Genomic DNA, 112,007 nt, shown 5'->3' on the forward strand with positions numbered 1-112,007 from the left:
ACCCGGGCTATCAAGTTGAGATCCGCCTTGTCATCAACGACTATCCGTCCATAAGAGACAACCCTGGCGGCGCTGCCCCCGCACACAGCGCTGCATTTCTAGACGAGTTCGAGCGGTTCCGCGATCGCTCGCTTGCAGACTGGCGGGCTAGCAATTGGGGCGGTCTGATCGAAACTCTGCGGAAAGCGTCCGGCCTGGACGACGACGATTTAGAGTTGTTCTTGCACGCATTGCGCGTGCTGCACGGCGCCGCGGCTGACTTCGTGCAGTTTCACAAGCTCACTGCCGACCAAGCACGCTTGGCTGCTGAGATCGCCCAGGTGCTGCCGAAGCTGGTCACCGACGTCCGGGATAAGGATCGATGGTCCCGCGAGGAACTATTGCACGAGCTGGGGTGGAAGGATCCGGCCAAGACGCGCCATGTCCATCGATTCCCCGTCGGAGCCTATGTTCAGCGTAACCGCGATACCGAACTGTCCCTGCTTCAAGCGCTCCGCGCAGTGGATCAGGGGTACGTGGCGTTGGTCGGTCCCCCCGGCTCGGGCAAGTCGACCTTGCTGCAGATCGCGCTTGCTGCCGAACCCGATATCCGGCTCGTGCGCTATCTGGCGTTCGTACCGGGTGCCGCGCAAGGGGTGGGTCGCGGAGAAGCGGATGACTTTCTAGAGGACGTCGCCGCGCAAATGCGCAGCGGGGGCCTGCTGGGTCTGCGCCTACGGGACAATTCCCAACATGAGAGGCGCGAGCAGTTCGGCGTGCTCCTGACGCAAGCCGGCGATCGCTACGAACGTGATCGCGTACGGACGATTATCGTTGTCGATGGACTCGATCATGTACCGCGCGAGGAGCTGCCGACGCACTCGCTACTCGCTGAACTGCCGCTCCCCTCCGCAGTGCCCAAGGGCGTCACGTTCGTGCTCGGCACCCAGCGGCTCGATCTCGCGGAGTTGATGCCGGCGGTGCGTGAGCAGGCTGCGCAATCCGGCCGGCAGGTGATGATGCGTCCGCTTGCGCGTGAGGCGGTGGCGCAAATGGCGGACCTGCTCGGTCTTGACCCGACAATCTCGCGCACGCGCCTGAATGAACTCAGCCACGGGCATCCTCTGGCGACCCGCTACCTGATCCAGGCGCTTCTGCGGGCGGACCAGGCCGCGCGCGCCATCTTGCTCGCAGGTGGAATGGCGTTCGACGGAGACATCGAGTCGGTGTATGCATCGGCTTGGCGGGAGATCGCCGACGATCCAGATGCCATGCACGTGCTTGGCTTCATCTCGCGAGCCGAAGCACCTATGCCGCTGACGCTCCTCGCTACGATAGTGGAGGAACGGGCGATCGAGCGCGCGCTCATAACGGCGCGCCACCTGCTCAAGGAAACGCCGCACGGCTGGACCGTTTTCCACAACAGTTTTCGTTTGTTCGTGCTCTCCAAGCCGCGCATGCACCTCGGAAGCGTGGATTTCGAGTACCCGCAGCGCGTGTACCGCGACCTCGCGCAGTTGGTACGCCATGCACCCGCGGACTCGCCGCAGCGGTGGCTGGAGCTGCGCTATCGCGCGCGCGCCGGCGACCGGGACGATGTTCTGGCGCTCGCTACGCCTCAACGCTTTAGACAGCAACTCGCCGAGGGGCGTGCAGTGTCCGACATTGACTCGGACATCCGCTTGGCACTGCTCGCGGCACGCTCGACGCTCGACGGCACCATCGTCACGCGGCTGCTGTTATGCCGCGACGAGGTGGCCCGGCGAACGACCGCCCTGGAGTACGCCGATCAGCTGCCGCTCGCGATGCTGGCTGCAGGCGATATCGACGCCGCGTATGCCTTCGTCCAGGACTTCCCGAACAGAGGCTACGAGGTCGTGGACGCGCTCTTGGAGCGGGATGAGTTCGACCGCGCGAAAGACCTCTTCGAGCACCTCGAGCCACTGTCGCAGCTGCACACGTCCCGGTACCAGAACTACGGGGAGCAGCACAATCTCCAGGAGTTCGAGAAGTGGGCGGGACGCGTCTTTCATTTCCGCGATTTCGAGCAGATTCGGCAGTCCATAGACCACCTCGCGTTGGAAGGGATGGAGCGGTCCGCTGGTGAGTCATCCGAGGAGAGGATCGCCTCGGTGCGCGAGCGCCTAAGTCTAGTGGTGGCCGAGGACTTCCTCAGCCAGCAGCCTAATGCGGACGCTCGTACGGTGATTGACCAGCTCGGCATTGACCAGGGTGAGCTCCCCGCATTGATGGTACGCGCCGGAATGGCGACCCAGGACCGGGGCCAGAACTCAGATGCGCTAGCGTTATTCGTCGCGGCAATGGACTTGCCAGGGTTTGACAGGATTCCCAATGTCTGGCGCCGCCGAATCGCACTGTTCGCGGTGACCACCGGACGAGAGGAGTTGGCCGAAGCTCTGTTCGACAAGCTTGCCGCACCAGCGATTTCGATGGGGGACGATGAAATCCAAATCGCGGAGGCGGGCAGTCTGGCGCGCGCAGTCCTCGAGCACGCTCAGTTGTGCACGATGCTCGCAAAGTCGCTGCCAACCGTGGCGCCCTCCAAGCACGCGATCTTGCGACCGCTGCAGTCTCATGCCACCCAGGTTGGCGTGCTAGTTGGTCACGCACTGACGGACCCATCGTCCATCGCAGCGGGAAGCGTTCAGGCGGCCAGCTGTTCGGCTATGGGGTACCTGCTTCGACTCAGCCCGAGTGGTGGCGGCGACTTCCACTTGACGCATCAGGCAATGACGGCTGCGCCGGTGCTGGCGCGGTCCCTGCTCCAGGTCGGCGCCCTGTGCGGGGAGGCGGAATATCGCGCCGTGCTGCGCGAGATCGACGAGGCGGTCTCAACCTCGACGGTGAGAGGCACGATGCCGCTCCGGCGCGAAATCGCAGTCGCCGCTTATCGAAACGATGGCGACCGCGCAGCTGCCGCGGCGCGCCTCGAGCCCATGGTCGGCGAGCTTGTGGAGAACACCCCGAGCGAGCAGCTCGACGCCCTCGCAGATCTGGCAATCGCCTTCGCCACCATCGGCGACATCGAGCGGGCGCGACGCCTGCTCGATACGGTACCGGATCATTGTCTCGGCTACGCGCTCGCTGCGCGCAAGGATCCCCAGTACGCCATATGGCGGGACATCCTGGTCCTCGCCAATGCTGCGGATCCGGCGCAGCGAGGTAAGAGAGTCTCGCAACTCATGCGACAGGTCGAAGGCATGAAAGATACCGAGGGCGCCTCCGCGGCCCATCGCTTGACCATGGTGCTCATTGATGAGGCGATGCAGATCAGCGCGCGCAACGGGTCCGATGTGGCACAGGCGCTGGCGGACTGGGACCTGATCGCGTGGCCTAACCGGGTCGATGCCCTGATGATCGGAATGTTGCGTCGCCGCCCGGAGTTGTTGTTTGCGTGTGTCGCTACGTGGTGTCGGTTGTGCCTGCCCTTCTATCTGGAGCCGCATTATCGGAATCCCATGCACGTCGGCGATTTCATCGACGTCGCCGCTGATGTGGCGGGGGCGGGGTTGATCGCCGACCTGGTGCCGATCCTGCAGAGCGCAATCGAGGTGGACAGTCGCGCGCACGAACGCCTCACCCTGCTCAAGCGCCTGCAGGGGGCGGCGGCGAGGCACGGGTACGCGGATCGCCAACTGGAGCGCGCGATCAGCCGCTGGTCGTCGGAAGCGCTGCCGCCGCGTCGCTCCTACACGCCGCAAAAGTATGACGATGCGGCTACCCTGGACGAGCTGCAGCGTGCGTTCGAAGCTGAGGGCGCGAAGCTGGACTACAACGCTCCCCACCGATTCTCTGAACTCGCCGAATCGGCTCCCTTGGAGCAGGTGCGGCAAATGTATGAGCGTTGGGACAGTTTGCAGTCCGACGTACGCTGCCGTTTCATGATCGTCGAGCGTCTCATCCAGGCCGACGAGAAGGCCTACGCCCGGAAGCTGGTTGATGAGTACGAGGCCGGCGACGACGAGCGGGGCTCTTGGAGCCAGTGGATGGGCGGAGGCAAGTTCCGTTACTTTCATGCGCGCAAACTTCTCGACGGCGTGGCGGTGCATCGTGCCGCTTATGAGAACTTCGTGGATTCGATCGCCGCCGGACAGGAGAACACGCTAAGCCTGCTTGCGGAGATAGATTCCATCTTGCCGGTGATCTGCGCTGCACCGGATTGGCCGGCGATCTGGTCGTTGCTGGCTGAGCAAATGGCGTCGACGCGCGAGCACCAGCTTGGAGCGTCGTTCGAGGTAAGCCAGGCGCCGCTGAACGACGAGGAGCTTCTTGCGGACTTGCTCCACTTTGCGCTGCGATTGCCGGTCGCTGTTGTCCAACAGCACGCTCGCCACTGCGCCTTGCAGTTGGCAAATCAGGTCGCGGGCGGCCAGGCGGTATTCGAGCTTGTCATTCGACGGCTCCTCGCCGGCGGCTTGGACGAGCCGCTGCAGGCGTTGCAGCTTCTCCTTCTACTCGACCATGATCATTTCGCCCCGTCCCTGGGCGCCGCACTCGCTGACCTCGTCAACCACAGGGACGTTACTGTAGCGGAGGCAGCGGGGCTTCTGGCGCGACGCTGGGGGATCGCGGTCTCCGTAGCCCCACAGCCGCTGCCTCTGTTGTACCAGCTGGAACTCGGTAGCTCGGTGGAGGTGGACGACGGACTACGGGACGCGGCCACAGGCGCTATGCGGGTGGAAGACTCCATGAGCTGGACGCAATGGCTTCGGCCGGTTGCCCAAGTGCTCGCTGAGGCGGCAGGAAGCGACGAAGCGAACATCCGGCACCGCGCCGCCATGTTCATTCAGGAATGGGGCGGCCTCGAGGCTTTCGGACAGCCTGCAATCAAAAGGCTTGAAGCCCAGTTACGTGGTCTCCAAATGCAGATCACCTACGTCAAGCCTCACGCACGGATTGCCGCACTTGCACTTCGTCATGTCGCTGGCGAGTTGCGCCGTGCGGACCTGCTAGCCCGCCGGAACATGCCGGAGATTCTGGAGCGATTAGGCGCGCCGCTGCCACCCCTGCCGCTCATGCGCGCTCAGGTTCGTCCTCAGGGAATCAGTCGGCCGCTCGTGGCGCGGGACGCTCACTGGAGGGAAGGCGAGAAGCTCTGGACCGAGCAGGTCGATAATGACGTTGCGAGTTGGTCAACCGGCGGCGGTGAGCAGGTCGTGGCGGAGATCACCCGATTCAAGGTCGTTGAAGCAAGACGGTCGGAGTATCGGCTTCAGCGCATCCGCGCCCCTCGCCTTCAAGGCGACGGCGATGAGTTTTGGGATTGGTACAAGGAATTACCCGCCGCTGTCTGGATGGGACGAATCGTGCCGCTGGACGCCGAACCAGCACCAACGCTCGTCAGGCGTCTTGTCAACTCGTTGGGCATGGACGCACCGGATTATCAGATAATCCTCTGCCCGAATTTGCTACGCCGGCTTCGGTGGCAAGCGCACGACCGGGATCCCTCCATCCACGTCGACACCAGCGGGGCCATCGTTGCGAGAGTGACGTGGTGGCGCGATGCGGGGCCGGTCGATATCGAAGACGATGCCGTCTGGGGGGAAGGGGTCTATGTCGTGCTAACAGCAGATGGATTGCGTCAGTTCATGGCCCTTCATGGAGATTTCCAAATTCACGTGTTCGCCAGGCGCCAGGTGACCATGCATCGCGAAGATGGCTCGCAGTTCGTCAAGACGGCTCGGTACAGCTATTCGAGCTAACGCCCTCCCGACGGTGTAGATTTGCGTAGGAGGCTCGAAATCATGCGGCGACGCGCTATTGACGGCACGTTACCGTCAATGTCCCGAGGACTCTCGCCAATATCCCCCTCCACCTCTAAATTGGGTCTGCGCAGCTCTAATGTACCCAGAACCGGTTCCGTTCGTGAAAACCGAACCTTTGGCGCGCCAGCGAAGCTGTGTTGGCCAGCGCGAGGGGATAGGCGATAGCGTCTCCACATGCACAAGTGCCTCCTGATGCACTTCAGCATCGAAACGCTCTACAACTCTATATCGCTTATGGATTCCGTCAGATCCATCTAGCACTGCATAGTGGGCGCGATGTCGACTACTGAGCCTGCGACCCTGGATAGTGCGGTATGAAGCTAGAACCCATTCATTGTCGTTCCAATCGCGGAAGTAGATGTTCGCGAATGCATTTAGAAGCTGCTGCTCGTTGAATGCCTCAATATCAGCGTCATTCCGCGTCTCAGTCCACCCCTTTTCATGTCGGACACTGTACATATCTCCGTCATAAGCGACGCACAGAACGCGAGGGCTCAAAGGAAGAAATACCGTTGTTCCGCAAGCCATCAATCCTGGAGCCTTATGCCGCGCGCGGGCATCCTCCTTGTGCCAGCGGTTTGCGACGATGGCGGGGTCATCCGAAGTCACGAATGGCCTCTTAGTCTTATTCCTCACCAAGCAGACTTTCAAATCATCTAAGACGTGCATTTCGTCAGCAAATACCCGCATTGCCGTTTGTACCGCCTCTTTGATCGACGGTTTCAGGTCAGGTAAAGGCGCTCCAATGGACTGTTCCATTCCAGCAAACATCTCTACCGAACGCCTAGAGGCGGCCTCGGTTCTCAAGTGCTGGAAGAGCATAAAAGTTTTCAGGATGGCTTTATCGCTCTCGGTGAGTACGTACCGAGGGCCATGAATCCGCTCTAACGCCGAGGCATAGCCACCTTCAACCGCACGAATTGCAGTCTCGAGAAGATCGTCTTGACCATAGAAATAGTCGCCTGAGCATTGGTTCTTGACCGGCGCTGCCGGTATCGCACGCTGCCGGTCCAGGTTCAGAAGGTGGATTGCCTGATTTTCACCGTTATTGGTGAACGCCTTCAAATAGCAGCGTGGAACAAAATGCTGGTTTTTGTTAGTCGCCATGAGTTCAGCATATCATTGCGAGTCAGTAGCCGCGCAGGCCCCGAATTCGCGTTTCTTATGATGGAGCGGGTGAGACCGATCCGAATGGTTAAGTAACCTAGTGAGCAATGTCGTTATGATGCAAACTGAGCCGACGGATGCAGAGACTGAGCTACCCCTAACGCGCTTCATCTCGATTTCGGTGGACGTAGCGGGATCAACAAGCATTAAAGAGCAACTCTGCGCGTTTTTGGCTAGGCACGGCCGGGATATCGGGGTCGCCTATCAAGACTTTGCGCATCAGCTTCTTGCGACGGAACGTCAATTCATCGACCTTCTCTGCGCAACCAAGAAAGCCGCGGTACACAACGGCGCGGAATGCGTGTTCGAAGTGGAGCGGCTCTTTCTGATCAAAACGATCGGTGATGAGTGGTGGTATTCCTATTCGCTGGATGGCCTTGACGACTTTGCTGTAGGTCAACATGCCCGCCACCTCTTTGATGCGCTGCTGGCATTCCTCTCGAAACAACCGGCATCCGCCTTCCTTTCAGACACGCCGGCAGATCATCCCGATGGGCTGGACGAGTTCAAGGAGGTGCTCCGACTCGAACTTCCTCTAAAGATCACCTGCGACCTCGTTCATGGTTTTGATCTTGTGCGAGGCCGAGAGGCCCTCATCTCCTCGATTGTCGCCAGATGCTGCGGAGATATTGTTCACGTCGGTGATGATCAGTACATGCGCATGATGGGTAACCTTGGTGCCATTCCCATGATCGCCGATAAAACGGCTGGCAAGATCATCTCGGTCGTGCGCTCCGATTTCGTCGGGATGGAGGTCGACCGATTCTTCCGATTGGCAGGATACTCTCAGAAGGGCCGTGTGCTGGTTGGTCAGCAATTGTTCGAAGTGCTCGACTTAATGGATGCGCCGGCAGCAGACGTGACGTTGCGCGACGCATGGAAGTGCGTTTCTCTTCGTAACAAGATTCCTGGCGGAGGATTTGTTACGATGCGGTCGGATATCTTTGTGTCCTTACATGAGTACGCGTTGCGAAACCTGCGCGAGCCCTATATGGGTGCGCTGTGTACAGATCGATGTACAGCGTCGGGCGACCCGGTTTGGCGAAGCTGCCAAGATTCCCCGACCATGGTGGCCGACTGACCTGACGAACGACGGCAATACGCGCTGTTGCTGCCGCTGGATTAGCAACTCCCCAACGACCGTTTTGGCCGAGCTCCGGTCATTGGCCGCGATCACGATGACGGACAGCAGCTCGGCCAAAGCGGCCGGTGGGCTCTCAAGTGACCTTAGACCGCTCACGCCCCTGAGCGGTCTGTGGGTTTTCTGGAAAGCGGGCACTCAGAAACCTTCAAACTATCCATGACGGTTCCCTCTATGCGTGGCGTTGAGAGAACGATAGCCCCGTCCGATTGCATTAAAGAGACCGGCCAAGGCAGCCCGGCGGAGTCTATTCGACGCGGCTGGCCAGCAAGTTTGGTTGGGGCAAGAACTTTTCCGCGAACGCGTTGAATGGAATCTCGACGGACTCCCAAGTCCCTTCGCCCCGGTTGGTGGGGACGTGAGGATCGACCTCCGCCTTGGAAAGGGCCGCGAGGCTCGGAACCGGCCGGCTGATGTCCCACAAGTGGAACGCGTGGATGTCGTTTAACACGGCTCGATCCCATTCGTTTGCCGTGAGGTGAAATCCGCCGCCAATCCCGACGGTGGTCGCTTTCACCTCGATCGAAAGCAGGCGCGCGTCGCCGGGACCGGCCACGGACAGGACGTCGTATCCGTCCTCGTTGCTCTCGACGGAAATCCACTTCGGCTCGCGGCCCGTGCGTTCCCTTTCATGCGCAATGGTCAGGCGTTCACCGGCCCTGCCGATCCCGGTCAGCCGCGCCCCCTTCTGGCCCCGCGCTCGCGCGGCCATCTCGTCCCAAAACGCGACGACCTCGTCGCTTATCCCGTAGGCGAGGCCGGCCTCGACGAACACTTGGGCGATGTCGGAGCCCGCGAATGCGAGCACTCGGGCACGCCCGAAGGTCGCATTCTGTATCCAAGAGGGCCGAACCGTGTCGATATAGTCAAGCAACGCGCGGCGCAGCCTCGGCTCGTAGCCGCGCAGATCGACGAGTCTCGCGCCGCCGGGCGTCAGGACGACGGTCCCGTCCTCGCTGGCTCGAAGCCAGTCGAGCGTCTGCGCCGTATCGACGACCCTGGCCGCCGGCATGCCACCGAGCCTAGCGAACTCGATCGAGATTTGTCCGAATTGCAGCGCCCGACGTCCCGCCATTTCCAGCAGGTCGAAGCATCCCTGCGCGAGCCCCGGGGAAAACGCGATCATCGACGAACCCCGGCGAAATCCCGCAGCAGGACGTCGATGTCCTCTCGTGCAAGCCCGGTGCTGTATTCGTCAGCGTCCTCAATGTCGGTCGGGTCAAGGGCGATCGGATCCGGTTTGAGCGACGAGTCTTCGAGGGCCTCGGCCATCTGGCCGATCTTGTATCCGAGACGCTCGCGGACCGTCTCGTCGACACTGTCCATGCATTCGACAATTTCGATCGTGGTGTCCTGGTCTGGCGGCAGGCCGAAGCGATGGATGCGGTCCTCCGATTGCAGGTAGTGAGCAGCATTGAAGGTCCGGTCGAGATACAGGGCATGGTGGCAGACGCGATGAAGGCTCACGCCCTCGCCGGCTGCTGCCGGATTCGCCACCATCACGCGCGTATTCGGGTCGTCATGGAATAGTTTGATCTTGCCCTCGCGGGTCTCATCGTCCTCCTCGTCGCCGGCGTCGACGCCGCCGTGGATGAACACGGCACCGAGATCGGACAGTCGCGCCGAGATGTATTCGACGTTACGCACGAACGAGGACCAAACGAGAACCTTGCGGCCCTCGCGGGCGAGGGCCCTAGCCCTCTTCAGGACATATTTGAGCTTGGGCCCATCACCCTCCGCCAACACCGCAGCGAGCAGGTCGGGATGGGCGAAGCCAATCTCCGAGGAGAGCAGGGACGGATTTGAGACGAACTGCAACAACCGTGCGACAGAGCGCCCAAGGGACCGAAAAGCCTGCCGGCTCGGGATGCTCAACGCTGTGGCCGCCTCTCGGGCGACCTCGAACTTCATCAGCTTATAGAGTTCTGCCTGCATCGGCGCCATAGACAGGCGGGCCATCTGTCGCGTTACCGGCGGCAGGCCAAGTTCCGCCTTGTTCGTGCGCACATACACGGGGCGGATGAGTTCGACAACATTGTCGGCGGTCGCGGGTATCTCCGGGTAAAGGAACTGGAATTGCGGGACGAGATCCTCCGTCGACTGCGGCATCGGAGTTCCGGACATAATGAGTTTGCCGACCGGAAGGTGGGAGAGGTTCAGCGCGGCACGGGCCGTCATCTTCCCAGAGCCGCTCTTGATCCGGTGGCTCTCGTCTAAAAAAACATGGACCCTGCGCCGAGCGCAATGGGCCGCGAGAAGATCGGGGACCCGCGCAAGTTGCTGGTAGGAGATAAGCATGAAGCGGGGCTCGTCGTCCAAGGCGCGCGCGATCTTGTCCCTACCTCCACGCAACCGGACAAAGACGTCATCGACACCCGGCATGCAGTCAGCGATCTGTTCGTCCCACGCGGCAAATGCGTTCTTCGGGGCCACGACGAGAAGATCCTCCTCGGGGCGAGCCCTGTAAAAGAAGCACGCGAGGGCCTCGGTGGTCTTGCCAGCCCCGGGGACGGAGAATGTCGCCGCGGCTGGCAGCGCGGCGATCCTGCCGACATTGCGCGCTTGCTCTGGGGAGAGTTCCCGGCCGAACCCGATTTCTCGCAGACGGGCGCGAAGATCGCCCTCGGGGACCGCGAGGGCGTTCTTGGCTGCCTCATGAGAATCGACGGCCCGCCTGGACTGGCGTAGCAGGGCCGAGGCAGCGTCCGAAACGACGATATCCCTGCCGGGGGCCAAGCCGTAGCCACCAAAGATTTGGAACAGGTGGGGACGCAAGGCCGCGAAGCCCCACCACGGCAACGAAATACGCCACGCGTCCTCCTGCGAGGCGTCCTCCGATCGGTCGAATACGAGGCGCCGTAGCGCGTCGAGCCAATCGGCGCGCTCGTCGTCAGCGTCCCATGAAAGGCACGCCCGCCGATCGGATTCCCGATAGTCAATCCTTAGCATGCTCATCCAAGTACGCGCGGATGCGCCCGACCTGGCCGGTGATCGCATCCAACTGCCTTGCCACGCCAGCGCGTTTCGACTCCGGGCGCAGGCCCTCCTTCACCGCGGCAGCCAGTTGCGCGTGGGCCTTGGTGCAGCAGTCCAGCAGGTAGCCGGCGTTCTTCGAGTCCTTTTTGAGTTGCCGTTGGCTCTCGATTTCCTCGACGATGATCCTGCGGGCCTTGTCCGAATTCTCAGGCTTCTGGATTTCCTTTGCGAGGGGAATCTTGTCTTCCTCACCACTCGGCTGCCCGCCCCCGAACAAGTCGCCCAGCGACTCCGGGATATCGCCCGCTGCGACCGGAAACTCGTCGCCGAGTTTCTCCACTATGGAGTCGAGATATTGCTGCATGTAGTTGATCGCGTCGTGGAGGCTGTCGCCGACCTCCCCGGGATTGTCCAGCAGGGCGAACGCCGCGTGCTTGAACAGTTCCTGCGAACCGACGCCGGAAATCTTCTGGCGCGAAGTCACGATTCGACGGAACGCCAGTTCGTCCCCGGATACAGAAGACCACATGTCTGCCTTGGCGCGCGAGCGCAAATACTCGTCCGCGTAGGAGCGCATGTCGAACAACTGCTGAACGTCGGATTCCTTCATCCCGTATAGGTCGGCGAGTTCCTTGTTGGAGAATCCGTCGCGTTTCTGCTTGTCGAGCAGCATGTTCGCCTGTGCATCCCAGCTGTAATCGGCCTTGATGTCCTTCTGGATTTGGAGCATCGCCTCGATCCGGTCGATCTCCCTCTCGTCGCAATGGGGGAGCATCGCGACGTCGATGTGGCGGTAGTGGCCGTATTTGTCTGGATCTTGGTGATACAACTCCCGCCAGCAGGACAGACGACGGTTCCCGTTGACGACGAACCCGCGCTCATCGAGGAGGATCGGGTCGATCTGCCTGTTGTCCGTATCCTCGAAGTATTTCTGCAAGTCCTGCTGCCGGGCCACTAGGAGGAGCAGAGTGTGCTGGACCTCCTGCGCGTCCCAAAGCTCCGCATCGCCAGAGAACAGGTCGTGGCGAACCTTGGGATTCTTCGCTAGATACTCGGCTTGGAGAGAGGCGGTCCGGCCGTTCGCCATCCGGTATTTCGGCAGTTCTATCGGAACCCTGACTATGCCGATGTCCGTGTTCCTCCCCTGGAACGGAACGCGGTGCGTCGCATTGGGTGGGACGGAATACAGTTGGCGCAGTTCCTCGCAGCGCCTGTTCTGCTGCCATCCGAACCGGGTGGTGGCGGGGGGGGGCGTCGACGAATCGGTCATGGTCACTCCAACGAAAACACGAGGGTAGGAACGGAATAGGCAAGTTTGAAGATTTCAAGCTCGCGCACCAAGCGATGAGCATTGGCAATGTTGTCGCCGAGCGTCTTCGCAACAGGACGGGAGGGGACGACCACGATCGCTGCCTTGATCGCCTTGTTCAGATACATGGTTTGCAGTTTGAGCAGGTCCGCATACATGCGCCCCATGTTGCCAGTCTGCAAGCAGAGTCCGATTTCGTCCTTGGTCGAGGTGACGGTCATCTTCGAGTTCTTGGAGAGTTGAACCTCGGCAGGCCACCCGGACTCCTGGATTCCCTTGAGGAAGGCATCGCGCACCTTGGTCGTAGCCCCTTTAGCCGGCTTGACCCCGACGGCGGTAATTGCCGCGGCGACCTCCCGTTGGACGACCTCCGGGACGGCATCAGATCCGCCCTCGTGGCTGTATGTGATGTGCTTCATTTCAGATCGTCCTTCGCCCACGCCTCCGGGGCCAGCGATAATTTGCTGCGTGTGTGGTCGTAGATCGGTTTGTCGTGGGGACGAAATTTGGCGTTCCCGTCCAGCGCGTCTTGCAAACGGGACAGTCCGGTTTTCGCGTACGCATCACCGATCTCACAGCCGACGAAACGACGGCCGTGGAGGGCGGCGGCGACGCCGGACGAGGCGACGCCAGCGAACGGGTCGAACACCAGCGCACTGGGCTCGGACAGCGAAAGGACGAGCCGTTCGATCAGACCGACGGGAAACTGGCAGGGGTGGTCGGTCTTCTCGACATGGTTGCTCTTGACGTTCGGGATACTCCAAACGTCCTCCGGGTTGACGCTCCAAACGTCCTCGGGGTTCTTGCCCATCGGGTTGCCCGACGGCTGGCCGGCGTTTGGCCCCTTGAAGTGCTTCTTGCCCGGATACTTCGCCGGCACGCGGACGGCGTCGAGGTGGAAGACGTAGTCGTCGCTCTTCGTATACCACATCACGGTCTCATAGCGCCCCGAGAAGCGGCGCTTGTTGTGCAAGCCGTGGCCGAAGTGCCAGATGATCCGGTTGCGCAGCTGGAGGCCGTGCTTCTTGAAGATCGGCGCGAACTCGATGTCAAGCGGGGCAATCTGCCCGTTGTCGACGAAGTTGCCAACCTGCCAGCAAAGGCTACCCGTGTCCTTCAAGCGCGGGATCATCAGGTCGATGATCCGCTCCTGCCATTCGAGATACTTTTCGAGAGCCTTCTTGTTCTCGTACGACTTGCCGATGTTGTAGGGGGGCGACGAGACGATTAGGTCGAAGATCGGCTCGCTCGGCAAGGCGGCGAGGAACTTCTCGACGTCGCCGTTCCAGATCGCGAAGCCCGGAAGAGTCGTCGGCAAGCCCTTCTTCCGGGGGCGCAGCATCACGGCCTTTTCCGCTTTGTCCGACTTCCCATCGACGGCGGGAACAACTGCGTTCTTGTCCTTCGTCGTTGATCGGCTTGGGTTTCCACTCGCTGGGGCCGACTTGAACGCACCCCCCCGTCCTTATTGGTTGATCTTGACACGAGCACCGCGGCCCCCTTTCTTCGTCGCTAGCGGCATCTCGACCTCGTGGCGCTTGTAATAGTCAGAAACCAAGCATTCGAGAGCGTTGACCATGCTGCGGTTTTCGCGCTCCGCGATGCCCTTCAATGCGAGCTTGGTTCCGGGGGAGACGCGCAGGTTCAGCGTTTCCGTCTTCAATTCCTTGGTCATTCCGTCTCCCCGGTAATGCGCAGCATTTGTCTGTGCAATTGCTTAATCGCGTAGCATACCATTTGCTGCGACCTCCGGCCGACCGAATCACGCGATGTTCTGAAACATGTGACATTCCGGAATGATTTCCACCTCAGCTACCGCTACGCTGCGATTGGGAACTTGCGAAGTAGCGTATCGAGTGACTGCTGCGTTGGGGCATACGCGACTGTCTCTTGATCGCTGTGAGCGGAAGTCCCCCACCGCCCAACAGCCGTCATCGGAACGATCGGATCACTCAAGTTTCCTCCGTATGGCTTACGTGTGCATGTCGGTCTCTGCTGACCCTTGGACGCCACCACGTGCTTTGGCGGTGTACCGGCTAGAAGGCAAGCGTGACGACGCTTGGTGTGCGTTCGACCAGACCAGTCGCGACATTGACCAGCAAAAGGACGAATTACCGGGAAGATAGGGCTCCGACTGGAACAACACGTCGAGCGCGACGCGCTTTTTGTGCTGCGCTGGACGCTCCAATGAGCCAAAATACGCATTTTGCCGCGAAGACATGTACGCGGGATGGACGCATAGCGGATTCGGGAGTGCCCATGATTACGTCGTTGCAGTTGAAAGACTGGAAAAGCTTCGAACAGGCCACGCTGCATGTCGACCCTGTGACGGTGCTGATTGGCGCCAACGCCAGCGGTAAGTCGAATGCCCTCGATGCCCTATCGTTCCTGAACCGCATTGCAAATGGCGCGATGTTGACCGCGGCGCTTCAGGGCGATACCGGCTTGCCAGCCCTGCGCGGTGGCACGGAATGGGCAGCGCGCAAGCCGGGCAATATGTTCTTGCTGCATGCGACTATCCGCGCCGAGGATACGACCGACTACGAGTACACCGTCGAATGCCGGGTCAGCGACAACCGTTGCGACCTCGTCGCCGAACAGCTTACCCGCGTCAAGTACCGGATCGACAAGCACAACGTGCGCAAGTCTGAGGTTGGGCGCATCAAGCTCTACCGTACCGATGCTTGCGGCAACGATTCGCCGACCATCGTTGCCCGTCTGTACAACGAGAAGCAGGGCACGCCGCGCCAGCTTGGCCGCGGTCACGCGGTGCTGTTCCAACTTGTCGGCCAGAAGCTGCGCCAGGAAATCCAAGATGGCGTAGCTGCTGTGGCCAACGCCCTGCGCGGCATCTTCATCCTTGACCCGATTCCCTCGCACATGCGCGGCTATTCGTCGTTGTCCGACAAGCTCGAACCCGACGCCCGCAATATTGCCGGCGTAATCGCTGCACTGCCGAAGGAAAAGAAGAAGGAAATCGAAACCACGCTGACGCGCTACGCGAGCCGATTGCCGGAGCGCGACATTCGTCGCGTCTATGCCGAGACTGTCGGCAAATTCAAGACCGACGCCATGCTCTACTGCGAGGAACACTGGCGCGATGTCGGTGAGCCGCCAACCGTAGATGCGCGCGGCATGTCAGATGGAACGCTGCGCTTCCTCGCGATCCTAACCGCGCTGCTGACGCGGCCGGCCGGTAGCCTGTTGGTGGTTGAGGAAGTCGATAACGGTCTGCATCCATCGCGAGCGAGGCTGATGTTGGAAATGCTCAGGGGTGTCGGCGGCAAGCGCGGTGTCGATGTGCTGGTGACAACCCACAACCCCGCATTGCTTGATGCGATGGGCATGGCGATGGTGCCTTTCATTGCAGTCGCGCACCGCGACCCGGCGAGCGGGTTTTCCGTCTTGACGCTCCTAGAGGAAATCGCTCAGTTGCCCAAGCTTCTGGCCCAAGGGCCGGTAGGCAGGATTTCGAGCCAGGGCATGATCGAAGACACGCTGGAAAAGCAGGCAGCCGAGGCGCATTCGTGAGCCGGAAGGTTTTGATCCTCGACACGTCCGTGCTTTGCTGTTGGCTGCAGGTTCCCGGCAAGGAAACCGCGGGGCCAGCCGACGACCTTTGGGATCATGCGCGCATTGCACAATTGCTCGCCGAGGAGCGACAGAACGGCAGTACTTTCGTACTGCCGATGGCGACGCTGATCGAAACCGGCAACCACATAGCCCAAGCACGGGCACACCGTTTCAAGTGCGCAAATGCACTCGCTGCGCATTTGCGCGATGCCGCAAACGCCAGCACGCCTTGGGCAGCATTCACTGATCAATCACCGTTGTGGGAAGCTGCCAATCTGCGTACTCTCGCAGGGACGTGGCCCAAAATGGCTAGGGGTGGCATGTCCATCGGCGATGCGACGATAAAAGACGTAGCCGAATACTACGCGCAGGGCGGTATTTCGGTAGAAATCCTGACCGGCGATGCCGGCCTCAAAGCCTACGAACCGGCTAGGCCCGTGCAGATCCCGCGCCGCCGCCGTTAGCGGCACCGGCATAGAAATTCCATTCGGATACTTCCATGAACGACGAGCCCGAAAAGCTCGACTGTGCTTCCCTCGACATTGCCGACGAGCGACGGCTCCACTCAGAAATCAGCCGTAGTCCAGTTGAAGCTGGGAATGACAGCAGCGAGTCGGGATCCGCCGGTGGTGAATGCCGCATTCTGAGCGGCGGCTTTGAGAGCATTATCAGTGGCGGTTTTCACCAGAATATGCAGCTGTAGCTTCATCCGAGCTTCCGCGCGAGCTTCTCGGCCTGCAGATGCGTATAGCGCTTGAGCATTTGCAAGGTCTTGTGGCCGCTGACCGCAGCCATTTCCAACACGGAAAAATCCCCTCGTTCCGCCAAGCGGGACAATGCCTCATGCCTCAGATCGTGCCAGGTGAAGTCGGATATCTTGGCGCGTTCCAAAGCGCGCCGGTAAGAGCTCCAGAGCGTCGGGGCGGCAATCGGTATGACGCGGCCACCGATCGCGCGCGGCAGCGCCTCCAAGGTCGCCATCGCGGTACTCGACAACGGCACGGCGCGCGGTTCCTGGTTCTTGATCTTGTCTGGATCGAGCAGCATGGCGAGGCGGCGTTGCTTGTCGATATGTTGCCACTCCAACTGCAGCAGTTCGCCCCGCCGCATCGCCGTCTCGACAGCGAGCGCCAGGGCAGGGGCCAGCCAAGGATTTCCGCTGGCCTTGCACTCGGCTTCGAGGCGAGCCCATTCATCGGCGGTCAAGCGGCGGTTGCGAGACCGCGATCCCTTGGGTATGCGGATCTGCCGTACCGGGTTCCCGGCCGGAAGCGGTATGCCGAACTCTTTTTGCCCGACATCCAGCACCTTCGACAGCAGATCGAGCTCGCCCTTGACCGTTGCTGACGAGATGCGCGGCGCGGATTTGGCGTCCTTATAGGCTTTGCATGGGTCGCGGAGCCGATCATCTCGATACTTTGCGAGCACCTGCGGGGTGATGGCCACCAGGGAATAATCGCCCAGGCGAGCACGCAAGGCGGTGAGCTTGCTTTGCCAGCCGCCAGCTCGATAATGATACGGAGCGAAGTCTTTTTCGAAGGCCGTGGCCAAGTCCTTGAACGTGGTGCCTTCGGCCCGCGCGGCAGAGATAAAACCGCCTCGATCCATTTCGGATTCGATTTTCCGAGCCCATGTGCGGGCGTCCAGCTGCAAGGGAAAGGTGCGGGACTGCGATGGATGGCCCTTGCGACGGATGACGGCCTGCCAGCGGCCGGTTTTGAGTTGAGTGATCGTTGCCATTGAACTTCTCCCGAGAGGTGCACTGTCGTGAAAATGCAACCGTAGGGGTTTTCAATTAACCGCGTATGGCTGAAAACCCGCATGGTTGGCGCGTTTCTCGGGCAAAATTGCACGGGCTGCTAAGGGCGCATCTGGGCAAAACCTGGATCGAGGGTTCGAATCCCTCCTTCTCCGCCAGCTATTCCAGCCCAGATCGCGCCGGCGCAATGTCGGCAGCAGCGCCAGTTTCGCTGCGCATTTCCGATGCTTTGAGGTGATCGTGCATACCGACAACCTGTCCGACTGGATGCACGACCACGTCTTCGACGCCGGCAGCCATGCGGCCGAACGCGGCACGCGTATGGTGATGTGGATCACCGCGGCGATGATGGTTGTCGAGATCGTCGCCGGCTGGTGGTTCAATTCGATGGCGCTGCTGGCCGACGGCTGGCACATGAGTTCGCATGCACTGGCCATCGGGCTCAGCGCCTTCGCCTACGCGGCGGCGCGGAAATACGCCCGCGACCCGCGCTTCGCCTTCGGCACCTGGAAGATCGAGATTCTTGGCGGCTTCGCCAGCGCCATCTTCCTGCTCGGCGTGGCGGTGCTGATGATCGTCGGTTCGGTCGAGCGCATCCTCGCGCCGGCGCCGATCCATTATTTCGAGGCGATCGTCGTCGCCTGCCTCGGCCTGGTCGTCAATGTTGTCTGCGCGCTGATCCTCGGCCGGGCGCATGACCATCATCACCATGGCGACGAACACGGCCACCATCATGACCATCACGACGACCTCAACCTGCGCTCGGCCTATCTTCACGTCATCGCCGACGCGGCGACCTCGGTGCTGGCGATCGTTGCCCTGGCCGGCGGCTGGATCTACGGCTGGAGCTGGCTCGATCCGCTGATGGGCATCGTCGGCGCGATCCTCGTCGCCAACTGGGCGCGGGGCCTGCTGGCCGAGACCGGCAAGGTACTGCTCGATCGCGAGATGGACCATCCGGTGGTCGCGGAAATCCGCGAGGTCGTGGAAACGGGTCCGGAAGCCGGGGGCACGCGCATCACCGACCTGCATGTCTGGCGCGTCGGCAAGGGCGCCTATTCCTGCGCCCTCAGCGTGCTCACCCACGACCCCGCGCTGACGCCGGCACGCATCCGCGAGCTGCTCGCCGTGCATGAGGAGATCGTGCACACCACCATCGAGATACAGCTCTGCCCCGAAGCGGCGATCGGCGGGGCGAATCCCGCGTGACGCCGTCCCGCTTCGCACCCCTTGGCGCCCTGATGCTGCTCGCCGCCTGTGCGCCGATGGCGCCGCAGGGGCCCACCGTGCCGGTCAGCTGGCAGCCCTCACCGAATTTCGACGAACGGCGGCCGAACTTCGTCATCCTGCACCAGACCACCAACGACGATGCCGAGCGCGCGCTGCGCACGCTGACCGACCCGCTGAAGAAGGTCAGCGCCCATTATCTCGTCGGCCGCGACGGCGCCATCGCGCAGCTGGTCGACGAACGCGCCCGTGCCTGGCACGCCGGCGAATCGTGGTGGGGCGGGATGAGCGACCTCAACTCCGCCTCCATCGGCATCGAACTCGACAACAACGGCGAGGAGCACTTCGCCTCGGCGCAGATCGCGGCGCTGCTGTCCCTGCTCGCGGATATCAAGGCGCGCTATCGGATCCCCGACGCCAACTTCCTCGGCCACGGAGATGTCGCGCCGCGCCGCAAGGTCGATCCGAGCCGGCACTTCCCGTGGCGGCACCTGGCCGAAAATGGCTTCGGCATCTGGTGTGACGCCCCGCCGCCCGCCCCGCCGGGGTTTGATGCGAGTCTCGCATTGCAGACGCTGGGCTACAGCCCGGCCGATGGCGACGCGGCGGCGCGGGCCTTCCGCCGCCACTGGGCCGGGGACGAAGCGACGGCCGAACTCACCGACGCGGACAAGGCCATGCTGTACTGTCTGGTCAAGCGGAAGGCGGGCGGCTGAAGATCGGCGGAATCCGCAATCTGCCACGGGATTCTTGCGGTCGAACAGGTGCCGTCATTCATCGATTTCGAACGGCGACACTCGCGAGACATTGGCCATCTCTGACGGAACGACCCACCGGTCGAATTCCTCCGCAGTGGTGTAGCCGAGCGCAAGCGCCGCCTGCTTCAGAGTCGAGTTCTCGCGGTCGGCCCTCCGTGCAATTTCCGCCGCCTTGTCGTATCCGATGTGAGGGACGAGCGCCGTCACCAGCATCAGTGACCGATCCATGTGTTCGGCAAGCCGCTCACGGTTGGCCGCGATGCCGCGTATGCAGTACGCCTCGAAGCAGGTCATGCCATCGGCAAGCAGACGAACGCTTTGCAGAAAGTTGTGGGCGACGAGCGGCTTGTAGACATTGAGTTCGAAGTTCCCCGAGGCGCCGCCGATGCCAATGGCGACGTCATTGGCCAGCACCTGGCAGCACGCCATGGTCAGCGCTTCGCACTGGGTCGGATTGACCTTGCCCGGCATCATCGAACTGCCCGGCTCGTTTTCCGGGATGGCGATTTCGCCCAGGCCGGATCGCGGACCGGAGGCAAGCCAGCGTATGTCGTTGGCAATCTTCATCAGGGCAACGGCCAATACCTTCAGGCCACCGTGGGCGGCCACCATGCCGTCATGGCTGGCCAGGGCAGCGAACTTGTTGGCGGCGCCATGAAACGGCAGGCCGCTGTAGCGGGCGATCTCGTCGGCTGCGCGGGCGCCGAACTGCGGATGGGTGTTCAGTCCCGTACCCACCGCCGTACCTCCGATCGCCAGCGGATGGAGCGAAGGCAGGCTGGCGTCGATGACCGACCGGGCATGGTCGAGTTGTGCGACATAGCCGGAAAACTCCTGCCCCAGTGTCATGGGGGTGGCATCCTGCAAATGGGTGCGGCCGATTTTCAGGATATCCGCAAAGGCGTCGGCCTTCTCCTGCAAGGTCGCACGCAGGCGATCCAGGGCCGGCAGCACGGTTCGGACGATGCCGGAGGCGGCCGCCAGATGCATGGCCGTCGGAAAGACATCGTTCGACGATTGACCGAGATTCACGTCGTCGTTGGGATGAACGAGCCGACCCTCGCCCACGTCGCCCCCGAGTAGCTGGGATGCGCGATTGGCGAGCACTTCGTTCATGTTCATGTGCGTCTGGGTGCCCGAACCCGTCTGCCAGACGGAAAGGGGAAACTCGTCGGCATGGCGGCCGGCTATCACTTCCTCGGCTGCGGCCTCGATGGCGGTTGCCTTGTCGGGCGACAACAAACCAAGGCTGCGATTGGCAAGGGCGCCGGCGCGTTTGACTACCGCCAGCGCCAGGATCAGCTCGGCCGGCATGCGTTCGCCGGAAATGGCGAAGTGGTCGAGTGAACGCTGCGTTTGCGCTCCCCAGAGCCGTTCCGCCGGAACCTCGATTGCGCCGAATGAATCCCTTTCCCTGCGCATTGCCCTCATGGCCGAATCCTCGTGCTACCTGGCCCGCCCGCGCAACTCTCCGTTCAACGCATCGATCACTTCCGCCCAGTCGGCATCGCCGAGCAAGCCCTCCCGCAGAAATGCCGCCTGTCCCGCGGTCCAGAACGGCGCCTCGTACAACAGCATGGCCGGGGGCAGCGGGCTGTGGGATGCGATGAAGCGGTCAATGGCGCCGGGCTCGGATGGCAGGCCGAGCTGGGCGAACAACTGGCTCATGGGGTGGACTGGCGCTTCCATGTCCTATTTCGTTGTCGCCGCGGACGAACACGCCCGGCCGAAAGGATTACGCGTGGATGAGAAGGCGCTCGTTCTGGTGCTCCTGTTCGTGCTCGAGCCAGGCCTCCTCTGCGGCCAGGTGGGCAAGCAGGGCATCGACGAAAAGGGCGGCTGCAGCGCCCGGGTCCGGGAGGTGGGAATTCCCGGAGGTAAATTCGAGACAGCGTCGGCGTGCCCGAGCGGCGGTGGACGTGACTGTTTTCGGTGGGCGGGTGAGGAAGGGGTGCGCGAAGAGCCGAGCCTCGGCGCTCTCATGCGCGGTCACGGCGTCCGCCAGGGACATGACATTGTCGGCGGAGAAGCCGGGCCGATCGGCCGCGGCAACGGCCAAGTGTCGAAGTATGGCGTGGTCGGAGAGAACGGCAGTCAAGATGCCGGTGAACGGCGAGCGACCATCGGGGGAAGGGGCGGTAGCGGTCATGACGATCTCCTTGATAAGGCGAAGCAGACAGCACGAACACAATGCAATAGTTTATTAAAATAGTCAACTATTATCGATTTCCTGCGACCATGTCGACCTGCTCTCCGGGTTCTAAAGGCCCCGTGCCCAGGCCGGGCGCAGCGGCGCGTTCTCCGGGTGGGCGAGGGCGGCGCGCACTTCGCCCAGCAGACGCTCCCTGTCGGCGCCGAGCGTGCCCTTGAGCACCAGCCAGTTCGAGGCGTGGTCGGAGCGGAAAACGGTGCGCCGCAGTTCGAGGCCCGACAGGAAACGCTCCATCTCGCCCAGCAGGCCGGGAATGGTCAGCGGGCTCCACTCGGGGAAGCCGGCGCGGAAGCGCTCTTCGCCGAGCGGAAAGCTGACGACGAGCGTGGCGAGGTATTCGGGCTGGGCCGCGCTGGCCAGCCGCGCCGAGTTGTCGGCATGCTGTTGCCACAGCGCTTCGCCGCCGAGTCCGTTGAGGATCATGACCGAGCGCCGGATGCCGGCTTCGCCGAGCTTGTCCAGCGCATCGAGCGTCGTGGCATAGGTTTCTCCCTTGCCGACCTTCGCCAGCACTTCGTCGTCGCCCGATTCGGCGCCGACGTAGGCCAGCGCGAGGCCGGCATCCGCCAGTTCGCGCAGCTCGGCGACCGACTTCTTCTTCAGGTTGCGTGGCAGGCAGTAGCTGGAGATGCGATGCACGCCGGGCAGGTGCGCGCGTATGGCCTGCAGCACCTCGAGCAGGCGCCGCGTCGGCAGCACCAGCGCGTCACCGTCGGCGAGGAAGACGCGGCGCACCTCGGTGCCGAGCTGTTGCCCGCAGCGGCGGATGGCGTCGAGCGTCTCGGCCTCGTCGCGGGCGCGGAACCGCTTCTGCGGCGCCGTGTACATCTCGCAGAAGGTGCAGCGGTTCCACGAGCAGCCGTCGGTGACGGGCAGGATCAGCGAGTCCGCCTCCGACGGCGGGCGATAGACCGGATCGACGTAGCGGACCGGGAAGTCGCGGAACATGGCCGCGCCGCCTGTCCCGGGCTCGCTCAGTACTTGACCGAGCGGTACTGCGCGACCATGCGATGGGTGGCGCCGGGGGCGAGCTGGATCACGTCCTCGACGGCGTTGGCGGTCTCGACGCAGACCATCGCGGTCCAGCCGTCGGTGCCGAAGTCGCCCATCTTGTCGGCCTTCTCGTTCCATGGGTTCCATACCACGGTCGAGCGGCTGCCGGTGCTGGTGATGACGATGCGGCGGCCGAGCACCGGGTCGTGGATCTCGCAGTGACCGTGCGTGCCGAGGTAGACGCGGTCGGTCTCCTGGGTGAAGCTCACCGCGCCGTGCTGTGCCTTGCGCGCGCTGCCGTCGACCTTGTCGATGAAGTCGCAGTTCGCGAGGCCCGTGATCGTGGTCTTGCGGATGTCGCCGATCTCGAAATAGGTGTGCAGCGCCTGGCCGAGTTCGAAGGGGGCGTTGCCGGTGTTGGTGGTGGCCAGCTCGAGCTCGAGCTCGGGGCCGACGGTGACGATGTTCCGCGCGGTGCAGGCATGCGGCCATTGCGCGCGGGTCGCCTCGGTCTGGATCAGCTCGAATTCGAGACGGACGCGATGGTCGGGCAGCACCCGGGCATCGGCCAACTGCCAGGGCACGGTGCGGGCGAAGCCGTGGCCGGGGAGCTTGGCATCCGTGGCATGGGCGCCGAACCAGGGCCAGCAGAGCGGCACGCCGCCGCGGATCGACTTGCCGGGGGCGAACTTGGCGAATTTCGACAGCCAGATCAGCGGCGGGTGGCCGGCCGGCTGGTAGGTCATGACATGGGCGCCCTGCAGCGCGACGCGAGCGGTGCCGAAGCGGGTGGTGACGTTGGCGACGGTGAAGCCCTCGGCGATGTCTTCGAAGCCAAGAAAGTCGGCGATGGCGAAACGGCTGTTGAGTTCGGTAGCGGTGCTCATGGTTGCTTTCCTTGGGAATGTTTGGCGATGACGCCGTCGATGAACTTGGTCAGGAAGCCCATCGTCTGCGAGCTGTGGAAACGGTCCACCTCGACGCCGTGGCTGTAGGCGATGACCGTCGGGAAGCCGCGCACCTTGTGGCGGCCGGCGATGCGCATGTTTTCGTCTGCATCGACGAGGGCGAGCAGGAACTTGCCAGCGTAGCCATTGACGGCCGTGTACAGCATCGGCGCCAGTACGCGGCAGGGCGCGCACCAGTCGGCGCTGATGTCGACCAGGATCGGGGTTTCGTGGGAGCGGGCGACGACCAGTTCGTCGAAGTCCGCTTCGGTGACGTCGAATGCTAGAGACATTGTCGGCAACAGGGTCGGCGGGTGGCGAAAGCCCGGTAGTATAGGGGCTCCCAACCCCTTAAAAAATACGGAGAGAAAAACATGGCAGACAAGAATCCGGCCATCCCGCAGAAGGCGCCCTACGGCGTCAATGTCGAAGCCGGCAAGTCCTACTGGTGGTGCTCCTGCGGCCGCTCGAAGTCGCAACCCTTCTGCGACGGCTCGCATACCGGCACGGGCTTCGAGCCGGTAGAGTACAAGGCGACCACCACCGGTCAAGTCTGGTTCTGCGGCTGCAAGCACAGCCAGGGGGGCGTGCTCTGCGACGGTAGCCACAATAGTTTGTAACCCACCCCCCGGCCCCCGCCCTTGGGCGGGGGAGCCTTATTGCTCGCTTCGCTCGAAAACAAAGGGGAACTCCGTAGGCATCGTTGGAGCGGGTTGCCGCTTCGCGGCGTGCCGCGTTTCCTTGGGGCGCCCCGGCGGAAACGCTCCATGGACCGTGCGGTCAGCGATCTGCTATCCGATCGCCCGCAGGAACTCGTTGCGCAGCTGGTCGGACTCCGCGAAGGCGCCGGTGAAGGCCTGGGTGACGACGCGCTCGTCGCCGCGGCGGTCTTCACCGAGCAGCAGGCAGAGTTGTTCCGCCTCGACCACGCAGGCACCGCCGCGCGCCTTACCGTGCTGCATCAACGCTTCGGCGATGTCGCGGGTCATCCACTCCTGATAGGTGAAGCGGTGGCCGATGGCGTCGACCAGGCGCGCGATGCGGCCGAAGCCGTGCAGGCGCCCGCCGGGCAGGTAGCCGACGTGGGCGACGCCGCGGAAGGGCACCAGGTGGTGGGGGCAGACGCCATGGACGGCGATGCCGCGTATCACCACCATGTCGGAGCGATGGTCGGCGAAGCCCTCGCCGAGCGCTTCCGCCGGGTCGATGTCGTAGCCGCCGAGCAGGCGCTTCTGCCAGAGCTCGCGCACGCGCTGAGCAGTGCGGCCCATGTGCGCGGCATCGGGCGCGATGCCGCAGGCGGAGAGCAGGTCGGCCACGGCGCGCTCGAAGGCTGCGGGGTCGAACGGGTCCCGGCGGGGAATGCCGATGCCGCCGGCAGCGCCGGGGACCGGGCAATGATCGTCACAGGTGGGCATGTCGTGTCAGGCTGATTGCAGCAGATGGAATTCGATGGCCGTGCTGGTCGCGATGCGCGAACCCAGCCCATAATATTTCAGCGTGCCTTCCTGATTGTCGGTGATCACGCTCTGCGGCGTCAGCGCGCCGGCCGCGGTGATCAGGCCGGCGGCGTTGCCGAACCCGGGTAGCCGCGGCAGCAGCAGGCCCTGCTGGCCCATGGCGAGAATGTCCTCGGACGGCAGCGGCAGCACCGTGGCCTCCGAGCAGAGCAACTGCACGCCAAGCTCGGTGCCCTGTGGCGCCGGGCTTTGCCGGCGGACGAGACAGATGTGGAACTTGCCCTGTTCCCGCGGCCGCAGCATCACCAGGTCGCCGATGGCGAGTGGCGGCGCCGTTCCGCCGAGGTGGCGGATGCCGAAGCCGTCCGGACTTTCGTTGACCACCAGCCATTCGCTGGTGTCCCTTTCGTCGGCATGGGCCGCGTCGCTCTGACGCCGCCCCAGCGAGCGGCCGGACAGCAGGCGCAGGATCGCGGGCAGGCCGGCGATCACGTCGATGTGCTGCTTGAACTGGGTGCGCGAAAAGCGTCGTGCCGGCGCGGCGGCCGACCAGGCATCGTTCAGCAGGCGCATGACTTCCGGTGGCAGCGGCGCCGCCTCGCCACCGGCCCCGAGCAGCTGCTCGATCCGGGGTGGCAGCCCCGAGCAGTTGAGCACGAGGCTGTGCGGCGCCAGCGCCTTGTCGTCATCGATCTGGGCCAGCGGTTGGGCGGGACGACCCTTGTCGGTGGCGATGAGGAAGCGGCAGCTGGTGTCGTCGCGCGGCAAGGTGGCCGCCTCGATGCGTGCGTGCGGCGCCAGCCCGGCGATGAAGGCGTGCGCCGCCGCCAGGGCGGTCCGCGGCAGCCGGGCGGGGTCGGCCAGCGCCAGGAGCAGGGCGGCGACGTATTCGTGCTCGACCGCCGCCCCGTCCTTGTTCGGTCCGGCCACGCCCTGTGCGCGAGCGACCGAGTACACGTCCTGCATCAGCTTCCATGAGGCGGGCGACGGCACGGCATGGCCGCGGTAGGCGAGTACCTCGCGGCGGGCGAGGGCGTGCATCGCGCGCAACGCAGCAAGCCGCAGCAGTTCCCTGGCATCATCGGGCCCGCCAACCTTGTCCTGCAGGCCGAGGGCGAGACCGGCGTAATCGGTCGCCATGACTTTGAGCAGCGAGTCGGCGGCGACGGCGGCCTGCATTGCCGCTGCTGGCAGCGGCAGGGGGGCTATCTCGGTGGCGAGTTCGAGTGCGGCCAGGGTGGTGGCCGCGGCGGCTTCGCAGCCGTTGAGCAGCGCCAGGCGCTTGAGCGGTTCCCGCTCCCGCGCCAGGGCTTCGGTCAGGCGCTCGGCGAGCTCGATGGCAACCTTCTCGGGCGGCGCATCGTCGAGCCCGGAGAGCCACGCAGCCGCATCCTTTCTGCCGGCTTCCTTGCCGGCGAGCTTGACGATGTCGCGGACATCGCTGAACAACAGCTTGGATACGTCGGCGAAGAGGATGTCGGATGCGGCCATGATGGGGTCGGTCAGTATGCTTCCCGGATTATGCCGGCAACGACGGGGAAAGACGCATCTGCAGTCATTTGTCGCTCATTTGCCAAACAGGCCCTTCATCGCCTGGCCGACGCCGGACGCCGCGCCGCCGCCGGCTTCGAGGCCCTTCTGGCTCAGGCCGCCGGCACCCTTGGCGATGCCTTCGATGCTGACGCCCAGCGTATCGGCCATCGAGGCGCCGAAGCGCGTCGCCAGGCTCTCGTTGAGGGAGAACTTCGGATCGTCGATCCTGCCCTCGAGCACGAACTTGACCGAGATCTGGCCCTTGCCGTCCTTCATCATGCCGACCGCCGCCTGGCGCGGCATGCCCATGAAGCTGCCGCCGCGTTCGTCGAGCTCAAGCTGCCTGAGCGTGACGCTGCCGGGCGCGCGCAGGCGCTGGTCCTTGATCGTCGATTGCAGGTCGAGGTCGAGGGTGCCGCGCTTGACGCCGGTGTCCGCGGCCTTGAGCAGGTAGGGTTGCAGCGCCACCAGGTCGATGTTGCGCAGGCGGGTGGCGATATCGGAGTCCTTGTCGGCGAAGCGCATCCAGCCGTCGATCAGCAGGCTGCCGTCGTTGCGCTGGCCCTTGACCACGCCTTCGAGGTGCAGTTGCGACTTCTCCGTCAGCGCCGGCAGGGCGATGTCGGTGACATGGGCGTTGAGTTGTTCCAGGCGCACGAGGAACGGTCCCTTCTTGCCGGACAGGCTGGCGTCGTAGAAGGCCATGGCGCCGTTCTTCAGTTCGATGCGACCGATGTCGATCGCGGGCGCCGGTGCTGCCGCGGTGGCATCGGGTTTCTTTTCGAGCAGGCTCGGCACCACCCGCAGCTTTCCGTCGGCGGTGCGCAGGGCCGAGACGAAGGCGTCCTCGACGACGATGCTGCCGATGCGCACCCTGCCCGCGAGCAGGCTCGGCAGGTCCGGCTTGATCAGGATGCGCTTGGCGCGCAGCGTGTCCTCGGTCGGCCAGGCAGCCTTGCCGGTCTTTTCCGGCCTGGGCGCCTTCAGCCGCAAGTCATGCACCGCGACGCCATTCCAGCGCAGGGCGATCTCGCCGATCTCGCTTTCGGGGCCGAGCGCGGCCTCGACCCGGCCCTTGAGCACACGGGCCCCGATCATCATGCCGACAACCACGAGCAGCAGCAGGCCGATCAGACCCGCCGCGGCATAGACACCCAAGCGCTTGCCCGACATGACGAACATCCTCCCGAAGATTCGTTCAAGGCAAAGTATAGTGCGCGGCAATTCACCGCGCTTCCGTCATGGCCCTCAAATCCACCATCTTCAAGGCAAGACTCAACATCGCCGACATGGATCGCCCCTACTACGGCGAGCACACCCTCACCCTGGCGCGGCATCCCTCGGAAACCGACGAACGCATGATGGTGCGACTGCTCGCCTTCGCCCTGTTCGCCGACGAGCGGCTGGAGTTCGGTCGCGGCCTGTCGGCCGAAGACGAGCCGGCGCTGTGGCTCAGGGATTACTCGGGTGTCATCGAGCGCTGGATCGAGGTCGGCCTGCCCGACGAGAAGGCGCTGCGCAAGGCCGCCGGGCGCGCCGTCGAAGTCGTGGTCGTGGCCTACGGCGGGCGCGCCATGGACGCGTGGTGGGCGAAGGAGGGCGGCCCGCTGGCGCGCATGGACAAGCTGCAGGTCTGGGCGCTCGACGGCGAGCAGTCGGCCGCGCTCGCCGCGCTGGCGCAGCGCGGCATGGACCTGCAATGCACGATACAGGACGGACAGGTGTGGCTGACCGACGGCACCGAGACGGTGTTGATCGAGCCGCGCCGCCTTGCCGGGAGGGGCGAATGATGGCGAAGAAGACCGCAAGCATGAGTTACGAGGCGTATCTCGACGAGGTGACGACGCTGATCACCGAGAAATACGACATGAGCGACGACGATGCGATCCGCCTGGTGATGCGGGCGCAGGCCGCCGAATTCTTCGTCGCCCATGACGACGACGCCTCGCTGCGCACGCTGGACCGTGCCCACGAGGACGCGCGCACGGTGTTCAAGCTCAGGGACACGTTTCCCTGAGCGGCGGCCGGCCCGCCGCAGCGCCTCAGTCCTTCTTCGACTTGGCGTAGGACTTGGCCGGCGGCTTGCCGCCGTAGCCCTTGCCGGGGGCCTTGCGCTCGGTGTGCGCGTGCGGGCTGTGCGAATGGCCGTGCGGCGCGGGCTTCTTGTCGCTGCGATAGGGCGGCTTGGCCGACCATTCCTGGCGCGGGCGGTCGCCGCCGTAAGGAGGACGCTTTTCGCCGCCTTCGCCCTTGTCGCTCCACGGCGACTTGGGACGCGGCGGACGGTGGGCGTCGCCTTCGCCGGCTTCCGCCAGGCGGATGCGCAGCGGCACCTGGCGCACGCGGGTGCGGCGCAGGATGTCCATGAGGTCGGGGGGCAGGGCGGACGGCAGCTCGACCGTGCTGTAGTCGTCGAACAGGTTGATCTGGCCGATGAGCTTGCCGTCGATACCGCCCTCGTTGGCGATGGCGCCGACGATCTCCTTGGGCAGCACGCCCTGGTTGCGGCCGACCTCGATGCGGTAGCGCGCGAGCGGGCCGGGGGCGAGGGCGCGCGGCTCGCGGTACGGACGCTCCGCGCGCGGCGGACGTTCGCTCCATTCGGTCTGCGCCGGGCGCTCGGCGCGTTCGGTGCGCTCGACACGCTCCGGCCGCTCGCCGCGTTCGGCATAGGCGGGGCGCTCGGCCCGCGCCGGACGTTCGTCGCGCGCGGGGTAGGCGGGGCGCTCCGGGCGTGGCGGCGCCGCCGGGTATTCGGGCGCGTCGAGACCCTCGGGCCGCAGCGGTCGCTCGCGCTGGGCGAGGAAGGCCAGCGCGGCGGAGATCTGGCGCGCCCCGAGGTTGTCTTCGCTTTCCATGCGGCGCACCACCTCGTAGAAGAAATCGAGGTTTTCTTCGGCGAGCACGTCGAGGATCTGCTGCTTGAACTGGCTGACGCGCTTTTCGGCCACCTCGCCGCGCGTGGGCAGGGCGATGGGCTCGATCCTGGCGCGCGTGGCAGTCTCGATGGCCTTGAGCATGCGCATTTCGCGCGGGGCGATGAAGAGGATCGCGACTCCGGTACGTCCGGCGCGTCCCGTCCTGCCGATGCGGTGCACGTAGGCCTCGGTGTCGTAGGGCACGTCGTAGTTGATGACGTGGCTGATGCGCGGCACGTCGATGCCGCGCGCGGCGACGTCGGTGGCGACGACGATGTCGAGGCTGCCGCTCTTGAGGCGCTCGATCACCTGCTCGCGCAGGCCCTGGGTCATGTCGCCGTTGAGCGCCGCGGCCTCGTAGCCGCGCGCCTCGAGCTTGTCGGCGAGGTCGACGGTGGCGATCTTGGTGCGCACGAAGATGATCGCGGCCTCGAAATCCTCCTCGACTTCGAGCATGCGCGTCAGCGCCTCGAGCTTGTCGGCGCCGGCCACCTTCCAGTAGCGCTGGCGGATCGCGGCCACCGTGGTGGTGGCGGAGCGGATCTTGACCTCCTGCGGCTCGCGCAGGTAGCGCTGGGCGATACGACGGATCGGGTCGGGCATGGTGGCCGAGAACAGCGCGGTCTGGCGCGTCGCCGGCAGGTGCTCGAGGATCCACTCGACGTCGTCGATGAAGCCCATGCGCAGCATCTCGTCGGCTTCGTCGAGCACCAGCGACTTCAGGTTCTCGAGGTTCAGGCTCTTGCGCTCGAGGTGGTCCATGATGCGGCCCGGCGTGCCGACGATGACGTGGGCACCGCGCGACAGCGCGCGCAGCTGGATCACCATGCTCTGCCCGCCGTACACCGGCAGCACATGGAAGCCCGGCATGTGGTGGGCGTATTTCTGGAAGGCCTCGGCGACCTGGATGGCCAGCTCGCGCGTCGGCGTCAGCACCAGCACCTGCGGCGTCTTGTTCTTGAGGTCGAGCTTCGCCAGCAGCGGCAGGGCGAAGGCGGCGGTCTTGCCGGTGCCGGTCTGCGCCTCGCCGAGCAGGTCGCGGTCCGCCAGGATGAGCGGGATGCAGGCGGCCTGGATCGGCGAGGGGTTCTCGTAGCCGACGTCGGCAAGGGCGGAAAGCAGGAACGGCGGCAATTGGAGTGCCGCAAAGGATTCGATGGGTTCGGTCATGGTGTACCCGCGGGCGGCGGGGAAGGAAAGAGTGGCCCAGGAAGGATCTGTGACCACAGAAAAGACCATTATCTCAGACGTGTCAAGTAGACTGAAAACATGAGCGAATTTCGAGGCGAAGCGTGCCGCGTTGCGGTGATCGGCGGCGGCCCGGCGGGGCTGATGGCGGCCGAGGTTCTGGCGCAGGGCGGCGCCGGCGTCGATGTCTACGACGCGATGCCCTCGGTCGGGCGCAAGTTCCTCATGGCCGGCAAGAGCGGCCTCAACCTGACCCACGTGGAAGACTTCGCTGCCTTCGTCTCGCGCTACGGCGCGCAATCCGGCTGGGTGAGGCCGTGGCTGGAGGATTTCGGCGCCGGGGCGCTGCGCGAGTGGGCTCGCGGGTTGGGCGTCGCGACCTTCGTCGGCTCGTCGGGACGGGTGTTTCCGGCGGAGATGAAGGCCGCGCCGCTGCTGCGCGCCTGGCTGCACCGCCTGCGCGCGGCCGGCGTGCGCTTCCACATGCGCCACCGCTGGCTGGGCTGGGAGGCGGATGGCGAACTTGCCTTTGCCACGCCATTGGGCCTCCGGAAAGTCGGCGCTGGCGCCACGGTGCTGGCGCTCGGCGGCGGCAGCTGGGCGAAGCTCGGCTCCGACGGCGCCTGGCTGCCTTGGCTGCTCAGCCGCGGCGTGGCCGTCGCGCCGCTGCGACCGGCCAACTGCGGCTTCGATGTCGGGTGGAGCGACCATTTTCGTGAGAAGTTCGCCGGCCAGCCGGTCAAGTCGGTGGTCGCAACGTTTGCCGGTCGCAGCCGGCAGGGCGAGTTCGTCGTCACCGATAACGGTGTCGAGGGCAGCCTGATCTATGCGTTCTCCGCGTCGCTGCGCGACGCGATCGAGGCGGACGGCGACGCGAAGCTGCTGCTCGACCTCGCGCCCGGCAAGACGTTGGAGCGCCTAACGACCGAGATCGCCCATCCGCGCGGCTCGCGCTCCATGGCCAGCCACCTGCAGAGCCGCGCCGGCGTCAGTGGCGTCAAGGCCGGGCTGCTGCGCGAATGTGCGGCGAAGGAAACCTACGCCGACCCCGCGCGGTTGGCGGCGGCGATCAAGTCGCTGCCATTGCGGCTTGTTGCCCCGCGCCCGCTCGACGAGGCCATCAGCAGCGCCGGCGGCGTGACGCGGGAAGCGCTCGACGAGCACCTCATGTTGCGCGAACTGCCCGGCGTCTTCTGCGCCGGCGAGATGCTCGACTGGGAGGCGCCAACCGGCGGCTACCTGCTCACCGCCTGCTTCGCCAGCGGCTACGCCGCCGGGCGGGGCGTATTGAACTGGCTCCAGCCGAAGCGTTCGAGCAGCGCCGCGAACTGATCTCCCGGCATGGCGCCAACGCCGACTTTTTCGTCGGTGACGGGATGGCGGAAGGCCAGATGCGTGCAGGCGAGCAGCAGCCGGCCGCAGCCGAATTCCTGCCGGAAGTGGCGGTTGTGGCGGCCCTTGCCGTGGGTGGCGTCGCCGATGATGGGGTGGGCGATGTGCTTCAGGTGGCGGCGCAACTGGTGCTGGCGGCCGGTGAGCGGCTGCAGCTCGACCAGGGCATAGCGCGCGGTCGGATAGCGATCGATGGCGACCGGCAGCTCGATGGTCGCGAGCCTGCGAAACCGCGTCTGCGCCGGCTGCGGCGGGGCGTCCGGCAGCGAACGCCCGTAATCGTCGAAGCGCCGCGACAGCGCATGGTCGATCAGTCCTTCCTCCGGCGGCCAGCCGCGCACCACGGCGAGGTAGGTCTTTTCGACCTCGTTGGCCTCGAACTGCCGGGAGAGCTCGCGCGTCACCCCGGCATCGAAGGCGAACAGCAGCACGCCCGAGGTGCCGCGGTCGAGCCGATGCACCGGCTGCACGCGACGGCCGATCTGGTCGCGCAGCAGCTGCACGGCGAAGCGCGTCTCGTGGCGGTCGAGGTCGCTGCGATGGACCAGCAGGCCCGGCGGCTTGTCGATGGCGATCAGGTGGTCGTCGCGGTAGAGGATGTCGAGCATGGGGCTATGATGGCGGCCATCACCAAGCCGGAGTTTCGCATGGCCCAGCATGACTTTCGCCTCGAAGGCGAGTACATCGAACTCAACATCCTGCTCAAGCTGCTGGCGCTGGCGCCCTCGGGCGGCGCGGCCAAGGCCATGGTGGCGGCCGGCGAGGTCATGGTCGACGGCGAGGTCGAGACGCGCAAGACGCGCAAGATCAGGGTCGGGCAGGTGGTCACGGTCGGCGCCGACGAGATCCGCGTCGTCGGCTGATGTATCGTTCTGCCCGGGCGCATTCGAAAGGGGAGGCAGCCATGTTCGCAAGGATCGTGATGATCGCCGCCGTGACGTTCGCGTCGCTCGGCGCCGCCCGTGCGGAGACGCATCTGCTCTATCTGCACGGCTGCTGCATTCGGGATGCGAGCGATCCCAAGGCGGCGGCCTACGCGGCCGTGGTCGAGGAGCTCAGGCGATCCGGCTTCACCGTGTCCTTCGACCTGAAGACCGCCGACGTCGGCGACAGCGAATCCGGGCTGCAGCGGAAGCTGGCGGCGACGGCCGATCAGGTTCTCGGCCTGATCGCGGCGGGCGAGTTCGCGGAGAACATCACCGTGGTCGGCCACGGCCTCGGCGCGGCGACCGCCCTGGCCGCCTCCGGCGTGATCGCCAATCGCAGGATAAATGTCATCCTGCTCGGCGGTTGCCCAGCCAATCCGGGGATCGCCATCGATTACGCCAAGGTGATGGGGCGCTTCCTCTCGATCGTCGACACCCAGGACAGGGAATCCGGGTCCTGTCACGGCCGCATGCCGGAGCATGTGTTCTACAAGGAGAGCAGCGTGAGTTCCCCCGAGGGCGGGTCGCTGTTCCTGCGCACCGACGAGGAATCCCTGCGGCTCTGGCTGGATCCCCTCTTCTCCTTCGTCACCGGCAAAACCGGGCGGGGCCGCTTGCGCTAGGTAGCTTGCCGTGGCGGCGGCATAATGGCGGCCCTTACGTAATCCTGCAATCCGCCCGCACCATGCCCATCCAATGGTTCCCCGGCCACATGACCTCGGCCCGCAAGAAGGCGGCCGAGACCATGGCGCGCACCGACGTCGTCATCGAGGTGCTCGACGCGCGCCTGCCCGAGGCCAGCGCCAACCCGATGATCCGCGAGCTGCGCGAGTTCCGCCAGCGGCCCTGCCTCAAGCTGCTCAACAAGGCCGACCTCGCCGATCCAGTCGCGACCAGGGCCTGGCTCGACTTCTACGACCGCCAGCCCGGTGTCAAGGCCGTCGCCATCTCCTGCAAGAAGCCCGGCGACGCGGCGAAGGTGCCGGCGCTGTGCCAGCAGCTGGCGCCGCACCGCAACGACAACATCAAGCCGCTGCGCATGATGATCATGGGCATCCCCAACGTCGGCAAGTCGACGCTGATGAACGCGCTGCTCAAGCGCCGCATCGCCGCCGTCGGCGACGAGCCGGCCGTGACCAAGAGCCAGCAGAGCTTCGATCTCAGCCCGAGCCTGTCCATCACCGACACGCCGGGCCTGATGTGGCCGAAGATCGAGCACGACGCCGACGGCTACATGCTCGCCGCCAGCCATGCCATCGGCCGCAACGCCGTGATCGACGAGGAGGTCGCGGTCTTCCTCGCCGGCATCCTGCTCGAGCGCTATCCGGCCCTGTTGGCAGCGCGTTACAAATTCGACGTCGCAAGCGCCGATGCCGTCGGCGTGGTGGAGACCGTGGCGAAGAAGCGCGGCTGCATCGTCAAGGGCCGCGGTGGCGAGCTCGACCTGGAGAAGGCCGCGATGATCCTGCTCACCGACTATCGCAGCGGCGCGCTCGGCCGCATCAGCCTCGAGACGCCGGAAAGCCGCGCGGCGATGCTGGCCGCGTCAGGTGGCACTGCGGGCGGTGAAGAACCGCCGGGCGGGGACGAATAGCCTCAGCTTTCCGTGCCGCGCAACGCCGCGTTGAGTGCCTGAACGCCGACCGCGGCGACGAGGCCCGTGAGCAGGATGCCGGTGAAGCCGATGGCGATGGCCAGCGTGCGCGCCAGCGGGCTCTTCGGCACGAGATCGCCGTAGCCGATGGTGAGGCCGGAAACGAAGGCGAAGTAAAGGCCGTCGCCGAGCGGCCAGCCGTCGAGGCGGGCGACGAGGATGCCGAGCGCGGCCATTATCAGGAGCAGGGCCGACAGGATCGGCCAGACGACCTTGAGCCCGTTCCACAGCTCAAGCCGGAAGCGGACCCGCATCTGATTCGCCATGCCCTGGCTCCTGTCGCAATGTCGCCGAGCAACCTCGCCCGCGCCGTTACTTGCCTTCACATTCGGGGACGCGGATCGAGCTGTTGGTGCAGTAGCGCGCCTTCATGCGCTCGACGCAGAGGACCTCGGAAACCGGGTCCTTGGTGCCGCATTCCTTGAGCTTGCGGCGGAATTCGACCAGCCAGTCGGGCGCGGGGCCGGCGGGTGCCGCGCCCGCGGCCGCCGGCGACGAGCCGGCAAGAACGCAGTTCGTTTCCGCCGACTGCAGCGTGCTGCCCTGGCCGGCGAACAGCGCCATCACGGTGCGCTTGAGGCGCAGGCTGTCCAGCCGGATCTCGTAGGTGATGGCCAGTGTCTGGCCCATGCCGTCGACCAGCGCGTCGCTGGCGTAGGCGAAGGCGAGGCGCTCGGAAGTGCTGCGCAGCAGCGCAGCCTCGCGCGTGCGGCCGTTGCTGGTGACGCGGATGTCGCTGGTCGCGCTGCCCGAGGCGCCGCGGCGGATATCGATGGAGAGTTCCTCGCTGCCGCTGCCGGCGATGCGCGTGCCGTCGGCATACATGCCCGAGACGTTGCAGCTCAGGCGGGCGCTGGTGTTGGCGCCGTCCAGCGCGGCGGCCGGCAGGCTCAGGGTCAGCGTCAGGGAGAACGCGGCCGCGGTTGCCGGCAGCAGGCTTCGAAACGGTCGGGACATGGCGTTTTCCTTTGGGGCGTCGGACAAGGCTAGCTTAGCTCAAATCCATGCGCCGGGTGTTCAGACCCGAAGCAGCGCGACCTTCAGCGGCGGCTTGTCGTCGGAGCTGGGGAAGTCGGCCTCGGGCAGGATCCATTCGACCTCGCGGATCGTCCGTCCCGCCTTAGTGGCGCTGCGCTGCAGCTGATCGAGCCACGGTTCGCGCTCGACCTCGGCGACGTTGTTGGTGCAGATCAGCGTGCCGCCCTCGGCGGTGCACAGCAGCGCCGGCTTGAGCAGGGCCGGGTAGTCGCTCACCAGGTCGACCACGCCGAAGGCGCTCTTGGCATAGCGCGGCGGGTCGAGGAAGACGATGTCGAACTGACGCGGCTCGAGCTTGGGGAAGGGGGGCATGCGCTTGCCGCGCACCATTTTTGGCTGGCCGATGCCGGAGAGCTGGCGCATGGCGGCGAAGGCGTCGCTGTGGATGAAGCGCGGGCGGATCGGCAACTCGTTGAGACGGGCGTTTTCCTTGCCGACGGCGAGGCTCGATTCGGCGAAGTCCACATTGACGACGAATGTCGCGCCGGCCCTGGCGGCGGCGATGCCCACGCCGCAGGTATAGGCGAAGAGGTTGAGCAGGGTCTTGCCGGGGGCCTCGCGCATGACGCGGCGGCGCGCCGCGCGCAGGTCGAGGAACAGCCACGGGTCCTGGCCGGCGTGGCGCCCCTGGACGTGGTAGCTCACACCCATCTCGTGGGCGATGCGCGGCTGCATGGCGACGGCCAGCGCCTCGCCCTCGAGCTTGTTGCCGATGCGCGAATTGGCGCGGCTGCGGTCGTTGTACACGAGCGCGAGGCCGGGCAGGGCGCCGGCGTAGAAGGCCTCCAGCTCGGCCAGGCGGTCGGCGTCCAGCGGCGAATGGAAGCTCTGCACCAGCAGCAAGTCACCGTAGCGGTCCACGGTCAGCCCGGGCAGGCCTTCGACGCTGCCGTGGAAGAGGCGGTAGGCATCGGTGTTCTCGGCGTGGAGCTGCTCGAGCAGCGGTTTGCGGGCGGCCAGGGCGGCCTGCAGCAGGGCGGAAAGGGGGGCGGTATCGGGCATGGCGCGGGGCGGGGTGTAAAGTGCGGGCTACATTGTGCCTGAGCCCACGGGAATGGACGCGCGAATCAACGAACTCGAAGTCAAATTGAGCTTCGCCGAGGACCTGCTCGAGCAACTCAACCTCACGGTTTTCCGGCAACAGCAGCAGATCGAGGGCCTGCAACGGGAGCTGCGCGCCCTGCGCGAGCAGATGCTGGCGTCGATGCCGGCCGAGAGCCGCAGCCTGCGCGACGAGATTCCGCCGCACTACTAGTTCCCGGCCGCTGCGCTCCGCAGACGGCCGATCACGGCACCGTGTAGAAGATGCTGTCGCTGAAGCTCAGCGTGTTGGCCGTAACGGGGTAATCGACGATCATCGCCCGCGCCGGCACGTTCCCGAACATCATCGGCAGGCCATTGGCGGTGAAGAAGCTCTGGCCGTCCATCAGCTGGAAATGCAGATGGGGCGCGCTGGAGTTGCCGGTGTTGCCGACCCTGGCGATGACCATGCCCTTCCTGGCCTTGTCGCCGGTGCGGACCCGGATCGAGCCCTCCTGCAGATGGCAATAGACGCTGAACTCGCCGTTGAAGTGGTCGATGACCACATAGTTGCCGGCGACGGCGTTGGTCCAGCCGATCTGCGGGATCAGCTCCTTGAGCACGCCCCTGACGTAGTCGGGCTGGTTGAACTTGACCGGGTCGCTCATCAGCTTCTCCGGAAACCTGTCGCCCGTCTCCACCACGAGGCCGTCGCCGACGGCATGGACCTCGCGGCCCCAGATGCCGTAGTCCGTCAGCGCCATGGGATTGGGGCGCGATATATCGGTGAACGACGCCGCGTCCTTCTGGTTGGCGCCCACCAGGTCCATGGCGAACTCCTGCGAGGCCGCCGCGCGGTGGTGGATGTAGCTCAGCGGCAGGAAGGCCATCTGCACGTCGCCCTTGAGCGGGAACATGTACCTGCCCGTCACCTGGTAGGGCGTGAGCGCCACGGGGAACGCTGCCACGGTCCTCTCCCCGCCCGTGGCGACGGTCAGCCTGATCTCCAGCTCATCCACCTTCGTGTGGCCGACAAGGTGGACGAAGGCGATCTTCGAGAGCGGCAGGACGAGGCTCTGCCCGCCAGCCAGCGTGCCGTTATCCGATACCTTGCCCTCGGGAAGCGCGATGTTGCCGTAGGCGAGCTGCAAGGCGGGCAGCGGCCGCTGCTGGTTGTTGACGATGTCGGCGAACTCGACGATCGCATCCGCAAGGGGCTTGCCCGAGATCGTCAGGCGCAGCGCCTCGGCCCCCGCAGCCTTGACGACCACCTCCACCTGCTCGACGGTCACCGGCGGCTCCTGCGCATTCGTCGCCACCAGGTCGGGCAGCTTGATGTCCGTGATCTCCCAGTCGCCGATGCGGACGGAGACGGGGATCACCTTTTTTCCCTGCGCGAGATAGCGGATGCCCACCTTCTCGGCCGGCGAAGCCGGCGACGCGAATGCCGGCAGGGCCGTGGCCGAGACCGCGAGGGCGACCAGCCAGCCGAGCATGCCGGCCACCGTGCCTGCGGCAAGGAGCCGAAGGGGTTGTGGAACCTGTGCGGTGGTGACCATCGGGTGCATTGTCGTGCGAGCGGCGGACGGCTATTTCCCCTCTTCGCAGAGGTCCGCCGAGCCTTCCGTGCAACCACCGAGGCATTTCACTTTTCCGTACAAGTCGACGGCCGCACCCCCGCCCGGCTCGGTGGAACACCAGACCTCAAGATAGGAGTCGCGCGCGCAGTTGCCCACTCCGCACTTGACGCTGCCGTACTTGTCCTTGACCGCCCCGCCACCGACCTTGGCGCAATAGACCTTGCGGTACGAGTCGGTCTCGCACTGGCCGTTGCCGCAGACCACCTTGCCATATTGGTCCTTCACGCAATCGGCGTTCGCGCCGGGAGAGAAGACGGCCAGCGCAAGCAGGATGGCGGCAGCGATTTTCATTGGGGCCTCCTTCAGGTCATTCAGCATTCAAGCTCGGGCGTCCTATTCGCCGCGTGCCCGCCGCAGCGTTATCGACTCGCCGGCGATGCCCCAGTTGTCGGTGTCGACTTCGTCGATGACGACGACCGTCGTCGCGGGATTCTTCCCGAGCACGTCGACCAGCAATTGGGTCGCGCCCTGGATCAGGCGGGCCTTCTGTTCCGGGGTGGCTCCTTCCTTGGTGATCCTGATGTTCACGTAGGGCATGGCTTCTCCGAGGGGGTGTTGGAGGGGAAGGGGCGAAGCGAAAGGGCAAAGCCGCCGGCCGAATGTTCGCACGGATCCGCGCGGTCGATGATCCGGTTCGCGTCCGTGTCGGGCGAATTGTCGGGCAACACAGCCTATGCGCATCAATACGACCCGAGTCCGAAGCCTCAGTTCCCCGCCAGCACATTGACCTGATGTCCGATCTTGTCGCATCCATCGCTGCGATTGTCGGTGCCGGGACCAAACCACGAGACATAGGTGTTGTGGTCGATGAGCAGCGCGGCCGCCGGCTGCCCCGTGCTCTTGAAAGTGCTGTTGTAGGGGTCGTCGCCGTGGTCGAGGTAAACCCCTTCGGTAATGAAGCACGCCTGCGAGTGGCCGCACACCGTCGAGATATGCACGGGGATGTTTGCCGCTCTCAAGACGTTGCGGATGAATCCCGTCGTGCCATGGCAGCCGGCGGTCCAGTGATTGAACTGTCCGCCCGCCCCGATGGCGGGATTGATCGTTCCCTCGATGATTCCGGTGATCGGCGGGTTGCCCCGGTACTGCCAGTGGTTCCCGGTCTCCAGGTACGTGAAGGCGCCGTAATAGTGGACGAGGTTGTCGCGGACCCATTGCAGGAGATTGCCGATGGTCCCGATGCGGGAGGCGCCGATGATGTGGCCATTGGCCAGGAAGGCATAGGTGTATCGGGGCGGCGCGATCAGCGATGCGCCGAGATTGTCCTTGCGCTTGACATAGTTGCCATGTCCCGGCGACCCGGTGGCGACGGTGAAGCTGTCATCCACCAAGCGCGACATGATCGCAGCGCTGTCGAACAGCACCTGGAGCTGTTCGTCGTTGTAGGCCGTGACGGACCACGGCACATGGTGGCCGATCTCCACCACGAGTTCCAGCGCGATCCACCGGGTGAAAAGATCCCAGGCGTAGGCAGCGCTGACGCCGGTCCAGGGGGAGTCGTTGTCGTTGGTGGTGTCCCGGACGTTGACCGGCGGGTAGGGCAGGCCCTCCGCGCTGGCCGAAAAAGTGCCGGACTGCGCCTGCATCCACTCCCACGCCTCGTCGAACGCCGTGTCGAGCCGGGCCCTTTCCTGCGACGACCAGTTCGGCCATGCCCGCTTGGCCGTTTCGGGAATGTCATAGGCCGAGACCTGAAACATCACCTGCCATTTGATGGCGTTGGCGACGTTCGGATGTGCCCTTAACCAACACGACACGGAGGGGGGCCTGCCGAAAAGGCGTCGGAGGCGATTGATCATCCAACACCAGAGCCAGTCGATTCTGAACCATTTCAAGTACTCGGGCATCGGATCTTCCTTTCAGCGTCGAGGGCTGCGCACGACTTCGGGCGGCCCGGAGCTTACTGCCACTTGCACTCCCGTACGAAGACCAGAGGTTCATCCACCAACTCCCCGATCGATACCGTTTCGCCCGTCTCTTTCTTCAACAATAAAGCCCGCTTCGTATCTGCCTCCTCCCTGAGGAGATACCGCATGCCCTTTTCCAGGTCGGCTTGCATCTTGTAACAGCGAATTCGTTGAGGCATGAGCGGGTGCGCATACGGCATGTTCTTTAGCCACAACACGTGGCGTCCAGAATTCACCACGTAGGCGTACTCGCCAAGGGCATTCGGCACCCGCAACGATTGGAGCGGAACGCCATCAAGCCCACGCAGCACTATCGGACGTTCCCGGTCTTCGGCTATCCGTGCGACCAGGGAAAGATCGTCTGTCGATGAGTCGCTCAGTGCGATCAGCGATTGGGGAGCATGAACACAGCCCCCGGCAAGAATCGTGAGGAGCAACAGCAAGGATGTGTTCCACATATTTCATCCGGCCATTTGCCTGCGGCGACTTCCTGGTTTTGCCCAGCGTTGCCGATAAGCGGCCTGCGGAAGCCGGCTGTAGCAGGCCCGGTTGAATAGCGGGTTCGGCGTCACCGTGGTCACTGCCGAGACAGAATCAAATGGGTGGCCCGTGCCGAGGCTTCGTGCTTGACGCAGGCATAGCCCAAGGCAGGAAGATTTACACCTTCGAAGAGTCGCTCACCGGAGCCGAGCAGGACTGGCGATATGGCTATGTGCATCTCATCGATAAGACGGTGGCGAAGATACTGTTGGATGACATTGACTCCCCCACCAAGGCGAACATCTTTGCCTTCGGCGGCTTCCCGGGCGCGTTCAAGTGCGACGGCAGTGCCTCCCGTCACAAAGTGGAAAGTGGTGCCCCCCTCCATGACAAGCGGTGCGCGCTCGTGGTTGGTCAGCACGAATACCGGCACGTGATACACAGGGTTCTCGCCCCACCAACCCCGCCAGCTCTCGTCCGGCCATGGACCACGAACAGGCCCGAACATATTTCTGCCGAGGATCCATGCGCCGATGTTCTGGAAACCTCGAGCGGCAAACTCATCGTCGACGCCCGTTTCCCCGCTATCGCTACCAAACAGCTTTTGCTGAAAGGTTCGCGTGGGGAGCGCCCAGCCATGAAGCGAAGTGCCGCCAACGCCCAGTGGATTGTCCATGTCCTGGTCTGGGCCAGCGCCGAAACCGTCTAGTGAAATGGTGAAACTCTCTACGCGAAGCTTGGACATCGATGTCAAGGAAAGTCGTCAGTTGCTTCGTGCAGTACGGCGCTTCGGTGAAGGCTTGGGAGATTGCTTGGCGGTTCGCGGTTCGGCCAAGCGGCCGGTAACGTACTTGTGGAGCACGCTCGCGATGAGGGTTTGATATGGCACGCCTTCTTCAAGCGCCTTGACTTGAATGTCGCTCAGATCGCCAGAGGACAGGCGGATGTTGACGCGGCGGTCCTTGATCGCGGTGGCGCGCGCCGCTGCCTTGAACTTCGCAAGCTCAGCCTTGGTCGCAACGGACTTCAGTTGGCCCTTATCAAAAGCAGTCAGGACTTCAAGTTCGTAGGAGTCAATTTTCGGCATCTGTTTCACCTTGATTCAAATAGTCCCTCGTCGCCTTGCGGCTCGGAATTGCTGTCTTGAGGAAGAAATACTCATCCTCTTCGACAAACGGCACCAAGTACGCGTAGTTGTCACACGCGACAACGAGAACGCGCTGCTTGGGGTATTTCGCCTGGTTCGGGTGAGCCAGGATGTCCAGCAGGCCGCCAGCCTCGATCGAGACAACAATGCTCTCGAACGAAATGCCCCGCTCGGCTTTGATGGTCTCGTTCTTCTCTGGCGCCCAGCGAAACGGTTTCATGTGGGAATATTACGCAAGTGTGTGCCTTTTGTCACCACGCTGCAGCGGGCGCCGTTTCAAGATGTCTAACGACGCTGTAGAAAAAGTCGGCTCTGGCGAGACGGCGATCCGGTAATTCCGACGATGGAATGAAAATGGCGCGGTGAAATCCCCGCCATTTTTTTGTGCCTCGCGGCACGTGAAAAGGGGTTTTTCTACAGCTTCAACGTTTGAGCTGAGGGGCCGATGCCGTTATGGCGCTTGGCCCGCGAAGCGGATGATGACAGCGAGCGCTTCGCGGGCCAAGCGCCATGCCGGTGGAGGTCCCGCTCCAGCGAAGGGTTAGGCGTCTCCCGCGTCACTCGAAGAAGCGGAGAAGGCTACGTTGAGATAGTTTGTCGCCGGAAAATGCCTCGCGCAGGCTACGCACGGTCACACCGATCAGGGGTATGTCGTCCAGGGGATTCGGTCCCTGAATCGCATGGGTGGGGTAGCGGCGCAGCACGTCAAGGCCAGCGGGATTCACGAGATGCATCCGCATGCCGCGCTGCGCACCAGCCTGAACCAGTAGGTCGTTTATGTGGTTGTCTTGGAACCCATATCCAATGACCATGACTTTCGTGTCGCCAGCGTTGAGGTACTGAGCAAAGAGCTCCAGGTAGCGCCGAAGAAGAGGGTGCCGATCGATGGCCTACAGCTTTGCCCCACCCATCACCATGAGGTGATTGCCTGCGGGGTCCCGCCAGTTCGCGGAGCCGTGGAGCTTGAAGATTGGTTGAAAGTGGTCTTCAAGCCGTACTTCGCCGGCAGGCTGCCAAGGGAGTGCGATTCGCTCAGCTGGCTGAGCAGCCTGCCAGTTTGGTGGCGGAGCCATGCCCGGGTAGGCCGGACCCACCCAGCGCCGCTTGCCGCCAACCAGTTCGTTGCGGTAGTGGAGCTCAAGAAGCAGATCTTGGTTGAGGGTGAAGATTGCATCGAAGCGGGACAAAAAGGCGTCAATTGAGTCGCGAGCGTCGTTGGACAGCCCCCAGCCAGGAAACGCCGCAAACACTTGATTCATGTCCGTGAACGTTGCCATGACGGCCTGCTCGAACGCCGCTAGGCGCGCAGTGGCCTCGGCAGATGCGCGAGTCCGAGCTTCGGCTTGAAACTCTGCGAGGGTGTCCTCAAAGTTGCCGCTGTTTCGAAGTCGCGAGTAGGTTTCCCTGTCGTTCGCAACGCGACTCAGCAGTTCCCCCAGGACTTCCGCAGCCAACCACCCACCCCAGTTTCTACTGAATCCAGCGCCAAGAAGTGCGATGTGTGACACAGACGGCTCCTGAGACGCCTAACGTGCAAGCTCAGGGGCGCGAAGCCGGCTTGCCGGCGGAGCGTCCCTCTGGAGCGGCGGGTTAGGCATATAGCTATGCACCTTTCCTGAGAAAGACTGTTCTAATCAGATCACTCTCGCTTTGGTCCGCAGGGCAACTTTTTGAGGTCGGATGGGCAAAGGCGATGAAGTCTCCACCAGACCGCCCATACGAAATGGCCTCCCCCATCAGTCTGCTGTTAGAACGTCGATAGATTCGGATGGAGAACCTACGCAGTTCCCCTTCCCCTTTGAATGCGTCGCCTTTCTTCAGATCAGAAATGTCCATGATGTACCGGTATTCGGGGCCGAGGCGCTCGTCGTTTTTTCGCCCTCTCCATCCAGGAAATGGATCACCCCACTGATCAAACATGTCCGGTGGCAAAACTACCGTTTCGTAGACTTTGACGCCGCCATCCTTCTTACACAGCTCTTCCATTCGACGGTCGAGTGCAAATTTTTCACAGCCTGCAAGGAAAACACTGATGACTATGAGGTAGAGAATCGGCAGACGGCGCGGCAATAGATGCATATGCCTAACGTGATGTAGACGTCATCAAAGAATTCCAAATATGGAAATACACATCCATATGTGGGAATTGGTTGCCATAGGTGGCCATGGGGAAATGTCGATATCTGGTCATGCGGCAAATCTCCATATCTAGGTGTTTTCGACGACTCGATCTTCAAGACGGAGTTGTTTGATCGCGCGAACGGGGGCGCGCCAGAGGTGGCGCGCGCTGTCCCAGGCGCCGCCGGCCTGCCTGATGGCGCGGCGCAGTTCGGTTTCGTCGTAGGCGATTCGCAGCCAGGCTTCCCTGGGCTTTGCCGGGCGTTCGTCAACCACGAGTTCGACCGTGGTCAGGCGCCGGCGTGTGCCGTCCGGTGTCCGGATCTCCCGGTAGCGCACGCAGACCAATGCCGCGCCGTAGCGCTCCAACAGGCGTCGGGTGCCTGCGGTGCCGGGGGAAAGCTTCTTGATGACGGCGCCCGTAGTCGCGGGGGGCGGTGGTGGCGATGGGGGCATGGCCGTGCTGTCCGATGTCCAATGACGAAAGCTTACCCAACTTTCATGACAGCGGCAACGGCCGCGTGCTGCGCGATTCAGGCGGCCTTGACGGTGATCGGTATGGCGCGGTGCTTCTTCAGCTTGCCGATCACGTGCATCTCGCACTTCTTGCAGTCGAAGCGCAGGGTGAGCTTTTCCTTGCCGTTGATCAGCGTCATCGGGTCGGGGCGGATGCCCTTCACTTCCTTGGGGCAGAGGTTGTAGCTGTATCGCAGGCAGTGCTTGGTGATCATCAACGACACCGCGCCCTTTTCCTGGTTGGCCTCGTAGGCGTCCTCGATCACGCGCACGCCGTGCCGGGCGTAGAACGCGCGGGCCTTGGTGTTGAGGACGTTGCCGAGGTAGCTGAGTTCGGCCTCGGGAAAAGTCGGCGTCGGCGATACGGCGATGGTGCGCACGGGCCGGCGGTAGGCGGCGATCCGTGCGGTTTCGAGCGCGGCGACGGCGTCGCGGCGCAGGGCGTTGATGGCGGAGGCGGGCAGGAAGCGGGGCTGCGCCAGCGCCAGCTCGATTTCGCCGGTGGCGTAGATGGTGTTGCCGAGCTTGCCCAGGCTTTCGCGCAGCGTGGCCAGCGCGCGCCCGGCGTCCTTGGCTGGTTCCTTGGCGTGGGGCAGGGTGGCGGTGGCGGCGATGCCGTCCTCGTCGGTCAGCGTCAGGGCGAAGCCGTCGGCGGTCTCGGCGAATTCCATGCGCACGCCGATGCGGCGCTCGGCGGATTTCTTCTCGAGCGCGCGCTCGAATTCCTGGTCGCGGTTGCGGTAGAGCGTCTTGCCGACGGCCAGTTCCTCGGGCATCGCGTTGGGGTAGAGGCGCTTGCCCTCGGCGCGGTTGATACGCATGCCGACCAGCTCTTCGTGGTCGTCGAAGAAGCTCACGCCGTCGCCGTTGGCGAGCTGTGTCGTGGCCTCGATGTCGCACCAGTCCGGGCCGACGGCGGTGACGGTGCCGATTTCCTCGCCGGCGAACTTGGGCGTGTCGAAGGCGCCGATGTCGGCCTTGCGCTCGTTGACGAAGTAGTCGGTGGCGCCGCGGTTGAAGGTCTTCTCGGGCCGCGGCGTGAAGGTGTAGCTGCAACGGCCGGACGAAGCCCGGGCGTACCGCGCCCGGCTGTCCGGATGCTCGATGATGCCGTCGAGCAGCTGGCGGTAGTGGGCGGTGATGTTCTTGACGTAGCTGAGGTCCTTGAGCCGGCCCTCGATCTTGAACGAGCGGATGCCGGCGTCGGCCAGGGCGCGCAGGTTGGCGCTCTGGTCGTTGTCTTTCATCGACAGCAGGTGCTTCTCGTGGGCGACGATGCGGCCGCTGGGGTCGGTCAGGGTGTAGGGCAGGCGGCAGGCCTGCGAGCATTCGCCGCGGTTGGCGCTGCGGCCGGTGTGGGCGTGGCTGATGTAGCACTGCCCGCTGAAGGCCACGCACAGCGCGCCGTGGATGAAGAACTCCAGCGTCGCCGTGGTGGCAGCGCCGACTTTTCGGATCTCGTCGAGCGAGAGTTCGCGCGCCAGCACGATCTGCGAGAAGCCGACGTCCTCGAGGAACTTCACTTTCTCCGGCGTGCGGTTGTCGGTCTGGGTGCTGGCGTGGAGCTGGATCGGCGGCAGGTCGAGTTCGAGCAGGCCCATGTCCTGCACGATCAGCGCGTCGGCGCCCGCCTCGTATACCTGCCAGGCGAGGCGGCGCGCATCCTCGAGTTCGTCGTCCTTGAGGATGGTGTTGATGGCGACGAAGACCTGCGCATGGTAGCGGTGGGCATGGGCGGCGAGGCGCTCGATGTCGGCCACGGTGTTGCCGGCCGAGGCGCGCGCGCCGAAGGCCGGCCCGCCGATGTAGACGGCGTCGGCGCCGTGGTCGATGGCGGCGATGCCGAAGGCGGCGCTCTTGGCCGGGGCGAGGAGTTCGAGCCTGTTGTCGCGCATCAGCGTTTGAACAGGTTCCAGACGATCTCGACGCCCGAAGTCACCAGGTCGCCGACGGACTCTTCTACGGGGCGGTTGAGCACGTTGGTCGCCTGGCGCTGGCTCTTCTGCTTCTCGGTCGCCAGCACCGCCTCGGCCAGTGCGTTGGGATCGAGATGCGTGCGCTTGACCTCGGCCTGGTGATAGGTGGCGAGCGCCTGCTGCACGGCTTCGGGATCGAGGATGGCGATGGGCGCGCGGCAGTGGGTGCAGGCGGCGTCCTTGCGGATGTCGACCGGCGCGCCGCAGCCGGTGCAGCGCACGGTCTGGATGCGCGCCGCGAGCTCCGCGATTTCGAGCGGGCTCAGTTGCCGCACGAAGCCCTTCTCGATCATGAACTGGGCGAACACCGTGAAGCGGCCGTGGTTCTGCAGGCAGCGGTGGTAGGTGAATCTGCCGCTCTTGGCGACGTCGAGGCCGGCCAGCAGTTTCTCGTTGCAGCGCGGGCAGCGCAGCGGCTCGGCCAGCGGCATGCGCAGGTCGTCGCGGTGCTCGTGGATCAGCTTGAACAGCTCGACGATGCCGCCCGGCGCGATCTGTTCGCTTTCCCACTGGTCGAGCCAGATGCCCTGGCACGAAAAACAGAGGTCGAGCTCGACCGTGCCGAGCAGCTTGCCGGGCAGGTTCAGTGGCGTCATCGCGGCGCGACAGGAGGGGCAGTGGGTTTCGCTCATGGTGGGGCAGGGACAGGGCGGCAATTGTAGTCCAGCGCCGGTGCTAAGATGATTGCGTCGCCCCGGCGGGACTGCGAATGGAGGTTCAAGTGATTGCCCTGAACATCAACGATCGCCGGGTCGAGGTCGATGCCGCGCCCGACACGCCCCTGCTGTGGGTGTTGCGCGACCACCTCGGCCTGACCGGCACCAAGTACGGCTGCGGCGTGGCGCAGTGCGGCGCCTGCACCGTCCATCTCAACGGCGCCCCGGCGCGGGCCTGCATGACGCCCGTCTCGGCCGCCGTCGGCCAGAAGATCACCACCATCGAGGGCGCGAAGTCGAAGGCGGCGCGCGCCGTGATGGCCGCGTGGGAGAAACTCGACGTCGTGCAGTGCGGCTTCTGCCAGCCGGGACAGGTGATGTCGGCCGCCGCGCTGCTGGCAAGCAATCCGAAGCCGAGCGACGCCGACATCGACGCCGCGCTGGCGGGCAACCTCTGCCGCTGCGGCACCTACCAGCGCATCCGCGCCGCGATCCACGAGGCGGCGAAGACCCTGTCGGTAGGAGGCAAGTCATGACGACGACCATCGAAAATGTCAGCCGTCGCGACTTCCTCAAGGCCGGCGTCGTCGCCGGCGCCGGTCTCACCCTCGGCGTGTGGTTCGGACCGCACGCCGAGGCTGCCGCGACGTCCGCGGGCGGCGGCATCACCCCCAACGCCTTCGTCCGCATCGGCGCCGACGACAGCGTCACGGTGATCGTCAAGCACCTCGAGATGGGGCAGGGCACCTACACGGGGCTGCCGACGCTGGTGGCCGAGGAGCTCGATGCCGCCTGGTCGCAGATCCGCGTCGAGGGCGCGCCGGCCGACGCCAGGCGCTACAACAACCTGTTCTGGGGCCCGGCGCAGGGCACCGGCGGCAGCACGGCGATGGGCAACTCCTTCGAGCAGATGCGCCGCGCCGGCGCGGCGGCGCGGGCGATGCTGGTCGCGGCGGCGGCGAAGGAATGGCAGGTGCCGGCCGCGAGCATCCGGGTGGCGCAGGGCGTGGTCTCGCACGCCTCGGGCCGGAAGGCGACGTTCGGCCAGCTCGCGGCCAGGGCCGCGGAGCAGGAAGTGCCGGCCGAGGTGAAGCTCAAGGAGCCGGCGGAGTTCATCTACATCGGCAAGCGCGCGCCGCGCACCGACAGCCGGGCCAAGGTGCGCGGCACGGCCATCTTCACCCAAGACGTGCGCCTGCCCGGCATGCTCACCGCGGTCGTCGCCCGTCCGCCGCGCTTCGGCGCGAGGGTCAAGTCCTTCGATGCGGCGCGGGCCAAGGCGGTCAAGGGCGTGGTCGAGGTCGTGGCGATTCCCAACGGCGTGGCCGTGCTGGCCAAGGACTTCTGGTCGGCGAAGAAGGGCCGCGATGCGCTGGCGGTGAGCTGGGACGAGAGCGGGGCCTTCCGCCTCGGCACGGCCGAGATCCTCGCGCAGTACCGCGAGCTGGCGAAGCAGCCGGGCGCGGTCGCGGCGGAGCGCGGCGATGTCGCCAAGGCGCTTGCCGGCGCGGCGAAGGTGATCGAGGCCGACTACGAGTTTCCCTACCTGGCGCACGCGGCGATGGAGCCGCTCAACTGCGTGGTGCGGCTGGCGGACGACGGCTGCGAGGTCTGGAACGGCGAGCAGCTGCAGACCGTCGACCAGTACGCGCTTGCCGGCCTGCTCGGCCTCAAGCCCGAGCAGGTCAGGCTCAACATGCTCTATGCCGGCGGCAGCTTCGGCCGCCGCGGCAACCCGAAGTCGGACTACCTGCTCGAGGCCGCGAGCATCGCCAGGGCGCTGACGGGCGGGCCGCATGCCGGCAAGCCGGTCAAGATGCAATGGACGCGCGAGGACGACATGCGCGCCGGCTTCTACCGCCCGCTGTTCCTGCACCGGCTCAAGGGCGCCGTCGATGCCGATGGCAATCCGCTGGCCTGGTCGCAGCGCCTCGTCGGCCAGTCCATCGTCGCCGGCACCGCTTTCGAGGGGATGATCAAGAACGGCGTCGATGCCACCTCGGTCGAGGGGGCGGCCAACCTGCCCTACGCGATCCCGCACTTCCGCGTCGATCTGCATTCGCCGACGCTCGGCGTGCCGGTGCAGTGGTGGCGTTCGGTCGGCTCGACGCACACGGCCTTCGCCACCGAGGTCTTCCTCGACGAACTCTGCCACGCGGCGGGCAAGGACCCGGTGGCGTGGCGGCGCGAACTGCTCGCCGCCCACCCGCGCCATCGCGGCGTGCTCGACCTCGCCGCCTCGCAGGCGGGTTGGGACAAGCCGCTGGCGCCGGGCAAGGCCGGCGAGAAGCGCGGCCGCGGCATCGCGGTGCATGAGTCCTTCCACAGCTACGTCGCCGAGGTCGCCGAGGTCACGGTCAAGGCCGACGGCAGCTTCGGCGTCGATCGCGTGGTCTGCGCCGTCGACTGCGGCATCGCGGTGAACCCGGACATCGTGCGGGCGCAGATGGAGGGCGGCATCGTCTTCGGCCTCACCGCGGCGCTCTATGGCGAGGTGACGCTGCGCGAGGGCCAGGTCGAGCAGTCGAACTTCACCGACTATCCGCTGCTGCGCGTGCACGAGATGCCGAAGATCGAGGTGCACATCGTGGCCTCGAACGAGAAGCCGACCGGCGTCGGCGAGCCGGGGACGCCGGTGATCGCGCCGGCCGTGGCCAACGCGCTGTTCGCGGCGACCGGCAAGCGCCTGCGCAGCCTGCCGCTGCGGCTCTCGTAGCGTGGATAGCGCCGACCGCCTGACGCTCGACACGGTCCTTGGCTGGCTCACCGCCGGGGATCGCGTGATGCTGGCCACGGTCGCCCGTACCTGGGGCTCGGCGCCGCGCCAGCCCGGCGCCTGGGCGGCGGTGCGCGCCGATGGGGCCGTGGTCGGCTCGGTGTCGGGCGGCTGCATCGAGGCCGACTTGATCGCCCGGGTGAGGAGCGGCGAGTTGCTGTCCGGCCCGGTACGCGCCCTGCGCTACGGCGAGACGCCGGAGGAGGCCGCGCGCTTCGGCCTGCCCTGCGGCGGCAAGCTGGAGATCGTGGTCGAGCCGGCGCCGCAGCGTGATGCCCTGGAAGCGCTGCGCCAGCGGCTGGCGGCGCGGCTGCCGAGCCGGCGCGTGCTCGACGTCGCCTCCGGGCTGAGCACGGTCGAGGCGGCGGCGGCCGACGTCGCGTTCGGCTGGGACGGCGCGCGGCTGCTCGTGCCCCACGGCCCGCGGCTGCGCCTGCTGATCATCGGCGCGGGGCAGATCTCGCTGCATCTGGCGCACCTGGCGCTGATGCTCGACTACGAGGTGCTGGTCTGCGATCCGCGCGAGGAATATCGAACGGCCTGGAACGTTGCCGGCGCGCGGCTCGTCGACGGCATGCCCGACGACGCGGTGACGGCGCTGGCGCCCGATGCGCGCACGGCCGTGGTGGCGCTGACCCACGACCCCAAGCTCGACGACCTTGCCCTGCTCGAGGCGCTCGCCTCGCCGGCCTTCTACGTCGGCGCGCTCGGCTCCTTCCGCTCGAACCAGCGTCGCCGCGAGCGGCTGCGCGAGCATTTCGCCGTGGATGCCGCGGCGCTGGCGCGGCTGCGCGGCCCGGTCGGCTTCCGCATCGGCAGCCGCACACCGGCCGAGATCGCGCTGGCCGTCGCCGCCGAGATGACCGCGGCGAAGAACGGCATCGCGCTGGCCCCTGCCGGCACGGCGGAAAAGGTTATGCAAAGCGGTATCCACCCGGACGGCGCCGGCGACGCCCCGAAGGAAGTCCCCTTGGGGGACACGGTGCCTTGCGCCGCGTGACGGCGCCCGTCGGCATCCTGCTCGCTGCCGGGCGCGGCACGCGCTTCGGCGGCCACAAGCTGCTGCACCCGCTGCCCGACGGCACGCCGCTCGGCGTCGCCAGCGCGCGGGCGCTGTGCGCGGCGCTCGATCGTGTGGTCGCGGTGGTGCGGGCCGACGATGCGGAACTCGCGGCCGCACTGCGGGCGGCCGGATGCGAGACCGTCGTCTGTTCGCGCGCGGAGGAGGGGATGGGCGCGAGCCTCGCCTGCGGCGTCGATGCCACGTCTGATGCTGCCGGCTGGGTGATCGCCCTGGCCGACATGCCCTTCATCCAGCCGGCGACCATAGCTGCCGTGACGGCGGCGCTGGCGCAGGGCGCTTCCATCGCCGCGCCCGTGCTGGACGGCGGGCGGCGCGGCCACCCCGTGGGTTTCGCCGCGAGTTGGTGCGAAGCGCTCCGCGCCCTCTCCGGCGACCGCGGCGCTCGCGAGTTGCTGCATGGGCACCGCGACGAACTCAGGCTGGTCCCGACGGTCGATCCGGGCTGCGTCGCGGACGTCGACAGCCCCGGAGACCTGGCCGGCGCCTGCGCACGTTCATCGCCTTAGGCGGCCCTCGCTTCTGGGCGGCTTGTTGCACGTGCACATCGGAAGTTCTGCATTCCCGGCGCGGCTCATCTATACAGCATAAGGGCCGGGGGGAACCCGAGCCCGACATGCGGCCGTTTTCGGCCGACGTCAGACCAGAGTCCAAAGGAGGCAGGCCATGCAACTCTCAGATTTTCCGGACATGATCGTTTCCGAGGCGAGCGGCTGGGGCGAAGTGGATCGTGCGCACCGCCCCTATCGGTGGTATCTGACGCGGCTGGTGCTGCCGCTTTGCCTGCTGCCGTCGCTGCTCTACGTCTATGCCGAACTGGCCCATCCCGGCGCGGTGCTGCCGCTGACGACACCGGCGCTGACCGGTGCGCAATTGTTCGGCTCGGGATTGGTGCTCTATATCGCCCAGGTGGCCATGGTCGCCTACATGGCGATGCTGATCCAGCGCACGGCGCTGGCGCGTGACCACGATCCCGGCTTCGACGGGGCCTATGCCCTCGCGGCCATCGCGCCGCTGCCACTGTGGCTGGGCTCGCTGGCACTGGCCGTACCCAGCCTGCCTTTCAACATGGCGGTGCTGGTGGTGGCGCTGGGCTCGTCGATCGCGCTGATCCGCCACGGCGTGCGGCCGCTGCTGCATATCGACGACGACCGCACGGCACACTTCGTCGCCGACATGGTGACCATGGCCGGGATGGCGGCCTGGATCGTCCTGCTGATGATGTCCGGCCTCGTGCTGAGCATGCTCTTCGGCCTGCGCTGAGCGGTCGGCACACGCCGCGCGACGCGGCGTGTGCGTTCGGCCGAAAGGCGGCTAGCGGCTGATCGGCTTGTAGCGGATGCGCTTGGGCTTGGCACCTTCCTCGCCGAGCCGCTTGCGTTTGTCTTCCTCGTATTCCTGGTAGTTGCCGGCGAAGAAGGTCCATTGCGACTCGCCCTCGCAGGCGAGGATGTGGGTGGCGATGCGGTCGAGGAACCAGCGGTCGTGGCTGATGACCAGCACGCAGCCGGCGAACTCGAGCAGCGCGTCTTCGAGCGCGCGCAGCGTCTCGACGTCGAGGTCGTTGGAGGGTTCGTCGAGCAGCAGCACGTTGCCGCCGGAGATCAGCGTCTTGGCCAGGTGCAGCCGGCCGCGCTCGCCGCCGGAGAGGTTGCCGACGATCTTCTGCTGGTCGCCGCCCTTGAAGTTGAAGCGGCCGATGTAGGCGCGCGACGGCGTCTCGTACTTGCCGACGGTGAGGATGTCGGCGCCGCCGGAGATTTCGTCGAACACGGTCTTGGCTCCGTCGAGCGCGTCGCGGCTCTGGTCGACGAAGGCGATATTGACCGTCGGGCCGACGACGACCTCGCCGGCATCCGGCGTGTCCTTGCCGGTGATCATCTTGAACAGCGTGGACTTGCCGGCGCCGTTGGGGCCGATGATGCCGACGATGGCGCCGGGCGGGATGCTGAAGCTGAGGTTGTCCATCAGCAGGCGGTCGCCGAAGCCTTTCGAGACGCCGTTGAACTCGATCACCTTGTCGCCGAGGCGCTCGCCGACGGGGATGAAGATTTCATGCGTCTCGTTGCGCTGCTGGTATTCGACGCTGGACAGTTCGTTGAAGCGGGCGAGGCGGGCCTTGGACTTGGCTTGGCGCGCCTTGGGGTTCTGCCGCACCCATTCCAGTTCCTGCTTCATCGCCTTCATGTGGGCGTCGACCTGCTTCGATTCCTGCTCGAGGCGCGCTTCCTTCTGCTCCAGCCACGAGGAATAGTTGCCCTTCCACGGGATGCCGTGGCCGCGGTCGAGTTCGAGGATCCACTCGGCGGCGTTGTCGAGGAAGTAGCGGTCGTGGGTCACCGCGACGACGGTGCCGGGGAAGCGCGTGAGGAACTGCTCGAGCCACTCGACCGATTCGGCGTCGAGGTGGTTGGTCGGTTCGTCGAGCAGCAGCATGTCGGGCCGGGACAGCAGAAGCTTGCACAGCGCGACGCGGCGCTTCTCGCCGCCAGACAGATTCTCGATGCCGGCGTCCCACGGCGGCAGGCGCAGGGCGTCGGCGGCGATTTCCATCTGGGTCTCGACGTCGGCGCCAGCGGTGGCGATGATGTTTTCGTACTTCGCCTGTTCCTCGGCCAGCTTGTCGAAGTCGGCGTCGGGTTCGGCGTAGGCGGCGTAGATCTCCTCGAGCTTCTGCCGAGCTTCCATCAGCTCGCCCAGGCCCGACTCGACCTCGTCCTTGACCGTCTTGGCCGGGTCGAGCTGCGGCTCCTGCGCCAGGTAGCCGATGCGGATGCCGGGAAGGTGCTGCACCTCGCCGTCGTACTCCTTGTCTTCGTTGGCCATGATGCGCAGCACCGTGGACTTGCCGGAGCCGTTGAGGCCGAGCAGGCCGATCTTGGCGCCGGGGAAGAAGGACAGCGAGATGTCCTTGATGATCTGGCGTTTCGGGGGAACGATCTTGCTCACGCGGAGCATGCTCATTACATATTGGGCCATGAATCAGAATCCAGTGAAGAGGAAATCGAGCGCGGCGAGGATTTCGTCGCGTTGGGGGGAAAGGTTGGCGACGGGTTGCTTCAGCATGCGGCGCGGCAAGGCAGCGAGATCCTGGGTCAAAACGATCAGCGCCGTCTCGCCAACGCCGACTTTTGGGTTCAGGCGCAGGATGGGCAGTTGCTCGATGGCTTGCGGCAAGGCGAGCGGCACGACGATGGCCGATGGCAGAGCTCCGAGCAAGTCGCTTTGCACTTCGAGCACATAAGGAATCTCGCCGCGCGTCTTTGGATCGCGATTGGGATAGACGTCGAGATGTGCCATCAGTCTTCGCGCATGAATGTGCGGTAGTTGTCGGAAAAGACGCCATGGCGTTCGATGTGGCGGCCATACGCCGCGATGGCTTCCTTGTTCTGCTCGCGCCATTCGTCCTCGTGGCGTTTCTTGAGCTCGACTTGCAGGGCGGCTTCCAGGGTTTGCGACAGGTTAATCTTGTAGGCGCGGGCTTCTTCGAGCAGGTCGGCGCGCACGCTGAGATTGGCGGCTTTCTTGGCGTTGCCAGTCATTGTGACCTCCTTTGTTCTGTATGCGCATAGATTACGCGCATCATCATTGCGCGTCAATCGGCGACGTCGACAGTCGCGATGACCTGGCCCTCGGCGAGTGTTTCACCCTCTGCGACACGAACCTCGACGATACGCCCGGCCAGCGGCGAGGGAATGTCGAGGGCGACCTTGCCCGTTTCGAGGGTGATCAGGTTGTCGTCGGCGCGAATCGTCTCGCCGGGCTGAACATGCACCTCCTGCACCACGATATCGCCGCTGCCGCAGTCGCCGCAGGTCTCCCAGCACTCGGGATACTTGGGCATGCGGACTTCGCGGATCACGTTCAGGCGATCTTCTCGTCGAGGTTGATGTCGACCATCAGATCGTTGGAGATGCGCTCGAGTTCGGCGGTCAGCGCGCGGGCGTCGAGGTCGGGGCCGGCCAGCAGGTCGATGTCGGCGTGGAACATGATCTCGGCCGACATCGGCGCGCTGGCGATATGGGTCGAGAGTTCCTCGACGTTCACGGCATGGTGCGCCAGCACCTGCGACACTTCCTTGACGATGCCGATGCGGTCGTGGCCGACGAGGCTCAGCTTGAGCCGGCGTCCCGCCGGCGCCGACTTTTCGCCGGCTGCGGTTTCGCCGGAGATCCTGAGGCCCGACAGGCCGGCCAGGGCCGCCTGCAGCGCCTCGGCGCGCTCGGCGGCGATGGCCACCTTGACGATGCCGGCGAACTTGCCGGCGAGGTGCGACATCGACGACTCGAGCCAGTTGCCCTGGTGGGCGGAGATGGCGGCCGAGAGCTTGCCGACGAGGCCGGGGCGGTCGTCGCCGATGACGGTGAGGATGAGGAACTGATCAGCCATTCGAATACTCCTCCATCGGCACGCAGGCGCAGAACAGGTTGCGGTCGCCGTAGACGTCGTCGATGCGGTTCACCGACGGCCAGAACTTGTTGTCGCGCACCCAGGGCAGGGGGAAGACGGCTTCCTCGCGGCTGTAGGGGCGGTCCCAGTCGCCGACGATGTCGGCCTGGGTGTGCGGGGCGTGCTTCAGCGGATTGGCGTCGGCCGGCCATTCGCCGCGCTCGATCCTGCGGATCTCCTCGCGGATGGAAATCATCGCGGCGACGAAGCGGTCGAGTTCGGCCTTGGCTTCGGACTCGGTCGGCTCGACCATCAGCGTGCCGGCGACCGGGAAGCTGACCGTCGGCGCGTGGAAGCCGTAGTCCATGAGGCGCTTGGCGATGTCGATCTCGGCGATGCCGGTGGCGGCCTTGATGGCGCGCACGTCGAGGATGCACTCGTGGGCGACGCGGCCGTGGCTGCCGGTGTAGAGCACGGGGTAGTGGTCCTTGAGTTTCGCCGCGACGTAGTTGGCGTTGAGGATGGCCACCTTGGTCGCCAGCGTGAGGCCCGTGCCGCCGAGCATGGCGATGTACATCCAGGAGATCGGCAGGATCGAGGCCGAGCCGAAGGGTGCGGCCGAAACCGCGCCCTGGCCGGCGTTGGGCCGTCCTTCAGGTCCCGTCGGCTGCACGGCGTGGTCGGCCATGAAGGGCGCCAGATGCGCCTTGAGGCCGATCGGCCCCATGCCGGGGCCGCCGCCGCCGTGGGGGATGGCGAAGGTCTTGTGCAGGTTCATGTGCGAGACGTCGGCGCCGATGCTGGCCGGCGAGGTGAGGCCGACCTGGGCGTTGAGGTTGGCGCCGTCCATGTACACCTGGCCGCCGTTGGCGTGGACGATGGCGCAGATGTCCTTCACCGCCTCCTCGAACACGCCGTGGGTCGAGGGGTAGGTGATCATCAGGCAGGACAGGTTCGCCGCATGCTGCTCGGCCTTGGCCTTGAGGTCGGGGACATCGATGTTGCCGCTGTCGTCGCAATCGACGACGACGACATCGAGGCCGCACATCTGCGCCGTGGCCGGATTGGTGCCGTGGGCCGATTTCGGGATCAGGCAGACGTTGCGGTGGGCCTGGCCCTGCGCCGCCTGGTAGCGGCGGATGGCGACGAGGCCGGCGTACTCGCCCTGGGCGCCGGAGTTGGGCTGCATGCAGATGGCGTCGAAGCCGGTGATGGCCTTCAGCGCGTCTTCCAGCGTGCGGATCATCTCGAGGCAGCCGGCCGCCTGGTCGAGCGGCGCGAAGGGGTGCATGTCGGAGAACTCCGGCCAGGTCACCGGGATCATCTCGCTGGTGGCGTTGAGCTTCATGGTGCAGCTGCCGAGCGAGATCATCGAGTGGTCGAGCGCGAGGTCCTTGTTCTGCAGGCGCTTGAGGTAGCGCAGCATCTCGTGCTCGGTGTGGTGGCTGTTGAACACCGGGTGGGCGAGGATGGCATCAGAGCGGTAGAGGCCGGCCAGCGGGTCGTTGGCGGCGGCCTGGGCGTCGAGGGCGTCGATGTCGACGGCCTTGCCGGTGAGGACCTGAAGAATGGCGGCGATGTCCTCGCGCGTGGTCTTCTCGTTCACCGAGACGCTGCGCAGGTTGCCGGAGACATGGCGCAGGTTGTAGCCCGGCACCTCGTGCTCGCTCTCGAAGCGCACGGTGTCGAAGTAGTTGTGGGTGACGACCTTGATGCGGGCGTTGGTGAGGCCTTCGGCGAGGATGCCGGCGAGGCGGTGGATGCGGCTGGCGATGGTGCGCAGCCCCTGCGGGCCGTGATAGACGGCGTACATGCCGGCCATGTTGGCGAGCAGCACCTGCGAGGTGCAGATGTTGGAGTTGGCCTTCTCGCGGCGGATGTGCTGCTCGCGCGTCTGCAGCGCCATGCGCAGCGCCTTCTTGCCGCGGGCATCGACCGAGACGCCGATGATGCGGCCCGGCACCGAGCGCTTGTGCTCGTCCTTGCAGGCGAAGAAGGCGGCGTGCGGGCCGCCGAAGCCCATCGGCACGCCGAAGCGCTGGCTGGTGCCGAGCGCGATGTCGGCGCCCATGCTGCCGGGCGACTTGAGCAGAACCAGCGCCATCAGGTCGGTGGCGACGGCGCTGATGGCGCCCTTGGTCTTGAGTTCGGCGATGGTTTCGCTGAGGTCGACGCAGCCGCCGGCATCGTTCGGATACTGCAGCAGGGCGCCGAAGACGTCGTGGTGCGATGCCTCCTTGGCCGCGCCGAAGATCAGTTCGAAGCCGAAGAAGCCGGCGCGCGTCTTCACCACGTCGATGGTCTGCGGGAAGGCGCAGCGGTCGACGAAGAAGGCATTGGACTTCGACTTGGATATGCGCCGCGCCATGGTCATGGCCTCGGCCGCCGCCGTGGCCTCGTCGAGCAGCGAGGCGTTGGCCAGCTCCATGCCGGTGAGGTCGATCACCATCTGCTGGTAGTTGAGAAGCGCCTCCAGACGGCCTTGGGCGATCTCGGCCTGGTAGGGCGTGTAGGCCGTGTACCAGCCGGGATTCTCCAGCACGTTGCGCACGATCACCTTGGGCGTCAGTGTGTCGTGGTAGCCCATGCCGATCAGCGACTTCCTGACCACGTTCTTCGCCGCGATCGCCTTCAATGCGGCGAGCGCTTCATGTTCGCGGCGCGGTCCGGGCAGGGCCAGCGGCGCGGCCAGGCGGATGGCCTTGGGCACCGTCTGGGCGATCAGTTCGTCGAGGCTGGCGGCGCCGACCACGGCGAGCATCGCGGCCAGTTCGGACTCATCCTGGCCGAGGTGGCGGGCGATGAATTCGTCGTGCTGCTCGAACGCAGCGAGAGGGGCGGGATTCGACATGGGCGGATTGGGTCAGGCTTCTTCGGCGACTTTGGTGTAGGCCGCGGCGTCGAGCAGCGCGTCGATCTGCGCGGCGTCGGCGGGCTTGAGCTTGAACAGCCAGGCGGCGTAGGCGTCCTGGTTCACGCTCTCGGGCGCGTCGAGCGCGGCATCGTTGCGGGCGACGACCTCGCCGGCGATCGGCGCGTAGATGTCGGAGGCGGCCTTGACCGATTCGACCACGGCGCACTCCTCGCCGGCATTGACCTGGCGCCCGGCCTCGGGCAGGTCGAGAAAGACGATGTCGCCCAGCGCTTCCTGCGCGTGGTCGGTGATGCCGACGGTGACCGAGCCGTCGGCTTCGAGTTTCACCCACTCGTGGGACTTGGTGTATTTCAGATCGGCGGGAACGTTCATTTCATTTCTCCTGAATGAGGACTTTTCCATTGCGCACGAAGGACGGCTTGACCACCTTCGCCCGCAGCAACTTGTCGCGAATCTCGACCTGCACTTCGTCGCCGGGCTTGACGCCGGCCGGTACGCGGGCCAGTGCGATCGACTGGTTCATGCTCGGCGCGAAACTGCCGCTGGTGGTCTCGCCGGAACCTTGGGCGGTGACGACCTTCTGGTGCGAGCGCAGCACGCCGCGGTCGATGAGCACCAGGCCGACGAATTGACGCAGCGCGCCCGCGGCTTGCCGTGCCGCCAGCGCCGACTTTCCGATGAAGTCGCGCGTCGCGTCCTTCATGTCGACCGTCCAGCTCAGTCCGGATTCGAGCGGATTCTGCGTCTCGTCCATGTCCTGGCCGTAGAGGTTCATGCCGGCCTCCAGGCGCAGCGTGTCGCGCGCGCCCAGCCCGGCGGGCTTGACGCCGGCGGCGGCGAGTTTGTTCCAGGCGTCGGCGGCCTGGGCGGCGGGCAGGGTGATCTCGAAACCGTCCTCGCCGGTGTAGCCGGTGCGGGCGATCAGCCAGTCGTTCCACTCGGCGGCCTGGAAGACGATCAGTCCTTCGCTGGCCGCGCGGCTCTCGGGGAATGCAGCCCAGAACTTTGCGCGGGCGTTCGGCCCCTGCACGGCGATCATCGCCAGCTCGGGGCGCGGCGTCAGGTCGACGTTGAAGCCGGCCGTCTGGCTGCGCATCCAGGCGATGTCCTTGTCGGCGGTGCCGGCGTTGACCACGATGCGGTAGTGCGACGGGCTGAAGAAATAGACGATCAGGTCGTCGATGACGCCGCCGTCCTCCTGCAGCAGGCAGGAATAGAGGGCCTTGCCGGGGGTGGTCAGCTTGGCGACGTCGTTGGCGATCAGCCGGCGCAGCCAGGCCTGGGCGTCGCAGCCGCGGACGTCGACGGCGCGCATGTGCGAGACGTCGAACATGCCGGCGTCGCGGCGCACGAGGTGGTGCTCCTCGAGCTGCGAACCGTAGTGGATGGGCATGTCCCAGCCGGCAAAATCGACGATCTTGGCGCCGGCTGCGACGTGGAGGTCATACAGAGGGGTGTGTTTTCCCATGGCTCAAAGGCTTATCCGAAGTTGTTCGCGTTGTTTCGCGGCAATGAAAAAGGGCGAAGGCCTATGATTTACCATAAACCTTCGCCCCATCTGTCCTTGGCGCCTGAGAGATTTCCCCCTTCGGCGGGCGGATAGGATCTCCGCCACTCTTCAGATTGCACTGCGTCGTCGGCCCTTTTGCCTGAGCGGTTCCTGGGCTTTGCGCCTTCGGCGGCAAGCCACCATTCGGTGACCTGCTCTCTCCCGACGACCGCCGTGGATTATGCCGGCCGCCGCGAAGTGATGCAATGGCGGCAGGGTAGAATGCGCAACTTTTCTCCGAGCCACCTTTTGAACGCCGACCTCCACTGCCATTCGACCGTCTCCGACGGCCTGCTCGCGCCGGCCGCCGTGGTGCGTCGCGCCCATGGCAACGGCGTCGAACTGCTGGCGCTGACCGACCACGACGAGATCGGCGGCCTGGCCGAGGCGCGGGCGGCGGCGGATGCGCTCGGCGTGAAGTTCCTCGACGGCACCGAGATCTCGGTGTCGTGGGGCGACGACCAGACGGTGCATATCGTCGCGCTTGGCTTCGATCCCGCCTACGTCCCGCTGGTCCAGGGCCTGGGACAGGTGCGCGGCGGCCGCGACTCGCGCGCCATGCGCATGGCGGAGGAACTGGACAAGGTCGGCATCCACGGCGCCTATGAAGGCGCCCTCAAGTACGTCGGCAACCCGGCGCTGATTTCGCGCTCGCACTTCGCCCGCTACATCGTCGAGCTCGGCCACGCCAGGGACGTCAAGTCGGTGTTCGACTGGTGGCTGGCCAAGGGCAAGCCTGGCTACGTCTCGCACCCGTGGGCCACCTTCGAGGACGCGATGGGCTGGATCGCCGGCGCCGGCGGCATCGCGGTCATCGCCCACCCCGGGCGCTACCGCCTGTCCAGGGCCGAGCTGCACCAGATGTTCGGCGTCTTCAAGGACCTCGGCGGACGCGGCATCGAGGTCATATCCGGCTCGCACAACGCCGAGATGACGAGCGAGTACGCCAACGTCGCGCGCAAGTTCGGCTTCCTCGCCTCGCGCGCCTCGGATTTCCACGGCCCCGGCGAGAGCTACGCCGATCTCGGCAAGCTGCCGCTGCTGCCCGAGGACCTGACGCCGGTGTGGTCGGAGTTCTTCTGATGTCCCGCCGCCGAGCCGCCTCAAGGCGGGACGAGCCAACGATCCGGAGGTCGCGCAATGCGCGACCGAACTTCCGTCACCCCTGCCCTCAGGGCGGGGGTCGGGGGGCGGGGGTTTAGGTGGCACAGTATTTTTCGATTCATCCGGTCCAGCCGCAGCCGCGCCTGATCAAGCAGGCGGCGGAGATCGCGCGCGCCGGCGGGCTGCTGGCGATTCCGACCGATTCTGCCTACGCGCTGGCCGGCCACATCGGCGACGCCGGCCTGCTCGACCGCATCCGCCGCATCCGCGGCGTCGACGAGCGCCACCATTTCACGGTGATGTGTCGCGACCTCTCCGAGATCGCGACCTACGCCCGCGTCGACAACGGCCAGTATCGGCTGCTCAAGGCGACCACGCCCGGCAGCTACACCTTCATCCTCGAGGGCACGAAGGAGCTGCCGCGGCGCGTGCTGCATCCCAAGCGCAAGACCATCGGCCTGCGCGTGCCCGACCATCCGCTGGTGCTGGCGCTCTTGCAGGAGCTGGACGAGCCGCTGCTGACCTCGACGCTGATCCTGCCGGGCGAGGCCGAGCCGCTGTGCGACCCGGAGGAAATCCGCGACCGCCTGGGCAAGCTGGTCGACCTCGTCATCGAGGCCGGGCCCTGCGGTGCGCAGATGACCACGGTGATCAATCTCGCCGACGGCACGCCCGAGCTGGTGCGCGCCGGTCGCGGGCCGCTGGCCCCCTTCGGGTTCGACTGACGGCATGGACAGCCTGATCCAGACGCTGGCGATCTATGCCATTCCGGTGATCTTCGCCATCACCCTGCACGAGGCGGCCCACGGCTACGTCGCGCGCCATTTCGGCGACCCGACCGCATGGCAGCTGGGCCGCATCACGCTCAATCCGATCAAGCACGTCGATATGATGGGCACCATCATCGTGCCGACGATGATCCTGATCGCGAGCAAGATCGCCGGCTCCTCCGGCATCCTCTTCGGCTGGGCCAAGCCGGTGCCGGTGAATTTCGGCCGCCTGCGCAATCCAAAGAAGGACATGCTCTGGGTGGCTGCGGCGGGTCCCGGCGCGAACCTCGTCATGGCGCTTGGATGGGCCGCGCTGCTCAAGTTGTCGGTGTCGATGCCGGAAAGCGTCTACAGCCTGCCCTTGGGCGAGATGGCGCGCGCCGGCGTCAACGTCAATGCCGTATTGATGCTGCTCAATCTTTTGCCGCTGCCGCCACTCGACGGCGGCCGCATCGCGGTGAGCCTGCTGCCGCACCGTGCCGCCTGGCAGTTCGCCAAGCTCGAACCCTATGGATTCGTTATCCTTCTGGTTCTGTTGTTCACCGGCCTGCTCGATTTCTGGCTGATTCCGCTGATGCGGATCTTCCTCATGACCATCAAAGCCCTGTTCGGCTTCTAACCATGTACGCTGAAAAAGTCCTCTCCGGCATGCGCCCCACGGGCCGCCTCCACCTCGGCCATTACCACGGCGTCCTTGCCAACTGGATCAAGCTGCAGCACGAGTACCCGTGCCTGTTCTTCGTCGCCGACTGGCACGCGCTGACGACCAGCTACGACGAGCCCGGCACCATCACCCAGAATGCCATGGACATGGTGATCGACTGGCTCGCCGCCGGCGTCGATCCCTCGCAGGCCACCATCTTCATCCAGTCCAAGGTGCCCGAGCATGCCGAACTGCACCTGCTGCTGTCGATGATGACCCCGCTGGGCTGGCTCGAACGCGTGCCGACCTATAAGGACCAGCAGGAAAAGCTGACGCACAAGGACCTGGCCACCTACGGCTTCCTCGGCTATCCGCTGCTGCAGGCCGCCGACATCTTGATCTACCGCGCCGACAAGGTGCCGGTGGGCGAGGATCAGGTGCCGCACATCGAATTCACCCGCGAGATCGCGCGCCGCTTCAACCACCTCTACGGCAAGGAGCCGGGCTACGAGGAGAAGGCCAGGGAGTCGGTGAAGAAGCTCGGCAGTAAGCGTGCCAAGCTCTACGAGGAACTGCGCACCCGCTTCCAGGAGAAGGGCGAGGAGGAGGCGCTGGAGCAGGCCAAGGCCCTGCTCAACGAGACGCAGAACCTTTCGCACGGCGACCGCGAGCGGCTGTTCGGCTACCTCGAGGGTGGCGGCAAGATGATCCTGGTCGAGCCGGGCGCGCTGCTGACCGAGGCCTCGCGCATGCCCGGCCTCGACGGCCAGAAGATGTCCAAGTCCTACGGCAACACCATCGCGCTGCGCGAGGACGCGGAGTCGATCACCAAGAAGATCCGCACCATGCAGACCGACCCGCAGCGCGTGCGCCGCACCGATCCGGGCGATCCCGAGAAGTGCCCGGTGTGGCAGTTTCACCAGATCTACTCGAACGACGAGGTGCGCAGCTGGGTGCAGACCGGCTGCCGCTCGGCCGGCATCGGCTGCATCGAGTGCAAGCAGCCGGTGATCGAGAGCGTGCTGAAGGAACAGGAGCCGATGCGCGAGCGCGCCAGGATGTACGAGGAGGACCCGCAACTGGTGAAGAACATCGTCGCCGACGGCTGCGAGAAGGCGCGCAAGCTCGCCCAGGAAACCATGCGCGACGTGCGCGAGGCGATCGGCCTGGATTACAACTGAACGACGATGCACGCCGCCGGCTCCATCCCCATCCCCGCCTGGCATCCGCTGCCGCCCGCCGTGGCGCCAGCGCCGACTTTCGACGCCAATGCACCGCACTGGCCGAAGGTGTACGGCGAGTCGATGATGGAGATGCCGCGCGATCTCTACATCCCGCCGGACGCGCTGGAAATCATTCTCGAATCCTTCGAGGGTCCGCTCGACCTGCTGCTCTACCTGATCCGCAAGGCCAACATCAGCGTCCTCGACATCCCGATGGCGCCGCTGACGGCGCAGTACCTCAAGTACGTCGAGGAAATGCGCCAGCACAATCTGGAGCTCGCCGCCGAATACCTGCTGATGGCGGCGATGCTGATCGAGATCAAGTCGCGCATGCTGCTGCCGCGCCCGCCCAAGGCCGAAAGCGGCGAGCCGGAGGACCCGCGTGCCGAGCTGGTGCGCCGCCTGCTCGAATACGAGCGCATGAAGGCGGCGGCCAAGGCCATCGACGAGCTGCCGCAGGTGGGCCGAGATTACGAATGGGTCTCGGTGTGGATCGCCGACAAGGTGGTCGAGCGCCAGCCCGAGGTCAGCCTGAACGACCTGCAGGTGGCGTGGTTGACGCTGATGAAGCAGGCGAAGGTCAAGGCCCACCACCGCGTGCGGCGTGACGAACTGTCGGTGCGCGAGCACATGGGGCACATCCTGCGCCGGCTGCAGGGCCAGGGCTTCGTCGGCTTCGAGCGCCTGTTCGACGTGAGCGCGGGCGTGGCGAGCCTCGTCGTCAGCTTCCTCGCCGTGCTCGAGCTGTCGCGCGAACTGCTCATCGAAATCACGCAGAGCGAGGCGCTGGCGCCGATTTACGTAAGGTCCAGGGAATTCATGGAGTCCGCCGATGCTGCAACTGTACAAGCCTGAAGACTACAAGCGGGTGATCGAAGCGGCCCTGCTGGTCGCGCCCGAGCCGGTGTCGCTGGCCGAGCTCAAGAAATTGTTCGAAGAGGACTTCGACGACGACACATGGCGCACCCTGCTCGACGACCTGCGCCGCGACTGGTCGCAGCGCGGCGTCGAGCTGATCCAGCTGGCGACCGGCTGGCGCTTCCAGACGCGGCCCGAGTATCAGAGCTACCTCGAGCGCCTCAAGCACGACAAGCCGCCGAAGTACTCGCGCGCGGTGCTGGAAACGCTGGCGATCATCGCCTATCGCCAGCCGGTGACGCGCGGCGACATCGAGGACATCCGCGGCGTCGCGGTGTCGCCCAACGTCCTGAAAACGCTGGAATCCCGCGGTTGGATCGACGTCGTCGGCCACCGCGACGCGCCGGGCCGCCCGGCGCTGCACGCCACGACACGAAAATTTCTCGACGATCTCGGGCTGCGCAGCCTGTCCGAGTTGCCGCCACTGACCGAAATCGAACGGGTGATGGAACTTGGAAACACGGAACCCCCAGAACAAGAAGAAGCCGTCGAGCAGCAAGCGTAGCCCGCTGCGGGCGCCGACGAAGCGCACCGCCGATGGCGAGGCCAGGCCCGCGCGCGGCGCAGTCGCGGAGGCGCCGCGTCGCGGCCCTGGCCGCAACCGGCCGCCGGCGGCGCCCGAGGACACGATCAAGCTGCAGAAGGCGCTGGCCGACGCCGGGCTTGGCTCGCGCCGCGAGATCGAGGAATGGATCGGGGCCGGGCGCGTCAATGTCAATGGCGAGCCGGCCCACGTCGGCCAGCGCATCGGCCCCGGCGACAAGGTCAAGGTCAATGGCCGGCTGGTGAGCCTGCACCTCGGCCAGCAGCGGGCGCCGCGCGTGCTGCTCTATCACAAGCCCGAGGGCGAGATCGTCTCGCGCGACGACCCGCAGCACCGCGCAAGCGTCTTCGACAAGCTGCCGCGCATCCGCGGCGGGCGCTGGATCGCCATCGGCCGGCTGGACTTCAATTCCTGCGGCCTGCTGATATTCAGCAGCAGCGGCGAACTGGCCAACCGCATGATGCACCCGCGCTACGCCATCGAGCGCGAGTACGCGGTGCGCCTGCTCGGCGAACTGTCGGAGGAGGCGACGAAGCAGTTGACGAGCGGCATCCAGCTCGACGACGGCATGGCACGCTTCCAGCGCCTCTACCCGACGGGCGGGGAGGGGGCCAACCGCTGGTACGAGGTGACGATCTCGGAGGGGCGCTACCGCGAGGTGCGGCGCATGTTCGAAGCGGTCGGCGTCACCGTCAGCCGTCTGATGCGGGTGCGCTATGGACCGCTGGCGCTGCCGCCGCGCCTGAAACGCGGCCAGATGATGGAATTGTCGCCCGTCGATGTCCAGGCGCTGCTCAAGGCGCTGCCACCCGCGGGTCAAGCCCCGGAAAGTCCAGAAGAATCCGCAACATGATTGCATCGCATCGGCTTATGTTGCTATAATTGTCCTGATTTTTTCGGTGCCGGCCCCGTGGCATTGCCACGGAGTGGATCGGCAGGGAAATGGGCAGTGTGCCCATTTTTTTTGTGCTTTCGACATGCAACTGGATGACCTGATCGACAAGGCGGTAAGCGGTCTCGGCTACGAGTGCGTGGACTTCGAAACGAGTCCGCGCGGCCGGCTGCTGCGCGTTTTCATCGACAAGCCGGACGACGAGAAGGGCGTGACCATCGACGACTGCGTGGCGGTCAGCAACCACCTGACCCGGCTGTTCGCGGTGGAAAACGTCGATTTCGACCGTCTCGAGGTGTCGTCGCCGGGCATGGACCGGCCGCTGAAGAAGCCGGCCGACTTTGCCCGCTTCGCCGGCCACGAGGCGCAGTTCAAGCTGCGCGTAGCGGTCGGCAACCAGCGCAACTTCAGCGGCGTCATCCTCGGTCTGCGCGAGGGCGATCAGCCCGACGAGGGGGCCGGTGCGGTGGCGATCAAGGTCGGCGACGCCGAGCATGTCTTCGCATTCGACGCGATCGAGAAGGCGCGTCTGGTGCCCAAGTTCTGATGCAGGAGGATTGAAATGAGCCGCGAATTGCTGTTGCTGGTGGATGCCCTGGCGCGCGAGAAGAACGTCGACAAGGACATCGTGTTCACGGCGCTGGAAATGGCCCTCGCCCAGGCGACGAAAAAGCGCATCAACGACGAGGCCGATGTCCGCGTCGAGATCGATCGCGAGACGGGCGAGTACGAATCCTTCCGCCGCTGGCTGGTGCTGCCCGATGACCAGGTCGACAACGACGAGTCCCAGATCGGCCTCATCGACGCGCGCGAACAGCTGTCAGACGTGCAGGAAGGCGACTACATCGAGGAGGACCTCGAGCCCATCGACTTCGGCCGCATCGGCGCCCAGGCCGCCAAGCAGGTGATCCTGCAGAAGATCCGCGACGCCGAGCGCGAGCAGGTCCTGAACGACTTCCTCGAGCGCAAGGAGCACCTCGTCACCGGCACCGTCAAGCGCATGGAACGCGGCAACGCCATCATCGAGGCCGGCCGCATCGAGGCGCTGCTGCCGCGCGACCAGATGATCCCGAAGGAAAACCTGCGCCCCGGCGACCGCGTCCGCGCCTGGCTGATGAAAATCGACCGCCAGGCCAGAGGGCCGCAACTGATCCTGTCGCGTACCGCGCCGCAGTTCATCATGAAGCTGTTCGAATTGGAGGTTCCCGAGATCGAGGACGGCCTGCTCGAGATCAAGGCGGCGGCACGCGATCCCGGCGTGCGCGCCAAGATCGCCGTCAAGTCCAACGATCCGCGCGTCGATCCGATCGGCACCTGTGTCGGCATGCGCGGCTCGCGCGTCACCGCCGTCACCAACGAACTGGCCGGCGAGCGCGTCGACATCGTGTTGTGGTCGGCCGACCCGGCGCAACTGGTCATCGGTGCGCTGGCACCGGCGGAGGTCAGCTCCATCGTCGTCGACGAAGAGAAGCACGCGATGGACGTGGTGATCGACGAGAACAACCTGGCCATCGCCATCGGCCGCGGCGGCCAGAACGTGCGCCTCGCCACCGAAATGACCGGCTGGACCATCAACCTGATGACCCTCGAGGAATCGGCGCAGAAACAGCAGCAGGAATCGGCGACGACCCGCCAGCTGTTCATGGAAAAGCTCGACGTCGACGAGGAAGTCGCCGACATCCTGATCGATGAGGGTTTCTCGACGCTGGAAGAGATCGCCTACGTGCCGCTGGCCGAGATGCTGGAGATCGCGGCCTTCGACGAGGCCACGGTGAACGAGCTGCGCGAGCGTTCCCGCAACGTGCTGTTGACCGAGGCCATCGTCGACGAGGAGCAGCTGGAGAAGGTGCAGGACGACCTGCTCGAACTCGAAGGCATGGACAAGCCGCTCGCAGCCAGGCTGGCCAAGAACGGCGTCTGCACCCGCGACGACCTGGCAGATCTGGCTGTAGACGAGCTGACCGAAATGACTGGAATCGACGAGGATCGCGCCAAGGCGCTGATCACCACCGCGCGCGCCCACTGGTTCGCGGAAGAAGAATGAGGATGGCACGACCATGGCACAAATGAGCGTTGCCCAATTCGCCGACGAGCTGAAAATGCCGGCAACAGCACTGCTGGAGCAGCTCGCCAAGGCGGGCGTCTCCAAACAGGCATCGAACGACACCCTGACGGAGCAGGACAAGACCCGCCTGCTCGACTACCTGCGCAAGGCCCACGGTGAGACCGCGCCCAAGGCCAAGATCACGCTGACGCGCAAGCAGACCACCGAGATCAAGGCGACCGACGCCACCGGCAAGGCCCGTACCGTCCAGGTCGAGGTGCGCAAGAAGCGCGTCTTCGTCAAGCGTGACCCTGCCGAAATCGCGGCGGAGGCCGCGGCGGAGGCGGCCGCCGAGGCGGCGAAGGAAGCGGCTGCTGCGGCAGCCCTGGCCGAGGCGGCGGCTCCGGTTGCGGCTCCTGCGCCTGCTCCGGTTGCGGTTGCACCGGCGGCTGCGGCGGCTCCGGCTGCACCGGCTGCACCGGCGGCTCCGGCACCGTTCGTGGATGCCGCCCAGACCGCGCTGCGCGAGGCCGAAGCCAGGCGCAGCGCCGGGCTGGCGGCGATCCAGGCGGCGGAGTACAAGGAGAAACAGGAGCGCGAGGCCAAGGCCCGCGCCGAGGCCGAGGCACGCCTGGCCCAGCAGCAGGCAGCAGCGACAGAGGCGGCGCAGAAGCCCGCCGAGGGCGTCAGCGGCACGCTGCACAAGCCGGCCGCCAAGGCGGAAGAGGCGAAGAAGGCCGAGAAGAAGAAGGCCACCGATGCCTGGAAGGAAGAGGCGGCGAAGAAGCGTGCGATCAAGACCCGCGGCGACACCGGCGGTGGTGCCGGTGGCTGGCGCGGCGGTCCGAAGGGTCGCCACGGCGGCCGCCACGGCGGCCACGGCGAGGAGTCGCATGCGCCGGCCCAGCAGGTCGAAGCGGTGGTGCGCGAGGTCCACGTGCCCGAGACCATCACCGTCGCCGAACTGGCGCACAAGATGGCGGTCAAGGCGGCCGAGGTCATCAAGACCCTGATGAAGATGGGCACGATGGTCACCATCAATCAGCCGCTCGACCAGGAAACGGCCATGATCATCGTCGAGGAATTCGGCCACAAGGCGATCGCCGCCAAGCTCGACGATCCCGATGCCTTCCTCGACGAGGCGCATGCCGAAGAACACAAGGATGCCGAAACCCTGCCGCGTGCGCCGGTGGTCACCGTCATGGGCCACGTCGACCACGGCAAGACCTCGCTGCTCGACTACATCCGCCGCGCCAAGGTGGCGGCGGGCGAGGCCGGCGGCATCACCCAGCACATCGGCGCCTACCACGTCGAGACGCCGCGCGGCATGGTCACCTTCCTCGATACCCCGGGTCACGAGGCCTTCACGGCGATGCGCGCGCGCGGCGCCAAGGCCACCGACATCGTCATTCTGGTGGTGGCGGCCGACGACGGCGTCATGCCGCAGACCAAGGAGGCGATCCACCACGCCAAGGCGGCCGGCGTGCCGCTGGTCGTGGCGGTCAACAAGATCGACAAGCCCGATGCCAACCCCGAGCGCGTCAAGCAGGAACTGATCACCGAAGGCGTGGTGCCGGAGGAATACGGCGGCGACTCCCCCTTCATCCATGTTTCGGCCAAGAAGGGCACTGGCATCGACGAGTTGCTCGAGAACGTGCTGCTGCAGGCCGAAGTGCTGGAACTCACGGCGCAGCGCAACGTGCCGGCCAAGGGCCTCATCATCGAAGCACGCCTCGACAAGGGCAAGGGTCCCGTCGCGACGATGCTGGTGCAGTCCGGCACGCTGAAGCGCGGCGATGTCCTGCTGGCGGGACAGGTGTATGGCCGCGTCCGCGCCATGTTCGACGAGAACGGCAAGCCGATCGACGAGGCGGGTCCCTCGATTCCGGTCGAGATCCAGGGCCTCGCCGACGTGCCTGCGGCCGGCGACGAAGTGATGGTGATCGCCGACGAGCGCAAGGCGCGCGAAATCGCGCTGTTCCGCCAGGGCAAGTACCGCGACGTGCGCCTGGCCAAGCAGCAGGCCGCCAAGCTGGAGAACATGTTCGAGCAGATGGCCGAGGGCGAGGTCCAGAACCTGCCGCTGATCATCAAGGCCGACGTGCAGGGCTCGCAGGAGGCGCTGGTGCATTCGCTGACCAAGCTGTCCACCGACGAGATCAAGATCCAGATCGTGCATGCGGCGGTCGGCGGCATCACTGAATCCGACGTCAACCTGGCTGAAGCCTCCAAGGCCGTCATCATCGGCTTCAACACCCGCGCCGATGCCAACGCGCGCAAGGCCGCCGAGAACTTCGGCGTCGACATCCGCTACTACACCATCATCTACGAAGCGGTGGATGAGGTGAAAGCCGCGATGACGGGTATGCTGGCACCGGAGAAGAAGGAAGTGGTCATCGGCCACGTCGAGATCCGCCAGGTGTTCCGCATCTCCAGGATCGGCGCCGTCGCCGGCTGCATGGTGCTGGACGGCGTGGTCAAGCGCAACTCCTCGGTGCGCGTGTTGCGCAACAGCGTGGTACTGCACACCGGCGAGCTCGAGTCGCTCAAGCGCTTCAAGGACGACGTCAAGGAGGTCAAGGAAGGCTTCGAGTGCGGCCTCAACCTGAAGAACTTCAACGACATCCAGGAAGGCGACCAACTCGAGGTGTTCGAGGTGCAGGAAATCGCCCGCAGCCTTTAAGCGCGGCGAAAGGTGGCGATGGCGGCACGGCAGAATTCTGGGCACGGCTATTCGCGGGCGGATCGGGTCACCGAACAGATCCACCGCGAACTGTCGGAGCTGCTGCGGCAGGTCAAGGACCCGCGTGTCGCCCACCTGCTGCCGCTGGTGACCCTCACCGGCGTCGAGATCACGGCCGACTACGCCCACGCCAAGGTGTTCTACACCTCGCTGGCCGGTCACGAGCGCGACGAGGAGATTGCCAGGGGCCTGCGCCACGCGGCCGGCTTCCTGCGCCGCGAACTCGGCCGGCGCGTGCGCATCCATCACACGCCGGAACTGCATTTCACCTTCGACGCCTCGGTCGAGCGCGGCAGCTGGCTGTCGCGCCTGATCGACGAGGCGGTCGAGTCAGACAACAAGGGTGAAAAAACGGGTGAATAAGCCGCGCCGCGCACCACGCCGTCAGGTCGATGGCGTGCTGCTGCTGGACAAGCCCGCCGGCTTGAGCTCGAACACCGCGCTGCAGGTCGCGCGACGCCTGTTCAACGCCGAAAAGGCCGGGCACACCGGCACCCTCGATCCATTGGCGACCGGCCTGCTGCCGCTCTGCTTCGGCGAGGCCACCAAGTTCGCCGGCGAGTTGCTCGACGCCGACAAGGCCTATCGCGCCACCCTCAAGCTCGGCATCACCACCGACACGGCCGACGCCGAGGGGCAGGTCTTGGCGACGCGGCCGGTGAGCGTGACAGTCGACGCTTTCGACGCGGTGCTGCGGCAATTCCTCGGCGAAATCGACCAGGTGCCACCGATGTATTCGGCCCTCAAGCGCGATGGCAAGCCGCTCTACGAATATGCCCGGCAGGGCATCGAACTCGAGCGGGCGCCGCGGCGGGTGACTCTGCACGAACTGCGCTGCCTCGCCTTCGCCGGCGACACGGCCGAGATCGAGGTGGCCTGCAGCAAGGGCACCTACGTCCGCACGCTGGCGGCCGACATCGGCGAGGTTCTCGGCTGCGGTGCGCATCTGACGGCGCTGCGACGCATTCGCATCGGCGAACTCGGGCTCGCCGGCGCCGTGACGCTGGAACAGCTCGAAGGGCTGGAAATGACGGCACGGGAAGTCTGCCTCGCCCCGGCCGACGCACTGGTGTCGAAACTGCCGTGCGCGGAGCTGTCCGGCCAGGAGGTCGCCCGCGTCCTCCACGGCCAGGCCGTGTGCTGGAACGGCGTGCCCGGCCAGCGCTGGCGGCTTTACGGCGAGGGGCGCTTCCTTGGCCTCGCCAGCGTGACGGCCGATGGCTGGCTGCAGCCCAAGCGTCTGCTGGCCGCAAATTTCGCCGCCGGTTCTTGAGCTTATCCGTGGTGCGCGTGTATAATCGCGCGCTTTCCGAAGTCAGACTGTTCGCAAGGATTCAAGAGAATGGCCATTTCCACTGCCGACAAGGCGAAAATCGTTACCGATTACCAGCGTGCCAAGGCCGATACGGGTTCCCCCGAGGTTCAGGTCGCGTTGCTGACCGCCCGCATCAATGACCTGACCGGCCACTTCAAGGCTCACGTCAAGGATCACCACTCGCGCCGCGGGCTGCTCAAGATGGTCAGCCAGCGTCGCAAGATGCTGGACTACCTCAAGGGCAAGAACACCGACAGCTATCGCGCCCTGATCGAGCGCCTTGGCCTGCGCAAGTAAGTTTTCCTGCAACGGATCTCAAAATCGAGTTTCGCGCCATGCGCGAGGCCTGAATCAAATGCCGGCACTGCCCACGCGGTCGTGCCGGCTTTTTTGTGCTGTGCATTGACTGCCAGTGCGGCGTTGGCCGCACGCTGATCAGAAAGGATTGAACGTGCTGACCCCGATCAAGAAAAGCTTTGCCTACGGCACCCACACCGTCACGCTGGAGACCAGCGAAATCGCCCGTCAGGCCGACGGTGCCGTGCTGGTCAACATGGACGACACTGTGGTGCTGGCCACCGTGGTGGCCAAGAGGGACGCCAAGGCCGGCCAGGATTTCTTTCCGCTGACCGTCGACTACATCGAGAAGTTCTACGCGGCCGGCCGCATTCCCGGCGGTTTCCTCAAGCGCGAGGGCCGTCCCTCCGAGAAGGAGACGCTGACGTCGCGCCTGATCGATCGCCCGATCCGCCCGCTGTTCCCTGACGCCTTCTACAACGAAGTGCAGGTCATCGTGCATGTGCTGTCGGTCAATCCCGAGGTCGATTCCGACATCCCGGCCATGATCGGCGCCTCCGCCGCACTGGCGATCTCCGGCATTCCCTTCAACGGTCCGATCGGTGCCGCCCGCGTCGGTTACGCCGACGGCCAGTACATCCTCAACCCGACCAAGGAGCAGCTGAAGACCAGCCAGCTCGACCTCGTCGTCGCCGGCACCGCCACCGCCGTGCTGATGGTCGAATCCGAGGCGCAGCAGTTGTCCGAGGAGATCATGCTCGGCGCCGTCGTCTTCGGCCACGACCAGTCGCAGGCCGCGATCAAGGCCATCAACGAGTTGGTCGAGGCCGCCGGCAAGCCGGAATGGGACTGGCAGGCGCCCGCCAAGGACGAGCCGCTGATCGGCCGCGTCGCCGCCATGGCCGAAGCCGACCTGCGCGAGGCCTATCGCGTTACCCAGAAGCAGGCGCGCACCCAGAAGTGCCGCGAGATCTTCAAGCGCGTGACCGACGAACTGTGCGCCGGCGAAGGCGCGCCGGACGCCGCCCACGTCGGCAACGTGCTGTTCGAGCTCGAGGCGAAAATCGTCCGCTCGCAGATCCTCAACGGCGAGCCGCGCATCGACGGCCGCGACACCCGCACCGTGCGTCCGATCACGGTCCGCCACGGCGTGCTGCCGCGCACCCACGGCTCGGCGCTGTTCACCCGCGGCGAGACCCAGGCGCTGGTGATCGCCACGCTGGGCACCGGCCGCGACGAGCAGATCATCGACGCGCTGGCCGGCGAGTACCGCGACCGCTTCATGCTCCACTACAACATGCCGCCCTTCGCCACGGGCGAAACCGGGCGCGTCGGCACGCCGAAGCGCCGCGAGATCGGCCACGGCCGCCTGGCCAAGCGCGCCATTGCCGCCGTGTTGCCCACCGGCGAGGAATTCGGCTACTCCATGCGCCTCGTCTCCGAGATCACCGAGTCCAACGGCTCGTCGTCGATGGCTTCCGTCTGCGGCGGCTCGCTGGCGCTGATGGATGCGGGCGTGCCGCTGAAGGCGCACGTGGCCGGCATCGCCATGGGCCTGATCAAGGACGGCAACCGCTTCGCCGTGCTGACCGACATTCTCGGCGACGAGGATCACCTCGGCGACATGGACTTCAAGGTCGCCGGTACCGAGAACGGCATCACCGCGCTGCAGATGGACATCAAAATCCAGGGCATCACCAAGGAAATCATGCAGGTCGCGCTGGCCCAGGCCAAGGAAGGCCGCATCCATATCCTCGGCGTCATGCAGGGCTCGATGTCGGGACATCGCCAGGAGGTGTCCACCTTCGCTCCGCGCATGATCACCATCAAGATCAACCCCGAGAAGATCCGCGACGTCATCGGCAAGGGCGGCGCGGTGATCCGCGGCCTGACCGAGGAAACCGGCTGCGTCATCGACATCGGGGAAGACGGTACCGTCACCATCTCCTCGGTCAATTCCGACATGGCGCAGGTCGCCAAGAAGCGCATCGAGGACATCACCGCCGAGGTCGAGGTGGGCAAGGTCTACGAAGGCACGGTGCTGCGCCTGCTCGATTTCGGCGCCATCGTCCAGGTGCTGCCGGGCAAGGACGGCCTGCTGCACATCTCGCAGATCGCCAACGAGCGCGTCAACGCCGTCGGCGACTACCTCAAGGAAGGCCAGGTCGTGAAGGTCAAGGTCATCGAGACCGACGACAAGGGCCGCGTGCGCCTGTCGATGAAGGCCCTGCTGGAAGCCGCTCCGGCCCCTGCTGCCGAGTAAGTCCGGTCGCCCGCAAGGGCGGCTCAGGCAACAAAAAAGGGCGCCGCGGCGTCCTTTTTTGTTTGGCTAGTCAGGCGGCCATCTGCCTTTGGCTTCGGGCTTCGCTTAACGTTCGCTACGCTCACGTTAGCCTGCGCTGAAAACGACGAAGGCCAAGCAACGCTTGGCCTTCGTCTTTGCTTTTAGTTCCGGCGTAACTTGCTAGGGCAAGTTAGCCTGCACCAAGAAACAGATGACCTACTTGGCCATCTGTTTCTCTCGCCGTTCCTCGAGCTCCTTGCAGTCGATGCACATGGTGGCGGTGGGGCGGGCCTCGAGGCGCTTCAGGCCGATCTCGACGCCGCAGCTGTCGCAATAGCCATATTCGGCGGACTCGATGCGATCGATGGATTCGTCGATCTTCTTGATCAGCTTGCGCTCACGATCGCGGTTGCGCAGTTCGAGGGCGATGTCGGATTCCTGGCTGGCGCGGTCGTTGGGGTCGGCGAAGACGGTGGCCTCATCCTGCATGGTGTGCACGGTGCGCTCGATGTCGTCGAGCAGCTCCTGCTTCAGCGCATCGAGGATCTTGCGGAAGTGCGCCAGCTGTTTGCTGTTCATGTATTCCTCGCCTTTCTTGGCAGCGTAGGGCGGGAATTGCTTGTGCAGAAAATCTTCGGCCATGCTCGAAAAATCCGGATTGGGGAAGTGCGCTTTATAAACGAAAGCGCGCCCCGCCGCAAGTCGCCGTCAGGGACAAGATATTCCTGCGCGCAACGATTGACCGGGGTTCGCGGCATCAGTAGAATGCGCGCTTCTCGGGGTGTAGCGCAGCCCGGTAGCGCGCTTGCTTTGGGAGCAAGATGTCGGAGGTTCGAATCCTCTCACCCCGACCAAAGCGTTCCCCCGAATTTGGCAAGCTCATCGGACTGCCCGTAGCTCAACCGGATAGAGCACCGGCCTTCTAAGCCGGGGGTTAGGGGTTCGAGTCCCTTCGGGCGGGCCAGAATTTGGTTTTATAGTGGTGGCTGTAGCTCAGTTGGTAGAGTCCTGGATTGTGATTCCAGTTGTCGTGGGTTCGAGCCCCATCAGCCACCCCAAACAAAAGGCGGCAAGATCTTTCGGTCTTGCCGCCTTTCCCTTTTCTGCATGCTGCAGCGCTGCGACCTGCCGTCAGCCCCGGTTCAGGTGTTCGAGATCGCGTGCGTGCAGCAGGAAGATCTTGCCTTCGGCATGCGCCGTGTCGATCCATGTCAACGGCAGTTCTGGGAAGGCGGCCTCCACGATCTCGCGGTTGTGACCGACCTCGATGGCGAGCAGTCCTTCCGGCTTCAGGTGCCGCGGGGCCTCCGCCAGGATGGTGCGGACGATGTCCAGCCCGTCTTCGCCGGCGGCCAGCGCGAGGGAGGGCTCGCGCCGATACTCTTCCGGCAGGCTCGCCATGGCGGCGGCCGTGACGTAGGGCGGGTTGGAAATGATCAGATCGTAGCGGTGCTTGCCGAGCTTGCCGAAAACATCGGAGCGGACGACGCGGACCTGCTCGTCGAGGCCGTAGTCGGCGATATTGCGCTGCGCCACGGCCAGCGCATCCGCCGAAATGTCGACGGCATCGACGCGGGCGTTCGGAAAGGCATGGGCCATGAGGATGGCGAGGCAGCCGGAGCCGGTGCACAGGTCGAGGGCATCGGCGATGGCCTCGGGATCGGCCACCCAGGGTGCGAAGGATTCGCGGAGCAGCTCGGCGAAATAGGAGCGGGGCACGATGACCCGCTCGTCCACGTAGAAGCGGAAGTCGCCGAGCCAGGCTTCGTGCGTCAGGTAGGCGGCCGGCAGGCGGCGGGCGATGCGCTGCTGCAGGACGTTGAGCACGGCCAGCCGTTCGTCCGGCGTCAGACGGGCATCGAGGAAGACCTCGAGCCGGTCGTGCGGCAGGTGCAGGGTGTGCAGGATGAGCCAGGCCGCCTCGTCGAAGGCGTTGTCGGTGCCGTGGCCGAAGAACAGCCCGGCCTCGGCGAAGCGACTGACCGCCCAGCGCAGCCAGTCGCGAAGGGTCAGCAGCTCGTCGGTCTGCGCGAACATGGTCAGGTCAGCAGGCGCTTCATCACGCCTTGGTAGATGTGCGCCAGCGGTTCCAGATCGGAGAGGGCGATACGCTCGTCGACCTTGTGGATCGTCGCGTTGATCGGGCCGAACTCGACGACTTCGGGGCAGATGTCGGCGATGAAGCGGCCATCCGAAGTGCCACCCGTGGTCGACAATTCGGTGCTGACATCGGCATGGGCCTCGATCGACTCCTTCAGTGCGGCGACGAGCTTGCCCGGGCGCGTCAGGAAGGGCTTGCCGCCGAGCGTCCACACGATGTCGTAATCGAGCTTGTGGTAGGCGAGGATCTTTTCCACGCGCGATTTCAGTTCATCGGGCGTGCTGGCCGTCGAGAAGCGGAAATTGAACAGGATCTCGAAAGTTCCCGGCACGACGTTGGTCGCGCCGGTGCCGGCATGGGCGTTGGAAATCTGGAAGCTCGTCGGCGGGAAATACTCGTTGCCCTCGTCCCAGATCGTTCCGGCGAGCACGGCCAGCGCCGGCGCAGCGAGATGCACCGGGTTTTTCACCTGCTCGGGGTAGGCGACATGGCCCTGCACGCCCTTGACGACGAGCTTCGCCGAGAGCGAACCACGCCGGCCGTTCTTGATGGTGTCGCCGAAGCGCTTGGCCGAAGTGGGTTCGCCGACGACGCAGTAGTCGATGAGTTCATTGCGCGCCTTCAACGCCTCCACCACCTTGACGGTGCCGTGGATGGCGTCGCCTTCCTCGTCGGAGGTCAGCAGCAGCGCGAGCGAGCCATGGTGCCGCGGGTGCATGTGCACGAAGCGTTCGCAGGCGACGACGAAGGCGGCCAGCGAGGACTTCATGTCGGCGGCGCCGCGGCCATGAAGATGGCCGTCGTGCTCCGTCGCCTGGAACGGGTCGAAGGCCCAGCGTTCGGGCGGACCGGACGGCACGACGTCGGTGTGGCCGGCGAAGCAGAGCAGGGGCGCGGCGCTGCCGCGCCGGGCCCACAGGTTCGACACGCCACCGCTGTCGATGCGCTCGAGCTTGAAGCCGAGCGTGGCCAGTCGCTTGCCGATGAGGTCGAGGCAACCGGCGTCGTCGGGCGTGACCGAACGCCGCTCGATCAGCTGGCGGGCGAGCGAAAGCGTGGCACCGTCGCCCATCAGTTCTCCACGTTGAGGGTGAATTCGGAAAAGGAGGCGCCGCTCTCGGTGATTTCGGCTCCCGGCGGTGCGACGTCGATTTTCTGCTCCGTCTTGCCGGCGTTGGCTTCGGTGTTGTTGATCAGCCAGTGCAGGTTGTTGGCGGAGTCGGCATTGGCCATGGCCTCCTCGAGGGTGATGGTGCCGTCGCGGTAGAGCTTGACCAGGGCCTGCTCGAAGGTCTGCGAGCCCGGCGACATGCTCTGTTCCATCGCTTCCTTCATGCCGTTGAGGTCGCCCTTCTCGATCAGTTCGGCGAGGTGGCGCGAGTTCAGCATGACCTCGACCGCCGGCGTGCGGCCGCCGTCGGGTTTCTTCACCAGGCGTTGCGAGATCACGCACTTCAGCGTTACCGCGAGGTCGGCCAGCAGCGCCGGGCGGTTCTCCAGCGGGTAGAAGCTGATGATGCGGCTCATCGCGTGGTAGCTGTTGTTGGCGTGCAGCGTGGCGACGCAGAGATGGCCGGACTGGGCGTAGGCGATGGCCTGCGACATGGTCTCCTTGTCGCGGATCTCGCCGATGAAGATCACATCCGGCGCCTGGCGCAGCGCATTCTTCAGCGCCACCTGGAAGGTCTTGGTGTCCGCGCCCATTTCGCGCTGATTGACGATGGCCTTCTTGTTCCTGAAGATGAATTCGATCGGGTCCTCGAGGGTGAGAATGTGACCCGACTGGTTGGCGTTGCGGTGGTCGAGCATCGCCGTCAGCGTCGTCGACTTGCCCGAGCCGGTGGCGCCGACCATCAGGATCAGGCCGCGTTTTTCCATCACCGCCTCGAGCAGCACCGGCGGCAGGTTGAGCGTGTCGAAGCGCGGAATTTCCGTCGGGATGTAGCGCACGACGAAGGCGGGCGTGCCCTTCTGGCGCATCACCGAAACGCGGAAGTTGCCGACGCCCTCGAGGGCATAGCCGGTGTTCATCTCCAGCGTCTGTTCGAACTCCTTCAACTGGTGCTCGTTGAGTATCTCCTTGAGCAGCGCGTTGATGGTGTTCATGTCCATGACCGTCTGGTTGACGGGCATGGCGACGCCGTTGATCTTGATGTGGATCGGAGAGCCGACGGAGACGAAGATATCCGAGGCCTTCTTGTCGGCCATCAGCTGGAACAGACGGTCCATGGTGCCCATGTCGGTTCTCCTCGTGCGGCTGAATCAGTCGCGCAGCAACTCGTTGATGGCGGTCTTGGCGCGGGTCTGGGCATCGACCCGCTTGACGATCACCGCGCAGTAGAGGCTGTACTTGCCGTCGGCCGAGGGCAGGTTGCCGGCGACGACCACCGAGCCTTCCGGTACGCGGCCATACATGATCTCGCCGGTGGCGCGGTCGTAGATCTTGGTGCTCTTGCCGATGAACACGCCCATCGAAATCACGCAGTTGTCCTCGAGGATCACGCCTTCCACTACTTCGGAGCGGGCGCCGACGAAGCAGTTGTCGCCGATGATGGTCGGGTTGGCCTGCACCGGCTCGAGCACGCCGCCGATGCCGACGCCGCCGGAGAGGTGCACGTTCTTGCCGATCTGGGCACAGGAGCCGACGGTGGCCCAGGTGTCGACCATGGTGCCTTCGTCGACGTAGGCGCCGATGTTTACGTAGCTGGGCATCAGCACGCAGTTCCTGGCGATGTAGCTGCCGCGGCGCGCGACGGCGGGTGGCACGACGCGGAAGCCGCCCTTCTCGAATTCATGGGTGCCGTAGCTGGCGAACTTGGTCGGCACCTTGTCGAAGTAGCGCATCGGGCCGTTGTCCATCAGGCGGTTGTCCTCGAGGCGGAAGGAGATCAGCACCGCCTTCTTGATCCACTGATGGGTCACCCATTCGCCGTTGATCTTCTCGGCGACGCGCAGCCTGCCCTGGTCGAGGTCGTTGATGATGTGGTCGACGGCCTCGCCGACGCGGGCGGGAGCGGAGCCGGGCTTGAGATTGGCGCGGTCTTCCCACGCTTCGTCGATGATGGCTTGCAGTTGTTGCATCTGGTTTTCCTTTGTGTCGAATCAGAGTTTCTGGCAGAAGTCGGCGATGCGCTGCCCAGCTTCGAGGCATTCGTCGAGTCCCGCGACCAGCGCGATGCGCACGTAGTTCGCGCCGGGATTGACGCCGTCCGCGTCGCGGGCGAGGAAGCTGCCGGGGAGGACGGTCACATTATATTGGTGGTGGAGTTCGCGGGCGAAGTCGGTATCGGGAATCGGCGTGCGTGCCCAGAGGTAGAAGCCGGCCTCGGGCACCGCGGTTTCGAGGTGGCGGGCGACGATGGGCGTGACCAGATCGAACTTCTCGGCGTAGAGGCGGCGGTTTTCGCGCACGTGGGCCTCGTCGTTCCAGGCAACGAGCGACGCGGCCTGCACCGCCGGGTTCATGGCGCCACCGTGGTAGGTACGGTAGAGCAGGAACTGCCTGATGACGGCCGCGTCGCCGGCGACGAAGCCCGAGCGCAGCCCCGGCACGTTGGAGCGCTTCGACAGGCTGGAGAACATCACCAGCCGGCGGTAGTCGTCGCGACCGAGCTTGCGCGCCGCCTCGAGACCGCCGAGCGGCGGCGCCTTTTCGTCGAAATAGATTTCCGAGTAGCACTCGTCCGAGGCAATGACGAAGCCGTGGCGGTCCGAAAGTTCGAACAGTCGTGCCCAGTCGTCGAGGTTCATCACCTTGCCCGTGGGATTGCCGGGCGAACAGACATAGACGAGCTGGGTCCGCGCAAAAGTCGGCGCCGGAACCGCGCCGAAGTCCATGGTGAAACCGTGCGCCGGCAGCGTGTTGAGGAACAGCGGCGTGGCGCCGGCGAGCAGGGCCGCGCCTTCGTAGATCTGGTAGAAGGGGTTGGGGCAGATGACCGCGGCGCCCGGGCGGGAGCCGTCGATCACGGCCTGGGCGAAAGCGAACAGCGCCTCGCGCGAGCCATTGACGGGAACCACCTCGGTCGCCGGATTCGGGGCCGGAATGCCGTAACGCCGCCCGATCCAGGCGGCGATGCCCTGGCGCAGGGCGTCGGTGCCCTGCGTGGTAGGATAATTCGCCAGTCCCGCCAGGTTTGCCGTCAGCGCCTCCTTGATGAAGGCCGGCGTCTCGTGTTGTGGCTCGCCGATCGACAGCTTGATTTCCTTGAGCCCCGCCGGCGGAGTGACACCCGCGAACAGTTGGCGCAGTTTCTCGAAGGGATAGGGCTGGAGCAGGTCGAGGCGGGGATTCACGGAGAGGGACGAGGTTGGCGGCACTGGAAGTCGGGCATTATAGGCTACGCCCCCGCCCCGCCGAGGCCAGGACCGCGGTGGCCGCCTTGCTTGCAAGCGCCACGGTCTGGGGGCTGATCTGGTATCCCTACCGCGTGTTCGAGGCTGCCGGTTTGTCGGGGATTCGCGCCTCCGTTCTCACCTATCTCGTCGCGCTGATGCTCGGCGTGCTGGTGCTGGCGGCACGCCGCTGTTGCGAGCGGCCCTCGTGGTGGCTGCTGGCGGTCGGCCTGAGTTCGGCCGGCTGCAACATCGGCTACGTGCTGGCCATGCTCCACGGCGAGGTCATGCGCGTGCTGCTGTTGTTCTACCTCGCGCCGCTGTGGACGGTATTGCTGGCGCGCCTGCTGCTCCATGAACGGGCCGGACGCGTCGGGGCGGCGGTGATCGCGCTGTCGCTTGCGGGCGCCGCGGTCATGCTGTGGCAGCCGCGCCTCGGGCTGCCGCTGCCCGACAAGGGCGCGGAATGGCTCGGGCTCGGCGCCGGCTTCCTCTTCGCGTTGGCCAACGTGCTGATCCGCCGCACGCCGCAGCATTCGATCGAACTCAAGTCGACGGCGGTATTCCTGTGCACGGTGACGCTTGGCGCCGTCGCCGCGATCTTCGAGCCGCCGGCCGCCCTCGGCGGCATGACCCCGGTTCATTGGGGGCTGGTGGCCTGCGTCGGCGTCGTGCTGCTGGTGGTCAATCTGCTGGTTCAGTTCGCCCTGGCCCATGTGCCGGCCAATCGCGCCATCGTCATATTCATGTTCGAGCTGGCGGTTGGGGCCGTATCCGCCTGGCTGCTGGCCGGCGAGGCGATGGGGCTCAAGGAGTGGCTGGGCGGCGCCATGATCGTCGCTGCCAGCGTGGTTTCGGCGAGGGCGGACGCCGCCGCCGACGGGCGGCGTCAGTTCGATGCGGATTCGGGCAGGACCGCCCGATAGAGTTCGTGGCTGGCGTAGGCCATCACCGGCAACACCAGCGGCAACAGGGGCAGCAGCAGGATGCTGCCGATGGTCGCGGCCGACAGCAGCAGCGCCCAGCTCATGGCCGCGATGAAATTGCGGAAAACGATGCGCACGCTCGTCACCACCGCCGCGACCAGGTCGGTGCGACGGTCGCACAGCAGCGGCACCGAGAAGGCCGAGATCGCGAAGAGCAGCAGCGCGATCACCGCGCCGGAGATCAGGCCCCAGAGCATGAAGGAGGCGACGTTGGCCGCGACGGGAATCAGGTCCATGGGGAAGATCGGATCGCCGCCGACCATGTAGCTGTAGAGGATCGCGACGTCGGTGATGAAGATCATGAAGAGCAGGGCGCAGACCAGGGCGATGACCCAGACGGCGGCCGAGGCCCGGGCGAAGCCGGCGGCCACCGTCGCCAAGACGACGGGCTCGCCGGCATGGGCGCGGCGGGCGATGGCGAAGAAGCCGGCGAGAATCGCCGGCCCCACCAGCATGAAGGCACCGGCGGCGGCGACGATGAAGGGGGTGCGGCCGGCCGCGATCAGGGCGCCGATGATGACTGCGCCGATGACGGTGAAGATGCCGGCGTAGGCGATGCTGACCGCGCGCGTCGCGTTGGCCGTGCGCCAGCCGCGTTCGAGCGCGTCGGCGATCGCTTCGAATGTCAGCGGTCGTTCGGTCATGGCCGGTTTCCCCCTCGTTTCCCCCGCATGCCAAGGGGGTATTCGTTGATGCTGCGTGCAATAATGGTATCAAAGGGGCGACGTTCGCTGCCGGCTGCAGGAGGGAGGGGTGTTGCTCAGTACGCTGACCGGCGGTGACCTGGCCTTTTGCGCGGTGGTGCTGGCCATCGCCTATGTCGTGCGCGGCCTCGCCGGCTTCGGCTCGGGGCTGATCTCGATTCCGCTGCTGGCGCTGCGGCTGCCGCTGCAGGCGGTGGTGCCGCTGGTCGTGCTGCTCGACTACATCGCCTCGTTCTCGCAGAGCCTCGCCAGCCGCAGGGAGGTGCGCTGGCGCGAGTTGCTGCCGTTGCTGCCGTTCACCCTGATCGGCGTGATCGCCGGGGTGCTGATCCTGAAGACGGTGTCCGCCGATGCGATGTCCCATGCGCTGGGTGCCTTCGTGCTCTTCTTCGCCTTCTACCAGTTCTTCGGCCTGGAGGTCACGGGGGGCTATTCGAAGGCCTGGGCGGCGCTGGCCGGCAGCTCGGGCGGCCTCATCGGCACGCTGTTCGGTACCGGCGGTCCCTTCTACATCATTTATTTCCGCCTGCGCGGCCTCGACAAGAGCGAGTTGCGCGCCACCTTCGCCGCGACCTTTCTCATCGACGGCAGCGGGCGCCTCGTCGGTTACGCCGCAGCGGATTTATTCACCCGCGACTTCCTGCTGACGGCGCTGGCGGCGCTGCCGGTGATGGCCGTGGCGCTCTACGTCGGCGGCCACATCCATACGCGCATCAGCCCGCGCACCTTCCAGCGCGCCATCAGCCTGCTGCTGGTGGGCAGCGGCCTGGCGCTGCTGCTCAAATGAAGCGGCTGCGCAGCGCGCCGATGCCGTCGATGCGTACTTCGACGCTGCAGCCGGCGGCCATGGCGTCGGTGCCGACCGAAGTGCCGCAGGCGATGATGTCGCCCGGCCGCAGGGTCATGTCCTGGGAGATGCGGCTGACGATCTGGCGCGGCGAGAAGAACATGTCGGCGACCGGGTAGTTCTGCTTCTCCACGCCGTCGACCGCGGTGCGCACCCGCAGGCCGTCGACGGCGATGCTGGTCGCGATCACCGGCCCGAAGACGCCAAAGGTGTCGAAGCTCTTCGCCCGCACCCACTGCGGAAAAGAGGGATCGCTCTTGAGGACCGCCCGCGCCGTGACGTCGTTGACGCAGGTGTAGCCGAAGATGTGCCGCTCGGCCTCGTCTTCTGCGACGTTGCGGCACTCGCTGCCGATCACCACGCCGAGCTCGCCCTCGAACACCACCGGGCCGTCGTAGCCGGTCGGCCTGCGGATGTCCTGATCACCGGCGAGATAGCAGTTGTCGGTCTTGACGAAATAGAGCGGATGCGCTGGACGGGTGAGCTTTTCGACCGCAGCGCGCTCGTGGAAGTTGTTCCACAGGCCGAGCAGCTTGCCCGGCTGGCAGGGCGTGAGCAGACGCACTTCGGCCAGCGGCAGTTCCTCGCCGGTGGGCGCCTTGGCGCCGAATAGCTCGCCCGCATGGACGCGGACACGATCGCCGACGAGTTCCCCGAAGAGCGCGCGGCCGGCATGTTCGCAGCGTAACCAGTGGCTCATGCGGCTGCGCGCTTAGCCGCGGAAGTTCGACTGCGCCGCGAACTCGGCCAGATCGACGCGCGGCGTCGGCTTCCAGCCCTTCTTGCGGTGCTCGGCGACGACATTGGTGAAAATGCCGCCGCGCACGAAGAAGCGCGCGGTCAGGCGCATGAAGCGCGGCTTCACCGCCTTGGCCAGGTCGTCGAGGATGCGGTTGGTGACGTCTTCGTGGAAATGGCCCTCCTCGCGGAAGCTCCAGACGTAGAGCTTGAGGCTCTTCAGTTCGACGCAGAGCCTGTCCGGCACGTAATCGAGCGTCAGCACCGCGAAATCCGGCTGCCCGGTCTTGGGGCAGAGGCAGGTGAACTCCGGAACTTCCATGTGGATCTGGTAGTCGCGGTGGGGTGCCGGATTGGGGAAGGTCTCGAGGACTTTGGCGGGCTGGCTGGGCATGGCGGCGGCGCGGGATTTCAGGGTGAGGCATTATAATGCCGCCCTTTCGTCCAGCCCCATCCTTCCGCGTGCGCCTCACCAAGCTCAAGATCGCCGGTTTCAAGTCCTTCGTCGAGCCGACCACCGTCGTCTTCCCCAGCCAGCTGGCCGGCGTCGTCGGCCCCAACGGCTGCGGCAAGTCGAACATCATCGACGCCGTGCGCTGGGTGCTGGGCGAGTCCAAGGCCTCGGAACTGCGCGGCGAGTCGATCCAGGACGTGATCTTCAAGGGTTCGGGCGGCCGCAAGGAAGTCTCGCGCGCCAGCGTCGAGCTGTTCTTCGACAACGCCCAGGGCCGCGCCGCCGGCCAGTGGTCGCAATACGCCGAAATCACGGTCAAGCGCGTGCTCGACCGCGAGGGCAACTCCAACTACTACATCAACAACCTCCACGTCCGCCGCCGCGACGTCATCGACCTCTTCCTCGGCACCGGCCTCGGGCCGCGCGCCTACGCCATTATCGGCCAGGGCATGATCTCGCGCATCGTCGAGGCCAAGCCCGACGAGCTGCGCTTCTTTCTCGAGGAGGCCGCCGGCGTCACCAAGTACAAGGAACGGCGCAAGGAGACGGAGAACCGGCTCGAGGACGCGCGCGAGAATCTCGCCCGCGTCGACGACATCCGCAACGAGCTCGACAGCCAGATCGGGCGCCTCTCCGCCCAGGCCGAGGTGGCCAAGCAGTATCACGGCCTCAACGGCCAGCTGGCCCATCAGCAGAACCTGCTCTGGCTGAAGAAGCGCAACGACGCCCGCGCCGACGCCGAGCGCCTGGCCCGCGACGTCGAAAAGGCCGAGAACCGCGTCGAGGCCGAGACCGCGCAGCTGCGCGAGGTCGAGGCCCGGGTCGAGCAGTCGCGCGAGGCGCACTTCGCCGCCTCCGACGCGCTGCATGCGGCGCAGGCCGAGATGTACGCGGCCAACGCCGAGGTCAAGCGGCTCGAGTCCGAGATCAACCACGTGCGCGACTCGCGCGTGCGCCTCGAGACGCGCCTGGCGCAGCTTGAAGTCGAGAATGGCCACTGGTCGGGCGAGCTTCAGCGCGTCGAGGAAGAGGAGTTCCGCTGGAAGTCGCTGCTGGAGAACTCGCGCGAACGCGCGCTGACCGCAGGGGCCCGTCACGAAGAGGCGGCCGCGCGCCTGCCCGAAGCCGAGAACGACGTGCAGCTCGCCGGCCAGCTGGTGGCCGAGGCGCGCAAGGCGCTCAACGAAGCCGAGCAGGGCGTGCGCCTGGCCGAGGCCGACCGCGGCCATGCCATCCGCGCGCTCGACAATCTCGCCCAGCGCCGCACTCGCCTCGAGCAGGAGCGCGCCGCGCTCGGTCAGCCCGATCCGGTGCAGCTCGCCGCCGCGCAGGAGGCCGAAGCCCGCGCCGAGGAAGAACTGGCGCAGCAGCAGCAGCGCCTCGCCGACCTGCAGCAGAAGCTGCCGGGTCTCGAGAGCGCGCTGCGCAGCGCGCGCGAGCGCCTGCAGGGCGCCCACCGCCTGGTGACCGAAAGCCGTGCCCGCCACGACGCCCTGCAGCAACTGCAAAGCCGGGTGCAGCAGAGCGGCGAGATCGGCGACTGGCTTAAGCAGCAGAACCTGGCCGACGCGCAGCCGCTGTGGCGCGCGATCCAGGTCGAGGCGGGCTGGGAAACGGCCGTCGAGGCGGTGCTGCGCGAGCGGCTGGCCGCGCTGGCAACCGACGCGGCGACGGCGCAACGCGCGCTTGCCGTGCCGCCACCGCAGACTTTTTCTCTGGCCCTGCCCGATGGTGCTCCGGCACGGCCCGCGCCGGAAAATTCGCTGCGCGACAAGGTGCGCTGCGACGACCCGCGCTGGGCGGCGGTGCTGGACGACTGGCTGGCCGATGTCGCCTGCGTTGCCAGCGCCGGCGAACTGGCGGCAGCGACGGCCGGCATCAAGGTCAGCCGCGAGGGCCATCTGCGCTCACCGCACGGCCTCACGCTGTATGTCCCCGATGCCCGCATCCACGGCGTCATCGAGCGCCAGCGCGAGATCGAGGAACTGGCGGCGCTGATCGAATCGCGCGAGCTGGAAGAAGAAGCCGCGCGCGAGACGCAGCAGGAGGCCGAGCGGCAACTGGCCGAGGGGCAGCAGCAGCTGGCCGAGGCTCGCCGCGCCGCACAGGAAGCGCAGCAGCGGCTCCATGCCGCGCACGTCGAGGCGCTCAAGCTGACCCAGGCGCAGGCGCGCTTCGAGGAACGCGCCGGCCAGATCGATCGCGACCTCGAGGAAATCGGCCGCGGCGAAACCAACGAACGTACCGAGCAGGGGCGTGCCGATGCCGAAGCGCTGCGCTGCCGCGAGCAGCTCGATGCGGTGCGGGCTCGGCTCGAAGAGACGCTCGACCAGCAACGGCAGAAGGACGTGGCCTTGCGCGAGGCGCGCGCCCTCGAACACCAGCTGGCGCGCGAGGCGCAGGAGGCAGGGTTCTCCGAGCGCGAGTGCCTGTCCAAGCTCGAGGACAACGCCCGCGCCGCCGAGATCGCCCGCACCCAGCTGGCGCGGGTGGCGACCGAAACCGAGGCGGCGCGCACGGAAATCGCCGGCATCTCGGATGCCGTGTTGCAGGAGCAGTTGCAGTCCGCGCTCTCCGGCCGCCAGGGCCGCGAGGGACTGCTCGGCGAGCGGCGCAACGCGCTGGAGACGGCTGCTGCGGACTTGCGCATTCTCGACGAGCAGCGCCTCAAGCTCGAGCAGGGTCTGCAGCCGGCACGCGACCGCATCACCGCCATCAAGCTCAAGCAGCAGGAAGCGCACCTCAACGAGGAACAGTTCCAGCAGCGGCTGGTCGAAGCCGGCGTGCATGATGAGGCTGCGGAGGCGGCGCTCGCCGCCGACCTCACGCCGGGGCTCAGGGAAAGCGCGCTGGCCGGCGACATTGCCCGGCTGGCGGCGGAAATCGAAGCGCTGGGTCCGGTCAATCTCGCCGCGCTCGAGGAGCTCGCCGTGGCCGAGGAGCGCAAGGGCTTCCTCGATGCGCAATCGACCGACCTCGCCACCGCCATCAACACGCTCGAGGACGCGATCCGCCGCATCGACCGCGAGACGCGCGAGCAGTTGCAGCAAACCTACGATGCCGTCAACGGTCATTTCGGCACGCTGTTCCCGCTGCTCTTCGGCGGCGGCGAAGCCCGGCTGATTCTCACCGGCGAAGAGATCCTCGACGCCGGCATCCAGATCATGGCGCAGCCGCCGGGCAAGAAGAATTCCACGATCCACCTGCTTTCCGGCGGCGAGAAGGCACTGACCGCGACGGCGCTGGTGTTCGCATTGTTCCAGCTCAACCCGGCGCCGTTCTGCATGCTCGACGAGGTGGATGCGCCGCTCGACGACAGCAATACCGAACGTTTCTGCGAACTGGTCAAGCGCATGTCGGTGCAGACCCAGTTCATTTTCATCACCCACAACAAGATCGCGATGGAAATGGCGCAGCAGCTGATCGGGGTCACCATGCAGGAGCAGGGCGTCTCCCGCGTCGTCGAGGTCGATGTTCAGGAAGCGCTGCTCATGACGAAGGAGGCTGCCTAGCCATGGCCATCAGCGAACTGCAGCTTGCCCTGATCGGCGTCGGCGCCGCCGCCGTCGCCGGGGTCTGGGGCTACAACAAGTGGCAGGAGCGCAAGCACCGGCAGCTGGCCGAGCGCATCCTCCGCGGCGGCGGGCAGACCGATGTTCTGCTCGATGCGACCGCTGCGCCTAAGGGTGTCGGTGCGACGGGCGACGATGCGGTCATCGATTCGACGCAGCGTGTCGAGCCGGTGTTTCCGCCGGAGACGGAGGTCGAGCCGCTTGCCGCCGACGCGTCCGACTCGCCCTGGGCCGACCCCTTGGCCGACGGCGTCGGCCGTCTCGAGTTCGTCGAGGCTGTTGCGGCACCGGCCCTGTGGGCCGCCCAGGCTGAATGGGCCGGCCATCTGGCGAAGCCGCTGAACTGGGTCGCGCAGGTCGGCGGCGAGTGGCGGCGGCTGACGGCGCACGATGCCGGTCGCTACACCGTCTTCCTCGCAGCGCAGCAGCTCGCCGACCGTCGCGGTGCCGTCAGCGAAACCGAACTTACGGTATTCGCCGAAGGCGTGCGTCACCTCGCGGCGCAACTCGGCGGCGTGGCCACGGTGCCCGAGGTCGGCACGATGCTGGAGCAGGCCCGGGCCCTCGACGAGTTCTGCGCCGGCGTCGACGTCCAGCTCAGCATCAACATCGCCGATCCGGGCGGCACGGCCTTCGCCGGCACCAAGCTGCGCGGCCTGGCCGAGGCCGCCGGCATGAAGCTCGACGACGACGGCCGCTACCACGCCTGCGACGAGCAGGGCGAGACGCTCTACACCCTGGGCAATCTCGGCGTCGAGCTGTTCGAGGCGGATTCCCTCGGCTCGCTGGCGACGCACGGTGTCACGCTGACGCTGGACGTGCCCAATGTCGGACAGGGCGCTCGCGTTTTCGACCGCATGGTGGTGACGGCGCGGCAGTTCGCCCAGGGCCTCGGCGGCGTGCTGGTCGACGCCCAGCGCGCGCCGCTGACCGACGCGATGATCGCCGGCATCCGCGCCAAGATCGAGGAAATCCAGGTGCGGATGGAAGCGCGGCAGATCGTCGCCGGCTCCGCCCGCGCCCATCGCCTGTTCTCCTGATGCAGAGCACGGCCGAGCGTGCGTGCCGCCTCCGGACCGCCGGAGTCGAACGTGTCGTCTGAGAAGTCGGCGGCCGGCGACACTCGCGGGCGCTTCGCCCCCGCCTCCGGCGGGTCTCCCTTCGCTGCTCGCGCCGCCATCCTCCGCGCCGAGATCGAGCGCCACAACCACGCCTATTACGTACTCGATGCACCCACCATACCCGACGCCGAGTACGACAAGCTGTTCCGCGAACTGGTCGAGCTGGAGCAGGCCCATCCCGAGCTGGCCGTGCCAGATTCGCCGACGCAGCGCGTCGGCGGCGCGCCGCTCGCGGAGTTCGGCCAGATGCAGCACCGCGTGCCGATGCTCTCGCTCAACAACGCTTTCAGTGCCGAAGAGGCGGCCGCGTTCGATCGGCGTTGTCGCGACGGACTCGGCCTCGATGAAATCGCGTATGCGGTCGAGCCGAAGTTCGACGGCCTTGCCATCACGCTGATCTACGAGGACGGCGTGTTCGTGCAGGGTGCGACGCGCGGCGACGGCTTCACCGGCGAGGACGTCACCGCCAACCTGCGCACGGTGAAGAGCATCCCCTTGCGTCTTGCCGCTGATGCGCCGTGTCGGCTGGAGGTCCGCGGCGAAGTTTTGATGTACCGCGCCGAGTTCGAGAAGCTCAACCGTCGTCAGCGCGAGCGCGGCGAGAAGGAATTCGCCAATCCGCGCAACGCCGCCGCCGGCAGCCTGCGCCAGCTCGACTCGAAGATCACGGCGCGGCGGCCGCTGCGCTTCTTCGCCTATGGCGTCGCCGATGTCGCCGCCGTGACGCCGGCGCCGATTTTTCATGCCGAGATGATGGACCGGCTGGCGGCCTGGGGCTTCCCGGTCGCGGCCGAGCGCGATGTCGTGCGCGGGGCGGCGGGGTTGGCAGACTACTATGCCCGCATCGGCGCCGCGCGCCCGGGTTTGCCCTACGACATCGACGGCGTGGTGTACAAGGTCAATCGCCTGGCCGACCAGGATCGGCTCGGCTTCGTCTCGCGGGCGCCGCGTTTCGCCATCGCCCACAAGTTCCCGGCCGAGGAGGCCTTGACCACGGTCGAGGCGATCGAGGTCCAGGTCGGCCGCACCGGCGCGCTGACGCCGGTGGCGCGCCTCGTACCGGTCTTCGTCGGTGGCGTGACCGTCACCAACGCGACCTTGCACAACGAGGACGAGGTGCGGCGCAAGGACGTGCGCATCGGCGACACGGTGATCGTGCGCCGCGCCGGCGACGTGATTCCCGAGGTCGTCGCCATCGTGCCCGAGCGGCGCCCCATCATGGCGCCGGAGTTCCACATGCCGAAGAAATGTCCGGTCTGCGGCTCGGCGGTGGAGAGACCCGAGGACGAGGCGATCGCGCGCTGCAGCGGCGGCCTGTTCTGTCCGGCACAGCGCAAGCAGGCGCTGCTGCATTTCGCCTCGCGCCGTGCGATGGACATCGAGGGCCTCGGCGAGAAGCTGGTGGAGCAACTCGTCGACAACGCCATCGTCAAGACGCCGGCCGACCTCTACAAGCTTGGTCTTCTGGCGCTGGCCAACCTCGAGCGCATGGCCGCGAAGTCGGCCGCCAACATTCTTGCCGCGATCGAGAAGAGCCGCGCGACGACGCTGGCTCGCTTCATTTACGCGCTCGGCATCCGCAACGTCGGCGAGGCCACGGCCAGGGACCTGGCGCGTCACTTCGGCGGCCTCGACGCGCTGCTGGCCGCCGATGAATCGGCGCTGCAGCATGTGCCCGACGTCGGACCGGTGGTGGCGGCCTCGATCGCCCGCTTCTGCGCCGAGCCGCACAACGTCGAAGTGATCGAACAGCTGCGCGCCGCCGGCGTGCATTGGCCGGAGGGAGTGCCGGCCGCGGCCGTGACCTCGGCCATCGCCGGCAAGACTTTCGTGCTCACCGGCACGCTCCCGACGCTGACGCGCGAGGCCGCGAAGGAACTGATCGAGGCCCGCGGCGGCAAGGTCGCCGGGTCGGTGTCGAAGAAGACTGATTACGTCATTGCCGGCGCGGAAGCCGGCTCGAAACTCGACAAGGCGCAACAAGTCGGGGTTACCATCCTCGACGAGGCGCAATTCCTGGAGCTGATCGATTCATGAGACACGTGACCAAAGCGGTATTTCCCGTTGCAGGCCTAGGCACCCGCTTCCTGCCGGCGACCAAGGCGAGTCCCAAGGAGATGCTGCCCATCGTAGACAAGCCGCTCATCCAGTACGCGGTCGAGGAAGCCGTCGAGGCGGGCATCACCGACATGATCTTCGTCACCGGCCGTTCCAAGCGCGCGATCGAGGATCATTTCGACAAGGCCTACGAACTCGAGAGCGAACTCGAACTGCGTGGCAAGACGGAGATGCTGGAATTCGTGCGCAACATGCTGCCGAAGAACATCAACTGCATCTACATTCGCCAGGCCGAGGCGCTGGGTCTCGGCCATGCCGTGCTCTGTGCCAAGCACGTCATCGGCAGCGACCCCTTTGCGGTACTGCTGGCCGACGACCTGCTCGACAATGATCCCGCCGTGCTCAAGCAGATGGTCGATGTCTATGGCTACTACCACTGCTCGGTGCTCGGCGTGCAGGACGTGCCGCGCGAGGAAACCAAGAACTACGGCATCGTCGAGGCCAAGCCGCTGGCCGAGCGCATCGAGCAGATCTCGGCGATCGTCGAGAAGCCCAGCCCCGCGCAGGCGCCGTCGACGCAGGCGGTGGTCGGCCGCTACGTCTTCACCTCGCGCATCTTCCATCACCTCGAGCGCGTCAAGCCCGGCGCCGGCGGCGAGATCCAGCTTACCGACGGCATCTCGGCGCTGCTCTCCGAGCAGCAGGTGCTGGCCTATCGCTACCTCGGCACCCGTTACGACTGCGGCTCCAAGCTCGGCTACCTCCAGGCCATGGTCGAGTTCGGACTGCGCCATCACGAGGTCGGCGCGGACTTCTCCCGCTATCTCGAGCGGCTGGGCCGTGGCGCCTGAAGAGGCGCGGCGCCTGCTGGCCGAGGCCGAGCTGATCTGCCCGGCGGAGGAGGTCGCGCGGGCCATCGATCGCCTGGCCGCGGAAATCTCGGCGCGCCTCGGGGAGACGAACCCGCTGGTGCTGACGGTAATGTCCGGCGGCATCTACTTCGCCGGGCAGCTGCTGCCCAGGCTCGCTTTCCCGCTCGAGTGCGACTACCTCCATGCCACCCGCTACCGCAACACCACGCAGGGCCACGACATCGAGTGGCTCGCCGAGCCGCGCACGCCGGTGGCGGGACGCACCGTGCTGCTGCTCGACGACATCCTCGACGAGGGCATCACCCTCGCGGCGATCAAGCAGCGCCTGCTCGCGCAGGGCGCCCGGGAATGCCTGACCGCGGTGCTGACCGAGAAGGATCTCGCCGGTCGCGACAAGCCCGCATGCGCCGACTTCGTCGGCCTGACCCTGCCGGATCGCTACGTCTTCGGCTGCGGCATGGATGTCCGCGGCGCCTGGCGCAACCTGCCCGCGATTTACGCGGTCAAGGGCCTCTGAGGCAGGAATGACCCAGCCCCGCACCCGCGTCGTGATCCTCGGCGCCGGCGGGCGCGACTTCCACGACTTCAATCGCGTGTTCCGCGACGACCCGACGGTCGAGGTGGTCGCATTCACCGCGACCCAGATTCCCGGCATCGCCGGCCGGCGCTATCCGCCCGAGCTGGCGGGCTCGCACTATCCCGAGGGCATCCCGATCGTGGCCGAGGCCGAGCTGGAAGCGCTCTGCCGGCGCCACGCCATCGAGCGCGTCGTGTTCGCCTACAGCGATGTGCCGCACGCGCACGTGATGCATCTGGCCTCGCGGGCACTGGCTGCCGGCGCCGACTTCGAGCTGCCCGGTCCGGCCGCGACGCAGGTCGTCGCCGGCGTGCCGGTCATCGCCGTGTCCGCGGTACGCACAGGCTGCGGCAAGTCGCAGACGGCGCGCTACCTCTCCCGCCTGCTGCGGGACGCGGGTCGGCGCGTTGCGGTGATCCGCCATCCCATGCCCTACGGCGACCTCTCGCGCCAGGCGGTGCAGCGCTTTGCCGCGCGCGCCGATCTCGACGCGGCGGCCTGCACCATCGAGGAACGCGAGGAGTACGAGCCGCACCTCGTCGCCGGCAACGTGGTGTTCGCCGGCGTCGATTACGCGCGGATCGTCGAGCGGGCGCAGGCCGAGGCCGACCTGATTCTGTGGGACGGAGGCAACAACGACTTTCCCTTCCTGCGCCCGGACCTGCACATCGTGCTGGTCGATGCGCTGCGGCCCGGCCAGGTGGCGAGCCATCATCCGGGCGAGGCGGTGCTGCGCATGGCCGACGTCATCGTCGTCGCCAAGTGCGATGCCGCGTCGGTGGAAGCGGTGGAGCAGGTCACCTCGGCGGCCCGCGCCGTCAATCCGCATGCCGCGATCGTGCGGGCGGCGTCGCCGGTCCGCCTCGACGACGGCGAGACCGTGCGCGGACGGCGCGTGCTGGTGGTCGAGGACGGGCCGACGCTGACGCACGGGGGCATGCCCTGGGGTGCCGGCCACGTCGCGGCCCTGCGGGCCGGGGCGCAACTCGTCGATCCGCGGCCCTACGCCGCGCCCGGCCTGCGGGAGGCCTTCGCCGCCTATCCGCACATCGGCCCGGTGCTGCCGGCGCTCGGCTACTCGCCGGCGCAGGTCGAGGCGCTGCGGCAGAGCATCGCGGCCACGCCGGCCGACGTCGTCGTGGCCGCCACCCCGATCGACCTCGCCGCGCTGATCGAAATCGACAAGCCGGTGGTACGTGTCCGTTACGAATTCGCCGAAATGGAAGTGCCGGGTCTGGTCGGCGCCGTCAGGGATTTCCTGGCGTGCTTACAAGCCTAGCCGTACACCTTGCACATCAGCGGGCTGACCGTCGGATTCGAGAGGTAGCCGATCGCGGACAGTATTGCGGCGGCGATGGCCAGGCGCCTGGCCCGGACCAGCCACGGCGACCACCGCCAGCTCTCAAGAAACACGACTGGCCGCCCCGAGTGTTTCGTGGCCCCTTGAGGCGAGATCGCCGCGTAGCGGCGATCTCGGGGTGGGCTCATCTGTTCTTGCGGCCCGCTTCGAGGCGTCGCCGCAGGATTTCCGTCCGCATCTCGTTGAACTGCTCTTCGGTTTCGCTCTTGATGAACGACGGGCCGACGATGGGCGGGATGCTCTGGTTGCTGGTCGAGTCGCCGCGGTAGGTGATGCGGGTGCCCTGCGCGGTGGGGATGAGCTGGGTCACGCCTTCGAAGCGCTTGAGCGTGCCGCTGACCTGTCTGGACTGGATGCGCTCGTATGGCGTCAGCGTCAGCTCTCGCACGGCTTCGAACGGGAAGTGCAGCGGGCCGAAGCGCGCTGCGCCCTTGGTCCGCACGCGGACGACGTTGTCCTGGCGCGACACGACTTCGCTGGTCTCCAGGTTCGAAACGAACCGGGCCATGTTGTCGAAATCGGTCAGCACGGCCCAGGCCTCCTGCGGCGTGACATCGACCGTGTAGCTCGCGGTGACCTGCACGTCGTCGCCGCTGATGCGGACGGTGACCTCGACCTCGCCGTTGCGCTCGTCGGCAGCGCGGGCCGGTAGCGCAGCGGCGCCGAGGCCGACCAGCAGGATCAGCAGGGGCGCGAGTCGGGCCATGGGTCGTTCTCGATCAGGCCGTTTCTTCCTTGCCCGCGCGCTTGCGTTCGTGAGCCTTGAGGAAGCGCTTGCGCAGGCGGATCGATTTCGGCGTGATCTCGACTAGCTCGTCGTCGTCGATGAACTCGACCGCGCTCTCCAGGGTGAGCTTGATCGGCGTGGTCAGGCGCACGGCCTCGTCGGTGCCCGAGGCGCGGACGTTGGTGAGCTTCTTGCCCTTGATCGGGTTCACCACGAGGTCGTTGTCGCGGCTGTGGATGCCGATGATCATGCCTTCATACAGCTTGTCGCCGGGGCTGACGAACATGCGGCCGCGATCTTCCAGGTTCCACAACGCGTAGGCGACGGCCTCGCCGTCGTCCTGCGAGATCAGCACGCCGTTGTGGCGGCCGGGCAGGTCGGGCTTGACCGGGGCGTAATCGTCGAAGATGTGGCTCATCAGGCCGGTGCCGCGCGTCATGGTCATGAAGTCGGACTGGAAACCGATGAGGCCCCGCGCCGGGATGTGGTACTCGAGGCGGGTGCGGCCCTTGCCGTCGGATTCCATGTTGGTCAGCTCGCCGCGACGGCGGCCCAGTTCCTCCATCACCGAACCCTGGCTCGTGTCTTCGAGGTCGATGGTGAGGTTCTCGTAGGGCTCGCACTTCTGGCCGTCGATGTCCTTGTACACGACGCGCGGCTTGGCCACGGCCATCTCGAAGCCCTCGCGGCGCATGTTCTCGAGCAGAATGGTGAGGTGCAGTTCGCCGCGGCCGGAGACGCGGAATACGTCCGAGTCGGCGGTGTCCTCGACGCGCATCGCCACGTTGACCAGCAGTTCCTTGGTCAAACGGTCGCGGATCTGGCGGCTGGTGACGAACTTGCCTTCGGTGCCGGCCAGCGGCGAGGAGTTGACCATGAAGTCCATGGTCAGCGTCGGTTCGTCTACCGTGAGCACCGGCAGGCCGATGGGGTTGTCGCGGTCGGCGATGGTGACGCCGATGCCGATGTCCTCGAGGCCCGAGATGATGACGATGTCGCCGGCTTCGGCCTCTTCGACCGGCACGCGGTCGAGGCCCTGGAAGCCCAGCACCTGGTTGATGCGACCCTGGCCGACCTGCTCCTCGTGGTTCATCACCACCACGAACTGTCCCGGCTTGATGCGGCCGTTGAGGACGCGGCCAACGCCGAGGCGACCGGTGTAGGTCGAATAGTCGAGCGCGGCCAGCTGCAGCTGCAGCGGCGCGTCGGGGTTGCCCGCGGGCGCCGGCACGTGCTTGAGCACGGTCTCGAACAGCGGCCGCATGTTGTCTGATTCCTCCTCCAACTCCATCTTGGCGAAGCCGTTGAGGCCCGAGGCATAGATGATGGGGAAATCGAGCTGCTCGTCGGTGGCGCCGAGCTTGTCGAAGAGGTCGAAGGTCTGGTCCACCACCCAGTTCGGCCGCGCGCCCGGGCGGTCGATCTTGTTGATGACGACGATGGGCTTGAGGCCCAGCGCCAGCGCCTTCTTGGTGACGAAGCGCGTCTGCGGCATCGGACCCTCGACGGCATCGACCAGCAGCAGCACGCCATCGACCATGCCGAGAACGCGTTCCACCTCGCCGCCGAAGTCGGCGTGGCCCGGCGTGTCGACGATGTTGATGTGGGTGCCCTCGAAGTCGATGGCGGTGTTTTTCGCCAGGATGGTGATGCCGCGCTCCTTCTCGAGGTCGTTCGAGTCCATGACGCGCTCGTCGACCTGCTGGTTTTCGCGGAAGGTGCCGGATTGCCGCAGCAGCTGGTCGACCAGGGTGGTCTTGCCGTGGTCGACGTGGGCTATGATGGCGATGTTGCGGAGCTGGCGGGACATGGGTGGGCGCCTTGGAAAAAAAGGGGCGAATTTTACCACGCGACGGTGCCGTCTCCGCGTCATTTTCGGGAGTGATGCATGCTGGCAATCATCGGCGGCAGCGGCCTGACGCAGCTGGCCTATCTCAACGTCACCCACCGCGAGGTGGTGCGCACGCCCTACGGCGAGCCATCCGGCATTCTCAACTTCGGCCGCATCGGTTGTCGCGACGTGGTCTTCATCGCGCGCCACGGCCACGGCCACACCATCCCGCCGCACCTGGTGAATTACCGCGCCAACGTCTGGTCGCTGGCCCGCGCGGCGCACGCCGAAGGCATCGTTTCGGTGGCATCGGTCGGCGGCATCCGCAGCGACCTCAAGCCCGGCGTCGTCGTCGTGCCGCACCAGATCCTCGACTACACCTGGGGCCGCAAGCATACCTACGAGGAGGGCGGCGACACCCAGGTCGCGCATGTCGATTTCACGGAACCCTACGACGCGACGCTGCGCCAGGGCCTGCTGGCCGCGGCGACGGATGCCGGCGAGCTCGTGGTCGACGGTGCGGTCTACGCCACCACCCAGGGGCCGCGGCTGGAAACCGCGGCGGAGATCAACTGCATCGAGCGCGACGGCGGCGACATCGTCGGCATGACCGGCATGCCCGAGGCGAGCCTCGCGCGCGAGCTCGATGTGCCCTACGCCGCGATCTGCGTCGTCGCCAACTGGTGCGCCGGACGCCACGACTCGGCCAACGGCATCCGCTTCGACGCCATCGAGGGGCTGCTGCAGGACACGCATGCCCGGGTGCGGCGCATCATCGAGCACTTCTGCGTGGCATGATCCGCGAGGTGCTGCGCATGGGCGATCCGCGCCTGCTGCGCGTCGCGCGCCCGGTCGAGCGTTTCGACACGCGGGAACTGCGCCAGCTGCTCGCCGACATGCGCGACACCATGGCCCATCTCGACGGCGCCGGGCTGGCCGCGCCGCAGATTGGCGTCGACCTGCGGGTGGTGATCTTCGGCGTCGAGTCGAACCCGCGTTATCCGCAGGTCGAGGCGGTGCCCGACACCGTGCTCATCAACCCCGAGCTCACGCCGCTGGGAAGCGAAGAGGAGGAGGGCTGGGAAGGCTGTCTTTCCGTGCCGGGCATGCGCGGCTGGGTGCCGCGGCTCTCGCGCCTGCGCTATGCCGGCTTCGACGAACGGGGCCGCCGTTTCGAACGCGAGGTGGCGGGTTTCCATGCCCGCGTGGTGCAGCACGAATGCGACCACCTCGACGGCATCCTCTACCCGATGCGAATCCGCGACTTCGGCAGGTTCGGTTTCACCGACGTGCTGTTCCCCGACGGCGCGGTGGCGCCGGACGATTGATGCCGCTCCAGCGTCTTCTCCTCCTCCTCATCGCCCCGCTGTTCCTCGCCGCCTGCGGCGGCGGGCACAAGGCGCAGCCGCTGCCGGCGGGCGCGGCGGTGCTCGCGTTCGGCGACAGCGTCACCTTCGGCACCGGTGCCGCCCCCGGCGAGGACTACCCGACGCGGCTGGCGGCGATCACCGGCTGGACCATCACCAACGCCGGCATTCCCGGCGACACCACCGAGGCGGCCAGGGGGCGCATCCGTGCCGCGCTGGAGCAGTCGAATCCCGCGCTGGTGATCGTCGAACTCGGCGGCAACGACTTCCTGCGGCGGCGGCCCGAGAAGCAGATCAAGGAGGACCTGCGCAAGATCCTTGCCACAGTGCGCGCCGCCAGGATTCCGGTGGTGCTGGTCGCCGTGCCGCGCTTCTCGCTGCTCGGCGCGGTCGTGGGCGCCTTGCCCGACGCGGAGCTCTACGAGCAGCTGGCCGAGGAGGAGAAGGTGCCGCTGGTGCCCAAGGTCTTCGGGCGCATCCTCGCCGACCCCGGGCTCAAGGCGGACCAGATTCACCCCAACGCCGAGGGCTACCGCCAGCTGGCCGACGGGATCGCCGAAGGCCTGCGCAAGGCCGGTTTCCTGGCCAGGTAGCCGGCTGCAGGGAAAAGTCGGCGCTGGCGGCACGGTGATTCGGGCGGCGCGTCAGCTTCCCGAAATCTGCCCGTGGCTATACTTTCCAATCTGCGAGGAGGAACGAGCGTGAGCTTCAAGGCCTATCTGATCGAGCAGCAGGACGGCAAGGTGGGGAGCGGCTTCGTCGACATGGACGAGAGCCGGCTCGATCCGGGCGAGGTGACGATCCGCGTCGCCTGGTCGAGCGTCAATTACAAGGATGCGCTGGCGGCGACCGGGGCCGGCCGCATCATCCGGCGTTTCCCCTGCATCGGCGGCGTCGACCTCGCCGGCACGGTGACGGCGAGCGCCGATCCGCGCTTCGTTCCCGGCGAGGAAGTGATCGCCACCAGCTACGACATCGGCGTCGCCCACCACGGCGGCTATGCGGAAGTGGCGTGCGTGCCGGCCGACTGGGTCATCAAGCGCCCGGCCGGCCTCACGCTGAAGGAGGCGATGGCGCTCGGCACGGCGGGTTTCACCGCGGGCCTGGGCATCGTGCGCATGGAGGAGAACGGCCTGCGCCCCGACAAGGGCCCGGTCGTCGTCTCAGGCGCGACCGGCGGCGTCGGCAGCCTCGCCATCGACATGCTGGCCGGGCGGGGCTACGAGGTGGTCGCGCTGACCGGCAAGGAAAGCGAAACGGACTATCTCAAGAGTATCGGCGCCAAGGAAGTCCTGCTGCGACAGTCGCTCGACCTCGCCAGGATCAAGCCGCTAGGCAATGAAATGTGGGCGGGCGCCGTCGACAACCTCGGCGGCGACGTGCTGGCCTGGATGGCCAGCACCATGAAGCGAGGCGGCACCATCGCCAGCATCGGCCTGGCCGCGAGCATGAGCCTCAACACCACGGTGGCGCCCTTCATCCTGCGCGGCGCCTGCCTGCTGGGCATCGACTCGGGTTACACCGGCGAGCCCTACCGCCACGGCGTCTGGCAGCGCCTGGCCACCGACCTCAAGCCCAAGCATCTGGCGGCGATGACGCGGACCATCGCCTTCGCCGACCTGCCGCAAGTGTTCGACGATTTCATCCAGGCGCGCGCCCATGGCCGCGTCGTGGTCGAGATCGGCGCCTGACCATCCACAAGAACGAAACGGGAGCGAGACATGGCCAGTTACAAGGAATTTCACAAGCGTTCCATCGAGCAGCCGGACGCCTTCTGGGGCGAGGAGGCGAAACTGATCGACTGGCACAAGCCGCCGCAGCAGATCTGCGACTACTCGCGCCCGCCCTTCGTCAAATGGTTCGTCGGCGGCGAGACCAACCTCTGCCACAACGCGGTCGACCGCCACGCCGCCGCCCGTCCCAACGACCGCGCGCTGATCTACGTCTCGACCGAGACCAACGAGGAGAAGGTCTATACCTTTGCCGAGCTCAAGTCCGAAGTGATGCGCATGGCGGCGATCATGCAGTCGCTCGGCGTCGGCAAGGGCGACCGCGTGCTGATCTACATGCCGATGATCGCCGAGGCCTGCTTCGCCATGCTCGCCTGCGTCCGCATCGGCGCGATCCACTCGGTGGTGTTCGGCGGCTTCGCCTCGGGTTCGCTGGCGACCCGCATCGACGACGCCAAGCCCAAGCTCATCGTTTCGTCGGATGCCGGCATGCGCGGCGGCAAGGCCGTGCCATATAAGCATTTGTTGGACGAGGCGATCAATCTCGCCCAGTCCAAGCCGGGCAAGGTGCTGATGATCGATCGCGGCCTCGACAAGGCATTCAACAAGGTCGCCGGCCGCGACGTCGATTACGCCACGCTGCGCGCCGAGCACATGAACGCCGACGTGCCCTGCACCTGGCTGGAATCCTCCGAGCCCTCGTACATCCTCTACACCTCGGGCACCACCGGCAAGCCCAAGGGCGTGCAGCGCGACACCGGCGGCTACGCCGTGGCGCTGGCGGCCTCGATGAAGCACATCTATACCGGTTTCGCCGGCGAGACCTATTTCGCCACCTCCGACATCGGCTGGGTGGTGGGCCACAGCTACATCATCTACGGCCCGTTGATCGCCGGCATGGCCACGGTGATGTACGAGGGCACGCCGATCCGCCCTGATGCCGGCATCTGGTGGCAGATCGTCGAGAAGTACAAGGTCAACGTCATGTTCTCGGCGCCGACCGCGGTGCGCGTGCTGAAGAAGCAGGATCCGGCGTACATGAAGAAGTACGACCTCTCGAGCTTGAAGCATTTGTTCCTCGCCGGCGAGCCGCTGGACCAGCCCACCCACGAATGGATCATGGGCGAACTCAAGCTGCCGGTGATCGACAACTACTGGCAGACGGAGACCGGCTGGCCGATGTTGTCGACGGTGCGCGGCATCGAGGATACGAAGATCAAGTTCGGCACGCCATCCTTCCCGGTGTACGGCTTCAATCTCAAGATCTTCCGCGAGGACGGCACGGAGTGCGCACCCAACGAGAAGGGCATCGTCGGCGTGGTGCCGCCGCTGCCGCCGGGCTGCCTGTCGACGGTCTGGGGCGACGACGACCGCTTCGTCAAGACCTATTTCAGCCTGTTCAAGGAGCCGCTGGTCTATTCGTCGTTCGACTGGGGCATCCGCGACGAAGAGAACTACCACTTCATCCTCGGCCGCACCGACGACGTCATCAACGTCGCCGGCCATCGCCTCGGCACGCGCGAGATCGAGGAGGCGGTGCAGGGGCACAGCGCCATCGCCGAAGTGGCCGTGGTCGGCGTCGCCGATCAGCTCAAGGGCCAGGAGCCCGTCGCCTTCGCCGTGGTCAAGGACGCGGCGCGCATCGCCACGCTCGAACTGCGCGAGGCGCTGGAGAAGGAGGTCAAGAAGACCGTGGACGAAAGTCTTGGCGCCATCGCCCGGCCCAAGCGCGTGCATTTCGTCACCGGCCTGCCCAAGACGCGTTCCGGCAAGATGCTGCGCCGCTCCATCCAGGCGCTGGCCGAAGGCCGCGATCCCGGCGATCTGACCACCATCGACGACCAATCGACTCTGGAGCAGATCAGGCAAGCTCTGGCGGGTTGAAAATTCTTTGACAGGGTGCGCGATTCGGGTAGAATGCGCCCCTCTTTTAGTTACGGCATTACGTTCGCTAACGCGGGCATGAAGCTTAACTTTTTGCAGGCGCGTAGCTCAGCTGGTTAGAGCACCACCTTGACATGGTGGGGGTCGTTGGTTCGAGTCCAATCGCGCCTACCAACAATAGAAAACGGCCACCCACGGGTGGCCGTTTTCATTGGTGCCGCTGCCTGGATCAGGCGTTGGCACCCTTCGCCGTCACACCCTTGAGCTGCGCCTGCGCCGCAGCCAGGCGGGCGATGGGTACGCGCGGGCCGGAGCAGGAGACGTAGTTGAGGCCGATCTCGTGGCAGAAGGCGATCGACTCGGGATGGCCGCCGTGCTCGCCGCAGATGCCGATCTTGAGGTCGGGACGGGTGGCGCGGCCGCGCTCGACGGCGATCTTCATGACTTCGCCGACGCCCTTGATGTCGAGCACTTCGAACGGGTTGTCCTGCAGGATGCCGGTCTCGTTGTAGGCGGGCAGGAACTTGTTTTCGGCATCCTCGCGCGAGAACGAGAACGTCGCCTGGGTGAGGTCGTTGGTGCCGAAGGAGAAGAACTCGGCATCCTCGGCCATGCGCCCGGCGCGCATGCAGGCGCGAACCACCTCGAGCATGCTGCCGAACTTGTACTGCACGTCGATGCCGTGGGTCAGGACGACGATCTTGTGGATGCGCTTGACGTAGCTGTGGATGCGCATGAGTTCCTCGACGGTCGCCACCTGCGGCACCATGATTTCCGGATAGACCTCGATGCCTTCCTTGGCACAGAGGGCCGCCGCTTCGAGCACGGCCTGGATCTGCATCGAGTAGATCTCGGGGAAGGTGATGCCGAGACGCACGCCGCGGTGGCCGAGCATGGGGTTCACTTCGGCCAGGGAACGGACCTTGCGCAGCGTCTTTTCCTTCTTGACGATGACGTCTTCTTCGAGATGCGACTCCTTGAAGGTGGTCATCGCGTCGTTGAGGCGGCCGAGGCCGTCGGCGTATTTCTGGTAGAGGCCGGGGTTGAGAAGCTTGAGGGTCTCCGGCAGTTCCTCGATGCCCTTGATGGTGTCCCGCAGATGCCGCAGATGGGTGATTTCCATCTCGAGCTGGGCCGCCGTCGGCAGGAACTCGTGCATCGGCGGGTCGAGCAGCCGTACGGTGACCGGCAGGCCCTTCATGGCCTTGAAGATGCCCTTGAAGTCGTTGCGCTGGATCGGCAGCAGGCGGTCGAGTGCGGCCTGGCGTTCTTCCAGCGTCTCGGCCAGGATCATTTCCTGCACGATGGGCAGGCGGTCGGTGCTGTTGAACATGCGCTCGGTGCGACACAAACCGATGCCTTTTGCGCCGAAGGCGCGGGCCTTGACGGCGTCGCCAGGCGTGTCGGCGTTGGCGCGGACTTCGAGGCGAGCGGCCTGGTCGGCCCAGGTCAGCAGGGTGGTGAGTTCTTCCGAGACCTCCGGCTCGACGGTCGGCACTTCGCCGGCATAGACGTGGCCGGTGCCGCCGTCGATGGTGATGACATCGCCCTCGTGCAGCGTCATGTCGCCGATGGTGGCCTTGCGCGCGAAGTCGTCGATGTGGATGGCCTCGCAGCCGGAGACGCAGGCCTTGCCCATGCCGCGCGCGACCACGGCGGCGTGGGAAGTCTTGCCGCCGCGGCTGGTGAGGATGCCCCGCGCATGGAAGAAGCCGTGGATGTCCTCGGGCTTGGTTTCCTCGCGGACGAGGATGATCTTCTCGCCGCTGCGACCGCGCGCCTCGGCGGTGTCGGCATCGAAGACGATGTGGCCGGAAGCTGCGCCGGGCGAGGCTGGCAGGCCCTGGGCCAGCGAGTTGCCCTTGAAGTTGGGCGCGAGCTGCGGTACCAGCAGCTGCTCCAGGATCGACGGGTGGATGCGCAGCAGTGCCTGTTCCTTGGTGATGAAGCCTTCGTTGCACATCTCGACCGAACTGCGCACCATGCCGCGCGCGTTCATCTTGCCGTTGCGCGTCTGCAGGCAGTAGAGGATGCCCTTCTCGATGGTGAACTCGAAGTCCTGGACTTCCTTGTAGTGCGATTCGAGGCGGTTGTGCAGCTGGATCAGCTGGTCGTAGATCTCGGGCATTTCCTGCGCCATCTCGGCGATGGGCTTGGGCGTGCGGATGCCGGCGACGACGTCTTCGCCCTGGGCATTCACCAGATATTCGCCGTAGATCAGGTTCTCGCCGGTGCCCGGGTTGCGCGTGAAGCCGACGCCGGTGCCGGAGTCGTTGCCCATGTTGCCGAACACCATGGTGACGATGTTGACCGCCGTGCCGCTCGCCTGGTCGGGCGTGATCTTGAACTGCTTGCGGTAGTCGACGGCGCGCTTGCCGTTCCAGGAACGGAATACGGCCTTGATGGCGATGTCGAGTTGCTCGAAGGGGTCCTGCGGGAAAGGCTTGCCGGAGTGGCGGTGGACGATGGCGAGGAAGGCTTCGGCGAGTTCCTTCAGTTGATCGGCCTTGAGGTCGACGTCCTGCCTGGCGTGGTAGGCGGTCTTGACCTCTTTCATCTTCTCGTCGAATGGCTCGTCGGGAATGTTGAGCGCGATCTTGGCGAACAGCTGGATGAAGCGGCGGTAGGCGTCCCAGGCGAAGCGCTCGTTGCCGGTCTGCTTGATCAGGCCCTGCAGCGAGGTCTCATTGAGGCCGAGGTTGAGGATGGTGTCCATCATGCCGGGCATCGACATGGCCGAGCCGGAGCGGACGGAGACGAGCAGCGGATTGTCGGCCGAACCGAAGCCCTTGCCGGTCTTCTTCTCGAGCGCTGCCATCTGCTTCTTGACGTCCTCCCAGACACCGTCGGGCAGGCGGTTGTTCTCGAGGAAGGCCAGACAGGCCTCGGTGGTGATGACGAAACCGGGCGGGACGTTGAGCCCGATCTGCGTCATTTCGCAAAGGTTCGCGCCCTTGCCGCCGAGCAGCATCTTGTTCTTGCCGTCGCCTTCCTCGAAGGTGTAGATCATCTTGCCTTTTGCCATCTTGCACTCCCGTATTTTTTGGAATTTATTGCATAGCAGCAATTTTGCAAGAATAACCGATTTCAGCTGACAGGGGAATGACGCGGAAGCGACAGCGAATTCGCCCGCGGCGATTGCTGCGACCGCTGATTTCGTGAGAAAATTCGGGCCATTCGAAAGCTTTGTCACGCAGGGCGGAAGGCCTTTTCGGTGCTTTTCGCCCTGTCGCATTTTCTGGAGTCAGATCAATGCCGGTCATCACCCTGCCCGATGGTTCGAAACGCGAATTTCCCGCTCCGCTGACGGTGGGGGAGGTCGCTGCGTCGATCGGCCCGGGCCTGGCGAAGTCGGCGCTGGCGGGGCGCCTCGATGGCAAGCTGGTCGACACCTCCTGCCGCATCGAGAACGACGCCGACCTCGCCATCGTCACCGACCGGGACGCCGACGGCGTGGACATCATCCGCCACTCCACAGCCCACCTGCTGGCCTACGCAGTGAAGGAGCTCTTTCCCGAGGCTCAGGTGACCATCGGCCCGGTGATCGACAAGGGTTTCTACTACGACTTCGCCTGCAAGACCCCGTTCACGCCGGACGATCTCGCCGCCATCGAAAAGCGCATGGCCGAACTGGCGAAGAAGGACTTTCCGGTGACGCGCGAGGTTTGGTCGCGCGACAAGGCGGTGGAGTTCTTCAAGGGCATCGGCGAGCACTACAAGGCCGAACTGATCGCGGCGATTCCGGCGGGCGAGGATGTCTCGCTCTATCGCGAAGGCGATTTCATCGACCTCTGCCGCGGCCCGCACGTGCCCTCGACGGGCAAGCTCAAGGTCTTCAAGCTGATGAAGGTGGCCGGCGCCTACTGGCGCGGGGACGCCAAGAACGCGCAACTGCAGCGCATCTACGGCACGGCCTGGGCGAAGAAGGACGAGCTCGACGCCTACCTCCACATGCTGGAGGAGGCCGAGAAGCGCGACCATCGCAAGCTCGGCCGCGCGCTGGATCTCTTCCACCTGCAGGAGGAGGCGCCCGGCCTGGTCTTCTGGCATCCGCACGGCTGGACGGTGTGGCAGGAGATCGAGCAGTACATGCGCAAGGTCTATCGCGACAACGGCTACCAGGAAGTGCGCTGCCCGCAGATCCTCGACCGCACGCTGTGGGAGAAGTCGGGCCATTGGGAGCACTACAAGGCCAACATGTTCACCACGGAGTCGGAGAGCCGCGACTACGCCATCAAGCCAATGAACTGCCCCGGTCACGTGCAAATATTCAACACCGATGTGCGCTCCTACCGCGACCTGCCGCTGCGCTACGGCGAGTTCGGCTCCTGTCACCGCAACGAGCCCTCGGGCGCGCTGCACGGCGTGATGCGCGTGCGCGGTTTCACCCAGGACGACGGCCACGTCTTCTGCACCGAGGACCAGATCCAGCCCGAGGTCACGGCCTTCAACGAACTCGTGCGCAAGGTCTACGCGGATTTCGGCTTCCATGACGTCGCCGTGAAGCTGGCGCTGCGGCCCGACAGCCGCGTCGGCGCCGACGAATCGTGGGACAAGGCCGAGGATGCCCTGCGCGCCTCGCTCAAGGCCAGTGGCCTCGAGTGGGAGGAACTGCCGGGCGAGGGCGCCTTCTACGGCCCGAAGATCGAGTTCCACATCAAGGACGCCATCGGTCGCTCCTGGCAGTGCGGCACCATGCAGGTCGATTTCTCCATGCCCGGCCGGCTCGGCGCCGAATACGTCGGCGAGGACAATGCCCGCCACACGCCCGTGATGCTGCATCGCGCCATCCTCGGTTCGCTCGAGCGCTTCATCGGCATCCTCGTCGAAAACCATGCCGGCGCCTTCCCGCTCTGGCTGGCGCCGGTGCAGGTCGTGGTCATGAGCATCTCCGAGCATCAGGCCGATTACGCCGCCACTGTGGCGGAAAAGCTGCGGCTGGCGGGCCTGCGCGTCGAACTTGATTTGCGCGGCGAGAAAATAAACTATAAAATCCGCGAACATAGCTTGTTGAAGCGGCCTTGCTTCGTCGTCATCGGCGACAAGGAAAAGGCCGCGGGAATGGTCGCCGTGCGTGCCCGGGGCAATCAGGATCTCGGGCAGATGTCCCCCGAAGCCTTGATCGAGCGTTTGCTGACAGAGAAGGCCAGCAAGGGCGCGGCGTCCTGATTTTTTGAATTTTTTGGAGAACTGAACCATCGCTCAGGAAAAATCGCAGCGCCTCAACGACGAGATTACGGCCCCTGAAGTCCGCCTGGTCGGTGCCGAGAGCGAGCAGCTTGGCATCGTGCCGATTGCTCAGGCACTGGCAGCCGCCGAAGTCGCCGGTCTGGATCTGGTTGAAATTGCACCCATGGCGCAGCCGCCGGTCTGCCGCATCATGGACTTCGGCAAGTTCAAGTACCAGGAGGCCAAGCGGGCTCACGAGGCCAAGCTGAAGCAGAAGCAGGTTCAGGTCAAGGAAGTGAAGTTTCGGCCGGGTACCGACGAGAACGACTACCAGATCAAGTTGCGCAACGTCATCAAGTTCCTGGCCGAGGGCGACAAGGCGAAGATCACGCTGCGCTTCCGCGGCCGAGAAATGGCGCACCAGGAAATCGGCATGCGCATGCTGGAGCGGATCAAGACGGACCTGGGTGAACTGATTCAGGTCGAGCAGTTCCCGAAGATGGAAGGTCGCCAGCTGATCATGGTGCTGGCACCGACGAAGAAGCAGATCAAGCACTGAGTTTCACCCGCTGGCCGCGCGAGTTTGCGTGGCGGGCGGGGAATACAAGCGGAGCGGGTCATCAAGTGCCTTCGAGGTGAAGGCCACCTGGCAACGTGTCAAAAGAAGGAGATCTTCGATGCCGAAGATGAAGACCAAGAGCGGGGCCAAGAAGCGCTTCAAAGTGCGCGCCGGCGGCACCATCAAACGCTCGCAGGCGTTCAAGCGCCACATCCTCACCAAGAAAACCACCAAGAGCAAGCGCCAGCTGCGTGGCATGACGGCCGTCCATGACGCCGACACCAAGCAGGTTCGGGCGATGATGCCCTACGCGTAAGGAGACCAGACCATGCCACGAGTCAAACGCGGTGTAACGGCGCGCGCGCGCCACAAGAAGGTTCTCGACGCGGCCAAGGGTTATCGCGGTCGTCGTTCCACGGTCTATCGCATCGCCAAAGAGGCGGTGATGAAGGCCGGCCAGTACCAGTACCGCGACCGCCGTCAGCGGAAGCGTCAGTTCCGCGCCCTGTGGATCGCCCGTATCAACGCGGGTGCCCGTGAGCTCGGCATGAAGTACAGCACCCTGATGAACGGCCTCAAAAAGGCCTCGATCGAAGTCGATCGCAAGGTGCTGGCCGATCTGGCGGTGTTCGACAAGCCGGCTTTCGCCGCGCTCGCCAACCAGGCCAAGGCCCAGCTCGGCGCGTAAGCTGCAAAGCTGCACCATGAAAAGGAGGCTCCGGTTCGTCTGGCGCCTCCTTTTTTAATTCGACACACAAGATTTCGCTCAAGTGGATAACCTCGATCAACTAGTTGCCTCGGCCCTGGCCGAGTTCGCCGCTGTGTCCGAACCGGCGCGGCTCGAGGACGTCAAGGCGCGCTACCTCGGCAAGGACGGTACGCTGACGGCCCTGCTCAAGGGTCTCGGCAAGCTGCCGCCGGAGGAGCGCAAGACCGCCGGCGCCGCCATCAACGTCGCCAAGGGCACCGTGGAGTCGGCGCTGGCGGCACGCCGCGATGCGCTGCGCCACGCTGCGCTCGAGTCGCAGCTGGCGGCCGAGGCGCTCGACGTGACCCTGCCGGGCCGCGCCCAGTCGCAGGGCAGCATCCATCCGGTGATGCGCACGCTCGACCGCATCGAGCAGCTGTTCCGCTCCATCGGCTTCGAAGTCGCCGACGGCCCCGAGATCGAGGCCGACTGGCACAACTTCACCGCGCTGAACACGCCCGAGAACCACCCGGCGCGTTCGATGCACGACACCTTCTATCTGCTCGGACCGGACGGCCGTGTGCGCGAGGACGTACTGTTGCGCACCCATACCAGCCCGGTGCAGATACGCACCATGCTGGCCCATGTCGAGAAGCACAAGCATCTCGAACACATGCCCGAGATCCGCGTGATCTGCCCGGGCCGGGTCTATCGCGTCGATTCCGACGCCACCCATTCGCCGATGTTCCACCAGGTCGAGGGACTCTGGGTCGGCGAGGACGTCAGCTTCGCCGACCTCAAGGGCGTCGTCGCCGATTTCCTGCGCCGCTTCTTCGAGAGCGATGACCTCAAGGTGCGCTTCCGCCCCTCCTTCTTCCCGTTCACCGAGCCCTCTGCAGAGATCGACGTGGCCTTCATGAGCGGCCCGCTCGAAGGGCGCTGGCTCGAGATCGCCGGCTGCGGCATGGTGCATCCCAACGTGCTGCGCTTCGGCGGCGTCGATCCGGAAAAGTACACGGGCTTCGCCTTCGGCATGGGGCCGGACCGCCTGACCATGCTGCGTTACGGCATCAACGACCTCCGTCTGTTCTTCGACGGCGACTTGCGCTTCCTTTCGCAGTTCCAATAACCAAAAATGGCCCCCCACGCTCGCAAACCCGGCTCGCTGCCCCCCACGGGGGGGCGCATGTCCTCTTGGGGCGGCCCGGCGAGGACATAATGCAATTTCCCGAATCCTGGCTACGCGCCCTCGTCAATCCGCCGTTGTCGACAGCCGAGCTCTGCCACCTGCTGACCATGGCCGGTCTCGAGGTCGAGGAGACCCGTCCCGCTGCCGCCGAGTTTTCCAATGTCGTCGTGGCGCGCGTGCTCTCGGTCGAGAAACATCCGGACGCCGACAAGCTCAAGCTCTGCAAGGTCGACACGGGCGAACATGGTGTGCTCGCCATCGTCTGCGGCGCGCCGAACGTCGCCGCCGACATGGTCGTGCCCTGCGCGCTGGTCGGCGCCAGGCTGCCGGGCATCGAGATCAGGAAGGCCAAGGTTCGCGGCATCGAGAGTTCCGGCATGCTCTGCTCGGCGCGCGAACTGGGGCTGTCGGAAGATCACGGCGGCCTGCTGCCGCTGCCGGCCGATGCGCCGATCGGTCGCAACGTGCGCGACTACCTGAACCTCGACGACACGTTGATCACCCTCAAGCTCACACCCAATCGCGCCGACTGCCTGTCGCTCTCGGGCATCGCGCGCGAAGTGGCGGCTCTGACCGGCGCGCCGCTGAAGCATTTCGCGGTAGAGCCTGTTGTGCCGGTGCATGACGAGATCCGCGGCGTCGTGCTCGACGTTCCCGCCGCCTGCCCGCGCTACTGCGGTCGCATCGTGCGCGGCGTCAACGCCAGGGCCGCCACGCCCGACTGGATGAAGCAGCGCATCGAGCGTTGCGGCATCCGCTCCATCTCGGCCCTGGTCGATGTCACCAACTACGTGATGCTCGAACTCGGCCAGCCGCTGCATGCCTTCGACGATGCGGAGTTGTCCGGCGCCATCCACGTCCGCTATCCCGCGCCCGGCGAGCAGTTGCTGCTGCTCAACGAGCAGACGGTCCAGCCTTCCGCCGATACCGCCGTGATAGCCGACGAGCAGGGTGGCGCCAGGGCGCTGGCGCTGGCCGGCATCATGGGCGGCGAGCATTCCGGCATCAACGACGCGACGACCGATCTCTTCCTCGAGAGCGCCTTCTTCGCTCCCGACGCCATCGCCGGCAAGGCTCGCGCGCTGGGTTTTTCCAGCGATGCGTCCTACCGCTACGAGCGCGGCGTCGATTTCAATCTGCAGCGCGTGGCCATCGAGCGCGCCACCCGGTTGATCCTCGACATCTGCGGCGGCAGGCCGGGACCCGTGGTCGAGGCCGTCGCGGCCGACGACTTGCCCAAACGCACGCCGGTGCGCCTGCGCAGCGCGCGTGCCGCCAAGGTGCTCGGCATCGTGCTGGCACCGGCGCAGATCGAGGCGCTGCTGACGGGGCTGGGCCTCGGCTGTGTCCGCGACCCAGGCAACGATGGCGACTTCGTCGTGACGCCGCCTTCCCATCGCTTCGACATCGCGATCGAAGAGGACCTGATCGAGGAACTGGCGCGGCTGCACGGCTACGACAACATCCCGGCGCCGCCACCCAAGGCGCGCATGGCCATGCTGCCGCAGACCGAGTCGCGGCGCAGCACCGCCGACGTACGCCGGATGCTGGCCGGTCGCGGCTTCCACGAGGTGGTGAATTTCAGCTTCGTCGAGGCGTGCTGGGAAGCCGACTTCTGCGGCAATGCCGCGCCCATCACGTTGGCCAACCCGATCGCCAGCCAGATGGGCGTGATGCGCTCGAGCCTGATCGGCGGCCTCGTCGGCAATCTGATCGCCAACCGCAGCCGCCAGGTCGAGCGCGTCCGCGCCTTCGAGATCGGCCGATGCTTCGAGGCCGATGCGGCGGGTACACCTGTGCCTGGCTTTAATCAGCCGCTACGCGTGGCAGGGCTGTGTTCCGGTACGGCGTTGCCCGAACAGTGGGGCGCCCCCTCGCGCGCCGTCGACTTCTTCGACGTCAAGGCCGATATCGAGGCGCTGGCGGCCCCGGTCGTCCTGCGCTTCGAGCGGGTCGCGCATTCGGCGCTGCATCCCGGGCGCGCCGCCACGGTCGTGCTCGAGGGCAGGGCCATTGGCGTGATTGGCGAGATCCATCCGCGCTGGGTACAGAAGTACGAGCTCGCGGGGCTAGGCGGGGCGCCAGTGGTGTTCGAGCTCGAACTGGAAGCGCTGCTGGCTCGTGCACTACCCGCGTATCGCGAGATCTCGCGCTACCCGGCGGTCACCCGCGACATCGCGCTCGTGGTCGGCCAGGAACAGGCGGTTCAACCGCTGCTCGATGCCTTGAAGGGGCGGGCGGCGGACATCGTGCGCAGCGTCGAACTGTTCGATGTCTACCACGGCAAAGGCTTGC

At 65.8% G+C, this 112,007-nt stretch carries 109 protein-coding genes, 4 tRNA genes, 1 pseudogene and 1 riboswitch (2 of these 115 running past the window's edge); of the genes and pseudogenes, 58 read left to right on the forward strand and 56 right to left on the reverse strand.

Annotated features, from left to right (window positions below; genetic code table 11):
• Positions 1-5,702, forward strand: partial view of an ATP-binding protein gene (locus tag EJE94_RS09095; RefSeq protein WP_207855862.1) — the 3' portion only. It extends 340 nt beyond the left edge of the window; 5,702 of the gene's 6,042 nt are visible here — the last part of the coding sequence; the start codon falls outside the window, past its left edge; its stop codon occupies positions 5,700-5,702.
• A gap of 75 nt (positions 5,703-5,777) precedes the next feature.
• Here EJE94_RS09095 and EJE94_RS09100 read toward each other — a convergent pair whose 3' ends face one another.
• Positions 5,778-6,872: a DUF4238 domain-containing protein gene (locus tag EJE94_RS09100; RefSeq protein WP_121240790.1), complete on the reverse strand. Its 1,095-nt coding sequence runs from the start codon at positions 6,870-6,872 to the stop codon at positions 5,778-5,780.
• A 115-nt stretch (positions 6,873-6,987) separates the two neighbouring features.
• Between EJE94_RS09100 and EJE94_RS09105 the strand changes: the two genes are divergently transcribed.
• Positions 6,988-8,013: a hypothetical protein gene (locus EJE94_RS09105; protein ID WP_121240792.1), complete on the forward strand. Its 1,026-nt coding sequence runs from the start codon at positions 6,988-6,990 to the stop codon at positions 8,011-8,013.
• A gap of 307 nt (positions 8,014-8,320) precedes the next feature.
• On the opposite strand, the gene EJE94_RS09110 is transcribed toward EJE94_RS09105, so the two are convergent.
• The 6 genes from EJE94_RS09110 to EJE94_RS09135 form a co-directional block, all read right to left on the reverse strand.
• On the reverse strand, positions 8,321-9,199 hold the full coding sequence (locus EJE94_RS09110) for a protein NO VEIN domain-containing protein (protein ID WP_121240794.1): 879 nt from the start codon (positions 9,197-9,199) through the stop codon (positions 8,321-8,323).
• On the reverse strand, positions 9,196-11,022 hold the full coding sequence (locus EJE94_RS09115) for an SNF2-related protein (protein ID WP_121242190.1): 1,827 nt from the start codon (positions 11,020-11,022) through the stop codon (positions 9,196-9,198). Before EJE94_RS09115 ends, EJE94_RS09110 begins: the two co-directional genes overlap by 4 nt.
• Entirely contained in the window at positions 11,009-12,319 is a 1,311-nt protein-coding gene (locus EJE94_RS09120; RefSeq protein ID WP_121240796.1) for a hypothetical protein, read from the reverse strand. Before EJE94_RS09120 ends, EJE94_RS09115 begins: the two co-directional genes overlap by 14 nt.
• Positions 12,320-12,321: 2 nt before the next feature.
• Positions 12,322-12,777 (reverse strand): BglII/BstYI family type II restriction endonuclease, encoded by a 456-nt coding sequence (locus tag EJE94_RS09125; protein ID WP_121240798.1) that lies wholly within the window; start codon positions 12,775-12,777, stop codon positions 12,322-12,324.
• Positions 12,774-13,700, reverse strand: a complete 927-nt coding sequence (locus EJE94_RS09130) for a DNA-methyltransferase (RefSeq protein WP_121240800.1) — start codon at positions 13,698-13,700, stop codon at positions 12,774-12,776. The genes EJE94_RS09125 and EJE94_RS09130 overlap by 4 nt, the downstream gene beginning before the upstream one ends.
• 123 nt (positions 13,701-13,823) lie before the next feature.
• Positions 13,824-14,033: a hypothetical protein gene (locus EJE94_RS09135; RefSeq protein WP_121240802.1), complete on the reverse strand. Its 210-nt coding sequence runs from the start codon at positions 14,031-14,033 to the stop codon at positions 13,824-13,826.
• A 584-nt stretch (positions 14,034-14,617) separates the two neighbouring features.
• Here EJE94_RS09135 and EJE94_RS09140 point away from each other — a divergent pair.
• Genes EJE94_RS09140 through EJE94_RS09150 form a run of 3 tightly spaced genes read left to right on the forward strand, consistent with a single transcriptional unit; the run spans position 14,618 to position 16,634 of the window.
• Positions 14,618-15,889, forward strand: coding sequence for an AAA family ATPase (locus EJE94_RS09140; protein WP_121240804.1), 1,272 nt, complete (start codon positions 14,618-14,620; stop codon positions 15,887-15,889).
• Positions 15,886-16,395, forward strand: coding sequence for a hypothetical protein (locus EJE94_RS09145; protein ID WP_121240806.1), 510 nt, complete (start codon positions 15,886-15,888; stop codon positions 16,393-16,395). Before EJE94_RS09140 ends, EJE94_RS09145 begins: the two co-directional genes overlap by 4 nt.
• Before the next feature lie 35 nt (positions 16,396-16,430).
• A complete protein-coding gene (locus EJE94_RS09150; RefSeq protein WP_121240808.1) occupies positions 16,431-16,634 on the forward strand; it encodes a hypothetical protein in 204 nt (67 codons plus the stop codon).
• Positions 16,635-16,636: 2 nt separating this feature from the next.
• Here EJE94_RS09150 and EJE94_RS09155 read toward each other — a convergent pair whose 3' ends face one another.
• Positions 16,637-17,671 carry a site-specific integrase gene (locus tag EJE94_RS09155; protein WP_121240810.1) on the reverse strand — a complete coding sequence of 345 codons (1,035 nt, stop codon included), beginning with the start codon at positions 17,669-17,671 and terminating at the stop codon, positions 16,637-16,639.
• A gap of 259 nt (positions 17,672-17,930) precedes the next feature.
• Between EJE94_RS09155 and dmeF the strand changes: the two genes are divergently transcribed.
• Together dmeF and EJE94_RS09165 are read left to right on the forward strand one after the other, a co-directional pair.
• Complete coding sequence (dmeF, locus tag EJE94_RS09160) at positions 17,931-18,899, forward strand: CDF family Co(II)/Ni(II) efflux transporter DmeF (protein ID WP_121242191.1); 969 nt, start codon at positions 17,931-17,933, stop codon at positions 18,897-18,899.
• Entirely contained in the window at positions 18,896-19,633 is a 738-nt protein-coding gene (locus EJE94_RS09165) for an N-acetylmuramoyl-L-alanine amidase (protein ID WP_207855865.1), read from the forward strand. The genes dmeF and EJE94_RS09165 overlap by 4 nt, the downstream gene beginning before the upstream one ends.
• A gap of 54 nt (positions 19,634-19,687) precedes the next feature.
• Here the strand turns inward: EJE94_RS09165 and fumC are convergent, their stop codons facing one another.
• Together fumC and EJE94_RS09175 are read right to left on the reverse strand one after the other, a co-directional pair.
• Positions 19,688-21,106 carry a class II fumarate hydratase gene (gene fumC, locus EJE94_RS09170; RefSeq protein ID WP_121240814.1) on the reverse strand — a complete coding sequence of 473 codons (1,419 nt, stop codon included), beginning with the start codon at positions 21,104-21,106 and terminating at the stop codon, positions 19,688-19,690.
• A gap of 15 nt (positions 21,107-21,121) precedes the next feature.
• Positions 21,122-21,343: a DUF2789 domain-containing protein gene (locus tag EJE94_RS09175; protein WP_370685660.1), complete on the reverse strand. Its 222-nt coding sequence runs from the start codon at positions 21,341-21,343 to the stop codon at positions 21,122-21,124.
• A gap of 19 nt (positions 21,344-21,362) precedes the next feature.
• Here EJE94_RS09175 and EJE94_RS09180 point away from each other — a divergent pair, with 19 nt between their 5' ends.
• Positions 21,363-21,887, forward strand: a complete 525-nt coding sequence (locus EJE94_RS09180) for a hypothetical protein (protein ID WP_124962433.1) — start codon at positions 21,363-21,365, stop codon at positions 21,885-21,887.
• A 48-nt stretch (positions 21,888-21,935) separates the two neighbouring features.
• Here the strand turns inward: EJE94_RS09180 and EJE94_RS09185 are convergent, their stop codons facing one another.
• The 3 genes from EJE94_RS09185 to EJE94_RS09195 are packed head-to-tail and all read right to left on the reverse strand — an operon-like array spanning position 21,936 to position 24,120.
• Positions 21,936-22,835, reverse strand: coding sequence for a radical SAM protein (locus EJE94_RS09185; RefSeq protein ID WP_121240820.1), 900 nt, complete (start codon positions 22,833-22,835; stop codon positions 21,936-21,938).
• Between the two features lie 26 nt (positions 22,836-22,861).
• On the reverse strand, positions 22,862-23,767 hold the full coding sequence (locus tag EJE94_RS09190) for a D-hexose-6-phosphate mutarotase (protein WP_121240822.1): 906 nt from the start codon (positions 23,765-23,767) through the stop codon (positions 22,862-22,864).
• Positions 23,764-24,120, reverse strand: a complete 357-nt coding sequence (locus EJE94_RS09195; RefSeq protein ID WP_121240824.1) for a thioredoxin family protein — start codon at positions 24,118-24,120, stop codon at positions 23,764-23,766. Before EJE94_RS09195 ends, EJE94_RS09190 begins: the two co-directional genes overlap by 4 nt.
• Before the next feature lie 81 nt (positions 24,121-24,201).
• Between EJE94_RS09195 and EJE94_RS09200 the strand changes: the two genes are divergently transcribed.
• Positions 24,202-24,447, forward strand: a complete 246-nt coding sequence (locus tag EJE94_RS09200) for a CDGSH iron-sulfur domain-containing protein (RefSeq protein ID WP_121240826.1) — start codon at positions 24,202-24,204, stop codon at positions 24,445-24,447.
• Positions 24,448-24,618: 171 nt separating this feature from the next.
• Here EJE94_RS09200 and folE read toward each other — a convergent pair whose 3' ends face one another.
• The 3 genes from folE to EJE94_RS09215 all read right to left on the reverse strand — a co-directional run bounded on the left by folE (position 24,619) and on the right by EJE94_RS09215 (position 27,993).
• Positions 24,619-25,245 (reverse strand): GTP cyclohydrolase I FolE, encoded by a 627-nt coding sequence (gene folE / locus EJE94_RS09205; protein ID WP_121240828.1) that lies wholly within the window; start codon positions 25,243-25,245, stop codon positions 24,619-24,621.
• 6 nt (positions 25,246-25,251) lie between these two features.
• Positions 25,252-26,778, reverse strand: coding sequence for a cyclic-di-GMP receptor FimW-related protein (locus tag EJE94_RS09210; protein ID WP_121240831.1), 1,527 nt, complete (start codon positions 26,776-26,778; stop codon positions 25,252-25,254).
• A 75-nt stretch (positions 26,779-26,853) separates the two neighbouring features.
• On the reverse strand, positions 26,854-27,993 hold the full coding sequence (locus EJE94_RS09215; protein ID WP_121242192.1) for a DUF748 domain-containing protein: 1,140 nt from the start codon (positions 27,991-27,993) through the stop codon (positions 26,854-26,856).
• A gap of 68 nt (positions 27,994-28,061) precedes the next feature.
• Here EJE94_RS09215 and EJE94_RS09220 point away from each other — a divergent pair, with 68 nt between their 5' ends.
• Together EJE94_RS09220 and EJE94_RS09225 are read left to right on the forward strand one after the other, a co-directional pair.
• Entirely contained in the window at positions 28,062-28,610 is a 549-nt protein-coding gene (locus EJE94_RS09220) for a YaeQ family protein (RefSeq protein WP_121240833.1), read from the forward strand.
• Positions 28,611-28,630: 20 nt separating this feature from the next.
• Entirely contained in the window at positions 28,631-28,837 is a 207-nt protein-coding gene (locus EJE94_RS09225) for a hypothetical protein (RefSeq protein ID WP_121242193.1), read from the forward strand.
• Between the two features lie 25 nt (positions 28,838-28,862).
• Here the strand turns inward: EJE94_RS09225 and EJE94_RS09230 are convergent, their stop codons facing one another.
• A complete protein-coding gene (locus tag EJE94_RS09230; protein ID WP_121240835.1) occupies positions 28,863-30,908 on the reverse strand; it encodes a DEAD/DEAH box helicase in 2,046 nt (681 codons plus the stop codon).
• A gap of 99 nt (positions 30,909-31,007) precedes the next feature.
• Here EJE94_RS09230 and EJE94_RS09235 point away from each other — a divergent pair, with 99 nt between their 5' ends.
• Positions 31,008-32,258: a TIGR03862 family flavoprotein gene (locus EJE94_RS09235; protein WP_121240837.1), complete on the forward strand. Its 1,251-nt coding sequence runs from the start codon at positions 31,008-31,010 to the stop codon at positions 32,256-32,258.
• Here EJE94_RS09235 and EJE94_RS09240 read toward each other — a convergent pair.
• Positions 32,192-32,926: a pseudouridine synthase gene (locus EJE94_RS09240; protein ID WP_121240840.1), complete on the reverse strand. Its 735-nt coding sequence runs from the start codon at positions 32,924-32,926 to the stop codon at positions 32,192-32,194. The two genes, EJE94_RS09235 and EJE94_RS09240, sit on opposite strands and share 67 nt — an antisense overlap.
• Positions 32,927-32,965: 39 nt before the next feature.
• Here EJE94_RS09240 and EJE94_RS09245 point away from each other — a divergent pair, with 39 nt between their 5' ends.
• From EJE94_RS09245 to ylqF, 3 genes are all read left to right on the forward strand, one after another.
• The gene (locus EJE94_RS09245; protein WP_121242194.1) at positions 32,966-33,181 is read left to right on the forward strand and encodes an RNA-binding S4 domain-containing protein; all 216 of its coding nucleotides are present in this window, start codon (positions 32,966-32,968) and stop codon (positions 33,179-33,181) included.
• A 41-nt stretch (positions 33,182-33,222) separates the two neighbouring features.
• Entirely contained in the window at positions 33,223-33,867 is a 645-nt protein-coding gene (locus tag EJE94_RS09250) for a hypothetical protein (RefSeq protein WP_121240842.1), read from the forward strand.
• A gap of 62 nt (positions 33,868-33,929) precedes the next feature.
• Positions 33,930-34,838, forward strand: coding sequence for a ribosome biogenesis GTPase YlqF (ylqF, locus tag EJE94_RS09255; RefSeq protein WP_121240844.1), 909 nt, complete (start codon positions 33,930-33,932; stop codon positions 34,836-34,838).
• 2 nt (positions 34,839-34,840) lie between these two features.
• On the opposite strand, the gene EJE94_RS09260 is transcribed toward ylqF, so the two are convergent.
• From EJE94_RS09260 to EJE94_RS09270, 3 genes are read right to left on the reverse strand one after another with little or no spacing between them, the layout of a single operon-like run.
• Positions 34,841-35,164 carry a potassium channel family protein gene (locus EJE94_RS09260; protein WP_207855867.1) on the reverse strand — a complete coding sequence of 108 codons (324 nt, stop codon included), beginning with the start codon at positions 35,162-35,164 and terminating at the stop codon, positions 34,841-34,843.
• A gap of 46 nt (positions 35,165-35,210) precedes the next feature.
• A complete protein-coding gene (locus tag EJE94_RS09265) occupies positions 35,211-35,855 on the reverse strand; it encodes a hypothetical protein (protein WP_121240847.1) in 645 nt (214 codons plus the stop codon).
• A 60-nt stretch (positions 35,856-35,915) separates the two neighbouring features.
• On the reverse strand, positions 35,916-36,938 hold the full coding sequence (locus tag EJE94_RS09270) for a class I SAM-dependent rRNA methyltransferase (protein WP_121240849.1): 1,023 nt from the start codon (positions 36,936-36,938) through the stop codon (positions 35,916-35,918).
• Positions 36,939-36,990: 52 nt separating this feature from the next.
• On the opposite strand from EJE94_RS09270, the gene EJE94_RS09275 reads away from it, so the two are divergent.
• Entirely contained in the window at positions 36,991-37,191 is a 201-nt protein-coding gene (locus EJE94_RS09275; RefSeq protein WP_121240851.1) for a SlyX family protein, read from the forward strand.
• 31 nt (positions 37,192-37,222) lie between these two features.
• Here the strand turns inward: EJE94_RS09275 and EJE94_RS14965 are convergent, their stop codons facing one another.
• From EJE94_RS14965 to EJE94_RS09345, 14 genes are all read right to left on the reverse strand, one after another.
• Positions 37,223-38,515: a M23 family metallopeptidase gene (locus EJE94_RS14965; RefSeq protein ID WP_207855869.1), complete on the reverse strand. Its 1,293-nt coding sequence runs from the start codon at positions 38,513-38,515 to the stop codon at positions 37,223-37,225.
• Positions 38,516-38,545: 30 nt separating this feature from the next.
• Entirely contained in the window at positions 38,546-38,887 is a 342-nt protein-coding gene (locus EJE94_RS09285) for a hypothetical protein (RefSeq protein ID WP_124962434.1), read from the reverse strand.
• Between the two features lie 42 nt (positions 38,888-38,929).
• On the reverse strand, positions 38,930-39,133 hold the full coding sequence (locus tag EJE94_RS09290; protein WP_121240857.1) for a 2-hydroxymuconate tautomerase family protein: 204 nt from the start codon (positions 39,131-39,133) through the stop codon (positions 38,930-38,932).
• 167 nt (positions 39,134-39,300) lie between these two features.
• Positions 39,301-40,443 (reverse strand): hypothetical protein, encoded by a 1,143-nt coding sequence (locus tag EJE94_RS09295; RefSeq protein ID WP_124962435.1) that lies wholly within the window; start codon positions 40,441-40,443, stop codon positions 39,301-39,303.
• Between the two features lie 53 nt (positions 40,444-40,496).
• Entirely contained in the window at positions 40,497-40,946 is a 450-nt protein-coding gene (locus EJE94_RS09300; RefSeq protein WP_124962436.1) for a hypothetical protein, read from the reverse strand.
• 134 nt (positions 40,947-41,080) lie between these two features.
• Positions 41,081-41,728, reverse strand: coding sequence for a dihydrofolate reductase family protein (locus EJE94_RS09305; RefSeq protein ID WP_121240863.1), 648 nt, complete (start codon positions 41,726-41,728; stop codon positions 41,081-41,083).
• 18 nt (positions 41,729-41,746) lie between these two features.
• Positions 41,747-42,070 (reverse strand): hypothetical protein, encoded by a 324-nt coding sequence (locus EJE94_RS09310; RefSeq protein WP_121240864.1) that lies wholly within the window; start codon positions 42,068-42,070, stop codon positions 41,747-41,749.
• On the reverse strand, positions 42,057-42,350 hold the full coding sequence (locus tag EJE94_RS09315; protein ID WP_121240866.1) for a toxin: 294 nt from the start codon (positions 42,348-42,350) through the stop codon (positions 42,057-42,059). Before EJE94_RS09315 ends, EJE94_RS09310 begins: the two co-directional genes overlap by 14 nt.
• A gap of 337 nt (positions 42,351-42,687) precedes the next feature.
• Entirely contained in the window at positions 42,688-42,942 is a 255-nt protein-coding gene (locus tag EJE94_RS09320) for a hypothetical protein (RefSeq protein ID WP_121240868.1), read from the reverse strand.
• Positions 42,943-43,020: 78 nt separating this feature from the next.
• Positions 43,021-43,638: an SIR2 family protein gene (locus tag EJE94_RS09325; RefSeq protein WP_124962437.1), complete on the reverse strand. Its 618-nt coding sequence runs from the start codon at positions 43,636-43,638 to the stop codon at positions 43,021-43,023.
• Between the two features lie 94 nt (positions 43,639-43,732).
• Positions 43,733-44,209 (reverse strand): hypothetical protein, encoded by a 477-nt coding sequence (locus EJE94_RS09330; RefSeq protein WP_124962438.1) that lies wholly within the window; start codon positions 44,207-44,209, stop codon positions 43,733-43,735.
• A gap of 129 nt (positions 44,210-44,338) precedes the next feature.
• Positions 44,339-44,617, reverse strand: coding sequence for a hypothetical protein (locus EJE94_RS09335; RefSeq protein WP_121240872.1), 279 nt, complete (start codon positions 44,615-44,617; stop codon positions 44,339-44,341).
• Between the two features lie 164 nt (positions 44,618-44,781).
• Positions 44,782-46,659 (reverse strand): peptidase U32 family protein, encoded by a 1,878-nt coding sequence (locus EJE94_RS09340; RefSeq protein WP_121240874.1) that lies wholly within the window; start codon positions 46,657-46,659, stop codon positions 44,782-44,784.
• The gene (locus tag EJE94_RS09345) at positions 46,659-47,372 is read right to left on the reverse strand and encodes a zf-TFIIB domain-containing protein (protein ID WP_121240876.1); all 714 of its coding nucleotides are present in this window, start codon (positions 47,370-47,372) and stop codon (positions 46,659-46,661) included. Before EJE94_RS09345 ends, EJE94_RS09340 begins: the two co-directional genes overlap by 1 nt.
• An 89-nt stretch (positions 47,373-47,461) precedes the next feature.
• Here EJE94_RS09345 and EJE94_RS09350 point away from each other — a divergent pair, with 89 nt between their 5' ends.
• The 5 genes from EJE94_RS09350 to EJE94_RS09370 all read left to right on the forward strand — a co-directional run bounded on the left by EJE94_RS09350 (position 47,462) and on the right by EJE94_RS09370 (position 52,516).
• Entirely contained in the window at positions 47,462-47,932 is a 471-nt protein-coding gene (locus tag EJE94_RS09350; protein ID WP_121242196.1) for a (2Fe-2S)-binding protein, read from the forward strand.
• Positions 47,929-50,112, forward strand: coding sequence for a xanthine dehydrogenase family protein molybdopterin-binding subunit (locus tag EJE94_RS09355; RefSeq protein WP_121240879.1), 2,184 nt, complete (start codon positions 47,929-47,931; stop codon positions 50,110-50,112). The genes EJE94_RS09350 and EJE94_RS09355 overlap by 4 nt, the downstream gene beginning before the upstream one ends.
• Before the next feature lies 1 nt (position 50,113).
• Positions 50,114-51,172: an XdhC family protein gene (locus EJE94_RS09360; protein ID WP_207855874.1), complete on the forward strand. Its 1,059-nt coding sequence runs from the start codon at positions 50,114-50,116 to the stop codon at positions 51,170-51,172.
• On the forward strand, positions 51,169-51,762 hold the full coding sequence (locus EJE94_RS09365; protein ID WP_121242198.1) for a nucleotidyltransferase family protein: 594 nt from the start codon (positions 51,169-51,171) through the stop codon (positions 51,760-51,762). Before EJE94_RS09360 ends, EJE94_RS09365 begins: the two co-directional genes overlap by 4 nt.
• Before the next feature lie 157 nt (positions 51,763-51,919).
• Positions 51,920-52,516: a Yip1 family protein gene (locus tag EJE94_RS09370; RefSeq protein ID WP_121240881.1), complete on the forward strand. Its 597-nt coding sequence runs from the start codon at positions 51,920-51,922 to the stop codon at positions 52,514-52,516.
• A 51-nt stretch (positions 52,517-52,567) separates the two neighbouring features.
• Here the strand turns inward: EJE94_RS09370 and ettA are convergent, their stop codons facing one another.
• From ettA to gcvT, 8 genes are read right to left on the reverse strand one after another with little or no spacing between them, the layout of a single operon-like run.
• Positions 52,568-54,232, reverse strand: coding sequence for an energy-dependent translational throttle protein EttA (ettA, locus tag EJE94_RS09375; RefSeq protein ID WP_121240883.1), 1,665 nt, complete (start codon positions 54,230-54,232; stop codon positions 52,568-52,570).
• Between the two features lie 3 nt (positions 54,233-54,235).
• Positions 54,236-54,553 carry a CcdB family protein gene (locus EJE94_RS09380; protein WP_165904796.1) on the reverse strand — a complete coding sequence of 106 codons (318 nt, stop codon included), beginning with the start codon at positions 54,551-54,553 and terminating at the stop codon, positions 54,236-54,238.
• Entirely contained in the window at positions 54,553-54,795 is a 243-nt protein-coding gene (locus tag EJE94_RS09385) for a type II toxin-antitoxin system CcdA family antitoxin (protein WP_121240887.1), read from the reverse strand. The genes EJE94_RS09380 and EJE94_RS09385 overlap by 1 nt, the downstream gene beginning before the upstream one ends.
• A 53-nt stretch (positions 54,796-54,848) precedes the next feature.
• Positions 54,849-55,115: a biotin/lipoyl-containing protein gene (locus EJE94_RS09390; RefSeq protein ID WP_207855876.1), complete on the reverse strand. Its 267-nt coding sequence runs from the start codon at positions 55,113-55,115 to the stop codon at positions 54,849-54,851.
• Between the two features lie 2 nt (positions 55,116-55,117).
• Entirely contained in the window at positions 55,118-55,642 is a 525-nt protein-coding gene (locus tag EJE94_RS09395) for a glycine cleavage system transcriptional repressor (protein ID WP_121240891.1), read from the reverse strand.
• Positions 55,635-58,493, reverse strand: a complete 2,859-nt coding sequence (gene gcvP, locus EJE94_RS09400; protein ID WP_121240893.1) for an aminomethyl-transferring glycine dehydrogenase — start codon at positions 58,491-58,493, stop codon at positions 55,635-55,637. Before gcvP ends, EJE94_RS09395 begins: the two co-directional genes overlap by 8 nt.
• A gap of 12 nt (positions 58,494-58,505) precedes the next feature.
• A complete protein-coding gene (gene gcvH, locus EJE94_RS09405) occupies positions 58,506-58,889 on the reverse strand; it encodes a glycine cleavage system protein GcvH (protein ID WP_121240895.1) in 384 nt (127 codons plus the stop codon).
• A gap of 1 nt (position 58,890) precedes the next feature.
• The gene (gcvT, locus tag EJE94_RS09410) at positions 58,891-59,985 is read right to left on the reverse strand and encodes a glycine cleavage system aminomethyltransferase GcvT (protein WP_121240896.1); all 1,095 of its coding nucleotides are present in this window, start codon (positions 59,983-59,985) and stop codon (positions 58,891-58,893) included.
• 159 nt (positions 59,986-60,144) lie between these two features.
• A riboswitch (glycine riboswitch) is annotated at positions 60,145-60,241 on the reverse strand.
• A gap of 74 nt (positions 60,242-60,315) precedes the next feature.
• Here gcvT and EJE94_RS09415 point away from each other — a divergent pair.
• The 14 genes from EJE94_RS09415 (at position 60,316) to pnp (ending at position 74,822) form a co-directional block, all read left to right on the forward strand.
• Positions 60,316-61,149 carry a 3',5'-nucleoside bisphosphate phosphatase gene (locus EJE94_RS09415; protein ID WP_207855878.1) on the forward strand — a complete coding sequence of 278 codons (834 nt, stop codon included), beginning with the start codon at positions 60,316-60,318 and terminating at the stop codon, positions 61,147-61,149.
• Between the two features lie 119 nt (positions 61,150-61,268).
• Positions 61,269-61,895, forward strand: coding sequence for an L-threonylcarbamoyladenylate synthase (locus tag EJE94_RS09420; protein WP_121240899.1), 627 nt, complete (start codon positions 61,269-61,271; stop codon positions 61,893-61,895).
• Between the two features lie 4 nt (positions 61,896-61,899).
• On the forward strand, positions 61,900-62,559 hold the full coding sequence (locus tag EJE94_RS09425) for a site-2 protease family protein (protein ID WP_121240901.1): 660 nt from the start codon (positions 61,900-61,902) through the stop codon (positions 62,557-62,559).
• 2 nt (positions 62,560-62,561) lie between these two features.
• Positions 62,562-63,764 (forward strand): tryptophan--tRNA ligase, encoded by a 1,203-nt coding sequence (locus EJE94_RS09430; RefSeq protein WP_121240903.1) that lies wholly within the window; start codon positions 62,562-62,564, stop codon positions 63,762-63,764.
• Between the two features lie 6 nt (positions 63,765-63,770).
• Positions 63,771-64,661 (forward strand): segregation and condensation protein A, encoded by an 891-nt coding sequence (locus EJE94_RS09435; protein ID WP_121240905.1) that lies wholly within the window; start codon positions 63,771-63,773, stop codon positions 64,659-64,661.
• The gene (scpB, locus tag EJE94_RS09440; protein WP_121240907.1) at positions 64,639-65,229 is read left to right on the forward strand and encodes an SMC-Scp complex subunit ScpB; all 591 of its coding nucleotides are present in this window, start codon (positions 64,639-64,641) and stop codon (positions 65,227-65,229) included. Before EJE94_RS09435 ends, scpB begins: the two co-directional genes overlap by 23 nt.
• Positions 65,177-66,121 (forward strand): 23S rRNA pseudouridine(2605) synthase RluB, encoded by a 945-nt coding sequence (gene rluB / locus EJE94_RS09445; protein WP_121240909.1) that lies wholly within the window; start codon positions 65,177-65,179, stop codon positions 66,119-66,121. Before scpB ends, rluB begins: the two co-directional genes overlap by 53 nt.
• A gap of 124 nt (positions 66,122-66,245) precedes the next feature.
• On the forward strand, positions 66,246-66,707 hold the full coding sequence (gene rimP, locus EJE94_RS09450; protein WP_121242200.1) for a ribosome maturation factor RimP: 462 nt from the start codon (positions 66,246-66,248) through the stop codon (positions 66,705-66,707).
• Between the two features lie 15 nt (positions 66,708-66,722).
• Positions 66,723-68,204, forward strand: coding sequence for a transcription termination factor NusA (gene nusA / locus EJE94_RS09455; protein WP_121240911.1), 1,482 nt, complete (start codon positions 66,723-66,725; stop codon positions 68,202-68,204).
• A 13-nt stretch (positions 68,205-68,217) separates the two neighbouring features.
• On the forward strand, positions 68,218-70,887 hold the full coding sequence (infB, locus tag EJE94_RS09460; RefSeq protein WP_121240913.1) for a translation initiation factor IF-2: 2,670 nt from the start codon (positions 68,218-68,220) through the stop codon (positions 70,885-70,887).
• A gap of 18 nt (positions 70,888-70,905) precedes the next feature.
• Entirely contained in the window at positions 70,906-71,310 is a 405-nt protein-coding gene (gene rbfA, locus EJE94_RS09465; RefSeq protein ID WP_121240915.1) for a 30S ribosome-binding factor RbfA, read from the forward strand.
• Positions 71,303-72,220: a tRNA pseudouridine(55) synthase TruB gene (gene truB / locus EJE94_RS09470; protein ID WP_121240917.1), complete on the forward strand. Its 918-nt coding sequence runs from the start codon at positions 71,303-71,305 to the stop codon at positions 72,218-72,220. Before rbfA ends, truB begins: the two co-directional genes overlap by 8 nt.
• A 69-nt stretch (positions 72,221-72,289) precedes the next feature.
• Positions 72,290-72,559 (forward strand): 30S ribosomal protein S15, encoded by a 270-nt coding sequence (gene rpsO, locus EJE94_RS09475; protein WP_121240919.1) that lies wholly within the window; start codon positions 72,290-72,292, stop codon positions 72,557-72,559.
• Between the two features lie 157 nt (positions 72,560-72,716).
• Positions 72,717-74,822 carry a polyribonucleotide nucleotidyltransferase gene (gene pnp, locus EJE94_RS09480; protein ID WP_207855919.1) on the forward strand — a complete coding sequence of 702 codons (2,106 nt, stop codon included), beginning with the start codon at positions 72,717-72,719 and terminating at the stop codon, positions 74,820-74,822.
• 237 nt (positions 74,823-75,059) lie between these two features.
• Here the strand turns inward: pnp and dksA are convergent, their stop codons facing one another.
• On the reverse strand, positions 75,060-75,485 hold the full coding sequence (gene dksA / locus EJE94_RS09485; protein WP_121240921.1) for an RNA polymerase-binding protein DksA: 426 nt from the start codon (positions 75,483-75,485) through the stop codon (positions 75,060-75,062).
• 135 nt (positions 75,486-75,620) lie between these two features.
• On the opposite strand from dksA, the gene EJE94_RS09490 reads away from it, so the two are divergent.
• From EJE94_RS09490 to EJE94_RS09500, 3 genes are all read left to right on the forward strand, one after another.
• Positions 75,621-75,697 (forward strand) — tRNA-Pro (locus tag EJE94_RS09490).
• 33 nt (positions 75,698-75,730) lie between these two features.
• Positions 75,731-75,807 (forward strand) — tRNA-Arg (locus EJE94_RS09495).
• An 18-nt stretch (positions 75,808-75,825) separates the two neighbouring features.
• A tRNA-His gene (locus tag EJE94_RS09500) sits at positions 75,826-75,901 on the forward strand.
• A 73-nt stretch (positions 75,902-75,974) separates the two neighbouring features.
• Here the strand turns inward: EJE94_RS09500 and prmB are convergent.
• From prmB to dapC, 5 genes are read right to left on the reverse strand one after another with little or no spacing between them, the layout of a single operon-like run.
• Entirely contained in the window at positions 75,975-76,880 is a 906-nt protein-coding gene (prmB, locus tag EJE94_RS09505) for a 50S ribosomal protein L3 N(5)-glutamine methyltransferase (protein ID WP_121240923.1), read from the reverse strand.
• A 2-nt stretch (positions 76,881-76,882) separates the two neighbouring features.
• Positions 76,883-78,016, reverse strand: a complete 1,134-nt coding sequence (gene dapE / locus EJE94_RS09510; protein ID WP_121240925.1) for a succinyl-diaminopimelate desuccinylase — start codon at positions 78,014-78,016, stop codon at positions 76,883-76,885.
• Positions 78,016-79,182: a PilT/PilU family type 4a pilus ATPase gene (locus tag EJE94_RS09515; RefSeq protein ID WP_207855880.1), complete on the reverse strand. Its 1,167-nt coding sequence runs from the start codon at positions 79,180-79,182 to the stop codon at positions 78,016-78,018. Before EJE94_RS09515 ends, dapE begins: the two co-directional genes overlap by 1 nt.
• A gap of 24 nt (positions 79,183-79,206) precedes the next feature.
• Positions 79,207-80,025: a 2,3,4,5-tetrahydropyridine-2,6-dicarboxylate N-succinyltransferase gene (dapD, locus tag EJE94_RS09520; protein WP_121240927.1), complete on the reverse strand. Its 819-nt coding sequence runs from the start codon at positions 80,023-80,025 to the stop codon at positions 79,207-79,209.
• A gap of 21 nt (positions 80,026-80,046) precedes the next feature.
• Positions 80,047-81,240: a succinyldiaminopimelate transaminase gene (dapC, locus tag EJE94_RS09525; RefSeq protein WP_121240929.1), complete on the reverse strand. Its 1,194-nt coding sequence runs from the start codon at positions 81,238-81,240 to the stop codon at positions 80,047-80,049.
• A gap of 77 nt (positions 81,241-81,317) precedes the next feature.
• Between dapC and EJE94_RS09530 the strand changes: the two genes are divergently transcribed.
• A complete protein-coding gene (locus tag EJE94_RS09530) occupies positions 81,318-82,205 on the forward strand; it encodes a DMT family transporter (protein ID WP_207855882.1) in 888 nt (295 codons plus the stop codon).
• Here EJE94_RS09530 and EJE94_RS09535 read toward each other — a convergent pair.
• Entirely contained in the window at positions 82,169-82,909 is a 741-nt protein-coding gene (locus EJE94_RS09535; RefSeq protein ID WP_121240931.1) for a DUF2189 domain-containing protein, read from the reverse strand. The genes EJE94_RS09530 and EJE94_RS09535 overlap by 37 nt on opposite strands.
• A gap of 109 nt (positions 82,910-83,018) precedes the next feature.
• Between EJE94_RS09535 and EJE94_RS09540 the strand changes: the two genes are divergently transcribed.
• Positions 83,019-83,756 carry a sulfite exporter TauE/SafE family protein gene (locus EJE94_RS09540; protein WP_165904797.1) on the forward strand — a complete coding sequence of 246 codons (738 nt, stop codon included), beginning with the start codon at positions 83,019-83,021 and terminating at the stop codon, positions 83,754-83,756.
• Here the strand turns inward: EJE94_RS09540 and EJE94_RS09545 are convergent.
• Positions 83,749-84,516, reverse strand: coding sequence for a fumarylacetoacetate hydrolase family protein (locus EJE94_RS09545; protein ID WP_121240936.1), 768 nt, complete (start codon positions 84,514-84,516; stop codon positions 83,749-83,751). The genes EJE94_RS09540 and EJE94_RS09545 overlap by 8 nt on opposite strands.
• 12 nt (positions 84,517-84,528) lie before the next feature.
• A complete protein-coding gene (gene queF / locus EJE94_RS09550) occupies positions 84,529-84,948 on the reverse strand; it encodes a preQ(1) synthase (RefSeq protein WP_121240938.1) in 420 nt (139 codons plus the stop codon).
• 68 nt (positions 84,949-85,016) lie between these two features.
• Here queF and smc point away from each other — a divergent pair, with 68 nt between their 5' ends.
• The 6 genes from smc to EJE94_RS09580 are packed head-to-tail and all read left to right on the forward strand — an operon-like array spanning position 85,017 to position 94,487.
• Complete coding sequence (gene smc, locus EJE94_RS09555; protein WP_207855884.1) at positions 85,017-88,520, forward strand: chromosome segregation protein SMC; 3,504 nt, start codon at positions 85,017-85,019, stop codon at positions 88,518-88,520.
• Positions 88,521-88,522: 2 nt separating this feature from the next.
• Positions 88,523-89,620, forward strand: a complete 1,098-nt coding sequence (locus tag EJE94_RS09560; RefSeq protein WP_121240942.1) for a cell division protein ZipA — start codon at positions 88,523-88,525, stop codon at positions 89,618-89,620.
• A 51-nt stretch (positions 89,621-89,671) separates the two neighbouring features.
• Positions 89,672-91,738: an NAD-dependent DNA ligase LigA gene (ligA, locus tag EJE94_RS09565; RefSeq protein WP_121242204.1), complete on the forward strand. Its 2,067-nt coding sequence runs from the start codon at positions 89,672-89,674 to the stop codon at positions 91,736-91,738.
• A complete protein-coding gene (galU, locus tag EJE94_RS09570; protein ID WP_121240944.1) occupies positions 91,735-92,610 on the forward strand; it encodes a UTP--glucose-1-phosphate uridylyltransferase GalU in 876 nt (291 codons plus the stop codon). The genes ligA and galU overlap by 4 nt, the downstream gene beginning before the upstream one ends.
• Positions 92,600-93,148 carry a hypoxanthine-guanine phosphoribosyltransferase gene (locus EJE94_RS09575; RefSeq protein WP_121240946.1) on the forward strand — a complete coding sequence of 183 codons (549 nt, stop codon included), beginning with the start codon at positions 92,600-92,602 and terminating at the stop codon, positions 93,146-93,148. Before galU ends, EJE94_RS09575 begins: the two co-directional genes overlap by 11 nt.
• Before the next feature lie 7 nt (positions 93,149-93,155).
• Complete coding sequence (locus tag EJE94_RS09580; RefSeq protein WP_121240948.1) at positions 93,156-94,487, forward strand: cyclic 2,3-diphosphoglycerate synthase; 1,332 nt, start codon at positions 93,156-93,158, stop codon at positions 94,485-94,487.
• Here the strand turns inward: EJE94_RS09580 and EJE94_RS09585 are convergent.
• Genes EJE94_RS09585 through typA form a run of 3 tightly spaced genes read right to left on the reverse strand, consistent with a single transcriptional unit; the run spans position 94,484 to position 97,105 of the window.
• Positions 94,484-94,696: a hypothetical protein gene (locus EJE94_RS09585; RefSeq protein ID WP_124962439.1), complete on the reverse strand. Its 213-nt coding sequence runs from the start codon at positions 94,694-94,696 to the stop codon at positions 94,484-94,486. The genes EJE94_RS09580 and EJE94_RS09585 overlap by 4 nt on opposite strands.
• A complete protein-coding gene (locus tag EJE94_RS09590) occupies positions 94,693-95,274 on the reverse strand; it encodes an SRPBCC family protein (RefSeq protein ID WP_121240950.1) in 582 nt (193 codons plus the stop codon). The genes EJE94_RS09585 and EJE94_RS09590 overlap by 4 nt, the downstream gene beginning before the upstream one ends.
• Positions 95,275-95,287: 13 nt before the next feature.
• Positions 95,288-97,105, reverse strand: a complete 1,818-nt coding sequence (gene typA / locus EJE94_RS09595) for a translational GTPase TypA (RefSeq protein ID WP_121240957.1) — start codon at positions 97,103-97,105, stop codon at positions 95,288-95,290.
• A 78-nt stretch (positions 97,106-97,183) separates the two neighbouring features.
• Here typA and EJE94_RS09600 point away from each other — a divergent pair, with 78 nt between their 5' ends.
• The 6 genes and pseudogenes from EJE94_RS09600 to EJE94_RS09625 all read left to right on the forward strand — a co-directional run bounded on the left by EJE94_RS09600 (position 97,184) and on the right by EJE94_RS09625 (position 102,281).
• Entirely contained in the window at positions 97,184-97,924 is a 741-nt protein-coding gene (locus tag EJE94_RS09600; protein ID WP_121240959.1) for an S-methyl-5'-thioinosine phosphorylase, read from the forward strand.
• Positions 97,921-98,454, forward strand: coding sequence for a peptide deformylase (def, locus tag EJE94_RS09605; RefSeq protein ID WP_121240961.1), 534 nt, complete (start codon positions 97,921-97,923; stop codon positions 98,452-98,454). Before EJE94_RS09600 ends, def begins: the two co-directional genes overlap by 4 nt.
• The gene (locus EJE94_RS09610) at positions 98,454-99,086 is read left to right on the forward strand and encodes an arylesterase (protein WP_121240963.1); all 633 of its coding nucleotides are present in this window, start codon (positions 98,454-98,456) and stop codon (positions 99,084-99,086) included. Before def ends, EJE94_RS09610 begins: the two co-directional genes overlap by 1 nt.
• Positions 99,087-99,194: 108 nt before the next feature.
• On the forward strand, positions 99,195-100,184 hold the full coding sequence (locus tag EJE94_RS09615; RefSeq protein ID WP_121240965.1) for an oxidoreductase: 990 nt from the start codon (positions 99,195-99,197) through the stop codon (positions 100,182-100,184).
• A 24-nt stretch (positions 100,185-100,208) separates the two neighbouring features.
• Positions 100,209-102,107: pseudogene (locus tag EJE94_RS09620) on the forward strand (propionate--CoA ligase); the annotation flags it as partial.
• Between the two features lie 97 nt (positions 102,108-102,204).
• Positions 102,205-102,281, forward strand: a tRNA-Val gene (locus EJE94_RS09625).
• Positions 102,282-102,336: 55 nt separating this feature from the next.
• Here EJE94_RS09625 and ppdK read toward each other — a convergent pair.
• Positions 102,337-105,132: a pyruvate, phosphate dikinase gene (ppdK, locus tag EJE94_RS09630; protein WP_121240969.1), complete on the reverse strand. Its 2,796-nt coding sequence runs from the start codon at positions 105,130-105,132 to the stop codon at positions 102,337-102,339.
• A gap of 227 nt (positions 105,133-105,359) precedes the next feature.
• Between ppdK and thrS the strand changes: the two genes are divergently transcribed.
• The 6 genes from thrS to pheT form a co-directional block, all read left to right on the forward strand.
• Positions 105,360-107,276: a threonine--tRNA ligase gene (gene thrS, locus EJE94_RS09635; RefSeq protein WP_121240971.1), complete on the forward strand. Its 1,917-nt coding sequence runs from the start codon at positions 105,360-105,362 to the stop codon at positions 107,274-107,276.
• Positions 107,277-107,304: 28 nt separating this feature from the next.
• Complete coding sequence (infC, locus tag EJE94_RS09640) at positions 107,305-107,835, forward strand: translation initiation factor IF-3 (protein ID WP_121240973.1); 531 nt, start codon at positions 107,305-107,307, stop codon at positions 107,833-107,835.
• Between the two features lie 118 nt (positions 107,836-107,953).
• Positions 107,954-108,151 carry a 50S ribosomal protein L35 gene (rpmI, locus tag EJE94_RS09645; RefSeq protein WP_121240975.1) on the forward strand — a complete coding sequence of 66 codons (198 nt, stop codon included), beginning with the start codon at positions 107,954-107,956 and terminating at the stop codon, positions 108,149-108,151.
• A gap of 12 nt (positions 108,152-108,163) precedes the next feature.
• Positions 108,164-108,523 (forward strand): 50S ribosomal protein L20, encoded by a 360-nt coding sequence (gene rplT, locus EJE94_RS09650; protein WP_121240977.1) that lies wholly within the window; start codon positions 108,164-108,166, stop codon positions 108,521-108,523.
• An 82-nt stretch (positions 108,524-108,605) separates the two neighbouring features.
• Positions 108,606-109,652: a phenylalanine--tRNA ligase subunit alpha gene (gene pheS, locus EJE94_RS09655; RefSeq protein WP_121240979.1), complete on the forward strand. Its 1,047-nt coding sequence runs from the start codon at positions 108,606-108,608 to the stop codon at positions 109,650-109,652.
• An 89-nt stretch (positions 109,653-109,741) separates the two neighbouring features.
• On the forward strand, positions 109,742-112,007 hold the 5' portion of the coding sequence (gene pheT, locus EJE94_RS09660; protein WP_121240981.1) for a phenylalanine--tRNA ligase subunit beta. The gene runs 140 nt beyond the window's last position; only the first 2,266 of its 2,406 coding nucleotides appear in the window; it begins with the start codon at positions 109,742-109,744; its stop codon lies beyond the right edge, outside the window.

This window comes from Sulfurisoma sediminicola, assembly GCF_003865015.1.
In the GTDB taxonomy this organism is placed as follows: domain Bacteria; phylum Pseudomonadota; class Gammaproteobacteria; order Burkholderiales; family Rhodocyclaceae; genus Sulfurisoma; species Sulfurisoma sediminicola.

Bases quoted from the DNA above. Each gene is read 5' to 3' on its own strand.
- EJE94_RS09240 (WP_121240840.1), bottom strand. From the start codon at position 32,926: ATGCTCGACATCCTCTACCGCGACGACCACCTGATCGCCATCGACAAG.
- EJE94_RS09260 (WP_207855867.1), bottom strand. From the start codon at position 35,164: ATGGCGAATCAGATGCGGGTCCGCTTCCGGCTTGAGCTGTGGAACGGG.
- EJE94_RS09125 (WP_121240798.1), bottom strand. From the start codon at position 12,777: ATGAAGCACATCACATACAGCCACGAGGGCGGATCTGATGCCGTCCCG.
- EJE94_RS09430 (WP_121240903.1), top strand. From the start codon at position 62,562: ATGTACGCTGAAAAAGTCCTCTCCGGCATGCGCCCCACGGGCCGCCTC.
- EJE94_RS09370 (WP_121240881.1), top strand. From the start codon at position 51,920: ATGCAACTCTCAGATTTTCCGGACATGATCGTTTCCGAGGCGAGCGGC.
- rbfA (WP_121240915.1), top strand. From the start codon at position 70,906: ATGGCGGCACGGCAGAATTCTGGGCACGGCTATTCGCGGGCGGATCGG.
- gcvH (WP_121240895.1), bottom strand. From the start codon at position 58,889: ATGAACGTTCCCGCCGATCTGAAATACACCAAGTCCCACGAGTGGGTG.
- gcvP (WP_121240893.1), bottom strand. From the start codon at position 58,493: ATGTCGAATCCCGCCCCTCTCGCTGCGTTCGAGCAGCACGACGAATTC.
- EJE94_RS09130 (WP_121240800.1), bottom strand. From the start codon at position 13,700: ATGCTGCGCCCCCGGAAGAAGGGCTTGCCGACGACTCTTCCGGGCTTC.
- gcvT (WP_121240896.1), bottom strand. From the start codon at position 59,985: ATGGGAAAACACACCCCTCTGTATGACCTCCACGTCGCAGCCGGCGCC.
- EJE94_RS09220 (WP_121240833.1), top strand. From the start codon at position 28,062: ATGGCCCTCAAATCCACCATCTTCAAGGCAAGACTCAACATCGCCGAC.
- typA (WP_121240957.1), bottom strand. From the start codon at position 97,105: ATGTCCCGCCAGCTCCGCAACATCGCCATCATAGCCCACGTCGACCAC.
- EJE94_RS09295 (WP_124962435.1), bottom strand. From the start codon at position 40,443: ATGCCCGAGTACTTGAAATGGTTCAGAATCGACTGGCTCTGGTGTTGG.
- EJE94_RS09115 (WP_121242190.1), bottom strand. From the start codon at position 11,022: ATGCTAAGGATTGACTATCGGGAATCCGATCGGCGGGCGTGCCTTTCA.
- EJE94_RS09150 (WP_121240808.1), top strand. From the start codon at position 16,431: ATGAACGACGAGCCCGAAAAGCTCGACTGTGCTTCCCTCGACATTGCC.
- EJE94_RS09380 (WP_165904796.1), bottom strand. From the start codon at position 54,553: ATGGCACATCTCGACGTCTATCCCAATCGCGATCCAAAGACGCGCGGC.
- EJE94_RS09135 (WP_121240802.1), bottom strand. From the start codon at position 14,033: ATGACCAAGGAATTGAAGACGGAAACGCTGAACCTGCGCGTCTCCCCC.
- EJE94_RS09245 (WP_121242194.1), top strand. From the start codon at position 32,966: ATGGCCCAGCATGACTTTCGCCTCGAAGGCGAGTACATCGAACTCAAC.
- EJE94_RS09120 (WP_121240796.1), bottom strand. From the start codon at position 12,319: ATGACCGATTCGTCGACGCCCCCCCCCGCCACCACCCGGTTCGGATGG.
- scpB (WP_121240907.1), top strand. From the start codon at position 64,639: ATGCTGCAACTGTACAAGCCTGAAGACTACAAGCGGGTGATCGAAGCG.
- EJE94_RS09355 (WP_121240879.1), top strand. From the start codon at position 47,929: ATGACGACGACCATCGAAAATGTCAGCCGTCGCGACTTCCTCAAGGCC.
- EJE94_RS09225 (WP_121242193.1), top strand. From the start codon at position 28,631: ATGAGTTACGAGGCGTATCTCGACGAGGTGACGACGCTGATCACCGAG.
- EJE94_RS09345 (WP_121240876.1), bottom strand. From the start codon at position 47,372: ATGAGCGAAACCCACTGCCCCTCCTGTCGCGCCGCGATGACGCCACTG.
- EJE94_RS09435 (WP_121240905.1), top strand. From the start codon at position 63,771: ATGCACGCCGCCGGCTCCATCCCCATCCCCGCCTGGCATCCGCTGCCG.
- ylqF (WP_121240844.1), top strand. From the start codon at position 33,930: ATGCCCATCCAATGGTTCCCCGGCCACATGACCTCGGCCCGCAAGAAG.
- EJE94_RS09250 (WP_121240842.1), top strand. From the start codon at position 33,223: ATGTTCGCAAGGATCGTGATGATCGCCGCCGTGACGTTCGCGTCGCTC.
- queF (WP_121240938.1), bottom strand. From the start codon at position 84,948: ATGCCCAGCCAGCCCGCCAAAGTCCTCGAGACCTTCCCCAATCCGGCA.
- EJE94_RS09270 (WP_121240849.1), bottom strand. From the start codon at position 36,938: ATGCCCGATACCGCCCCCCTTTCCGCCCTGCTGCAGGCCGCCCTGGCC.
- EJE94_RS09105 (WP_121240792.1), top strand. From the start codon at position 6,988: ATGATGCAAACTGAGCCGACGGATGCAGAGACTGAGCTACCCCTAACG.
- ettA (WP_121240883.1), bottom strand. From the start codon at position 54,232: ATGGCCCAATATGTAATGAGCATGCTCCGCGTGAGCAAGATCGTTCCC.
- EJE94_RS09590 (WP_121240950.1), bottom strand. From the start codon at position 95,274: ATGGCCCGACTCGCGCCCCTGCTGATCCTGCTGGTCGGCCTCGGCGCC.
- EJE94_RS09330 (WP_124962438.1), bottom strand. From the start codon at position 44,209: ATGCATCTATTGCCGCGCCGTCTGCCGATTCTCTACCTCATAGTCATC.
- EJE94_RS09215 (WP_121242192.1), bottom strand. From the start codon at position 27,993: ATGTCGGGCAAGCGCTTGGGTGTCTATGCCGCGGCGGGTCTGATCGGC.
- EJE94_RS09315 (WP_121240866.1), bottom strand. From the start codon at position 42,350: ATGAAACCGTTTCGCTGGGCGCCAGAGAAGAACGAGACCATCAAAGCC.
- EJE94_RS09310 (WP_121240864.1), bottom strand. From the start codon at position 42,070: ATGCCGAAAATTGACTCCTACGAACTTGAAGTCCTGACTGCTTTTGAT.
- EJE94_RS09425 (WP_121240901.1), top strand. From the start codon at position 61,900: ATGGACAGCCTGATCCAGACGCTGGCGATCTATGCCATTCCGGTGATC.
- EJE94_RS09320 (WP_121240868.1), bottom strand. From the start codon at position 42,942: ATGGTCATTGGATATGGGTTCCAAGACAACCACATAAACGACCTACTG.
- EJE94_RS09195 (WP_121240824.1), bottom strand. From the start codon at position 24,120: ATGTCTCTAGCATTCGACGTCACCGAAGCGGACTTCGACGAACTGGTC.
- rpmI (WP_121240975.1), top strand. From the start codon at position 107,954: ATGCCGAAGATGAAGACCAAGAGCGGGGCCAAGAAGCGCTTCAAAGTG.
- EJE94_RS09610 (WP_121240963.1), top strand. From the start codon at position 98,454: ATGCCGCTCCAGCGTCTTCTCCTCCTCCTCATCGCCCCGCTGTTCCTC.
- EJE94_RS09600 (WP_121240959.1), top strand. From the start codon at position 97,184: ATGCTGGCAATCATCGGCGGCAGCGGCCTGACGCAGCTGGCCTATCTC.
- EJE94_RS09230 (WP_121240835.1), bottom strand. From the start codon at position 30,908: ATGACCGAACCCATCGAATCCTTTGCGGCACTCCAATTGCCGCCGTTC.
- EJE94_RS09560 (WP_121240942.1), top strand. From the start codon at position 88,523: ATGGCCATCAGCGAACTGCAGCTTGCCCTGATCGGCGTCGGCGCCGCC.
- EJE94_RS09515 (WP_207855880.1), bottom strand. From the start codon at position 79,182: ATGGGCACCATGGACCGTCTGTTCCAGCTGATGGCCGACAAGAAGGCC.
- dapD (WP_121240927.1), bottom strand. From the start codon at position 80,025: ATGCAACAACTGCAAGCCATCATCGACGAAGCGTGGGAAGACCGCGCC.
- dapE (WP_121240925.1), bottom strand. From the start codon at position 78,016: ATGGGCGACGGTGCCACGCTTTCGCTCGCCCGCCAGCTGATCGAGCGG.
- EJE94_RS09210 (WP_121240831.1), bottom strand. From the start codon at position 26,778: ATGGCCGCATCCGACATCCTCTTCGCCGACGTATCCAAGCTGTTGTTC.
- EJE94_RS09100 (WP_121240790.1), bottom strand. From the start codon at position 6,872: ATGGCGACTAACAAAAACCAGCATTTTGTTCCACGCTGCTATTTGAAG.
- EJE94_RS09275 (WP_121240851.1), top strand. From the start codon at position 36,991: ATGGACGCGCGAATCAACGAACTCGAAGTCAAATTGAGCTTCGCCGAG.
- EJE94_RS09395 (WP_121240891.1), bottom strand. From the start codon at position 55,642: ATGGCTGATCAGTTCCTCATCCTCACCGTCATCGGCGACGACCGCCCC.
- EJE94_RS09535 (WP_121240931.1), bottom strand. From the start codon at position 82,909: ATGACCGAACGACCGCTGACATTCGAAGCGATCGCCGACGCGCTCGAA.
- EJE94_RS09180 (WP_124962433.1), top strand. From the start codon at position 21,363: ATGTCCTATTTCGTTGTCGCCGCGGACGAACACGCCCGGCCGAAAGGA.
- EJE94_RS09155 (WP_121240810.1), bottom strand. From the start codon at position 17,671: ATGGCAACGATCACTCAACTCAAAACCGGCCGCTGGCAGGCCGTCATC.
- fumC (WP_121240814.1), bottom strand. From the start codon at position 21,106: ATGAGGGCAATGCGCAGGGAAAGGGATTCATTCGGCGCAATCGAGGTT.
- galU (WP_121240944.1), top strand. From the start codon at position 91,735: ATGAGACACGTGACCAAAGCGGTATTTCCCGTTGCAGGCCTAGGCACC.
- nusA (WP_121240911.1), top strand. From the start codon at position 66,723: ATGAGCCGCGAATTGCTGTTGCTGGTGGATGCCCTGGCGCGCGAGAAG.
- rplT (WP_121240977.1), top strand. From the start codon at position 108,164: ATGCCACGAGTCAAACGCGGTGTAACGGCGCGCGCGCGCCACAAGAAG.
- EJE94_RS09190 (WP_121240822.1), bottom strand. From the start codon at position 23,767: ATGAGCACCGCTACCGAACTCAACAGCCGTTTCGCCATCGCCGACTTT.
- rpsO (WP_121240919.1), top strand. From the start codon at position 72,290: ATGGCCATTTCCACTGCCGACAAGGCGAAAATCGTTACCGATTACCAG.
- EJE94_RS09385 (WP_121240887.1), bottom strand. From the start codon at position 54,795: ATGACTGGCAACGCCAAGAAAGCCGCCAATCTCAGCGTGCGCGCCGAC.
- EJE94_RS09585 (WP_124962439.1), bottom strand. From the start codon at position 94,696: ATGAGCCCACCCCGAGATCGCCGCTACGCGGCGATCTCGCCTCAAGGG.
- rimP (WP_121242200.1), top strand. From the start codon at position 66,246: ATGCAACTGGATGACCTGATCGACAAGGCGGTAAGCGGTCTCGGCTAC.
- EJE94_RS09185 (WP_121240820.1), bottom strand. From the start codon at position 22,835: ATGTTCCGCGACTTCCCGGTCCGCTACGTCGATCCGGTCTATCGCCCG.
- EJE94_RS09340 (WP_121240874.1), bottom strand. From the start codon at position 46,659: ATGCGCGACAACAGGCTCGAACTCCTCGCCCCGGCCAAGAGCGCCGCC.
- thrS (WP_121240971.1), top strand. From the start codon at position 105,360: ATGCCGGTCATCACCCTGCCCGATGGTTCGAAACGCGAATTTCCCGCT.
- infB (WP_121240913.1), top strand. From the start codon at position 68,218: ATGGCACAAATGAGCGTTGCCCAATTCGCCGACGAGCTGAAAATGCCG.
- EJE94_RS09200 (WP_121240826.1), top strand. From the start codon at position 24,202: ATGGCAGACAAGAATCCGGCCATCCCGCAGAAGGCGCCCTACGGCGTC.
- EJE94_RS09265 (WP_121240847.1), bottom strand. From the start codon at position 35,855: ATGTCCCGACCGTTTCGAAGCCTGCTGCCGGCAACCGCGGCCGCGTTC.
- EJE94_RS14965 (WP_207855869.1), bottom strand. From the start codon at position 38,515: ATGGTCACCACCGCACAGGTTCCACAACCCCTTCGGCTCCTTGCCGCA.
- EJE94_RS09175 (WP_370685660.1), bottom strand. From the start codon at position 21,343: ATGAGCCAGTTGTTCGCCCAGCTCGGCCTGCCATCCGAGCCCGGCGCC.
- EJE94_RS09235 (WP_121240837.1), top strand. From the start codon at position 31,008: ATGAGCGAATTTCGAGGCGAAGCGTGCCGCGTTGCGGTGATCGGCGGC.
- prmB (WP_121240923.1), bottom strand. From the start codon at position 76,880: ATGTTCGCGCAGACCGACGAGCTGCTGACCCTTCGCGACTGGCTGCGC.
- def (WP_121240961.1), top strand. From the start codon at position 97,921: ATGATCCGCGAGGTGCTGCGCATGGGCGATCCGCGCCTGCTGCGCGTC.
- dksA (WP_121240921.1), bottom strand. From the start codon at position 75,485: ATGGCCGAAGATTTTCTGCACAAGCAATTCCCGCCCTACGCTGCCAAG.
- EJE94_RS09580 (WP_121240948.1), top strand. From the start codon at position 93,156: ATGACCCAGCCCCGCACCCGCGTCGTGATCCTCGGCGCCGGCGGGCGC.
- EJE94_RS09140 (WP_121240804.1), top strand. From the start codon at position 14,618: ATGATTACGTCGTTGCAGTTGAAAGACTGGAAAAGCTTCGAACAGGCC.
- folE (WP_121240828.1), bottom strand. From the start codon at position 25,245: ATGCCCACCTGTGACGATCATTGCCCGGTCCCCGGCGCTGCCGGCGGC.
- EJE94_RS09305 (WP_121240863.1), bottom strand. From the start codon at position 41,728: ATGTCCAAGCTTCGCGTAGAGAGTTTCACCATTTCACTAGACGGTTTC.
- EJE94_RS09285 (WP_124962434.1), bottom strand. From the start codon at position 38,887: ATGAAAATCGCTGCCGCCATCCTGCTTGCGCTGGCCGTCTTCTCTCCC.
- EJE94_RS09290 (WP_121240857.1), bottom strand. From the start codon at position 39,133: ATGCCCTACGTGAACATCAGGATCACCAAGGAAGGAGCCACCCCGGAA.
- EJE94_RS09110 (WP_121240794.1), bottom strand. From the start codon at position 9,199: ATGATCGCGTTTTCCCCGGGGCTCGCGCAGGGATGCTTCGACCTGCTG.
- EJE94_RS09545 (WP_121240936.1), bottom strand. From the start codon at position 84,516: ATGAGCCACTGGTTACGCTGCGAACATGCCGGCCGCGCGCTCTTCGGG.
- ppdK (WP_121240969.1), bottom strand. From the start codon at position 105,132: ATGGCAAAAGGCAAGATGATCTACACCTTCGAGGAAGGCGACGGCAAG.